Annotated in this window: 120 protein-coding genes, 1 tRNA gene, 2 pseudogenes and 2 riboswitches (2 of these 125 cut by a window edge); of the genes and pseudogenes, 99 read left to right on the forward strand and 24 right to left on the reverse strand. The window is 35.3% G+C overall.

Features of this window, described 5'->3' with window-relative positions:
- The 4 genes from BN1242_RS11135 to pstB form a co-directional block, all read left to right on the forward strand.
- Positions 1-10, forward strand: the 3' portion of a protein-coding gene (locus BN1242_RS11135) for a phosphate ABC transporter substrate-binding protein (RefSeq protein WP_062355837.1). 926 nt of this gene lie to the left of the window's left edge; the window shows 10 of its 936 coding nt (coding positions 927-936); the start codon falls outside the window, past its left edge; its stop codon occupies positions 8-10.
- 72 nt (positions 11-82) lie between these two features.
- Entirely contained in the window at positions 83-1,003 is a 921-nt protein-coding gene (pstC, locus tag BN1242_RS11140) for a phosphate ABC transporter permease subunit PstC (protein ID WP_062355840.1), read from the forward strand.
- The gene (pstA, locus tag BN1242_RS11145; protein ID WP_062355842.1) at positions 1,003-1,890 is read left to right on the forward strand and encodes a phosphate ABC transporter permease PstA; all 888 of its coding nucleotides are present in this window, start codon (positions 1,003-1,005) and stop codon (positions 1,888-1,890) included. Before pstC ends, pstA begins: the two co-directional genes overlap by 1 nt.
- 243 nt (positions 1,891-2,133) lie before the next feature.
- Positions 2,134-2,952, forward strand: coding sequence for a phosphate ABC transporter ATP-binding protein PstB (gene pstB / locus BN1242_RS11150; protein ID WP_077216193.1), 819 nt, complete (start codon positions 2,134-2,136; stop codon positions 2,950-2,952).
- A 118-nt stretch (positions 2,953-3,070) separates the two neighbouring features.
- Here pstB and BN1242_RS11155 read toward each other — a convergent pair whose 3' ends face one another.
- Positions 3,071-3,562, reverse strand: a complete 492-nt coding sequence (locus BN1242_RS11155; RefSeq protein ID WP_062355845.1) for an endolytic transglycosylase MltG — start codon at positions 3,560-3,562, stop codon at positions 3,071-3,073.
- A gap of 29 nt (positions 3,563-3,591) precedes the next feature.
- Entirely contained in the window at positions 3,592-3,804 is a 213-nt protein-coding gene (locus BN1242_RS11160; protein WP_062355848.1) for a hypothetical protein, read from the reverse strand.
- Between the two features lie 252 nt (positions 3,805-4,056).
- Here BN1242_RS11160 and BN1242_RS11165 point away from each other — a divergent pair, with 252 nt between their 5' ends.
- The 5 genes from BN1242_RS11165 to BN1242_RS11185 all read left to right on the forward strand — a co-directional run bounded on the left by BN1242_RS11165 (position 4,057) and on the right by BN1242_RS11185 (position 7,066).
- Positions 4,057-4,674, forward strand: a complete 618-nt coding sequence (locus tag BN1242_RS11165; protein WP_062355851.1) for a hypothetical protein — start codon at positions 4,057-4,059, stop codon at positions 4,672-4,674.
- Positions 4,675-4,718: 44 nt separating this feature from the next.
- Positions 4,719-4,868, forward strand: a complete 150-nt coding sequence (gene rpmG, locus BN1242_RS11170) for a 50S ribosomal protein L33 (RefSeq protein WP_062355854.1) — start codon at positions 4,719-4,721, stop codon at positions 4,866-4,868.
- Positions 4,869-4,935: 67 nt separating this feature from the next.
- Positions 4,936-5,520, forward strand: coding sequence for a 5-formyltetrahydrofolate cyclo-ligase (locus BN1242_RS11175; RefSeq protein ID WP_072136190.1), 585 nt, complete (start codon positions 4,936-4,938; stop codon positions 5,518-5,520).
- Between the two features lie 42 nt (positions 5,521-5,562).
- Positions 5,563-5,760: a hypothetical protein gene (locus BN1242_RS11180; protein WP_062355858.1), complete on the forward strand. Its 198-nt coding sequence runs from the start codon at positions 5,563-5,565 to the stop codon at positions 5,758-5,760.
- A gap of 118 nt (positions 5,761-5,878) precedes the next feature.
- Complete coding sequence (locus BN1242_RS11185; protein ID WP_062355861.1) at positions 5,879-7,066, forward strand: rhomboid family intramembrane serine protease; 1,188 nt, start codon at positions 5,879-5,881, stop codon at positions 7,064-7,066.
- 25 nt (positions 7,067-7,091) lie between these two features.
- Here BN1242_RS11185 and BN1242_RS11190 read toward each other — a convergent pair whose 3' ends face one another.
- Complete coding sequence (locus BN1242_RS11190) at positions 7,092-7,955, reverse strand: hypothetical protein (protein ID WP_062355863.1); 864 nt, start codon at positions 7,953-7,955, stop codon at positions 7,092-7,094.
- A gap of 173 nt (positions 7,956-8,128) precedes the next feature.
- On the opposite strand from BN1242_RS11190, the gene BN1242_RS11195 reads away from it, so the two are divergent.
- From BN1242_RS11195 to BN1242_RS11215, 5 genes are all read left to right on the forward strand, one after another.
- A complete protein-coding gene (locus BN1242_RS11195; protein ID WP_420806026.1) occupies positions 8,129-9,583 on the forward strand; it encodes a spore germination protein in 1,455 nt (484 codons plus the stop codon).
- A gap of 146 nt (positions 9,584-9,729) precedes the next feature.
- A complete protein-coding gene (locus BN1242_RS11200; RefSeq protein ID WP_062355867.1) occupies positions 9,730-9,939 on the forward strand; it encodes a YqgQ family protein in 210 nt (69 codons plus the stop codon).
- Positions 9,939-10,904: an ROK family glucokinase gene (locus BN1242_RS11205; RefSeq protein ID WP_062355869.1), complete on the forward strand. Its 966-nt coding sequence runs from the start codon at positions 9,939-9,941 to the stop codon at positions 10,902-10,904. Before BN1242_RS11200 ends, BN1242_RS11205 begins: the two co-directional genes overlap by 1 nt.
- 275 nt (positions 10,905-11,179) lie before the next feature.
- Positions 11,180-13,051 (forward strand): LTA synthase family protein, encoded by a 1,872-nt coding sequence (locus BN1242_RS11210; RefSeq protein ID WP_062355872.1) that lies wholly within the window; start codon positions 11,180-11,182, stop codon positions 13,049-13,051.
- A gap of 317 nt (positions 13,052-13,368) precedes the next feature.
- A complete protein-coding gene (locus tag BN1242_RS11215; RefSeq protein ID WP_062355875.1) occupies positions 13,369-14,502 on the forward strand; it encodes a YqgU-like beta propeller domain-containing protein in 1,134 nt (377 codons plus the stop codon).
- 173 nt (positions 14,503-14,675) lie between these two features.
- Here the strand turns inward: BN1242_RS11215 and BN1242_RS11220 are convergent, their stop codons facing one another.
- A complete protein-coding gene (locus BN1242_RS11220) occupies positions 14,676-14,858 on the reverse strand; it encodes a DUF2759 domain-containing protein (RefSeq protein WP_062355878.1) in 183 nt (60 codons plus the stop codon).
- A 170-nt stretch (positions 14,859-15,028) separates the two neighbouring features.
- Here BN1242_RS11220 and BN1242_RS11225 point away from each other — a divergent pair, with 170 nt between their 5' ends.
- Complete coding sequence (locus BN1242_RS11225) at positions 15,029-15,658, forward strand: MBL fold metallo-hydrolase (protein WP_062355881.1); 630 nt, start codon at positions 15,029-15,031, stop codon at positions 15,656-15,658.
- Positions 15,659-15,681: 23 nt separating this feature from the next.
- A complete protein-coding gene (locus BN1242_RS11230; RefSeq protein WP_062355884.1) occupies positions 15,682-16,746 on the forward strand; it encodes an SAM-dependent methyltransferase in 1,065 nt (354 codons plus the stop codon).
- Between the two features lie 67 nt (positions 16,747-16,813).
- Here the strand turns inward: BN1242_RS11230 and BN1242_RS11235 are convergent, their stop codons facing one another.
- From BN1242_RS11235 to BN1242_RS11250, 4 genes are all read right to left on the reverse strand, one after another.
- Positions 16,814-17,722 carry an ABC transporter permease gene (locus BN1242_RS11235; RefSeq protein ID WP_062355887.1) on the reverse strand — a complete coding sequence of 303 codons (909 nt, stop codon included), beginning with the start codon at positions 17,720-17,722 and terminating at the stop codon, positions 16,814-16,816.
- The gene (locus BN1242_RS11240; RefSeq protein ID WP_062355890.1) at positions 17,719-18,660 is read right to left on the reverse strand and encodes an ABC transporter ATP-binding protein; all 942 of its coding nucleotides are present in this window, start codon (positions 18,658-18,660) and stop codon (positions 17,719-17,721) included. Before BN1242_RS11240 ends, BN1242_RS11235 begins: the two co-directional genes overlap by 4 nt.
- Before the next feature lie 237 nt (positions 18,661-18,897).
- Positions 18,898-19,128 carry a DUF2626 family protein gene (locus BN1242_RS11245; protein ID WP_062355893.1) on the reverse strand — a complete coding sequence of 77 codons (231 nt, stop codon included), beginning with the start codon at positions 19,126-19,128 and terminating at the stop codon, positions 18,898-18,900.
- An 81-nt stretch (positions 19,129-19,209) separates the two neighbouring features.
- Entirely contained in the window at positions 19,210-19,911 is a 702-nt protein-coding gene (locus BN1242_RS11250; RefSeq protein WP_062355896.1) for a helix-turn-helix transcriptional regulator, read from the reverse strand.
- Positions 19,912-20,215: 304 nt separating this feature from the next.
- On the opposite strand from BN1242_RS11250, the gene comGA reads away from it, so the two are divergent.
- From comGA to BN1242_RS11295, 9 genes are all read left to right on the forward strand, one after another.
- A complete protein-coding gene (gene comGA / locus BN1242_RS11255; protein ID WP_275259455.1) occupies positions 20,216-21,334 on the forward strand; it encodes a competence type IV pilus ATPase ComGA in 1,119 nt (372 codons plus the stop codon).
- Complete coding sequence (gene comGB / locus BN1242_RS11260; RefSeq protein ID WP_158661066.1) at positions 21,285-22,316, forward strand: competence type IV pilus assembly protein ComGB; 1,032 nt, start codon at positions 21,285-21,287, stop codon at positions 22,314-22,316. The genes comGA and comGB overlap by 50 nt, the downstream gene beginning before the upstream one ends.
- An 11-nt stretch (positions 22,317-22,327) precedes the next feature.
- Entirely contained in the window at positions 22,328-22,642 is a 315-nt protein-coding gene (comGC, locus tag BN1242_RS11265) for a competence type IV pilus major pilin ComGC (protein ID WP_072136191.1), read from the forward strand.
- Between the two features lie 29 nt (positions 22,643-22,671).
- Positions 22,672-23,118, forward strand: a complete 447-nt coding sequence (comGD, locus tag BN1242_RS11270; protein ID WP_062355902.1) for a competence type IV pilus minor pilin ComGD — start codon at positions 22,672-22,674, stop codon at positions 23,116-23,118.
- Positions 23,102-23,455 (forward strand): hypothetical protein, encoded by a 354-nt coding sequence (locus BN1242_RS11275; protein ID WP_158661067.1) that lies wholly within the window; start codon positions 23,102-23,104, stop codon positions 23,453-23,455. Before comGD ends, BN1242_RS11275 begins: the two co-directional genes overlap by 17 nt.
- Entirely contained in the window at positions 23,415-23,882 is a 468-nt protein-coding gene (gene comGF / locus BN1242_RS11280) for a competence type IV pilus minor pilin ComGF (RefSeq protein WP_062355909.1), read from the forward strand. Before BN1242_RS11275 ends, comGF begins: the two co-directional genes overlap by 41 nt.
- A complete protein-coding gene (comGG, locus tag BN1242_RS11285) occupies positions 23,875-24,255 on the forward strand; it encodes a competence type IV pilus minor pilin ComGG (protein ID WP_158661068.1) in 381 nt (126 codons plus the stop codon). Before comGF ends, comGG begins: the two co-directional genes overlap by 8 nt.
- A gap of 13 nt (positions 24,256-24,268) precedes the next feature.
- Positions 24,269-24,769 (forward strand): shikimate kinase, encoded by a 501-nt coding sequence (locus BN1242_RS11290; protein ID WP_062355914.1) that lies wholly within the window; start codon positions 24,269-24,271, stop codon positions 24,767-24,769.
- Positions 24,770-24,863: 94 nt separating this feature from the next.
- On the forward strand, positions 24,864-25,091 hold the full coding sequence (locus BN1242_RS11295; RefSeq protein ID WP_062355917.1) for a YqzE family protein: 228 nt from the start codon (positions 24,864-24,866) through the stop codon (positions 25,089-25,091).
- Between the two features lie 127 nt (positions 25,092-25,218).
- Here BN1242_RS11295 and BN1242_RS11300 read toward each other — a convergent pair whose 3' ends face one another.
- Complete coding sequence (locus BN1242_RS11300; RefSeq protein WP_062355920.1) at positions 25,219-26,013, reverse strand: YqhG family protein; 795 nt, start codon at positions 26,011-26,013, stop codon at positions 25,219-25,221.
- Complete coding sequence (locus tag BN1242_RS11305) at positions 25,991-27,676, reverse strand: DEAD/DEAH box helicase (protein ID WP_062355923.1); 1,686 nt, start codon at positions 27,674-27,676, stop codon at positions 25,991-25,993. The genes BN1242_RS11300 and BN1242_RS11305 overlap by 23 nt, the downstream gene beginning before the upstream one ends.
- 153 nt (positions 27,677-27,829) lie before the next feature.
- A riboswitch (glycine riboswitch) is annotated at positions 27,830-27,918 on the forward strand.
- A 3-nt stretch (positions 27,919-27,921) separates the two neighbouring features.
- A riboswitch (glycine riboswitch) is annotated at positions 27,922-28,015 on the forward strand.
- A 60-nt stretch (positions 28,016-28,075) separates the two neighbouring features.
- Here BN1242_RS11305 and gcvT point away from each other — a divergent pair.
- From gcvT to gcvPB, 3 genes are all read left to right on the forward strand, one after another.
- Positions 28,076-29,173, forward strand: coding sequence for a glycine cleavage system aminomethyltransferase GcvT (gene gcvT, locus BN1242_RS11310; RefSeq protein WP_062355926.1), 1,098 nt, complete (start codon positions 28,076-28,078; stop codon positions 29,171-29,173).
- A gap of 162 nt (positions 29,174-29,335) precedes the next feature.
- Complete coding sequence (gcvPA, locus tag BN1242_RS11315; protein WP_062355929.1) at positions 29,336-30,682, forward strand: aminomethyl-transferring glycine dehydrogenase subunit GcvPA; 1,347 nt, start codon at positions 29,336-29,338, stop codon at positions 30,680-30,682.
- The gene (gcvPB, locus tag BN1242_RS11320) at positions 30,675-32,129 is read left to right on the forward strand and encodes an aminomethyl-transferring glycine dehydrogenase subunit GcvPB (protein WP_062355931.1); all 1,455 of its coding nucleotides are present in this window, start codon (positions 30,675-30,677) and stop codon (positions 32,127-32,129) included. The genes gcvPA and gcvPB overlap by 8 nt, the downstream gene beginning before the upstream one ends.
- A gap of 140 nt (positions 32,130-32,269) precedes the next feature.
- Here gcvPB and BN1242_RS11325 read toward each other — a convergent pair whose 3' ends face one another.
- On the reverse strand, positions 32,270-32,647 hold the full coding sequence (locus BN1242_RS11325) for a rhodanese-like domain-containing protein (RefSeq protein ID WP_062355934.1): 378 nt from the start codon (positions 32,645-32,647) through the stop codon (positions 32,270-32,272).
- Positions 32,648-33,140: 493 nt separating this feature from the next.
- Between BN1242_RS11325 and BN1242_RS11330 the strand changes: the two genes are divergently transcribed.
- From BN1242_RS11330 to BN1242_RS11350, 5 genes are all read left to right on the forward strand, one after another.
- Positions 33,141-35,687: a vitamin B12-dependent ribonucleotide reductase gene (locus BN1242_RS11330; RefSeq protein ID WP_062355937.1), complete on the forward strand. Its 2,547-nt coding sequence runs from the start codon at positions 33,141-33,143 to the stop codon at positions 35,685-35,687.
- Between the two features lie 375 nt (positions 35,688-36,062).
- Positions 36,063-36,314, forward strand: coding sequence for a hypothetical protein (locus BN1242_RS11335; protein ID WP_238985052.1), 252 nt, complete (start codon positions 36,063-36,065; stop codon positions 36,312-36,314).
- The gene (locus BN1242_RS11340) at positions 36,307-38,253 is read left to right on the forward strand and encodes a hypothetical protein (RefSeq protein WP_062350029.1); all 1,947 of its coding nucleotides are present in this window, start codon (positions 36,307-36,309) and stop codon (positions 38,251-38,253) included. The genes BN1242_RS11335 and BN1242_RS11340 overlap by 8 nt, the downstream gene beginning before the upstream one ends.
- Positions 38,254-38,372: 119 nt before the next feature.
- On the forward strand, positions 38,373-38,777 hold the full coding sequence (locus BN1242_RS11345; protein ID WP_062350030.1) for a hypothetical protein: 405 nt from the start codon (positions 38,373-38,375) through the stop codon (positions 38,775-38,777).
- Between the two features lie 373 nt (positions 38,778-39,150).
- Complete coding sequence (locus tag BN1242_RS11350) at positions 39,151-40,035, forward strand: patatin-like phospholipase family protein (protein WP_062355941.1); 885 nt, start codon at positions 39,151-39,153, stop codon at positions 40,033-40,035.
- A 26-nt stretch (positions 40,036-40,061) separates the two neighbouring features.
- Here BN1242_RS11350 and BN1242_RS11355 read toward each other — a convergent pair whose 3' ends face one another.
- Positions 40,062-40,412, reverse strand: a complete 351-nt coding sequence (locus BN1242_RS11355; RefSeq protein ID WP_062355944.1) for an SA1362 family protein — start codon at positions 40,410-40,412, stop codon at positions 40,062-40,064.
- A gap of 230 nt (positions 40,413-40,642) precedes the next feature.
- On the opposite strand from BN1242_RS11355, the gene BN1242_RS11360 reads away from it, so the two are divergent.
- From BN1242_RS11360 to BN1242_RS11495, 28 genes are all read left to right on the forward strand, one after another.
- Positions 40,643-41,155: a YqhR family membrane protein gene (locus BN1242_RS11360; protein ID WP_062355947.1), complete on the forward strand. Its 513-nt coding sequence runs from the start codon at positions 40,643-40,645 to the stop codon at positions 41,153-41,155.
- Between the two features lie 78 nt (positions 41,156-41,233).
- Entirely contained in the window at positions 41,234-41,683 is a 450-nt protein-coding gene (aroQ, locus tag BN1242_RS11365) for a type II 3-dehydroquinate dehydratase (RefSeq protein WP_062355950.1), read from the forward strand.
- 37 nt (positions 41,684-41,720) lie between these two features.
- Positions 41,721-42,782, forward strand: coding sequence for a M24 family metallopeptidase (locus BN1242_RS11370; RefSeq protein ID WP_062355952.1), 1,062 nt, complete (start codon positions 41,721-41,723; stop codon positions 42,780-42,782).
- 15 nt (positions 42,783-42,797) lie between these two features.
- Positions 42,798-43,355: an elongation factor P gene (gene efp, locus BN1242_RS11375; protein ID WP_062355955.1), complete on the forward strand. Its 558-nt coding sequence runs from the start codon at positions 42,798-42,800 to the stop codon at positions 43,353-43,355.
- A 128-nt stretch (positions 43,356-43,483) separates the two neighbouring features.
- Positions 43,484-44,410 (forward strand): stage III sporulation protein AA, encoded by a 927-nt coding sequence (gene spoIIIAA / locus BN1242_RS11380; RefSeq protein ID WP_062357031.1) that lies wholly within the window; start codon positions 43,484-43,486, stop codon positions 44,408-44,410.
- Positions 44,407-44,922, forward strand: coding sequence for a stage III sporulation protein SpoIIIAB (gene spoIIIAB, locus BN1242_RS11385; RefSeq protein ID WP_062355958.1), 516 nt, complete (start codon positions 44,407-44,409; stop codon positions 44,920-44,922). The genes spoIIIAA and spoIIIAB overlap by 4 nt, the downstream gene beginning before the upstream one ends.
- A gap of 39 nt (positions 44,923-44,961) precedes the next feature.
- Positions 44,962-45,168 (forward strand): stage III sporulation protein AC, encoded by a 207-nt coding sequence (gene spoIIIAC, locus BN1242_RS11390; RefSeq protein ID WP_062355961.1) that lies wholly within the window; start codon positions 44,962-44,964, stop codon positions 45,166-45,168.
- 18 nt (positions 45,169-45,186) lie between these two features.
- Positions 45,187-45,570 (forward strand): stage III sporulation protein AD, encoded by a 384-nt coding sequence (gene spoIIIAD / locus BN1242_RS11395; RefSeq protein ID WP_072136192.1) that lies wholly within the window; start codon positions 45,187-45,189, stop codon positions 45,568-45,570.
- A gap of 45 nt (positions 45,571-45,615) precedes the next feature.
- The gene (gene spoIIIAE, locus BN1242_RS11400; RefSeq protein WP_062355968.1) at positions 45,616-46,800 is read left to right on the forward strand and encodes a stage III sporulation protein AE; all 1,185 of its coding nucleotides are present in this window, start codon (positions 45,616-45,618) and stop codon (positions 46,798-46,800) included.
- An 18-nt stretch (positions 46,801-46,818) separates the two neighbouring features.
- Positions 46,819-47,436: a stage III sporulation protein AF gene (gene spoIIIAF / locus BN1242_RS11405; protein ID WP_062355971.1), complete on the forward strand. Its 618-nt coding sequence runs from the start codon at positions 46,819-46,821 to the stop codon at positions 47,434-47,436.
- Positions 47,429-48,079 carry a stage III sporulation protein AG gene (spoIIIAG, locus tag BN1242_RS11410; protein WP_062355974.1) on the forward strand — a complete coding sequence of 217 codons (651 nt, stop codon included), beginning with the start codon at positions 47,429-47,431 and terminating at the stop codon, positions 48,077-48,079. Before spoIIIAF ends, spoIIIAG begins: the two co-directional genes overlap by 8 nt.
- Positions 48,080-48,103: 24 nt before the next feature.
- Positions 48,104-48,661, forward strand: coding sequence for a SpoIIIAH-like family protein (locus tag BN1242_RS11415; protein ID WP_062355976.1), 558 nt, complete (start codon positions 48,104-48,106; stop codon positions 48,659-48,661).
- Between the two features lie 131 nt (positions 48,662-48,792).
- Positions 48,793-49,293 carry an acetyl-CoA carboxylase biotin carboxyl carrier protein gene (gene accB, locus BN1242_RS11420; protein WP_062355979.1) on the forward strand — a complete coding sequence of 167 codons (501 nt, stop codon included), beginning with the start codon at positions 48,793-48,795 and terminating at the stop codon, positions 49,291-49,293.
- A gap of 11 nt (positions 49,294-49,304) precedes the next feature.
- Positions 49,305-50,660, forward strand: coding sequence for an acetyl-CoA carboxylase biotin carboxylase subunit (gene accC, locus BN1242_RS11425; protein ID WP_062355982.1), 1,356 nt, complete (start codon positions 49,305-49,307; stop codon positions 50,658-50,660).
- An 18-nt stretch (positions 50,661-50,678) separates the two neighbouring features.
- Positions 50,679-51,071, forward strand: a complete 393-nt coding sequence (locus BN1242_RS11430) for an Asp23/Gls24 family envelope stress response protein (RefSeq protein WP_062355985.1) — start codon at positions 50,679-50,681, stop codon at positions 51,069-51,071.
- A 350-nt stretch (positions 51,072-51,421) separates the two neighbouring features.
- Complete coding sequence (gene nusB, locus BN1242_RS11435) at positions 51,422-51,808, forward strand: transcription antitermination factor NusB (RefSeq protein ID WP_062355988.1); 387 nt, start codon at positions 51,422-51,424, stop codon at positions 51,806-51,808.
- A gap of 26 nt (positions 51,809-51,834) precedes the next feature.
- A complete protein-coding gene (gene folD, locus BN1242_RS11440; protein ID WP_062355991.1) occupies positions 51,835-52,689 on the forward strand; it encodes a bifunctional methylenetetrahydrofolate dehydrogenase/methenyltetrahydrofolate cyclohydrolase FolD in 855 nt (284 codons plus the stop codon).
- A gap of 233 nt (positions 52,690-52,922) precedes the next feature.
- Positions 52,923-54,284, forward strand: a complete 1,362-nt coding sequence (gene xseA / locus BN1242_RS11445; protein ID WP_062357035.1) for an exodeoxyribonuclease VII large subunit — start codon at positions 52,923-52,925, stop codon at positions 54,282-54,284.
- Complete coding sequence (gene xseB / locus BN1242_RS11450) at positions 54,271-54,501, forward strand: exodeoxyribonuclease VII small subunit (RefSeq protein ID WP_062355994.1); 231 nt, start codon at positions 54,271-54,273, stop codon at positions 54,499-54,501. Before xseA ends, xseB begins: the two co-directional genes overlap by 14 nt.
- Before the next feature lie 23 nt (positions 54,502-54,524).
- Complete coding sequence (locus BN1242_RS11455; RefSeq protein WP_062357040.1) at positions 54,525-55,385, forward strand: polyprenyl synthetase family protein; 861 nt, start codon at positions 54,525-54,527, stop codon at positions 55,383-55,385.
- Positions 55,386-56,094: 709 nt separating this feature from the next.
- Positions 56,095-56,706 (forward strand): hypothetical protein, encoded by a 612-nt coding sequence (locus BN1242_RS11460; RefSeq protein ID WP_062355997.1) that lies wholly within the window; start codon positions 56,095-56,097, stop codon positions 56,704-56,706.
- 12 nt (positions 56,707-56,718) lie between these two features.
- Complete coding sequence (dxs, locus tag BN1242_RS11465; RefSeq protein ID WP_062356000.1) at positions 56,719-58,611, forward strand: 1-deoxy-D-xylulose-5-phosphate synthase; 1,893 nt, start codon at positions 56,719-56,721, stop codon at positions 58,609-58,611.
- 3 nt (positions 58,612-58,614) lie between these two features.
- A complete protein-coding gene (locus BN1242_RS11470; protein WP_062356003.1) occupies positions 58,615-59,439 on the forward strand; it encodes a TlyA family RNA methyltransferase in 825 nt (274 codons plus the stop codon).
- Between the two features lie 139 nt (positions 59,440-59,578).
- Positions 59,579-60,031, forward strand: coding sequence for a transcriptional regulator AhrC/ArgR (gene ahrC / locus BN1242_RS11475; RefSeq protein WP_062356006.1), 453 nt, complete (start codon positions 59,579-59,581; stop codon positions 60,029-60,031).
- Between the two features lie 15 nt (positions 60,032-60,046).
- A complete protein-coding gene (recN, locus tag BN1242_RS11480; protein ID WP_062356008.1) occupies positions 60,047-61,741 on the forward strand; it encodes a DNA repair protein RecN in 1,695 nt (564 codons plus the stop codon).
- Between the two features lie 118 nt (positions 61,742-61,859).
- A complete protein-coding gene (spoIVB, locus tag BN1242_RS11485; protein WP_087941758.1) occupies positions 61,860-63,143 on the forward strand; it encodes a SpoIVB peptidase in 1,284 nt (427 codons plus the stop codon).
- 851 nt (positions 63,144-63,994) lie between these two features.
- Entirely contained in the window at positions 63,995-64,792 is a 798-nt protein-coding gene (spo0A, locus tag BN1242_RS11490; protein ID WP_062356014.1) for a sporulation transcription factor Spo0A, read from the forward strand.
- 113 nt (positions 64,793-64,905) lie between these two features.
- Positions 64,906-65,625, forward strand: coding sequence for a glycerophosphodiester phosphodiesterase (locus tag BN1242_RS11495; protein WP_062356017.1), 720 nt, complete (start codon positions 64,906-64,908; stop codon positions 65,623-65,625).
- 52 nt (positions 65,626-65,677) lie between these two features.
- Here the strand turns inward: BN1242_RS11495 and BN1242_RS11500 are convergent, their stop codons facing one another.
- Positions 65,678-66,001: a DUF2627 domain-containing protein gene (locus tag BN1242_RS11500; protein WP_420806027.1), complete on the reverse strand. Its 324-nt coding sequence runs from the start codon at positions 65,999-66,001 to the stop codon at positions 65,678-65,680.
- A gap of 84 nt (positions 66,002-66,085) precedes the next feature.
- Between BN1242_RS11500 and BN1242_RS11505 the strand changes: the two genes are divergently transcribed.
- The 11 genes from BN1242_RS11505 (at position 66,086) to BN1242_RS11555 (ending at position 80,988) form a co-directional block, all read left to right on the forward strand.
- Entirely contained in the window at positions 66,086-68,137 is a 2,052-nt protein-coding gene (locus BN1242_RS11505) for a sigma-54 interaction domain-containing protein (protein ID WP_062356020.1), read from the forward strand.
- Between the two features lie 155 nt (positions 68,138-68,292).
- Positions 68,293-69,393, forward strand: coding sequence for a branched-chain amino acid dehydrogenase (bcd, locus tag BN1242_RS11510; protein ID WP_062356022.1), 1,101 nt, complete (start codon positions 68,293-68,295; stop codon positions 69,391-69,393).
- 148 nt (positions 69,394-69,541) lie between these two features.
- Entirely contained in the window at positions 69,542-70,963 is a 1,422-nt protein-coding gene (gene lpdA / locus BN1242_RS11515) for a dihydrolipoyl dehydrogenase (protein ID WP_062356024.1), read from the forward strand.
- Between the two features lie 51 nt (positions 70,964-71,014).
- A complete protein-coding gene (locus tag BN1242_RS11520; RefSeq protein WP_062356026.1) occupies positions 71,015-71,998 on the forward strand; it encodes a thiamine pyrophosphate-dependent dehydrogenase E1 component subunit alpha in 984 nt (327 codons plus the stop codon).
- A 15-nt stretch (positions 71,999-72,013) separates the two neighbouring features.
- A complete protein-coding gene (locus BN1242_RS11525; RefSeq protein ID WP_062356028.1) occupies positions 72,014-72,997 on the forward strand; it encodes an alpha-ketoacid dehydrogenase subunit beta in 984 nt (327 codons plus the stop codon).
- 18 nt (positions 72,998-73,015) lie between these two features.
- Positions 73,016-74,311: a dihydrolipoamide acetyltransferase family protein gene (locus tag BN1242_RS11530; protein ID WP_062356031.1), complete on the forward strand. Its 1,296-nt coding sequence runs from the start codon at positions 73,016-73,018 to the stop codon at positions 74,309-74,311.
- A 177-nt stretch (positions 74,312-74,488) separates the two neighbouring features.
- Complete coding sequence (locus BN1242_RS11535; protein ID WP_062356034.1) at positions 74,489-76,501, forward strand: methylmalonyl-CoA mutase family protein; 2,013 nt, start codon at positions 74,489-74,491, stop codon at positions 76,499-76,501.
- Positions 76,502-76,597: 96 nt separating this feature from the next.
- Positions 76,598-78,685 (forward strand): methylmalonyl-CoA mutase, encoded by a 2,088-nt coding sequence (scpA, locus tag BN1242_RS11540; protein ID WP_238985150.1) that lies wholly within the window; start codon positions 76,598-76,600, stop codon positions 78,683-78,685.
- Between the two features lie 7 nt (positions 78,686-78,692).
- Positions 78,693-79,703 (forward strand): methylmalonyl Co-A mutase-associated GTPase MeaB, encoded by a 1,011-nt coding sequence (gene meaB, locus BN1242_RS11545; protein WP_062356041.1) that lies wholly within the window; start codon positions 78,693-78,695, stop codon positions 79,701-79,703.
- A 250-nt stretch (positions 79,704-79,953) separates the two neighbouring features.
- Positions 79,954-80,391: a BrxA/BrxB family bacilliredoxin gene (locus BN1242_RS11550; protein ID WP_062356044.1), complete on the forward strand. Its 438-nt coding sequence runs from the start codon at positions 79,954-79,956 to the stop codon at positions 80,389-80,391.
- Between the two features lie 87 nt (positions 80,392-80,478).
- Entirely contained in the window at positions 80,479-80,988 is a 510-nt protein-coding gene (locus tag BN1242_RS11555; RefSeq protein WP_062356047.1) for a L,D-transpeptidase, read from the forward strand.
- 148 nt (positions 80,989-81,136) lie between these two features.
- Here the strand turns inward: BN1242_RS11555 and prli42 are convergent, their stop codons facing one another.
- On the reverse strand, positions 81,137-81,232 hold the full coding sequence (prli42, locus tag BN1242_RS13540; protein ID WP_077216196.1) for a stressosome-associated protein Prli42: 96 nt from the start codon (positions 81,230-81,232) through the stop codon (positions 81,137-81,139).
- Positions 81,233-81,433: 201 nt separating this feature from the next.
- Here prli42 and mce point away from each other — a divergent pair, with 201 nt between their 5' ends.
- From mce to gndA, 6 genes are all read left to right on the forward strand, one after another.
- Complete coding sequence (mce, locus tag BN1242_RS11560) at positions 81,434-81,832, forward strand: methylmalonyl-CoA epimerase (protein WP_062356050.1); 399 nt, start codon at positions 81,434-81,436, stop codon at positions 81,830-81,832.
- Positions 81,833-81,937: 105 nt separating this feature from the next.
- Positions 81,938-83,503, forward strand: a complete 1,566-nt coding sequence (locus tag BN1242_RS11565; RefSeq protein ID WP_203226059.1) for an acyl-CoA carboxylase subunit beta — start codon at positions 81,938-81,940, stop codon at positions 83,501-83,503.
- A gap of 257 nt (positions 83,504-83,760) precedes the next feature.
- Positions 83,761-84,882, forward strand: a complete 1,122-nt coding sequence (locus tag BN1242_RS11570) for a M20/M25/M40 family metallo-hydrolase (RefSeq protein WP_062356053.1) — start codon at positions 83,761-83,763, stop codon at positions 84,880-84,882.
- A 25-nt stretch (positions 84,883-84,907) separates the two neighbouring features.
- On the forward strand, positions 84,908-85,393 hold the full coding sequence (locus BN1242_RS11575; RefSeq protein ID WP_062356056.1) for a chemotaxis protein CheW: 486 nt from the start codon (positions 84,908-84,910) through the stop codon (positions 85,391-85,393).
- A 190-nt stretch (positions 85,394-85,583) separates the two neighbouring features.
- Complete coding sequence (locus BN1242_RS11580) at positions 85,584-86,816, forward strand: DNA polymerase IV (protein ID WP_275259451.1); 1,233 nt, start codon at positions 85,584-85,586, stop codon at positions 86,814-86,816.
- A 21-nt stretch (positions 86,817-86,837) separates the two neighbouring features.
- Positions 86,838-88,241, forward strand: coding sequence for an NADP-dependent phosphogluconate dehydrogenase (gene gndA / locus BN1242_RS11585; RefSeq protein WP_062356059.1), 1,404 nt, complete (start codon positions 86,838-86,840; stop codon positions 88,239-88,241).
- Positions 88,242-88,413: 172 nt separating this feature from the next.
- On the opposite strand, the gene zwf is transcribed toward gndA, so the two are convergent.
- Positions 88,414-89,913, reverse strand: coding sequence for a glucose-6-phosphate dehydrogenase (gene zwf, locus BN1242_RS11590; protein WP_062356062.1), 1,500 nt, complete (start codon positions 89,911-89,913; stop codon positions 88,414-88,416).
- A gap of 234 nt (positions 89,914-90,147) precedes the next feature.
- On the opposite strand from zwf, the gene rnz reads away from it, so the two are divergent.
- On the forward strand, positions 90,148-91,059 hold the full coding sequence (gene rnz, locus BN1242_RS11595; protein WP_062356065.1) for a ribonuclease Z: 912 nt from the start codon (positions 90,148-90,150) through the stop codon (positions 91,057-91,059).
- A gap of 56 nt (positions 91,060-91,115) precedes the next feature.
- Here the strand turns inward: rnz and namA are convergent.
- Positions 91,116-92,138: pseudogene (namA, locus tag BN1242_RS11600) on the reverse strand (NADPH dehydrogenase NamA).
- A 193-nt stretch (positions 92,139-92,331) separates the two neighbouring features.
- Here namA and BN1242_RS11605 point away from each other — a divergent pair.
- From BN1242_RS11605 to BN1242_RS11615, 3 genes are all read left to right on the forward strand, one after another.
- Complete coding sequence (locus tag BN1242_RS11605; RefSeq protein WP_062356068.1) at positions 92,332-92,970, forward strand: MBL fold metallo-hydrolase; 639 nt, start codon at positions 92,332-92,334, stop codon at positions 92,968-92,970.
- A gap of 238 nt (positions 92,971-93,208) precedes the next feature.
- Positions 93,209-93,496, forward strand: a complete 288-nt coding sequence (locus BN1242_RS11610) for a hypothetical protein (protein ID WP_062356072.1) — start codon at positions 93,209-93,211, stop codon at positions 93,494-93,496.
- A 62-nt stretch (positions 93,497-93,558) separates the two neighbouring features.
- Entirely contained in the window at positions 93,559-94,353 is a 795-nt protein-coding gene (locus tag BN1242_RS11615) for an SDR family NAD(P)-dependent oxidoreductase (protein WP_062356075.1), read from the forward strand.
- 150 nt (positions 94,354-94,503) lie between these two features.
- On the opposite strand, the gene BN1242_RS11620 is transcribed toward BN1242_RS11615, so the two are convergent.
- Positions 94,504-95,262, reverse strand: a complete 759-nt coding sequence (locus BN1242_RS11620; RefSeq protein WP_062356078.1) for a zinc ribbon domain-containing protein — start codon at positions 95,260-95,262, stop codon at positions 94,504-94,506.
- Between the two features lie 369 nt (positions 95,263-95,631).
- On the opposite strand from BN1242_RS11620, the gene BN1242_RS11625 reads away from it, so the two are divergent.
- The 5 genes from BN1242_RS11625 (at position 95,632) to BN1242_RS11645 (ending at position 100,535) form a co-directional block, all read left to right on the forward strand.
- Complete coding sequence (locus BN1242_RS11625; RefSeq protein WP_062356081.1) at positions 95,632-96,726, forward strand: SDR family oxidoreductase; 1,095 nt, start codon at positions 95,632-95,634, stop codon at positions 96,724-96,726.
- Between the two features lie 70 nt (positions 96,727-96,796).
- Positions 96,797-98,320 (forward strand): aldehyde dehydrogenase family protein, encoded by a 1,524-nt coding sequence (locus tag BN1242_RS11630; RefSeq protein ID WP_062356084.1) that lies wholly within the window; start codon positions 96,797-96,799, stop codon positions 98,318-98,320.
- Positions 98,321-98,338: 18 nt separating this feature from the next.
- Positions 98,339-98,665 (forward strand): thioredoxin family protein, encoded by a 327-nt coding sequence (locus BN1242_RS11635; RefSeq protein ID WP_062356087.1) that lies wholly within the window; start codon positions 98,339-98,341, stop codon positions 98,663-98,665.
- A 217-nt stretch (positions 98,666-98,882) separates the two neighbouring features.
- Entirely contained in the window at positions 98,883-100,142 is a 1,260-nt protein-coding gene (locus BN1242_RS11640; protein WP_062356090.1) for a Y-family DNA polymerase, read from the forward strand.
- Positions 100,143-100,202: 60 nt separating this feature from the next.
- Positions 100,203-100,535 carry a YolD-like family protein gene (locus BN1242_RS11645; protein ID WP_062356093.1) on the forward strand — a complete coding sequence of 111 codons (333 nt, stop codon included), beginning with the start codon at positions 100,203-100,205 and terminating at the stop codon, positions 100,533-100,535.
- A 69-nt stretch (positions 100,536-100,604) separates the two neighbouring features.
- On the opposite strand, the gene BN1242_RS11650 is transcribed toward BN1242_RS11645, so the two are convergent.
- Together BN1242_RS11650 and BN1242_RS11655 are read right to left on the reverse strand one after the other, a co-directional pair.
- Complete coding sequence (locus tag BN1242_RS11650; RefSeq protein WP_062356096.1) at positions 100,605-100,817, reverse strand: CDGSH iron-sulfur domain-containing protein; 213 nt, start codon at positions 100,815-100,817, stop codon at positions 100,605-100,607.
- Between the two features lie 171 nt (positions 100,818-100,988).
- Positions 100,989-101,561, reverse strand: a complete 573-nt coding sequence (locus BN1242_RS11655) for a hypothetical protein (RefSeq protein ID WP_062356099.1) — start codon at positions 101,559-101,561, stop codon at positions 100,989-100,991.
- A 325-nt stretch (positions 101,562-101,886) separates the two neighbouring features.
- On the opposite strand from BN1242_RS11655, the gene BN1242_RS11660 reads away from it, so the two are divergent.
- A tRNA-Ser gene (locus BN1242_RS11660) sits at positions 101,887-101,975 on the forward strand.
- A 172-nt stretch (positions 101,976-102,147) separates the two neighbouring features.
- On the opposite strand, the gene BN1242_RS11665 is transcribed toward BN1242_RS11660, so the two are convergent.
- From BN1242_RS11665 to BN1242_RS11670, 3 genes are all read right to left on the reverse strand, one after another.
- A complete protein-coding gene (locus BN1242_RS11665) occupies positions 102,148-102,582 on the reverse strand; it encodes a hypothetical protein (protein ID WP_062356102.1) in 435 nt (144 codons plus the stop codon).
- A gap of 292 nt (positions 102,583-102,874) precedes the next feature.
- Positions 102,875-103,006, reverse strand: a complete 132-nt coding sequence (locus BN1242_RS13860) for a hypothetical protein (RefSeq protein WP_275259452.1) — start codon at positions 103,004-103,006, stop codon at positions 102,875-102,877.
- Positions 103,007-103,068: 62 nt separating this feature from the next.
- Positions 103,069-103,974 (reverse strand): hydroxymethylglutaryl-CoA lyase, encoded by a 906-nt coding sequence (locus BN1242_RS11670; protein WP_062357048.1) that lies wholly within the window; start codon positions 103,972-103,974, stop codon positions 103,069-103,071.
- A gap of 387 nt (positions 103,975-104,361) precedes the next feature.
- Between BN1242_RS11670 and BN1242_RS11675 the strand changes: the two genes are divergently transcribed.
- On the forward strand, positions 104,362-104,613 hold the full coding sequence (locus tag BN1242_RS11675; protein WP_062356105.1) for a YqkE family protein: 252 nt from the start codon (positions 104,362-104,364) through the stop codon (positions 104,611-104,613).
- 101 nt (positions 104,614-104,714) lie between these two features.
- Positions 104,715-105,401: a CPBP family intramembrane glutamic endopeptidase gene (locus BN1242_RS11680; RefSeq protein WP_062356108.1), complete on the forward strand. Its 687-nt coding sequence runs from the start codon at positions 104,715-104,717 to the stop codon at positions 105,399-105,401.
- Between the two features lie 71 nt (positions 105,402-105,472).
- On the opposite strand, the gene BN1242_RS11685 is transcribed toward BN1242_RS11680, so the two are convergent.
- Positions 105,473-106,402 (reverse strand): aldo/keto reductase, encoded by a 930-nt coding sequence (locus BN1242_RS11685; RefSeq protein WP_062356111.1) that lies wholly within the window; start codon positions 106,400-106,402, stop codon positions 105,473-105,475.
- 899 nt (positions 106,403-107,301) lie between these two features.
- On the opposite strand from BN1242_RS11685, the gene BN1242_RS11690 reads away from it, so the two are divergent.
- From BN1242_RS11690 to BN1242_RS11700, 3 genes are all read left to right on the forward strand, one after another.
- Entirely contained in the window at positions 107,302-107,496 is a 195-nt protein-coding gene (locus tag BN1242_RS11690; protein ID WP_062356115.1) for a hypothetical protein, read from the forward strand.
- 141 nt (positions 107,497-107,637) lie between these two features.
- Positions 107,638-110,244 (forward strand): ABC transporter permease family protein, encoded by a 2,607-nt coding sequence (locus BN1242_RS11695; RefSeq protein ID WP_062356118.1) that lies wholly within the window; start codon positions 107,638-107,640, stop codon positions 110,242-110,244.
- A 15-nt stretch (positions 110,245-110,259) separates the two neighbouring features.
- Complete coding sequence (locus BN1242_RS11700) at positions 110,260-110,919, forward strand: ABC transporter ATP-binding protein (protein ID WP_062356121.1); 660 nt, start codon at positions 110,260-110,262, stop codon at positions 110,917-110,919.
- Between the two features lie 234 nt (positions 110,920-111,153).
- Here BN1242_RS11700 and mciZ read toward each other — a convergent pair.
- Positions 111,154-111,249: pseudogene (gene mciZ / locus BN1242_RS13960) on the reverse strand (Z-ring formation inhibitor MciZ); the annotation flags it as partial.
- Positions 111,250-111,424: 175 nt separating this feature from the next.
- On the opposite strand from mciZ, the gene BN1242_RS11705 reads away from it, so the two are divergent.
- The 6 genes from BN1242_RS11705 to xerD all read left to right on the forward strand — a co-directional run.
- Positions 111,425-111,973, forward strand: coding sequence for an NUDIX domain-containing protein (locus BN1242_RS11705; RefSeq protein WP_062356124.1), 549 nt, complete (start codon positions 111,425-111,427; stop codon positions 111,971-111,973).
- Positions 111,974-113,137 carry an endonuclease Q family protein gene (locus BN1242_RS11710; RefSeq protein WP_062356127.1) on the forward strand — a complete coding sequence of 388 codons (1,164 nt, stop codon included), beginning with the start codon at positions 111,974-111,976 and terminating at the stop codon, positions 113,135-113,137. It begins immediately after the preceding gene.
- 293 nt (positions 113,138-113,430) lie between these two features.
- Complete coding sequence (gene spoIIM / locus BN1242_RS11715) at positions 113,431-114,072, forward strand: stage II sporulation protein M (RefSeq protein ID WP_062356131.1); 642 nt, start codon at positions 113,431-113,433, stop codon at positions 114,070-114,072.
- 131 nt (positions 114,073-114,203) lie between these two features.
- The gene (gene fur / locus BN1242_RS11720) at positions 114,204-114,680 is read left to right on the forward strand and encodes a ferric iron uptake transcriptional regulator (RefSeq protein WP_062356135.1); all 477 of its coding nucleotides are present in this window, start codon (positions 114,204-114,206) and stop codon (positions 114,678-114,680) included.
- 178 nt (positions 114,681-114,858) lie between these two features.
- On the forward strand, positions 114,859-115,086 hold the full coding sequence (locus BN1242_RS11725; RefSeq protein ID WP_062356139.1) for a YqzK family protein: 228 nt from the start codon (positions 114,859-114,861) through the stop codon (positions 115,084-115,086).
- 5 nt (positions 115,087-115,091) lie between these two features.
- On the forward strand, positions 115,092-115,343 hold the 5' end (the start) of the coding sequence (xerD, locus tag BN1242_RS11730; protein WP_062356143.1) for a site-specific tyrosine recombinase XerD. The gene runs 645 nt beyond the window's last position; only the first 252 of its 897 coding nucleotides appear in the window; the start codon lies at positions 115,092-115,094; its stop codon lies off the right edge, out of view.

Genomic DNA, 115,343 nt, shown 5'->3' on the forward strand with positions numbered 1-115,343 from the left:
AAAAAAATAACCTCTTGAAAAAATAAATTTTAGGGCAAAATGAGTTAACTCTTTTGCCCTTTTGCAAATATGAGGTGTGATAATGGAAAAAACAATAAAAAGTTCAAACCGATTACTCCAACAAAAAAAACAATGGTTCGATGATGAAAAGCGCGGAAAATACCTCGTAACAATATCCGCTTTCATTATTATTAGTGCAACTATAGCAATAACGATATTTTTAACTATGAAAGGCATCCAGTCATTTATTAAAAATGATATAAGTCTATTGAAATTTATTACTAGTACGAATTGGGATCCGACTAATAAAGACGCACCACATTATGGAGCTTTTGCATTTATTTTCGGATCGTTTGCCGTCACCATTTTCTCCGCATTAATAGCTGGTCCACTAGGAATCGGGGCAGCAATTTTTATGTCCGAAATTGCGCCGAAAATAGGGAAAAAGGTTTTAAGACCAATTATCGAACTACTTGTCGGAATACCATCCGTTGTATATGGATTTATTGGCTTAACTGTTTTAGTTCCATTTATTCGAGAACACTTTGGTGGCTTAGGCTTTAGCATATTATCGGGAACTATTGTATTAAGTATTATGATTTTACCTACAGTTACTTCGATAGCAACAGATGCTTTATCAACCTTGCCGAATAGTTTAAGAGAGGGATCTTATGCATTAGGTGCGACTCGCTGGCAAACAGTAAGAAGAGTACTAATACCTGCCGCATTGCCAACCTTGCTAACGGCAGTAGTTTTAGGAATGTCAAGAGCTTTTGGTGAAGCATTGGCAGTGCAAATGGTAATTGGAAACAGTCGTGATTTTCCGACGAGTCTATTAGATACGGCCGGAACATTAACGACGATTATTACGTTAAATATGGGTCATACAACTTATGGAAGTATTGAAAATAATACTTTATGGTCGATGGGACTAATTTTACTAGTTATGTCATTCATGTTTATCATATTTATTCGGTTTTTATCTTCTAGGAGGAAGATTTAATGAAAGCAAAAATTTATGATAGATTGGCAACCGTTATCTTTGTATTTATCGCACTTATTTTATTTTCCCTTGTTATAGGACTTTTTTCTTATATTTTTTTCAATGGTTTTCAAAAATTATCGTTAGACTTTCTCACAAATCCATCCAGCAACATTCGGGCAGGTGGGGGAATTCGCGATCAATTGTTTAATTCCTTATACATTCTTTTCATTACAATGTTAATCGTTATTCCATTAGGGATAAGTGGCGGTATTTACATGGCAGAGTATGCAAAACCGAATAAATTTACTGAGTTTATTCGTTCTTGTATAGAAGTTTTATCTTCTTTGCCTTCCATCGTTATTGGGATGTTTGGTTTATTAGTTTTTGTCAATATGACAGGTTGGGGCAACACGATTATAGGTGGGGCGTTAGCATTAACAATATTGAATTTGCCAGTGATTGTGCGAACGAGTGAGGATGCGATTCGCTCTGTACCTAAGGAATTAAAGGAAGCTAGTCTTGCTTTAGGAACGACACATTGGTACACCATCAAGAACGTTCTATTGCCAAAAGCGATGCCTGCAATTATTACTGGGGCAATTTTGGCATCAGGGAGGATTTTTGGTGAAGCAGCTGCATTACTTTTTACTTCAGGTTTATCAACACCAAGATTGAATTATTTAGATTGGAATCCATTTTCAGATACTTCACCATTGAATATTTTTCGACCTGCTGAAACATTAGCAGTTCATATTTGGTCTTTAAATACACAAGGGATCATTCCAGATGTTCAGGAAATTTCACAAGGTGCTGCTACACTATTAATTATTGCAGTTTTAGCATTTAATGTATTTGCTAGACTAATCGGTACCATCTTATATAAAAAGATGACTGCAACGAAATAGTGAATTGATCCGAAGAATAGTGCGTGTTTTGAAAGGGGATTTTTCCGACTAAAAGAATCGTTAAGACATTTGATGGATTACTCATTTAGTCCAGATAAATTTTTGCTGAGGAAAAGATAAAATATTTGATTATCTAATTATGGCAATATTAAAAGCCTATAGTTGACCACTTAATATTCATAAAGTGGAAAAACAATTCCTCATAATATTGGAAGGAAAAGCTTTGATAGGGGTGTTTTCTTAATGACAGCTATTACGATTGAAAAGCCGAATCGTTTAGAAAATAGTGATGTTCTTACAAATAAAGCGGAAGTAGCTTTGCACATTAACAATATGTCTATTTATTATGGTGAAACAAAAGCAGTAAAAAATATTACGATGGAAATAAGGCAAAATGAAGTAACAGCACTAATTGGTCCGTCTGGATGCGGTAAATCAACCTTTTTAAAGACAATTAATCGAATGATCGATCTCATACCAACTGCACGCTATGATGGCGAGATTATGTATGATGGGATTAACTTGTTAAGAAAAGATATAAATGTTGTACAGCTACGTAAGGAAATAGGGATGGTTTTTCAAAAGCCTAATCCTTTTCCGAAATCCATTTACGAAAATATTACTCACGGTTTAAAATTTGCCGGAATACGTAAAAAACAAGTGTTAGATGACATCGTTGAAGACAGTTTACGAAAGGCAGCCCTATGGGATGAAGTAAAGACACGACTATATGATTCTGCTTTAAATTTATCTGGTGGTCAGCAACAGAGGCTTTGTATCGCAAGAACTATTGCCGGTAAACCGAATATTATTTTATTAGACGAACCATCATCTGCACTAGATCCAATTTCCAACGCAAAAGTCGAGCAATTAATTTTGGACTTAAAAAAGGATTATACGATCGTCATCGTTACCCATAATATGCAGCAAGCAGCAAGAATTTCCGATAAAACAGCATTTTTCTTAAATGGAGATTTAGTTGAGTATGACCATACAGAGAAAATCTTTACTAATCCAGATAAGAAACAAACAGAAGAATATATTTCAGGTAGATTTGGGTAACCGAATATGCGGAAAATATTCGAAAAAACAATGGAAAGGTGTTACCTATCCTATTTCACACTAGTTTTACTAAATCGAGTCTACAAAAAAAGAAGGGTGGCTACCTCTTCTTTTTTTGTCATTTTGTAATGAGTTTTGCAATTGTTAAATAGCTCATATCACTATTTAGTGAATAGCTGCCAATTTGAATGCTTCTGTCCATCTTTTGTTCTATGACAAATTGCTCGAATTTGCTTTTATCATCCACGATATGATGTTCCTCTAATGTTGCTGCAATCTCTGTTAAAGTCATACCTTCTTTAATTTCCAGTTTATAGGTCGTAATACTACTTTCAACCTTTTGTCCGTCATTGTTTTTATCTTTATTTAATTTATTTCGTAACTCGTCGTTTTCTTTCTGTAATTGTTCGATTTTCCTTTGCTTTTCTTGTAAATCATTTGTTAGTTTATCAAAATCTTTTGTCTTTACTAGCTTGTATCCTTCTGGAGCAGCTAAGTCTTTTCCCGTATTTGTTTGAATATCCTTCCCGATAATAAGTTGGGAGAAAAATAATATAGCTACTGAAATAAGAATACCGAGACTAAAAGCACGTAGTGACTGTTTATTCATTTATTCTCCACCTTTATAAATTTCAGTAATTATTGTCGTTTATTTTTCTCGGGAAAACTTGTTAAAAGCAATTCTTCTTCTAATATTTTTATTCGTTTTTTCATTTTATACGATTCTTCATACCACTGTAATGTTAAATGTTCCACCTCTTTTTTTATCTCTTTTGTTGCATCTGGTATAAAAAAAGAAATGATAAATAGAGCTATTCCGATAATGGCTAGTAAAAATAATATTGTATTCACACGTATCACTCCCAATTAGTATTTTAGCATAATTCCATTTAAACATATATACCGTCCTACCGCGAAAGTGTCCGTTTGTTCCTGCTGCTTCGCTTTCGTCATTAATAAATATGGAACACAATTCTTAAACAACCTATTAAAAAGATAGGGTAATCGACAAAATATGACAAATTGTGTTTATTGTTAGAATTTTCATTTGATGGTAAGATATATATATCATATTGGACAAGTAAAAAAGAAAGGGTGAACAACATGATAGATTCGCTGCAAAGTAATCAAATTTTACGTCAAACTAGTCATTTTAAAGATAAAATGCAAACGAATTTTTATTTATTTTGTGAAGAAAATCATCATTTATTATCAATTAATAATGGAGCAACAATTAATGATCAAATAAATATATCTGTTGCCCCATTTTATCGGAAAGAAGAATTAGAAATTGTAAAAATTGAACTTCAAAATCATCATACTACCTCGGTACATGTTAAAATATTTGTTGAAAATGAGTTAATCCAACATAAGCGAAATCAATACGTTTTTGCTTCACCGAGCTTAGATGTTTTATTTTTTGCTAATGGAAACTCATTGTTTTTATCATCTGGAAGTTTTCTTGGTAAATCAATTTGCCAATATGGTGCGGTTTCGAGGACTCATGAGTTTTATAAAAATTTACAACAAGGCTATATCCCTTTTAACCCAATTGGCAAAGGAGATGTATTAGGTGTTTATTCTTTAGAAGGCACAATCCATCCTAACGAAACTGTGCAAGCATACACATGGACATTATCCTCGAACGCTTTTTCCAAAAGTGAATTATTATGTTTGAATGATGAATTGAAAATTAGACTAGCTTTTTATGATGAAAGATGATATTATAGTAAGGTCGTAATTTGTGTATGACTGGAGGGATTCACATGCGTGTAAACATTACGTTAGCTTGTACAGAATGCGGTGAACGTAACTATATTTCAACAAAAAATAAACGGAATAACCCAGATCGTTTAGAATTGAAAAAATATTGTCCTCGTGATAAAAAAACGACTTTACACCGTGAAACAAAGTAAGCAGCAGGAGTTTTAACCCTGCTGTTTTCTTTTTGATTGAATTTATTCTCCAAAGTGGGGTGTGCTTTTGGAAGCAAAAAAAACTTTTCGGAAAAAAATGAATGAAACTCTATCGACACTAGGACAACTAGAATATCAACGGTTATCAGAACAAATTGCTGAAAATTTATATAGCACTAGTTATTGGCAAAAAGCAAATGTTATCGGAATTACAATTTCTCGTTTTCCCGAGGTCAATACTTATCCAATCATTGAAAAGGCTTGGCGAGAAGGGAAAACAGTTACTGTCCCAAAATGTATTCCTAAAACAAGAAAATTAGACTTTAGAAAAATTACAGATTTTTCCCAATGCGAGAAAGGCTATTTTCAATTAATAGAACCTTTAATTAATCAGACAGAAGCAGTGGAAAAAAACTCAATTGATTTATTAATTGTTCCAGGTTTAGCCTTTACAGAAAATGGAGAACGAATTGGGTTTGGCGGTGGATATTATGACCGCTATTTAGAACAATTTAATGGTCCTACGTTATCTTTAGCATTTGAAATACAAATTGTACAACAGTTGCCTCTCGAAGAACATGACTTCCAAATAGATCAAATTATCTCAGAAGCAAATATTTATGATGCGAATAAGAAAAATTACCGCGGATAAAATAAAGAAACTAACAGAAACTAACAGCAGGAGGATGATATTATGCTGTCTAGTTTGTTTCGGAAAATAATCATGTTGACTACCGCTTTTATGATTTATAAAAATCGATATCGCATTATGAATTGGGTATTAAGTTTTCCAACTATAAGACAAGTAGCAGTAAGTACAACGATGAAAATTCCACTTATTAGAAAAATGTTTTTTCAATCCACCTTCCGATCGGATGTTGCAGGCAAATAGCCTGCATTTTTTTTTTGGAAAAAGGAAAGAAATTATATATCTTAAGAGAAACTCTTTACATTTGTTTTTTTTATTCGTTATAGTTAAAGAAAGACTTTTTTAGAAAGTGGGGAATATATTGAGCTCACGCGAAGATTTTATTTACTGGAGCATGGTCCGATATTTTATTTTCCAAAAACATTACCGTCTCATCCATTTATCAGAAAATCAAAATGAAATTTGGCTAGTAAATCGTTCACATAAAAAATTTCCGCTTATCCATTTGCAACGTGAAGATGTGGACTGGAGTAATAGACTGAAACAAACAATTGAATTGACCGCAGTTAATGCAATTAGGCTAAGGAAAAGTTTGTTTTTACCAAATAAACAAGCGTTAAATATTGTTGTTTCCGCATTACCGCCAGTTGATTCTTATGAATATTTATTAGAAAAACCTTTGCAACTAGATAAGGGGAAAATGACCGTCTATTCATCCTTAATAGCAGGAGCGGAAAGCTCATCACAAATTCAATCGGTGATTCATTTATTCGGTGACAGTAATGAGATTACGTTGCAAGATGATTACGATTCGCTGCAAATAGCTGCAATGCGAGAAACCATACTGCGTCATGCAGTTAAGGAAATGAAAAATGAACAATCGTTATTTAATTATAGTAAACCATTATTCACTTATATTTTCCTTGCCATCCAAATCGTCATTTTTTTATTATTAGAGCTTAGCGGTGGAAGCACGGACCCATACGTCTTGCTTCAATTCGGTGCAAAATATAATCCTGCCATTTTAGCGGGGGAATGGTGGCGATTTATTACACCGATGTTTATTCATATTGGTGTGTTACATTTATTAATGAATTCTATTGCATTATATTATTTAGGTTCTGCAGTGGAGAAGCTGTACGGTAATTTCCGGTTTTTATTTATTTATCTTTTTTCTGGAATCGCGGGTTCTATTGCTAGCTTTGTTTTTAATCCCTTTGATTTATCCGCTGGGGCAAGTGGTGCCATTTTCGGTTGTTTTGGGGCATTGTTATATTTCGGCCTGGAATATCCCCATATCTTTTTCCGAACGATGGGAATGAATATTCTTTTCTTATTAGGTTTTAATTTAATCTTCGGTTTTACTGTTCCTGGTATTGATAATTCTGGCCATATTGGCGGTTTAATTGGTGGTTTCCTAGCAACTGGAATTTTCCACTTTCCGAAAAAAACAAAGAAAACGAAACAATTACTCTTCTTATTAGTTACCGTTTTGTTGACTATTTTTACATTATTTTTCGGATATAAAATCTTGCCAGTCCCTTTGTAAAAACGGTAACAAAAGACATGTGAAGTTATTGAATAGTTTGTTTAAGTAAGATGGATTCTCCTTCTTTCGTTTCAAATACGACGTAAATACTTTGTTTATTTTTAGAAAGTAAAATAAAAGGGATGGTACTGCCTAATGGTTTAATAAAGGTGCCATCTTTTTTTCTAATACCAAGAAAATAGTTTTTATAAATGCCTTCTGAAAGCTGGCCGATTAGCTTATTTGTCTGTTGTTGAGAAAAATTCGGTAACGGTTTCGTTGCATAATTCGGTAAATCCATTAAAGAGAGTACAGTAAAATAGTCAAGATTCAATTGAAAAGTATCGGTTGCTTTTTTTAAACTATCCATGATTACCTTATTTGCTCTTGCATCCAATTTTTCCTGCCAAATTTTTTCTAAATCATTTCCAGCTGTATTAAAATAGTATGATCCTTTATTATTTTGAAAAAACACATACATTTTGTCATTAGATATGGATTGAGCACTAAATATGTTGCCATCTTTATGAATTTCTGCATGATGAAAACTAAGTGCCTCGATTAAACTAGGCTCTTTTAGCGTGATTTTCTTCCGTTGTTTTAATAATTTGCTATTTTCCCTCCATTGATTACTACTGCCTATTAGTCTCCCGTTCTGATAAATAAAAGTTATATCTTGACGTAAAAATGTTTCTTGATCACTATTAGAAAAAGTATGAACTTCTAGCTTTATCGTATTTTCCTTTTCCTTCGTCGCTTTTATTTCTGTTTTGGCGTCGGTAAAGGTAATGGTTTCATCTATTGGAAAATAAGTAATACTTTCACTAACTTTATGTTCAGTTTGTAAAAACCAAAGTAAGCCCGTAAGAAAAACTAAACAAAAAATGATCAGTGGTAATTTTTTATTCATCTATATCCCTCCACTTTTTTGGAGCTTTTTTAGCAATATATGAGGTTGTCCCTTAATCTATGAATGATTGTTTGTTTTTTTTAAGTTTGCGAATGTAAGTATGAATAGTTGTTAAACTGTCCATGCTGTTAAGGGAAATTTTTTGCAAAAGAAAAGCAGGTGGCATAATGGAGATGACAAAAAAAATTCCGTTACATAAAGATATAAATAAAAATATTTCCATATTGAAGGAATTATTAGGTGTAGAAAAAAGTTTTGACGTAATCCATCTAGATATGGTTTACGCAGAACGAAAAATGGCTATTTTTTTTATTGATGGTTTTATTAAAGATAATGTTTTTTTATTAATCCGGAAGGAACTAGCAAAATTAAAGCCTGAGGACCTTGCTGAAGATCCAGTAAAAAAATTCACCCATACACAAATACCGTATGTGGAAATTGAAAAAACGGATGATCTTAATAAAGTAGTTGAAGGAGTATTGGCAGGACCAACTGCTCTTTTAATCGATGGAATTGATGAGGCTATATTAATTGATTCCAGAACATACCCAGCAAGGGGACCAGAGGAACCAGATACAGAGAGAGTTGTTCGCGGTTCTAGAGATGGATTCGTTGAAACGATTGTTTTTAATACAGTGTTAACGAGAAGAAGAATTAGAGATAAATCATTACGAATGGAATATATGCAAGTTGGGCGCCGATCAAAGACAGATATCGTTCTATGTTATCTTGAAGATATTGCCGATCAAAACTTAGTAAAGGATATAAAAAGTTCTTTAGAAAAAATTGATACGGACGGGTTGCCTATGGCTGAGAAAACGATAGAAGAATTTATTTCTGGTCAACATTGGAACCCATATCCGACGGTTAGATATACGGAGCGCCCAGATACTGCGGCATCACATATTTATGATGGTCATGTAATTATATTTGTTGATGGGTCACCAAGTGCGTTAATTGCGCCAACAACTTTTTGGCATCATTTGCAACATGCTGAGGAATATCGAAATAAACCGATTGTTGGGGCATATTTACGTTTTGTCCGTTTTATTGCGGTTTGGGCTTCCATTTTTTTATTACCGCTTTGGTATTTATTTGCAGTCAAGCCAGATTTGTTACCGAAAGCATTAGCATTTATTGGTCCGAATGAAGATGGGCAAGTACCATTATTTTTACAATTTCTAATTGTAGAAGTAGGTATAGATATATTGCGAATGGCTGCAGTTCATACTCCGACCTCTTTAGCTACAGCCCTCGGTTTAGTTGCAGCATTAATGATTGGACAAGTAGCAGTAGAAGTTGGTCTATTGACTAACGAAGTCATCTTATATTTATCGATAGCTGCAATCGGGACTTTTGCTACTCCGAGTTATGAATTAAGTCTAGCCAATCGGATAATGCGAATCTTTTTGTTAATATTAACTGCATGGTTAAAAGTATATGGCTTTGTTGCAGGAATAACTGTATGGATTTTGTTATTAGTGACAATGCGGTCTTATAATGTGCCTTATATGTGGCCGTTTATTCCGTTTAATTTTAGAGCCTTTAGGGATGTATTAGTTCGTTCCCCCATTCCTTTACAACGAGCCCGTCCAGATATTTTAAATCCACAAGATCCAGATCGTTGATTAAACTGCTTTTTTAAGCAGTTTTTTTCATTCAATTATGGATATTTTTTGACAAGGAGATTACAGCTAACCTCATTTTTTTATTTTCAATGCGATTTTGTGAAAAGTATAGTATAATATAGTGGAAAATTAAGGGTGAGGTTGCCATGAAAACGATTTATGATGTTCAACAACTATTAAAAAAATACGGAATAATAATTTACGTAGGGAATCGGATTGCCGACTTAGAAATGATGGAATTTGAATTAAAGGAATTATATCAGTCCCAATTAGTTGACCGTAATGATTTTCAAATGGCGCTTTTATTATTACGGCACGAAATACAAAAAGAAAAAGATAAATTAGGTGATAAATAATGACAAAACAGTATATTTTTGCAGTAGACCTTGGAGGAACAACAACGAAACTTGCCTTTTTGACAGCAGAAGGTGGCTTTGTTGAAAAATGGGAAATACCGACAGATATTAGTGATAACGGTAAAAACATCGTGAAAAATATTGCTAAATCATTTCAAAATAAAGTACGTGACTTACAATTATCCACTACTGATTTTTTAGGAGTTGGAATGGGTACGCCCGGTCCTGTCGTTCATGGAGGAATCATATCAAAAGCAGTTAATTTAGGATGGGAAAATTATCCTTTAAAGGATGAATTGGAGCAGGAATTATCGATGCCAGCTTTTGTCGGAAATGATGCCAATTGTGCAGCCCTAGGAGAAATGTGGAAAGGTGCTGGAAACGGTAAAAGCAATTTAGTCTTCGTTACTTTAGGAACTGGAGTAGGCGGCGGGGTCATTGTTAATGGAGACATTGTTGAAGGAACGAATGGCGGTGCTGGTGAAATAGGCCATATGAGCGTTCAGTTGCAGAATGGATATTTATGTAATTGTGGAAAACATGGATGCCTTGAGACCGTTGCATCTGCAACAGGCATAGTGAAGATTGCTCTAGATACGTTAAAGCGATATGAAGGGAATAGTCCGCTTCAATCAATTTTAGCTGAGAATGGAAATATATCAGCGAAGGATATTTTTGACCATGCAAAAGAAAAGGATGAAATTGCTTTAGAAATTGTAGATCAATTTGCAAACTATTTAGGGTATGGATTAGGTACCCTTGCGACAATTTTAAATCCAGAGGCGTTTGTTATCGGTGGTGGGGTTTCGAAAGCGGGTACTATCTTGATTGAAACAGTGACAAAATATTACAATCAATATGCATTCCCACCATCACGTGAAGATACGGATATTCTTCTTGCTACGTTAGGAAATGATGCTGGTGTTATTGGAGCAGGGTGGTTAGTGAAGAAAAATATGTTGTAATACTTATAAAGAAATATCATACAAATAAACAAGGAGTTGTGACAAGCTCCTTGTTTTTTAGTGAAGATTCAATTTTCAAAAAATGGAATTTCATGAAACATTTAAGCGTTTTAACCGTCTAATAATAGGGGTATATAAATACACGGTCAATTTATTTGAATATGTATAAATAATTGCATTTGTTTTTAAAAAGTATTATTATATGATTTGTTTAAACATGAATGTGGATGCCATTATTTTACATTGTTCATTGTTAACAAAGGAGGCATTTTAGTATGAAGTTCCTAAAGCAATCTAAATTTGCGCTAATAATGATTGCAACAGTACTTTTATGGGTAAAAACATACATTACTTATAAAGCTACTTTTCACATTTCTACTGATAACGCAATGCAAGAGTTCATCTTGTTTATAAACCCGATTAGTTTTCTATTAATCATTTTTGGGATCTCCATGTTTTTAAAAGAAAAGAATCGTAATCGCTATATTTTAATTTCAAGTTTGTTAATTTCGGGCATATTGTATGCCAATATCGTTTTTTATCGGTTTTTCAATGATTTTATTACATTGCCATTACTATTCCAAACTAATAATTTTCGAGATTTAGATAGTAGTGTTATGGCAGAAATGCATTTAACAGATTTAGTATATTTCATAGATTTCTTTATTTTAGCATTAATTATTTATTTAAAACCGAAGTTTATCGAACACCAGCCATTTACTAAAATAAACCGTCGCGTTTTTTATTTAGTAACGGCAGCGATTGTTTTCTTTAACTTAGGATTAGCAGAAACAGAACGGCCACAATTATTAACGAGAACTTTCGATAGAGAGTTACTTGTAAAAAATATTGGACCATTTAATTACACTTTATATGATATATATTTGCAGTCAAAAACAACGGCACAGAAGGCGCTCGCTTCTAGTGATGATTTAGTGGAAATTGAAAACTACGTTAGAGCAAACGAAAAAAGTCCAAATCCGAAAATGTTTGGTAAGGCAAAAGGGAAAAATGTTATTTTAATTTCATTAGAGTCTACCCAAAGTTTCGTTATTAATTCAACAGTTAACGGACAAGAAATCACACCGTTTCTAAATGATTTTATAAAAGAAAGTTACTATTTTCCTAATTTTTATCACCAAACTGGGCAAGGGAAAACTTCTGATTCTGAGTTTCTAGTGGATAATTCGCTATATCCGTTAGGTCGCGGTGCGGTTTTCTTTACACACTCTAACAATGAGTTCCGCGCTTTGCCAGAAATATTATCTGAAAATGGTTATTTCACTGCTTCTTTACATGCAAATAATAAAGGCTTTTGGAACCGTGACATAATGTACAATGCATTAGGATATAATCGCTTTTATAGTATGGAAGATTACGAAATAACAGATGAAAATAGTATTGGCTGGGGGTTAAAGGATATACCATTTTTTGAACAATCGATTCAACATTTGCAAAATATGCCTAAACCTTTCCATGCAAAATTTATAACATTAACGAATCATCATCCATTCGAATTAGGCGAGGAAGATCAATTGATTGAACCATATAATTCAAATAGCAATACGGTAAATAATTATTTTGTAACAGTTCGATACACGGATGAAGCAGTAAAAAGATTGATAGAAGAGCTGAAGGCAAGCGGGATTTACGATGACTCCATCATTATTATGTATGGGGACCATTACGGGATTTCAGAAAATCATAATAAAGCAATGAGTCAATATTTAGGAAAAGATATTACTCCATTTGAAACCGCTCAATTGCAACGAGTACCGTTAATCATCCATATTCCGGGTGAAAAGGGGAAAACGATAGAAGAAGTCGGAGGACAAATTGACTTAAAGCCGACCATTTTACATTTACTAGGGATTGACACGGGTAGCGACTTAGAATTTGGTCAAGATTTATTTGCAAAAGGACGGACAGATTTAGTAGTTTTCCGTGATGGTCGTTTTATTACGAATCACTTTGTCTATGTCGATGGTATTTGTTACGATAAAAGTACTGGTGAACCGACAGATGAAGGATTATGTGGACCATATCGCGAAAAGGCATTAACAGAATTAGAATACTCCGACAAAATCATCTATGGAGATTTATTAAGATTTTTTGATGAAGATGGAAACATCATTAATAAAGAATAGCAAGTCAATATTTTTGGAGGACACATTTTTTCAATGTGTTCTTCTTTTGTTTTATATAAACGAGAAAAAAGTGTTATTTTCAATATCTTAATGGAAAGTTTTTTCGATCATGCATGCGGGCAGCCTTTGTTATTGTTTTTTTATTATTAATTGTCTTATTTTATTTGATAAACATTTTAATAATTACCTGGATATAGAAGTGTTTGTCATTTTACGTTTGATTTTGTCATCAATTATTAAAATTAATGCAATAAAAATGAAACATTTTTTATATGTATTCGTCTAATAATATAGATGGTGATGGAAGGGGGAGGTTAATGAAAAGAACACCTGTTGTACTTATGCTTGCTTTACTTTTATTTACTTTACTACTTACAAGCTGCCAAAATAATATTCATCAAGGAAAGACTAATTTACATAGTAAGAGATCAACTTCCCAAAATAATAATTTACTAAAGCCATTGCCTAATAAAGAAATAGTGCCATTGCAACTTAATGTCCAACAATTTCACGGAGTTACCGGCTGGCTGAACAATAATGAAGTATTAGTTATCGAAAATGAAGGTGATGGCTCTTCTATATATGCCTATAATATTTGGACCGGGTCAAAGCAAATCATCTATACCTCCAAATCACCAATCACTTCTGCAAAACTTAATCGGTCCCGTACATATTTGGCTATACACACTTCCAATATGTTTCATGAAGCGGCGATGACTATCTTTGATTTAAAAACGCAAAAACCGTTATATTCTACAAAAATAGAATCAACAGAAATTGATTATACATGGAATTCCTACTTAAATAGTGAATTATTAATTAGTGCCTTTCATGAAGATTGGACATTTTCAATGTATGTAGTGAATACAGACAATCAAACAATGAAGAAAATTGATATTCCTCAACCTTTTGCCGTTTGGAAAAGTGAAGAAGAATTAATTATGATTAACTGGGATACTAGCTCCATTGCTACAGAATCACCACTAGCTATTTGGAAAGATGGTCAAATCGAGCAAGCATTAGTTGGGCGGAATTTTTATCATATTAATGGTTGGAAAGATGTCATTTTAACCATTCGTACAGATTTGAAAAATAACCAAAAAGCATATATTTCCTTTTTCAATTCTTCACTTCAATTAATAGATGAGTTTCAAACTCCCCATTTGACTGCATACTCGGGTTGGGAAGTTCCTTTTTATGATCTAGTTAATAATTCGGAGTTTTTTATGGTTCAACCTTTAGAAAGCGGATTGAGTGATATGTATGCAGGAGGTTTTCAATTAGTTAAAAGGAATATAAAAACGGGAGAGTCAAAAATTTTACTTAATTTGAATGATAATTTACCAATTAGTTGTTCTCCAGAAGGAAATTATTGTTTAACTGGGTACTATTTTGAAAACATCATCACCTTTAACGACAAAAAAATACAACCGCTCATTATTTTAGAATAATTAACAAGTGGTCCTGGTTGAGTAAAGTTCTTGCATTAGATAAGGTGAGACATTTACAAAGATTAACAACAATGATTGGCGAGAGTAATGTTGGAAATTTAATAATAATGATATGTCGGACAGAAACGTACAGAGTAGTTTGCAAATAAAAAGACAGCCAATAAGCTGTCTTTTTATAATTCTGGATATCCTTGAAAATAAACAGTCATAACTGTAAAAAAGCCAAATACTGCAACGGTTAGCAAAGAGAAAACTAATCCTAAGTAGTTTTTCTTCTTAAACGTTGAAACGATTGCAAAAAGACCGAGTAACGTTACTAAGCCTGTGATAATGACTGTTCCGACTCCAACTTCCATGTTAAATTCCCCCTTGTTTCACCTTTAATAACATATACCCTGTATAAATAAAAACAATTCAATTCTATTTTATAATTCTTTTCCTCTTTTGTCGAGTTGCAATCGCTGTCTAATGAAAAATGTTATAATATATAAGTAGTTTAGTGAATAAGGTAAGGAGTGTAATTAGTATGAGAGTAGAGCAATTGGCTCTAGGTGCATTACAAACGAATTGTTATATTATATATAATCAAGACAAATGCATAATTGTTGATCCAGGTGGAGATGCCGGTAAAATTATTGATTGGATTTCACAAAATCAATCGCAGCCGCTAGTAATATTACTAACCCATGCTCACTTTGATCATATAGGGGCAGTAGACGAAATAAGAATGAAATATGAAGTGCCTGTATATGTTCATCAAAATGAAGCAGAGTGGCTACTGAATCCAAGTTTAAATGGTTCACAACTATTTTTTCCTAACTCAGTCGTGCGGACAAAACAAGCCGACCATTTCATTATGGGGGAAGGGGATTTCCAAATGGATGAATTTACCTTCCGTATTTTTGAAACACCTGGTCATTCTCCTGGAAGTATTTCCTTCTATAATGAAGAATTTCAATTCGTTATTGCTGGAGACGCTTTATTTAATGGAAGTATCGGTCGAACAGATTTACCAGGCGGAGATTACGAAACATTAATTAAATCAATTAAAACAAAATTATTAACTTTACCAGAAGAAACGATCGTCTTTCCAGGACATGGACCTCGAACGACCATTAAAAGGGAAAAACTAGTTAATCCGTTTTTGCAAAGTTAAACTTAGTTGTTTTGGGGGAGTAAATGAGAAAAATAGTGGAGGCAATACGAAATAGTGACAAAGGGGTTATTAGTTATCATACGTATATAAACTACGCATTGTACGATGAAGATTATGGATATTATTCAAAAGCGTCTAATAAAATTGGGAAAACCGGTGACTATTACACCTCTTCAGTTATGACACCGATATTTGCAGAAATAATTGCTGAGTATTTTATCAAAATGACAAATGAATACAATTTGCCTGTTCATTTTTATGAAGTGGGGAGTGGAACAGGAGATTTCGCCTATTTCTTTTTAGAACAAATAAAAAAACTATCAGCAAAATTATTGGATAAAATTCACTATTTTTCGGTTGAAAAAAGTAACTATCATCGACAGTTACAAAAAGAAAAATTAGGAAATTTTCCCGTTTTTTTTTATGAAGACATTTCTGAACTTCCGCAAATAAATGGTGTCGTTTTTTCCAATGAATGGCTAGACGCTTTGCCTGTCCATGTAGTCCAACAAGTTAATGGCGAATTAAAAGAAGTAGTAATAGGGGAGAAGAATGGAAGTCTCTATGAAAGATTGATGAAACTTAGTAATGAAGATATTATTACATATAGAAACGAGTATTTTTCTAGCAATATTCCAAACAATCATAGGCTAGAGATACCATTATCAATGGTGAGCAATCTTCGGGAATTATATCAAAAAATAATAAGGGGGATAGTGATTACCATTGACTATGGTTGGACGAATGCGCAATTAATCCATCCGAGCCGTCATACTGGAACGTTGCGAGGTTTTTATAAGCATCAATTGTTAAATAATATATTGACTAGAACAGGTGAAATGGATATTACACATGATATCCATATTGACACAATACAAACCCTAGGCGAGGCGTTTCAATTTACTACGAGAAGAGTATATAAACAATATGATTTTTTATATGAATTAGGATTACTAAGTAAATTGACGAATCACGAGAACAGTGATCCCTTTTCTATTGTCAGTAAAAGAAATCGAGCAATTCGTTCTTTAATCATGGATGACTCAATAAGTAGTGCTTTTTTTGTATTAATTCAGGAAAAATTATAAAATTAGGCTGTCCATCATCGATTAATGTAGGGTTCATTATTCGTGATGGGACAGCCATAATTAGTTTTTAAAAGCTAATATCCCTTCTTTGGAAGTAAGTGAAGGTAATTGCCATAAAGGCGATGAAATGAATCATTAAAATGGTTAAAGAAAACCATGCTGTCATCCCTTCAATATATACTCCTTCTGTATAGACACGCAAATCTAAGTTAGGGAATATTAAATATTTAAACCATTCATATCGATCAATTAAAATGGTAAATATTCCAGATAAAGTAGAGTTGATAAATAAAACGAAAATTCCTACACCTACTGCTAAAGCTTGATTTTTGAATAAAGTTGAAAGCATGAAAGAGATTGTGTTAATGATTAATAGTCCTGGCAAATAATATAGAACTGTCTGGAAGAAATGTTTTCCAATCGTTGTTTCAAAGATTTCTTCTTGAAATCCGAATCCCCCAAAACCGCCAAGTTGAATGGTGTTGGAAAATCCTCCACTTTTGAAAAAGATGAGACCGATTATGTATCCGCTGATGAAAAGGACAGATAACAAAAATAACGAGTAAATATTTACTGCGGCAAATTTCGATAATAGTATCTTCCATCTAGGGTGTGGCCGGATTAATAATTGCTTAATGGTCCCGTCCCCAAATTCACTTGATATATTTTGACTGACAACTACTACACTAAATAATGTTACAAAGGAGACTAAGTCTAAAACAATATAACGCATAAATTCCCATGTAGTAGGATCACTCTTTTCAGTTGTTGCTTGTTCGGAAGTTAGTGAAGTTTCATCTGATTGATCTGCTACTTCCACTTCAACTACAGGGCTCACAGCTTCCGTAATGAATCCATGAAACTTATTGAAGATGAGTGCACCGATGAATACGAACAGAATAATAAGCGTTGCATAAACAATTACCGTTTTTTTCCCAAATATTTTCATCAGTTCATTTTGAATTAAGGCAATCATTGTTTCACCTCCAGTTGGTTATTGTTCGTAATTTCGATAAAGCGATCTTCTAATGTTTTTCGGCTAATTTGAATTTCGAATATATTGACATTCTCTTTAACTAATGCTTCATTTACTTTTGCAATGTTATAATAAGTGACGTGAATGCTAAATTGAGTTTCATTTTTTCTTTCAATATTAGTAACATAAGGCAATGTTTCCAATACATTCATCGCGTCTTCCAGTGGAGAAACAGTAAATTGCACTTGTTTTACCATGTTTTCACTTTCGTCTTGCTGTTCGTGAATGGAGGCAATTTGGATTATTTTACCTTTTTCAATAATAGCGTAACGGTCACAAATTAATTCAATTTCCGATAATAGATGACTAGAAATTAAGATTGATATGCCTTCATTTGCAAGTTTCCGTAAATGTTCACGGAATTCTCTAATTCCTTGAGGATCGAGTCCATTTGTTGGTTCATCTAATACGAGTAATGTTGGACTATGTAATAATGCTTGAGCAATTCCTAATCGCTGTCTCATTCCTAGTGAATACGTTTTTACTTTTTGATTAATAGCATCTTCTAATCCGACAAACTGGACAATTTCGTTTATCTTGTCATTTGGAATAGGATTTATCGCCATCCGGGCGTAATGCTTTAAGTTTTGGTAACCTGTTAAATACTTATAAAATTCTGGGTTTTCAACAATTGCACCAATTTCATTCATCGCTTTGGAAAAGGATGTATCTGTATCTAAACCATTAACGATTACCTGCCCTTTCGTTCGGTTAATCAGTTTAACAATCATCCGAATTATCGTTGTTTTCCCAGCTCCATTTGGACCGAGCAAGCCAAATACTTCTCCTTTATTAATTTGAAAACTAACATCATCAACGATGCGTTTCTGACCAATCGTTTTCGTTAGAGATTTAACTTCGAGCGCATACTGTGCCATAAAATTCCTCCTTTTAAACCTATCAAACAGTATATACATACGGATAATAAGGAAATAGGTTCCAATTTCAAGAAAAAAGATAAAAAAATTTGCAAGCTACTACTCCAAATCCAGCTTTTCCTGTTTAGAAAAAAACAGAAATAAAAAAAGTCTAGCAGTGAATTACTACTAGACAGATTTGATAGGCGCATACTCCTAAATAATATTTTTAGCAGGAGGGCCTTGATTTTTCATAAATTACATGACGAAAACGGTGTAATAAGAAAATGCTGCAAAGAAAATTGTTAAATAGGCACCGAATATGTACATATACATTCGTTCTGATAGACGCAAATAACCTAATAATAGAAAAAATCCTGTTTGCGCTAAAAATAATAATGCCATCGTATAAAATTTCTCGCCACCCACGAAAAACATAACACTAAAAATAGCAGTCCAGAATGCCAATACTCGGAACATTCGATCCACTATTGTTCCCCCCTTTGCACATCAAATAACCACTCCCTTACATTATACAGAGAGTGGTTCTTATTGTAAACCTTTACCTTACTATTTTGAAATATTAATATTGTATGAGCAAGAATCGCATCCGTCAATTAAATTTTGAGTTCCAATTAACTCAAAATCTTCGAACAATGATTCTAATAAACCTTTAATAAAAGCTATATGCATATTACAAGTTTCTGTCTTATGTTCTTTAGCAATTTCGTTAAAAGGACAATTAAAGATTTGGAAAAAGAATTTTTTCTCGTTTTCTTTAATATATAAATCAGGATAAAAACCTAGCATAGTAGATGTAGTTTTCAATATATCGATTTTTTGTTCAAAGTTAAGTTGCTCTTTTGTCATGGATCGTTTTGCTAACTGGGACTCCATTAATTCAACACCGTAACGTTTACCAGTTTCATATAGCGCGGTTTCTGCTAGTTCTCCTAATTTTAACATTGAATCGATGGCAATTTTCGCTAATAGTCGATAATCTCGAAACGGAAAGCTAAGTTCAATAACATCATCTGATAAGCGGTAAATTCTACTCGGTCTTCCGCCACGCCCTGTTTTTTTGTTTTCTGATTTTAACATGTCCACATCTTCTAATTTGGATAGATGGAGCCGTGCAACATTTGGGTGGATTTCAAATTCATCTGCAATTTCTTGAACAGTTACTTCTTTATGCCGCTTTGTAATGTATTCATAGATTGAATACCGTGTTGGATCAGCAAGTACGTTTGTAATTTTTAATGTTTGTTCCATGTGATCACCTCATGTGGGCGTTTTTCTTTATTATAGTATAATTAATGTTGTAATGGAATGAATGAAAGGTTAAGTTTCTTAATTGTTAGAAAATGTTCACATTAAGTTTACAAGTTATTCACTATTATTTATACCGAAACGGAAAAATATTGTGTATTTATTAAATGATGCTCTTACTAGATTCATTGGATTAATAAAAAGTTAACTAGTATTATTTTAAAAAGAAAATGAACATTATTTATTGACGAAACGAATAAAACATTGTATATATATTATTAATGTTAATAGTTTTGTTAGGAGTGTGATGAAACTTGTGACGATGACGACAGAACAAAGAGCAGAATTTCTTATTAAAATGGCAGTGAAATATCGAGCAACTGATATTCATATTGTACCAAAGTCTAACGAAAGCATCGTTTTTTTCCGCATTCACCACAAACTTATTCAAAAATTTACCCTCACTCATGAAGAATCAGACAAAATAATCTCTCATTTAAAGTTTCAGGCAGCAATGGATATAGGTGAAAAAAGAAGGCCACAAAATGGCTCGTTTTCCATTACTTATGAAAATAAAAAAATCGGACTCCGTCTATCCACTCTTCCTTCTATCTTTTCAGAAAGTATTGTTATCCGTATTTTACCACAACAAGATTTTCTCCAAATTGAACGATTATCATTATTCCCACAACAAACAAGAATCATCTTATCATTGCTAAAATATTCTCACGGGATGATTGTGTTAACAGGACCTACTGGAAGTGGAAAAACAACAACCTTATATTCCTTACTACGTCATTCCACGAACTTTTTACAACGAAATGTCATAACGTTAGAAGATCCTGTTGAAAAGCAATCAGATGAAATATTACAAGTTCAAGTGAATGAAAAGGCGGGTATTACTTATAGCACTGGTTTGAAAGCGATATTACGGCACGATCCTGATATTATAATGGTTGGGGAAATTCGTGATGCAGAAACAGCAAAGATTGCTGTCCGCGCAGCATTAACAGGGCATTTAGTATTAACGACGATGCATACGAAAAATGCGAAAGGCGCATTATATCGACTACAAGAATTCGGGATAAGTTGGGCTGATATGGAACAAACGATTGTGGCAGTGACAGCTCAACGTCTCGTTGAACTTATTTGTCCTTACTGTCTAGAGGATACATGTTCGATATATTGTGCAAAAAATGAGGAAAAGCGTGCAGCCTTATTTGAACTATTATATGGTCGTTCATTGAAACAAGCTTTTCTCGAATTAAAGGGGGTGAGAACGAAACCGAATTTTCCCACTTTAAAAAATTTACTTAGAAAAGGGGTGGCTTTAGGTTTTATCCGTGAGAAGGAATATGATCGCTGGATTCATTCATTTGAAACAGAAAATGTGGAATATGAAAGATCAAGCCGACTTTCTAACTAGACTTGGCACACTGTTAGGACAAGGATATTCTTTAAATCAAGCTTTACGTTTCTTGATCTATCAAGTAGATGAAAACAACCGTTCCGTAATTTATAACGCTATAGGTCAACTAAATGCAGGTGAAAAGCTTTACTCTGTGTTAAATGCTTCCCGGTTTATGCCAGTTTGCGTTAGTTTCACTTATTTTGGTGAAAAAAATGGTGACTTACAAAAAAGTCTTATAACGGCTGGATCACTACTGAAAAAGCAATTGAATAACCGGCAGCAAGTAAGAAAATTATTATCTTACCCGCTTTTTTTACTCTCTTTTACCTTTATTTTATTTGCTATTATGCAATCAAATATTTTACCCCAATTTCTCCACTTATACGATTCTTTTCAAGTGGAGCCCAATTTGCTTATTCGTATGTTAAATTCCTTGAATGAATATAGAACATTTTATTTATTACTCCTATGTTGTTTCATGTTGATGATAGTAATCTTTTATCGCTTATTTTTAAACAAAGTTCAGCCTCATGAACGTATGTGCTTATATAGTAGGTTGCCGATCATCGGCAAAATAATAAAACTTTGGAATACGTACTACTCCGCATTCCATTTAAGTCAATTGTTGCAAGCAGGAATTTCTTTAAATGAATCATTACAGTTATTAGGAAATGATCCACAAAAGAAATTTTTAAATACTGCTTGTCAAATCGTGCAAAAAAGATTATTAGAGGGGGTTGATTTTTCCCGAGCAGTGACAGTAATCCCTTATTGGAACGAGGAATTAAGCTTTATTATTCAACATGGTCAAATGACAGGACGATTAGCAGGAGAGTTAGAAACATACAGTACGTATTGCCTTGAGGAATTTTCTGAGCAAATCGAAAAAATCATCAAAATACTGCAACCATTCATTTTCCTCATTATTGGAATATGGATAATTACTTTATATATTTCGTTATTACTACCAACTTTTCAAATGATAAATAACATGTAAGGAGGATTATTGTGAAATATTGTAAAAATAGCCGTGGATTTACTTTAATTGAAATGATGGTCGTTTTATTTGTGATTACTATTCTATTAATTATTACCATTCCTAACGCTACGAAACATAATGAAACGATAAAGACGAAAGGGTGTGATGGTTTAATAAAAATGGTAGAAGCACAAATGCAAGCGTATTTAATTGATGAAGGCGTTGAAGCGAATTCTATTTCAGAATTACAGTCGAAAAACTATTTGCCAAATGAAGAATTAAAATGTCCTGGTGGAGAGACGGTAACGATAGAAAACGGGAAAGTTGTTACTAGTAAGCTGTAATTAAACAATACAAAAAAGGTGCAAAAACGATGTGGATTAGGAAAAGCCAAAAAGGCTTTACGTTAATAGAAGTGCTTCTCGCATTGACCATTTTTTTAATGTTAGTTTCTTTTTTACCACCATTATATACTTCCCTTTCTGATAAAATCGAAACGAAAATTTTTTTACAACAATTAGAGGAAGATTTATATTATGCGCAACAATATGCAATGGTAAACCGAACACCCGTATATTATCAAGTGTATAAATCGATGAATGAATACCGAATATGGCCCTTTGGTCAGGATGTAATGATTAGGAGGAAAATACCTGCAAATATTACTGTGGATGGAGGGACAGTGTTAAGTAATTATTTTAAAAGTAATGGTAATGTTCCTAGTTTTGGTACGATCCATTTTCAAAAAGGAAAAAAACTTTATGTTTTAACGTTGCATATCGGAAGGGGGAGATTTGTTATAAGTGAACATGATAAATAAAGGAATAAAAAGGGAGGATGGCTCAGCGTATTTAGATATGTTAATTGGCTTTTTTATATGGATAATTATCGCTACAACTGTAGTTCCACCATTTATGTCCATCCAACTACTTAGAAAACAATTACTATTAGAAAACGAGGCAAAATACATTTTAACGAATGAAATGATAAAAGGGATTTATCAAATACAATCTGAAAAAATTGTTGTAGGAACTAGTGGGACGGAGTATCGGATAACAGTAGAAGATACTGTATTTGGAAGAAACTATTGCATTAATTATCAATTGAGGAAAGCAGATGAAAAAAATATTTGTCAATCGTTGGAAATTAACGGATGATGGTTTTACTTTACTAGAGATGTTGCTTTCGCTTTCGATTTTTATTTTAATAACGATGTTCATAACTATAGCATTACCGCTTCTGAAATATTATGCAAATTCAGAGGAAATTACTTTTCAAATGCAGTGGGAAATCTTTTTGAATCAAGCAAAGATTGAGTTGCGAAGTAGTGAACGTGTTTTAATAAATAGAAAAAATCAATTAGAAATTTACAACAAAAAGGGTGAGATAATTACTTATGAAAAGTATAAAGATCAATTACGAAGAAGGGTAAATCAAGCGGGACATGAATCATTACTTTATCGCGTCCGCTCTATCAAATTTGATTTATTTGATAAAGGGGTTGTCATTACTGCTCAGTATGAACAGGGCAAAATATATCAAGCGCAAATTTTTTTACCGTTTACTATTATCGAAGTTGCTTAATCGGGAAAGTGGCTTTATTTTTCCCTTTTCCTTATTTCTCTTACTTTTATTTACTACAATAACTATTTATTCCATAATGAAATATGAAACAGAAAAACGGTTCTTTTCTGTAACAAAAAGCAGTTATGAACTAGAATTAAGTTTGCATTTTGCTTATGAAACTATTAACAAAGAAATACAACTGGAACAAGAAGTAAAGAATAAAATAATTCGGCTTAACAACAGCACTATCACGTATTCGATAAAAAATCATTCTGTAGATGAATGGGAAGTTATGATAGAATGTATAACAGACAATGGAGCTACTTTAAAAAATCAATATATTTATCATGCTGGAACGAAATCAATTTCGAAATGGATTATGGAATATTAAAAGAGGGATAGGAATGCAAACGACAATTATTTATTTAATTGGATTTATGGGTGCAGGAAAAACTACTATCGGAAAAGAATTAGCAAAACAATTGAATTGGAAGTTTTATGATACAGATGTAGTCTTGCAAAAGAAGTATCATTTCTCAATTCCTGACATTTTTTCCCAATTTGGAGAAAATAGATTTAGAATCATGGAAAATGAAGTGTTAAAAGAATTGTCGAACTATAGAGCGGTAATTGCAACAGGAGGGGGAATTGTCGAAGATCAAGAAAATCTTATCCTTATGAAGGAACGAGGTCTCGTTATTTATCTTAGTCATCCTTTCCAAGCAAGCTATGAACGGATAAAAAATGACAAATCAAGACCGTTACTAAAGAAAACGACAACCGAATTGAATAATATTTATAACAAAAGGCTTCCATATTATCAACAAGCAAATATGACGATCGAAACGAACGGAAAATCACCATTGCAAATTGTTTCAGAAATCCTTTCTTTATTGAAAAAATAGGTAATCCTTTTTTATGAATTTCATTTTTCAAATGTTTAATAGTACTCGTTCCTGGTCATCCTATAACTAAAACATTACTTATAGGTGATTTAAAATGAAATCTAATGACTATGTTAAATTTTTAACTCAAACAGTTATCCAACATTTTGATACTCCGAAAGAAGAACGGAAACGAATAAAAGTTGAGCGAAAACAAGTTCGCGATCCTTTTATGCATAGATGGTTTGGAATCATGCCATTTGTTGTCGGTAGCGGTATTAAAATGGCTAAAGAAGAAATCGTTGATAAAAGTAAAATTATCCTAAAAAGATATAAAAGATGATGTTGGTAAGACATGCGATAACTTTTAAGTTTTGGAATTAAAACCTAATATAATGATTATGTTGGCTATCCTAAAATAGGGATCATTCACTCTTAGGATAGCCCTTTCTTTAGGGAGAGGAATTCGATTATTGAAATGCTTCCTTCGTTAAATAAAACAGCCCTCCATTAATAATAGAAATGATAATCTTTGGTTCGTATAACTGCTCTATCGCTGCTTTTTCAATCTCATAACTTTCCGGCTTTTCCTCTATTTCCTCATAAAACTGATTAAGCAGTTGCAAATCTTCTTCTAGTCTTTCTAATGCAGCATTTGCCCATGACAAATCTTCTTGTTTAATCTCATTTTCTAAAAACTGTCTAATCCGACCGATACCACTTTTTGGCATAATTAACGGGGAATAAGTAAAGGCAAAATCAGGTATTTTCGGCACTAAATTTAAAGATTTTTCCAGCAAACTAAAATGAAAATTATCTATCATTTGTCCGTTAAGCAAATTAAGTCCGATGGAACGAAACCGGTCTTTTTTTAAATCACATTGATAACTAACAGCAACATTTAAGCAGAGCCACGGGATAAGTGGAATTTGTTTCGTTGGCTCTCCATTCCTATTTTCAAATAAACGGATAAAACTGCCTTCTTCCTTTGTTAAATGGAAAATTTGATGTAAGCGCGGAGAACCAAAATGGATATGTTCGCCTTTTTGATCGCTTGAAAAATTAGTAATAAATGTAAGTTTTTGAGGGTTGGGAACACCGCCTGTTTTTTCTATATAATGCCAGTAAAAAGGGCGATTCATTAATGCTTTATCCATCTCTACCGTTAATTGAACGGTTAAATAATCCTTCGTTTTTTCTTCAATTGAACATTCAACAGACTCAAAAAAATCGCATAAATAATTATGAATTGCCTGCTGCTCCATGTAATTCTCCCCCTTCTTTATAGTTTTGTGCCAACTCAATCATTGCTGTTAAATTTTGCATTTTTATGCGAATTTCCCCTTCAGAACTCGAGTGATAAAAGATATCTTGTAAATGTTCTTCGAAGTTCCCAAAATCTAATTTCGTAAGGATTTCATCTAAGTCGCCGATAACTCGTTCAAATAAATGTATTTTTTCATATAGTAAGCTTAAAATATGCTCTTCAATCGTTCCTTTTGTTGCGAAATTATATATTTTCACATCATTTTCTTGTCCTAGTCGATGAACCCGGCCAATTCTTTGTTCCAACCGCATCGGATTCCAAGGCAAATCAAAATTAATCATATGATGACAAAATTGTAGATTGATTCCTTCACCACCAGCTTCGGTTGCAATCAGTACTTGTGCTTTTGATTGGAACAAGTCTTTCATCCAATCTTTTTTACCACGCTTAAAACCCCCTCTAAAGGGAACGGAACTGATTCCGTGCTGTTTTAAAAACCATTGCAAATATAGCTGGGTAGCCCGATACTCCGTAAAAATAATGACCTTATCATTAATGCCTTTAATCAACTCGAGCGCTTTTTCTGCCTTTGAATTTACTTTAATTTGATGAATTAATTGGACAATTTTCTCAGCAAAATCCTTTAATTGTTGAGAAGGCTCTTCATTTTTCTCTAGCATATTTTTTACTGTGACGAATACTGCCTCCCTACTGCTGACGGCTTCTCTTTGCAAAGTTAAAATAGAAAAAGCATTATTAACGGTTGAATGATTTGACCGGTATTTTGAGATCGCCTCATATAATTCTCTCTCTTCGGTCGATAAATCGATAAAAACCGTCTCCACAATTCGTTTTGGCCAAGCTATTTTCGTATCTTGCCGGCGATTACGAATCATTACTTTATTTACTAACGCCTTTAAATGGGCATCCGTAATATGCTGTTTTTCCCGCTTATATTTCTCGAGAAACTGGGAATAGCTGCCTAAATACCCTGGTTTTAAGATAGATACTAAATTAAAAATCTCTTCGATTTTATTTTGAATTGGTGTGGCTGTTAACAATAAACAATATTTCTTCTTCAAGTTTTGAACAAATTCATAGTTTTTTGTTTTATGATTTTTTAATTTATGTGCTTCATCTATTATAACTAAATCATAGTTCTGTTCGAGTATCGTTTCTTTATGTGGAGTTCTTTTGGCAGTGTCTAAAGATGTAACAATTACATCATAGACATCCCAGCCGAAGCCTTTTTTCGGACCAATCGCAGGGATATAAAACTTACTATTTAACTCGAACACCCATTGTGAGACGAGCGAGGCAGGGACTAATATTAAAACTTTTTTTACTAAACCGCGAATCATATATTCTTTTAGAATTAAGCCCGCTTCAATCGTCTTACCTAATCCGACTTCATCTGCTAAAATTGCTTTCCCGTTCATATGCTCAACAACTTGTTTGGCAGCTTCTAATTGGTGCGGGAGCGGCTTTAACTCAGGAAGAAATCTAGGGGCTTGCAATCCCTTAAATTCGGGAATGATTGTATGCTTTTTCGCTTCAATCGCCAATTTATACAAATTCCAATTCGCCCAAGGTCCATCCGTCGCTAATCTTTTTAAAAATTCCTCTTGCCAAGAATTGTCGAATTGGATTGTTACATCCATAGAAAAGACCACTCCTTTATATAAGTAGAAAAGTTGCGAAAATCCTATTGCCAATGATACGATAGTAGTTGAAAGTTTAGAAAAATAACAATATGAAAAGAAAAGTTGTAATATAAAAGTAGTTTAACCAAATGAAAGAAAAATATGTAGCGGATGAAAATGCGGGGAGAGACTACACTTGTAGCGCCGAAGGAGCAAGTAATTATTACGAATCTCTCAGGCAAAAGAACTCGTATTGGACGCAACTCTGGAGAGTGCTTTTTCAACAAAAAGCCGCCAACGGGGAAATTAGTTGTTGATTCATGAACAGCTGAGAAACTCTCAGGCGACAGGACAGAGAACTCAATTTTTATGGGTATTCTGTCTTTTTTTATGATTTTTAGGAAAGGGGTCGAGGATATGGATAATTTAAAACGAACACCGCTTTTTCAAAAGTATCAGGAATGGAATGCAAAGACGATAGACTTTGGTGGATGGGAGTTACCAGTACAATTCACTAGTATTAAAGCTGAGCATGAAGCGGTTCGAACGAAGGCGGGATTATTTGATGTTTCCCATATGGGAGAAATTTTAGTTACTGGAGAGACATCACTGTCGTTTTTGCAGCAAATGATGACAAATGATTTGTCGAAACTTAAAATTGGTAGAGCTCAGTACAATATTATGTGTAATGAAGCCGGCGGAACAATAGATGACTTGTTAATTTATCATTTAGAAGAAAACGTGTATTTATTAGTAGTAAATGCTGCCAACAGTCATAAGGACTACGAATGGCTAATGAAACATCAGATAGACGGTGTAACTATTCAAAACGTTTCTAATGAATATGCCTTACTAGCAATTCAGGGACCAAAAGCTGAAGAGGTTTTACAAAATCTAGCTTGTGAAAACTCATTAGTAGAAATCGGATTTTTTCAATTCAAACAAATGAAACTCGGAAAAGTAACGGCGATCGTTTCACGAACTGGATACACAGGAGAAGATGGTTTTGAAATTTATTGTAATAGTAAGGACGCAGTATATTTGTGGGACGAAATTTTATCTGCAGGGGAATCAGCTGGATTAGTACCTTGTGGGTTAGGTGCAAGGGATACGTTACGATTTGAAGCATGCTTGCCATTATATGGTCAAGAATTATCGGAAAGTATTTCGCCTCTAGAAGCTGGACTCTCGTTTGCCGTAAAGACAGCGAAAGAAGCAAATTTTATCGGTAAAGAAGCATTAATCGAACAAAAAAATAATGGTGTTAAACGAAAATTAATCGGAATTGAAATGATTGACAAAGGAATACCGCGTCATGGGTACGAAGTTTTTGTTAATGATGACAAAATCGGATTTGTTACTTCTGGAACTCAATCACCTACTTTGAAGAAAAATATCGGCCTTGCTTTAGTGGATGCGTCATATGCAAATGTAGGCAATGAATTGACCATTAAAGTTCGCGCGAAACAGTTAAAAGCAAAAGTAGTTCCAACCCCATTTTATAAACGAAAGTAATTTTTCGTTCAGACTATTAAAAAATAAATGCTTACAATTAAGTACGTTTGATTTCTGCTTAGTGTATTTCACAGAAATGTGTTGTATTCAAGTCTCATAAATAAAGCTAAATAAATCAATTGGAGACTATATAGTTGATTACATAGGAAAGGGGTATGTTCGATGAATTTTCGTTATTTGCCAATGACGGAACAAGATAAAAAGGAAATGCTTCAAGAAATTGGAGTAGCTTCTATTGACGAATTATTTTCAGATATACCGGAAAAAGTTCGTTTTAAAGGACAATTAAATATTAAGGAAGCTAAATCAGAACATGAGTTATTTAGTGAATTATTAACACTATCTGAGAAAAATGCTAACTTACTAACTTATAAAAACTTTTTAGGGGCAGGGGTGTATCAGCACTATATTCCAGCAATAGTCAATCACGTTATTTCCCGTTCGGAATTTTACACAGCTTACACTCCTTATCAACCAGAAATTTCACAAGGTGAATTGCAAGCGATTTTTGAATTTCAAACATTAATCTGTGAATTAACGGGAATGGATGTCGCTAACTCCTCTATGTACGATGGGGGTACTGCTTTAGCGGAAGCAGCAATGCTAGCCGCAGGTCATACGAAGGGAAAGAAAATATTAATTTCAGCTGCTGTTCATCCAGAGTATCGGGATGTTGTAAAAACATATGCAAAAGGACAGCACATCGAAGTCGTTGAAATACCGGAACGAAATGGTGTAACAGATATCGATAGTTTGAAACAATTGATGTCAGATGAAGTGGCTGGAGTTATTGTCCAATATCCGAATTTTTTTGGGCAAATTGAACAATTAAAAGAGATAGAACCAATCGTCCATCGTTATAAAGCACTATTTATCGTATCAACTAATCCAGTCGCCTTAGGAGCACTAACTCCTCCAGGGAAATTTGGCGCAGATATCGTGACAGGAGATGCGCAACCGTTTGGAATTCCCGCATCTTTTGGGGGACCGCATTGCGGATATTTTGCCGTCACGAAAAAATTAATGCGAAAAATACCAGGCAGACTTGTGGGACAAACAACGGATGAAGATGGCCGCCGTGGTTTTGTATTAACTTTACAAGCGCGAGAACAACATATTAGAAGAGATAAGGCAACATCTAATATTTGTTCCAACCAAGCGTTAAACGCATTAGCTGCTTCCGTCGCTATGACTGCTTTAGGAAAGCAAGGGATAAAAGAAATGGCTATTTTAAATATAAAGAAAGCCCACTATGCAAAAAACCTTTTTCAAAAACACGGGTTTGAAATTGCTTTTGAAGGGCCGACATTTAATGAGTTTGTAGTAAAAGTAAATAAACCATTAAAAGAGATTACAAAAAAATTATTAGAAAAGAAAATTATCGCTGGGTATGATATACAACAAACGTATCCACAATACAAAAATCATTTACTTGTTTGTGTAACGGAAATACGCACGCGGGAAGAAATCGAACAGTTTGTTAAAGAAATGGGGGCTCTTTATGCATAACAAAGATTTACCACTCATTTTTGAAATTAGTAAGCCTGGTCGAGTCGGGTATTCGTTGCCGGAATTAGACGTAACCGATGTAGAATTAGAAGATTTAATTCCAAATGATTATGTGAGAACGGAAGAAGCGAATTTTCCAGAGGTTTCGGAACTTGATATCATGCGTCATTATACTGCCCTTTCGAAGCGAAACCACGGAGTAGACTCAGGTTTTTACCCGCTTGGTTCATGCACGATGAAGTACAATCCGAAAATTAATGAAGATGTAGCAAGACTTCCTGGATTTGCCCATTTACATCCGTTACAAGATGAATCTACTATCCAAGGTGCTTTGAGCTTAATGTATGACTTGCAACAATCATTAAAAGAAATTACTGGGATGGACGAGGTAACACTACAACCGGCTGCAGGTGCCCACGGAGAGTGGACGGGATTAATGATGATTAGAGCATTTCATGAGGCAAACGGTGATTTTAATCGGACGAAAGTGATTGTCCCTGACTCTGCTCACGGCACGAATCCAGCGTCTGCAACAGTAGCTGGTTTCGAAACAGTAACGGTAAAATCAAATGAAAACGGCCTTGTAGACATCGAGGATTTAAGAAAAGTCGTTGGCCAAGATACAGCAGCATTAATGTTAACGAACCCTAATACACTAGGGTTATTTGAAGAACAGATTTTAGAGATGACCGAGATTATTCATGGGGCAGGCGGCAAAGTATATTATGATGGGGCAAACTTAAATGCAATTATGGCGAAAGCACGTCCAGGTGATATGGGGTTTGATGTCGTTCATTTGAATTTGCATAAAACATTTACAGGTCCCCACGGTGGGGGTGGCCCAGGTTCCGGACCGGTTGGTGTTAAAGCAGAATTAATTCCATTTTTGCCAAAACCAGTATTAGTAAAACAAGAAGATAAATATGTTTTTGACTACAATCGTCCGCAATCGATCGGTAGAGTTAAGCCGTTCTATGGAAATTTCGGTATTAATGTTCGTGCCTATACTTATATCCGGACAATGGGCCCAGAAGGTTTAAAACAAGTAACAGAATATGCTGTACTAAATGCCAATTATATGATGAGGAAGCTTGCAAACTATTACGATTTACCGTATGACCGTCATTGTAAGCATGAATTTGTGTTAAGTGGCAAACGGCAGAAAAAATTAGGCGTTAGAACACTCGATATTGCCAAACGTTTGCTTGACTTCGGTTTTCATCCGCCTACAATTTACTTCCCGCTTAATGTGGAAGAGTGTATGATGATCGAACCGACAGAGACAGAATCGAAAGAAACGTTAGATTCTTTTATTGATGCAATGATTCAAATTGCAAAAGAAGCAGAAGAAAATCCTGAAATTGTGCAGGAGGCTCCGCATTCCACTGTCGTTAAACGATTAGACGAAACACAAGCAGCACGCAAACCGATTTTAAGATATTCATAAGGATAATTAAAAAGGACTGCCAATATAAGTTTATTTAAGATAATTCACTATCATCTCATAACTTATAGGGCAGTCCTTATTTTTGTTATTTCACTCATCGATTGGTACCATGTGAACCCACTGACGGAGAAATACTTTTTTTAGTTTTTCGTTTTCACTTTACCTGTCCATTTTTTAAAGCCGCCTTTTAAATGGTAAAGCTGTTTGTATCCATTTTTGTGAAGAATTTGGGCAGCCCGACCACTTCGGGAGCCACTTTGACAGTACAAATATACTGGCTTATCTGGGCGAATTTCTTTTAGCCGCATTTTTAACTGTGTAAGCGGAATATTTCTAGCTCCTAATATATGTCCACCTTCAAATTCATTTGGCTCTCTAACGTCAATTAATTGCGCCTTCCGATATCCTTCAATAAATTCATCTTGCGTTAAAACAGTTAATATTCTCTTTTGTTGAAAATAGTTAAATAAAGTATAACCGATAATAAGGATGAGAAGGGCTAGTAAAATATAAATCATCTCTTGTAGAACTCCTTTCAAAAAAAATCCACACTACCTATTATATAAATGATTATATAAAAGCGCAAAGAGAAAATAAATTCAAATAGAAAAATACTTTTGTCTAATAATTATTCGTTTTTTCTGTTATTTTATTCAACACCTATTGTACGTAAGCAAACGAAAGTGTAAATGTTTCCCAACGTTCACATTAGTAAATTTTCCATTGATTGAAGTTCCACTTTATTTTCTATTCTATCTCTGATAAAATTAACTCTTGTTTAGTGTAAAAAAGGGTTATAAACATATAAACTTATAGATGAAAATTTGTTGTTTTTTGTCGAAAGAGCTTGACAAATATCGACATATTCGTTCCATTATTTCAATATGTTGTATGTCGAAAAATAATACAACACAATATATTGAATTAAATTATATTCTATGATAAGGTAAAACTAATTTAATAGACATCAAGATTTACTAACAGGTGATGATAGTTAAAGGAGATGAATGTATGGTAGTGACAGTTAATGAAAAACCAAAAATCGATGCTAAAAAGTTGAATGAGGCCATTCGGTTATTCCCCCAAGTTCATCCGATAACAGCTGATATGAAGACCACTTTTAAAGGTGTTTCTAGACTTGTAATGTTAGACCGTTATTCTTTCAAAGATACCGAAAAAATTACGTTAACAAACGGTGATTTTGTCGTATTGACTATTAAAGAAGATCCAAAATTTCCAGCGAGAGGATTAGGCTACATACTAGATATTGACTGGGAAGCAAAAAAAGCTACTGTTTTAGTAGATAGTGAATATCGCGGTTCACTAGACAATGAAGAGGAACAAAAAGCGGGTATTATTGTTCGTTCACTAGATGTTATTGAAAAACCGCTGGAGATTTATTACGAACAAATTGCGAAAAGAAATGCTTTAGGTCTTGCTGAAGTAGAAACAACTCCAGAAAAACAACAAGAATGGTTTGAAAAGTTTTACGAAGAACTAGTAAGTTTGAACTTTATACCAGCCGGTCGGGTCCTTTATGGTGCTGGCGCTGGAACAGAAGTAACTTACTTTAATTGTTACGTAATGCCATTTGTTCGTGACTCACGAGAAGGAATTTCCGAACACCGTAAGCAAGTAATGGAAATTATGAGTCGTGGTGGAGGTGTAGGAACGAATGGATCGACTTTAAGACCGAGAAATACATTAGCAAGAGGCGTGAATGGTAAATCTAGTGGTTCCGTTTCTTGGCTTGATGATATAGCCAAATTAACTCATCTAGTCGAACAAGGTGGATCTCGTCGTGGCGCACAGATGATTATGCTGTCAAGTTGGCATCCTGATATTATCGAATTCATAATCTCTAAAATGCAAAACCCAAAAATTTTGCGGTTCTTAATTGAAAATACAGAGGATGAGCAAATTAAAAAACTTGCAGAAGAGAAATTGAAATTTATCCCGCTAAAAGAACAAGAACGGATTATGTATGAGGGAATTCTTCGTTATAAAAATATTCCAGGTTCCGGTGGATTTACGGAAGAAGTGATCCAAGAAGCAGAAGAAAAGCTTCGTGACGGTGGGCGTTATGAAGTTCATAATCCAGAATTTTTAACGGGTGCGAATATATCTGTTTGTATAACAAATGATTTCATGCTAGCTGTGGAAAATAATGGCGAATATGAACTGAGATTTCCTGACGTTGAATCCTATAGTCCACAAGAAATGAAAGACTATAATGAAAAGTGGCATGAAGTTGGCGATGTTCGAGAATGGGAACAAATGGGTTACCGAGTGCGGACATATCGCAAAGTGAAAGCGAAAGAATTATGGAACTTAATTAATATATGTGCAACGTATTCAGCAGAGCCAGGCATTTTCTTCATTGACAACGCTAATGAAATGACGAATGCTCGTGCTTATGGGCAAAAAGTTGTCGCAACAAATCCTTGTGGCGAGCAGCCGCTAGCACCATACTCTGTTTGTAATTTAGCTGCTATCAATTTAGCAAATATGGTAGACAAAGAAACAAAACAAGTTGATTTTGCTAAATTGCAACAAACAGTTAGAATCGGGGTAAGGATGCAAGATAATGTTATTAATGCAACACCTTATTTCTTAGAAGAAAATAAACGTCAAGCCCTTGGCGAACGCCGTGTTGGTCTAGGTGTTATGGGTCTTGCCGATTTACTTATCTATTGTGAAAAAGAATACGGTGCAAAAGAAGGTAATGAACTCGTTGATAAAGTTTTTGAAGTAATTGCGACAACGGCATATCGGACATCCGTTGAGCTAGCTAAGGAAAAAGGTAGTTTTCCATATTTAGTTGGTGAAACAGCGGAAGAAACGAATCGTTTAAGACAAGCATTTATTGAAACTGGCTACATGAAAAAAATGCCAGAAGATATTAGAATGTCCATTTTAGAAAATGGAATTCGTAATTCCCACTTATTAACAGTGGCTCCTACTGGATCTACTGGTACGATGGTTGGGGTTTCAACCGGATTAGAACCATATTTCTCCTTTACTTATTACAGAAGTGGCCGCTTAGGAAAATTTATTGAAGTAAAGGCGGATATTGTTCAAGAATATTTAGATAAAAATCCTAATATTACATCTGATGAGTTACCACAATGGTTTGTAACCGCAATGGAACTGGCACCAGAAGCACATGCGGATGTTCAATGTGTTATTCAACGTTGGATTGATAGTTCTATTAGTAAAACTGTTAATGCCCCTAAAGGATATGCTGTTGAACAAGTTCAAAAGGTTTATGAACGTCTATATAAGGGCGGAGCAAAAGGTGGTACAGTATATGTCGATGGTAGCCGTGATGCACAAGTTTTAACATTAAAAGCGGACGAAAGTGCATCGGTAAAAGAAAAACAAGAAGAACCAATCGTTATGCTTGTTGACACGATTCAAGATTTACGATCAACAGATGTAACAATAGGTTCAGAAATTGGTAATACATGCCCAGTTTGTCGCAAAGGAAAAGTAAAAGAACATGGTGGTTGTAACACATGTGACAATTGCGGTGCCCAACTTAAATGTGGACTTTAAAAGTATAGTACCAATTAAAAGCAATAGTTTTTGTGTAATGTCAAATCGGTAAAAAAAGCTGTATCGTTACAATGAAAGTCATACTGTATTAAAAAATGGCATTGTTACGCCCCTTTAGAAAATTTTCTAACGGGTTCACTTTAGAGGTGCAAAAAGGCAAAAGAACAATTAAAAACACATTGGAATTCACGACTGAATTCTAATGTGTTTTTATTTGTTATAATATCAATGTTTACTGATAAATATTTTACTTATTCACACCTAAATTCGCATACAAAATCACATATATGGAAATAATTATTGTAGGGTATGTGAATTGAGTGAGATTAACCGTGTGAATTGAAATGTGAATTTAAAATGGAGGTGAATAACCGTATGTCAATGAAGTTTATCGAGCCTAAAAATAAAAGAGCTGAAAAAGTGAATTGGAAGATATCTGAACGAACCCGTTCTATTGTGAAATACTATGCGGAATATACAGAGTTTACCGAAGAGGAAATTGTTGATGAGTTCTTGCTAAATATCTTGAACGATAAGAAATTTCTCGAATGGGTCAAAAGTAAACGCTATAACAAGCGGATTTTAGCTCAAATCTTTGAAATGGAGGGAGACGAAAGAATTGGCTAAACTTAAACGGTTAGCTACTGCATTAGATGATGTAGTTAAAATTATTGAACCTGTTTCATCAGATGAATTGTTGGACAGACATCTTGATTATCCAATACTGAGTCCGAGACATTTCTCGCAAAAGTACAATAAATTATTTGAGCCCGTTGAGTTTATGTTTAACAATCAAACTCATACAATTCAGTTCAATTATTGTGTTAATCCATATTGTTTGTGGTTCGGACAACCCCAAAAGAGATTTGAAGAAATCAAGCATAAACCGAGTCGATATAAACTTAGTAGTAAAGGGAAAGGCAGAAATGATGTGATTGTTTGTAATTCGAATCATGAACCTTATCCAGATAGGATTACACATAACTGTACGGTTACCCCTCTCTCCAATTGGTCCGTAGCCGAAGAAATCAAGCGGTTAGCTACGATGGACACTGTGATGGATATTGAACCAGACTATGTTTTTCATAGAGAAGGGTGTTCGAATGAAGATGTTACGCCATTCATAAATCAAAAATCATTTTACCAAAGAGGGACAAGTAGTGGTGGCTCCAAAAAGTGGCAATGTAAAGAATGTAAGAAAATAACCAATGTTCTTCCGAATAGAGAACAGAAATTTACCTACCACCAAAAGAAGAATGACATATTACCGACGTTTGCTAAAATGCTTCTCAATCGGATGCCAGTAAGTAGAACCTGCGAAGCATTGGATATTTCGCCAAAGACTTATTATCACAAATTGGAATGGCTATATCGTAGATGTCTTGAGTTTTTAGAACGACACGAGCAAAAACCATTAAAAACAATGGAATTCAAGTCCCTGTGGTTAAATACGGATAAACTGATTTACAATTTAAACAATGTTCGAAAAAAGGGGCACGGAGGTCTTCGATACGATAACTTGGAAGATAAGTTGATGCAAACGCATATAGTAGTGACGGGAGATATTGATTCAGGCTATATATTTCGATCTGATGTGGCTTATGATTGGAGGGTTAGTTTGGAAGATATTCACCGTGATACACTTTACTACAAGGAAGACCATCTGTATGGATTTTCAAGAAAAAACGCGCGGCTGCGCTTTTCTCATTCACCCCAACCACCAACAGAAAAGGATAACGAAACCGATTTTGAATATCAATTATCATTTAATGAATTTTATAAAAGAACAAAGTATATTGATGGACTTCATACTAATTCAAATTATACTGCGATCGCCCATCTTTGGTTGATTAAACAAACTCTACATTCGGAGAATTGGCGGTTTGTATCAGATGAAGATGAGACTATCATGAAGGCTATCTACCGTTCATTTAATGATGAGTTTCTTTCGGGTAATGCCCATCATTTTCTATGCAAAGTAGATCGTGATAAGGATCTCCCAGATGCATATAAGGAACATATCGAGGCAGCCTCTATGTTGAAGGACTGGGGCGAACGAAATGGATTTCATAAAATGTCGCAAAGCAAATTGGCAACATTAAAAGTTATTTCTGAATTGCAAGCGCTCCCTTTATATAAAACTCTATCAGACGGAATCCAGACCTATAAAGTTTGGGCTAAAAATCCAATTGAACATCCCCTGCCTCCATCGGATAAAGGATATTTTTCTGTTGATTGTACAACAGACATAAGTTCATATTCGGATGAACATGTCGCAAATATGCTTTTGAAGGTCAGCGATAGACCTACAAACAATTTTATGCAGGTCATTCGAAGGAGGTTATCAATCTTAGAAAGACCATTGGTAACAGCAAGAGGTGGTGGAAAAAGTTATATCTATGCAAACTTTAATCCAAAGTATGCTCAAATGTCTTTAACCATTTTGCGAACATACTACAATTTCTGTTTAGCTAGTAAAACTAAAGGAATCAATAAAACACCTGCTCAGCAATTAGGTCTGACAGACAAACAGTTTACGATAAATGATATACTCTATTTTAAATAAATAAGAGGATTTTATTTTGCGACTATTCATCTTATTGTGGTAATATTATTATAAGTCAACAAAGTGAGACTGGTTTATTAGTTAAAATAAGTTTAACGTAAAGCGAAGGGGGATTATAAATGGAGGTTAAATTAGTTGAGAATCCAGAATGGAAAAGAAGTGCAATTATATGGTTTATTTTTTCTGCAATACAATTTTGGGGCGCTATAAATTACAACTCGATTTTATTTCTCATAGCTGGAATACTAGCTGTTGCTTCGGGAATAAGGTTTTTAACAAAAATGACTAGTCTTATCTATTTCACCCTAAGAAATGAAGTATTAACTATACACCTCAGAAGATTACCTTTAGGCGATAAGAGAATAAATTATAGCGATATAAATAAATGTGAAGTATTGGAAAAAGAAATATTGTTACACTTAAAAAATGGTCGTATTATTAAACTAAGAAAGGACTGGATATCTTACGATGACCTATCTAAAGTTAAAAAGGAACTAAGAGAACATTCAATAACCGTTAGTTAAATAATTCGAATAACCGTACTCAAAATACGAGTTGTAAAAAGGCTTAGAAATTTTTCTAAGCCTTTTAGTGTGATTAATAATGTGAACTTTGTTGTGAAAATACCGCGAAATACATTGTGATTAACTATGTGAATTAGTACTTTGCACCTCAAAAGTAAACCCGTTAAAAATTTTCTAGAGGGGTGTTTTTTTGTGCCAAAAAGAAAACGAATAAATCGAATTGTTAATAAATTCGAATGTCACTAGCGACAGTTACTTTAATTTATCTAACACACACTACCATAAGATTTTACCGATTAATTTCATATCTTTCGTATATAACCGAGCTAACGATATTAAATATTAATGAGAGGATTAGTGAAGGAGGGGTATGATGAATGTAGACGGGGTTTTTTCAGGTGGAGGTATTAAAGGAATTGCCTTAATTGGCGCTTGCGAAGCGCTGGAAAATCGGGGAATACAATTTAGTCGGGTAGCTGGAACGAGCGCAGGAGCTATAATTGCCAGTTTAATAGTCGCTGGTTACAGTGCAAAAGAAATTTATGACGAGCTAAACAAGATAGAACTATCGACACTATTGGATGAACGGAAAAATCTAATACCTGTACGAATTTTAAAATGGCTCCCACTCTATTGGCGATTAGGATTGTACAAAGGACAAGCGCTTGAAGAATGGCTAAAGAGACTACTTGCATCACGAGGCATTCAAACATTTGGTGATATATCACCAGGGAGACTCCGAATCATTGCTTCAGACTTGACTAATGGGAAAATGTTAATTTTACCTGATGACTTACATAAATATGATATCCCTTATGAAAATTTTTCTGTAGCAAAAGCAATTCGAATGAGTTGCAGTTTGCCTTATTTTTTTGAACCTGTACGGTTGCGTACTCAAAAAGGTGAAGTAATTGTAGTAGACGGAGGTGTACTTAGTAATTTTCCAATGTGGCTATTTGATAAAGAAAACGTAAAAAAAATAAGACCAGTGATTGGTATAAAACTAAGTCCCCACTTTAGTGATAGTGAACCAAAAAAAATAAAAAATGCTTTTCAAATGTTCGAAGCTCTTTTTACAACAATGAAAGATGCCCACGATACAAGATATATATCAAGAAAACATGTTAAAGATATTATATTTATCCCAACGGAAGGGATACTTACGACTGAATTTTCATTAACAAACGAGAAAAAAAAGGCCCTCCTTCAAGTAGGTAGAGAAGAGACCGAACGTTTTTTAAAAACATGGACATATTAACTTGAACAACAATTATAGCGCTATGATTAATGTAAGGCACGATTCTTCTTTTTTCCTTTATTCCCTTCAATTACTGTTAAGTGGGAAATATCCCGCTTTTTTATTGCGCTTTTTCCCTTGATTGTCGTTTTTCTTTTATGTTGATACTTTTTTTTAGAAGCTTTTGCAGCTTTTATAAAAGATCTTTGTTCTTTTCGAGAAGTAGGGTTTGAATTCATGAGCGTATTGAGAATGAAAACCATTATCCCGATAATAATAAGTGAAGATACGACCATACTTATGAGCCTACTAGGATTTTCCATTAAAGTGAATATAAATCCGATAACCGCTAACCCGATAATTACATAAATAATGATGGAAGATGTTTTCCGATTCATTATGCCACCTCCTAAAAGCATCTTGAGCAAGAAAATGTATTTTTAAACTTATTAAAAGAAAAAATCAATGAAAAATATGAAGCAGATATATAAAATCATTCCAATCAAAATGAACTATCATTTCTCTCCATATATTTTACCAAATAATGATAAGGAACCTCTATTAATATATTTCAGTTTCTACGTAAGAACTTAATAAACAAGGATATACTATTTTTGAGGTGAATAATATGGAAACTGGAAAATTAGAACAAAATCAACATCAAAAACCGATGTCAAGTAAAGCTAACACTGCGATTACTGGATTTATTGGTGGCTTTTTTTGGAGTATGATCGGCTATGTAGCTTATTATTTTCATTTTACAGACATAAGACCAAATATTGTCCTTGAACCATGGGCTATTGGTGCGTGGAAACATAGTTGGCTAGGAGTTGTAATCTCATTTTTTGTCATTGGTATATTTGGGATGGTTGCAGCATTCCTCTACTATTTTTTATTAAAAAAATTTACTTCTATATGGGTTAGTGTTGGGTTTGGTATAGCTTTGTTTGCTCTTGTTTTTTTCATTATTAATCCGCTTTTTCCTAGCTTAAATAATTTTTCAGAACTAAAGCGTAATACAATTATTACGAGTGCATGCCTTTATATTTTATATGGTGTATTTGTCGGTTACTCGATTTCTTATGAACATAATCAGCATCAACGGCCTGGAGGTAAAGAAAAACAGACAAAATCCGTTTAATAGTAGTTACAAAATAGCCAAGTATGATAAAATAACTTTATGCAACTTTTTTCAAGATTTGGCTAAAGAGGGTTTTATATGAAGAAAATTTTGCTATTAAATGGTCCTAATTTAAATTTGTTAGGGAAACGGGAACCACAAGTCTACGGCAGTGAAACATTAGCACATATCGAAGCACGCTTGAAAAGAATAGCTGCCACTTACCAAATGGAATTAATACATAAGCAGTCCAACCATGAAGGGGTATTAATTGATGAACTGCATGAAGCGAATCAATTACAGTATGGTGGGGTTATTTTTAATCCTGGTGCTTATACCCATTATAGTTATGCGCTTTTAGACGCGGTAACAGCGATAAATATCCCAGTTATTGAAGTTCATCTTTCTAATATCCATGCTCGGGAATCATTTCGGCATCATTCGGTTATCGCACCTGCAGTAAAAGGACAAATAGTTGGACTTGGAGTATATGGTTATGAATTAGCCCTATTAGCGCTGACGAAATTGTTGGATGAACAGTGGGGGTAAGAAAAGTTGTGATGTTATTTTTATAAAGGAGTGGGTTTTGATGAAGTTAGAAAAATTAAGAAACGAGTTTTCCAGTCTAGGAATTGATGCTCTATTTGTAACTAGTGCTTATAATCGCAGATATTTGTCAAACTTTACTGGGACATCAGGTGCAGTTTTGATTAGCGAAGAAAATGCATATTTTATTACAGATTTTCGCTATGTAGAACAAGCGAAAAAACAAGCAGTTGGATTTGAAATCGTTCAACATTCTGGTTCAATTCTTGCAGAAGTGAATCGATTATGTAATGAAAACGGATTGAAAAAACTTGGTTTTGAAGAAAATGATGTGTCCTTTTCCCTTTATAAAACAATGGAAAAGGAGATTTCTGCACGGTTGATTCCTGTCTCCAGTACTGTGGAAAAATTGCGCTTGATTAAAACAGAAGATGAGATTAAGATAATAAAGGTGGCAGCAGATATTGCCGATGCAGCATACAAACATATCCTTGAATTTGTCCAACCAGGAATGTCAGAACTAGAAGTTTCCAACGAGTTAGAATTTTTTATGAGAAGAAGTGGTGCAACATCATCTTCATTTGATACAATTGTGGCTTCCGGGATTCGCTCAGCTCTACCACATGGAGTAGCAAGCGAAAAAATTATTGAAAAAGGCGATATGATCACTTTAGACTTCGGTGCTTATTATAACGGCTACGTTTCAGATATTACTCGGACATTTGCAATCGGTGAGCCAGCTAGTGAACTAAAAGAAATATACCAAATCGTGTTAGATGCACAATTAAAAGGTGTGGAGCAAATCCGTGCTGGAATAACAGGCAAACAGGCAGATGCAATTTGTCGTGACTACATAACAGAAAAGGGCTACGGTGAGTACTTTGGTCATTCAACTGGGCACGGAATCGGCTTAGAAATTCATGAAGGTCCAGCCCTTTCATTTAAATCAGATATCGTGCTTGAAAAAGGTATGGTTGTTACGTGTGAACCAGGAATTTATATTCCAAATCTTGGTGGTGTAAGAATTGAGGATGACATTCTTCTTACAGAAACTGGTAATGAATTGCTGACACATTCGACGAAAGAACTCATTATTTTGTAATTTAGGAGGAATACAATGATTTCGGTTAATGATTTTAAAACAGGCTTAACGATTGAAGTGGATGGAGACATTTACCGAGTAATGGACTTCCAACACGTAAAACCTGGTAAAGGTGCAGCGTTTGTTCGTTCTAAGTTAAGAAACTTACGTACGGGTGGTATTCAAGAAAGAACATTCCGTGCTGGTGAAAAAGTAGAAAAAGCGCAAATTGATAATCGGACGATGCAATATTTATATGCTAGTGGGGATTCTCACGTATTCATGGACACACAATCATATGAACAAGTGGAACTTCCTTCTAGTCAAATAGAATATGAATTAAATTTCCTGCAAGAAAATATGGAAGTACATATTATGATGTTCCAAGGTGAAACACTTGGAATTGAACTACCTAATACCGTTACATTAGAAGTTATTGATACAGAACCAGGTATTAAAGGTGATACTGCATCAGGCGGATCAAAACCAGCAAAATTAGAAACTGGTCTAATCGTGCAAGTACCATTTTTCATCAATACTGGTGATAAATTAATTATTAATACTTCGGAAGGTACGTACGTATCCCGGGCATAAATAAAATAACTACTTTTTTAGGACCTCGATGAAGAGGTTCTTTTTTTTTGTCATACTTTAAAGAATATAACAATACATTTAAAAGTGAGAAAAGCTTTGATTGGAAAAGTGAAGGGCGGATACCAATGATGGAATCAATATTATCTTTTCTACCATCGAAAATAAAAGAACAACTTAACTACATTCCAAAGACTATTCAACAAAATATTGAAGAAGTCCGAGTAAGAATTAATCGTCCAATAGAAATTATTACGAAGGAAAAAACTTACTATTTGCCATACATCATTAATACCCATGATAGTGAACAACTATTAAATAAAATTAGTCATCATTCCCTTTACACGTTAGAGGAAGAATTAAAACGCGGGTTTATCACAGTAGAAGGTGGCCACCGGATTGGTTTAGCTGGAAAAGTGATCTTAGAAAATGGACAAGTAAAAGCAATTAGGCAAATTTCTTCATTCAATATTCGCTTGGCAAAGGAAGTTGTTGGCATCGGGGATGAACTAGTACCTTATTTATTTGATAAACAATGGCAACATACGATGATTATCGGTCCACCACAAACTGGGAAAACAACGCTTTTAAGAGACATCGCAAGAATTATAACGACAGGTGTAAAAGAAAAAAACATCCCAGCTCTGAAGGTAGGAATTGTCGATGAACGTTCGGAAATTGCCGGTTGTGTTAATGGTATTCCCCAAATGACGTTCGGAGTAAGAGTGGACATTTTAGATGCTTGTCCAAAAGCGGAAGGAATGATGATGATGATTCGTTCCATGAGCCCGGACGTGTTAGTAGTAGATGAAATTGGCAGAAAGGAAGATAGCGAAGCGATATTGGAGGCGATGCATGCGGGAATTCGCCTTGTAATGACTACCCATGGAAATTCTTTTGCCGATTTGAAAAAACGCCCAACTTTACAACCGATATTAGAACAAAAAGTTTTTGATAGATTTATTGAACTTTCTAGAAAAAATGGGCCTGGGACAATTGCCAATATTAAAGACAAGAATGGGATGGAAATAGTGAGAAAAGTGAGTGTTCGGACATGATGAAGATTATCGGTGCAGTTTTTATTATCGGTGCAACGAGTTGGATCGGGTTTGAGGCGGCAAGACAATTATCAGAAAGAGCAAAACAATTACGCTTATTAAAGTCTGCATTACAAAGCTTGGAAGCTGAAATTATGTTTGGCCATGCCCCACTTCATGAAGCTTCACGTCGAATTGCAAAACAACTAAAAGAACCGTTATCACAAATATTCGGAAAATTTTCGACGTATTTGTTAGAACAGGAATTGACAGCAAAAGAAGCATGGGATTTAAGCTTGATCAATACGTGGAACGAGACAGCAATGAAACAAGAGGAGTTAGAAATTTTACACCAATTTGGAGAAACACTCGGAAAGCATGACTTAATTCAACAGCAGAAACAAATCCGACTAGCATTGACGCATTTAGAAAGACAAGAAACGGAAGCAAGAGAAAAACAATTAATATATGGAAAAATGATGAAAAGTTTAGGATTTTTATCTGGATTACTGCTCGTACTTTTGCTAGTTTAGCAAAAATCATGTTGTCGGTACAGTTGGGAGGATAAGAGAATGGGTATTGATGTCGATGTAATTTTCAAAATAGCTGGAGTTGGAATCGTAGTAGCTTTTTTACACACCATATTAGATCAAGTTGGCAAAAAAGAATATGCCCAATGGGTTACATTATTTGGTTTTATTTATATATTATTTCAAGTAGCATCTATTGTTGAAAATTTATTTCAAAAAATTAAATCGGTCTTTTTATTTAGTAGCTAGGAGGGGTTAGCAATTGAAATTTTACAAATAGTTGGTACCGGCTTAATTGCTGCCTTCCTCGCCTTAATTATAAAAGAACAAAAACCAAATATTGCCTTTTTACTAACGGTATTTACCGGTTGTGTTATTTTCTTATTTTTAATCGACCAAATTTACGTTGTTGTTCAAATGGTGGAGAGGCTAGCAATTAATGCAAAAGTGAATTTAGTTTACGTGGAAACGATCTTGAAAATCATTGGAATTGCCTATATTGTTGAGTTTGCTTCACAAATAACGAAAGATGCAGGCCAAGGATCTATTGCTTCAAAAATCGAGTTAGCAGGGAAAATAATTATTCTTGCGATGGCAGTCCCTATCCTGACAGTACTAATTGAAATGGTTCTTCAAATGATTCCTTCATAGACATGTAATAAATTTTGTTATGAAACGGGCTAAAGAGGTGAAAAGATGAAGCAGCGATTCCTCCTATTAATAACGTTGAGTTTGTTATTTTTCTGGACAAGCAATGTGCAGGCAGAAACATCGGAATCAGAAGAACAAACACCGTTAAATATCGTCGAAGAACAAATCGATAACCTTGATTTAAGTGAAATTCAACGGTTTTGGAATGAAATAACGGAAGAATACGGTGGTTTTTTTCCAAATAGTGAAAAAGGCAGTTTAGTAGACTATATAAAAGCAGCTGGTGATTTTTCTTTCAAAGAATGGCTTTTAGGCATTTTGAAATTCATTTTCCATGAATTAATAGAAAATGGGAAATTAATCGGTTCACTAATAATGTTAACGATTTTCAGTATGTTTTTACAATCGTTGCACAATTCTTTTGAAAAAAGCTCTATAAGTAAAATCGCTTACTCCATTGTTTTTATGGTTCTTATGATTATTGCATTAAATAGCTTTCATATTGCGATTAACTACGCAAGCCATGCCATTGAAAATATGATTCACTTTACTTTAGCTTTTATCCCACTTTTGCTCGCATTGATTGCGACTAGTGGAGGAATTGTATCAGCAAGTTTTTTCCATCCAGTCATTTTATTTCTAACAAATATTAGTGGTGTTTTCGTAAATCATATCGTCTTACCATTATTATTTTTATCGGCATTATTAAGTATCGTTAGTACGTTAACAGAACATTACAAGGCAACACAATTAGCACAACTTTTAAGAAATTGGAGTATCGGACTTCTCGGTATATTTATGACGGTTTTTTTAAGTGTCGTATCTATTCAAGGAACGACCACAGCTGTAGCAGACGGTGTCGCCATCAAAACAGCAAAATTTGTAACAGGTAATTTTATTCCAGTTGTAGGCAGAATGTTTACGGATGCAGCAGATACGGTAATTAGTGCATCTGCCTTATTAAAAAATACGATTGGGATTGCAGGGGTTGGCATATTACTAGTGTTAATGCTCTTCCCAGCAATAAAAATATTAATGATTGCCTTTATTTATAAATTTTCAGCAGCGCTACTACAACCACTTGGAGGAGGTCCGATTATTACTTGCTTAGATGTCATTTCCAAATGTGTCATTTATTTATTTGCAGCACTGGGGATTGTTTCCATTATGTTCTTTTTAAGTTTAACAGTCATTATTATGGCAGGGAATTTAACAATGATGGTTAGATAAATCAAAGTAGGTGGAAGGATGGAGTTTTTATCTAGTTGGATTGGCAATGTTTTAATGTTTATATTACTAGCTGTCATCGTAGAAATGTTACTTCCACAATCAAATATACAAAAATATGTAAAAATGGTTCTTGGATTATTATTGATTGTTATCATACTAACACCTATTTTTCAAATATTTTCTGTAGACGTGAATACTTTGTTAAATCAAGTAGCTAATTCTTCCAATGAACAAAATTTTCAACTAGAAAATTCAATAGAAAATAAGAAAAAAGAAATACAAGCCACTCAAGATGCATATATTTTAGAACAAGCAGCTTATCAATTAAGAGAAATAGTGGAAAAGGAGTTGATAGAGGAGTTTGGCTTAACATTTCAAGATATTCAAATTGTGTTAAATAATATGGATGGGGACTTTCCGGAAAATTTAAAACATATTTCAGTCCGGTTAAAAGAGTATAAAGACTCTAATGAAATTGAAGAAGTGCAAGAAGTGCTCGTTACTATGGATCAAAAGCCGAGTAATAATGATGACCAGTTAATAACTGCCGTCGCAACATTTCTTTCATCACGATGGGATATAGCAAAAGAGACGGTGAATATTTCTATTGAAAGGGGGAGGGCAGTTAATGAATGAAGAAAAGGGACCATTAACTTCCATAAAGAAATGGCTCAATCAAACGAATAATTCCCAAAATGATAAGCTGAACAAAAAACACTATTTACTACTAGTGCTGGTCATAGGAATAGCCTTTATGCTCTTTAGCAGTTTTATCAACAATGATCAAGATGACAAACAATTGCCTGTCACCTCCAATGAATCGGCTGAAGATCGAGATGTTGAAGTTTTTGGAAAGTCTAAAGATACCGATTTTAATACGATGGCAGAATATGAAAGGTATTATGAAAACTCGATAAAGGAAGCGTTAGAGTCAATTGTTGGAGTCGAGGATGTAACTGTCGTTGTAAATGTTGATTCAACAGAGAAGAAAGTGTATGAGAAGAATAAAATTCAGAAGAACCAAACTACTGATGAAACCGATGCTAACGGTGGAAAACGTAAAGTAGAAGATCGTACAACAGAAGAACAAATGGTCATTATCCGTGAAGCGGAAAAAGAAATACCGTTAGTCAGTGAGACAAAGAAACCAAATATTCGGGGTGTCCTTGTCGTTGCCAAAGGAGCAGAAAATATTGCGGTGAAAAAAATGATTATTGAGGCTGTAATGCGGGTGCTAGATGTTCCGAGCCATCGCGTATCCGTTTTAGCGAAAAAATAGTGTAATAATGGGAGGTAAATGTCAATGATGTTAAAAAAGCAAACTGTTTGGTTATTAACAATGTTAAGTTTAGTCGTAGTTTTATCCATATACTATATTCTCTCACCAGAAAATAAAACGAATAATAATGTTGCTCAAGTAAATCAAAATCAAGAGCAAAAACAAGAGGAAGCGGATAAAGGGAAGGAAGATAATAAAACAAATATTACAAACGTCACTGGTGATGAAGCGTTTGAAATTATCCGCATGCAATTAGCAGATGAGCGCAGTAAGGAATTCGAGCAATTGCAAATTATTGCCGCTTCAACGGAACTTACCGCTGAAGAGAGAAGTGAAGCTAGAGATGAGATGAATCGTATAAGTGATTTTGCAGAAAAAGAAAAAATGTTGGAAACGTTAATAGTATCTAATTTAGGTTATGAAGATGCTTTAGTTCAAGCAGATGAGAGTGCTGTGAAAATTACTGTAAAAGGTCATGAGCCATCTAAGACAAAAGCGAATGAAATAGTCCGTATGGTTCAAAAAGAAACAGGTATAACAATGGTAAATGTTGCTTTTCATACAGAAAATGAAGAAAACTAATCTAGTGCTCCTATGGGGCACTTTTTTCCATTCATCCATACTCATTTATTGTAAATCTGTTAAAACTGCTGTAAGATATTATCGTATAGTATTAGTATCTAGTCATAAATTAATCATAAGGGGTGCTAAAATTGCTAAAAGTACAAGAAATTCGTGAACTAATTAGACTTGTAGACCAATCAAGTATTAATGAATTTGATTATGAATACGACGGTTTAAAATTAGTAATGAAAAAAGCGGTAAAAAATCCGATTGTAAATGAAGTGCAACAAGTTGTTCCACAAGAGCCAATTGTTACTGTAGCCCAACCGAACAACGTTCAACAGGAAGTAAAACAACAAGTGGCTGAACCAGCTGTACCTTTAGAGCCAACTGTAAAAAATGAAGAAAATCTTCATCCAATTACTTCGCCTATGGTAGGGACGTTTTATCAAGCTCCTTCACCAGATGCTAATCCTTATGTTACTGTCGGCGCCAAAGTTGCTAAAGATACGATAGTATGTATTGTCGAAGCAATGAAACTATTTAATGAGATTGAAGCAGATGTCAACGGAGAAATTGTTGAGATATTAGTAAAAGATGGCCAATTAGTAGAATATGGTCAGCCACTCTTTTTAGTGAAAGCAGAATAAGGGGTGGGAATGTGATAAAAAAAGTTTTAATTGCAAATCGTGGAGAGATTGCCGTAAGAATTATTCGGGCATGTAAAGAGTTGAATATCGAAACAGTTGCTGTGTATTCAGAAGCTGACCATGAAGCATTGCATGTTCAATTAGCAGATGAAGCATATTGTATCGGACCGAAAACTTCCAAAGATAGTTATTTAAACATAACAAATATACTAAGTGTAGCCAAATTAACTGGCTGTGATGCCATTCATCCTGGGTACGGCTTTTTAGCGGAAAATGAAAATTTTGCAGAGCTTGTAAAAGAATGTCAATTAATTTTTATCGGACCAAGTCCAGAAGCGATAGCAAAAATGGGTACGAAAGATGTTGCTAGGGAAACGATGAAACAAGCAGGGGTCCCAATTGTACCTGGTTCCAACGGAGTGATAGCAAATATAGAGGAAGCTATTCACATTGCTGAAAAAATAGGTTATCCTGTTATTATAAAAGCTACTGCTGGTGGTGGCGGAAAAGGGATTCGTGTAGCACGCTCAGAGGAGGAACTTATTAAAGGAATTAATATCACTCAACAAGAAGCGGCAACAGCTTTTGGCAACCCAGGGGTCTATATTGAAAAGTACATTGAAGATTTTCGTCATGTGGAAATTCAAGTACTCGCCGATAACTATGGCAATGTCATTCATTTAGGTGAGAGGGACTGTACGATCCAACGAAGACTGCAAAAGCTAATAGAAGAAGCTCCATCTCCTGCATTAAACGAAGAAATTCGTCATAAAATGGGAGAAGCAGCAGTAAAGGCAGCAAAGGCAGTAAATTATTCAGGTGCTGGTACAATCGAGTTTATTTATGATTATCGCAATCAACAGTTTTATTTCATGGAAATGAATACGAGAATCCAAGTAGAACACCCAGTTACAGAACTAATTACTGGTGTTGATTTGATAAAAGAACAAATTCTCGTTGCTTCAGGTGAAAAATTATCTTTAACACAAGAAGAAGTACAATTTTCCGGTTGGGCGATTGAATGTCGGATAAATGCGGAAAATCCTGCCAAAAACTTTATGCCATCTGCTGGGAAAATTAATATGTATCTACCGCCAGGAGGTCTTGGGGTTAGAGTCGATTCTGCAGCCTACCCTGGTTATATGATTCCGCCTTATTATGACTCGATGATTGCGAAACTTATTACATATGGTAAAACAAGGGAAGAAGCAATCAATCGGATGAAACGGGCGTTAAATGAATTTGTCATTGATGGAATTCATACGACCATTCCTTTTCATTTGAAAGTATTAGACCACGAAGCATTTAAATCTGGTCAATTTAATACAAAATTTCTTGAATTATATGATGTAATGAGAGAAACTTAATAAGGAGGTGGATTTTTTATGGCAGAAACAAGTGCATTAGAAATGTCCCAAGGCGGATTAGGAAAAATTGAAATAGCTCCTGAAGTAATTGAAATTATTGCCGGAATTGCCGCATCAGAAATTGACGGTGTTTCCTCAATGCGAGGTAATTTTGCAGCAGGGGTCGTTGAACGTTTCGGCAAGAAAAACCATGGTAAAGGTATAAAAGTAGATTTAACAGATAATCAAGTAAAAATTGATGTATACTGTGTATTAAATTTCGGTGTTTCGATACCAAAAGTGGCAACAAAAATGCAAGAACATATTAGACAAACACTTCTTACAATGACAGGTCTTGAAACAGAGGAAATTAATATTCATATTGTCAATATTAATTTTGAGACGCAAAAAGAAGAAAAAACTGAGGAATAAAGGGAAGCCAAGGTGGGGAAACCTGCCTTGGCTTATTTTACGAAAATTTTTCCGCATGAACGACGTAGCTTATCATGAAACATATCTTCATTAATAAAGATGAAAATGTAATACCACATTAAATTTGAGTAAAGTGGTAAGAAGGGCGGGAGATTGGATCAAACAGCCCGTATTTCCCGATTGATTAGCCCAGCACAATATGGTTACAGAAGAATACTTGTTTTACATTTGATGATTTGGGGGATAAGGTAAATACCCACTGATGGAAGTTATACTTTATTTTCTTGTCAAAAATATGCTATTATCTACATAGCTATTTTGGAACAATTAAGTATTAAAGGAGTAAGCATATGAATAGAAGGACAGCAAGGGAAAAAGCATTACAAATTATTTTTCAAGTGGATGTCGGAGGAAATGACTTACATAAAGTAATGGACCATTATGATGATCCGTTTTTATTGGAAGTAGTCAATGGGACCTTTGAACATCTTCAACCAATTGATCAGTTTATTGGTGAACATTTAGAAAAATGGTCTTTTGACAGACTCGCCAATGTAGACAAAAATATTTTAAGAATGGCTACATATGAAATGAAATATATGGATGAGATACCTTATAATGTCACAATCAATGAAGCGGTTGAAATAGCGAAGAAATTTGCTGATGAAAAAGCAGGTGGCTTTATTAACGGAGTATTATCGAAAATGAAGCTTAGTTTAGAAAATATGGAAAAATGAAGTTGCCCTATAGAGGGGGGAAGACAATGTCAAGTGTTATAATCGATGGAAAAGCTATAGCTAAGAAAAAACGAATTGAAATCAAGCGAAAAGTCGAACAGTTAAAAATACAAGGAATTATACCAGGTCTTGCTGTCATTTTAGTTGGAGAGGATTCAGCGTCTAAAACATATGTACGTAATAAACAAAAAGCGTGTATGGAGACAGGCATTCAATCATTTTTATTTGAATACGAAGCTAGCGTCACAGAAACTGTCCTTATCGAGAAAATAAAGGAGTTAAACGATAAAGAGGATGTACATGGTATTTTAGTCCAGCTACCTCTTCCTAAACATATAAATCCGAAAAACATCATTCAAGCGATATCCCCAGATAAAGATGTAGATGGCTTTCATCCAATTAATATTGGGAAAATGGTGTCAGGTGAGGACGGATTTGTCCCGTGCACGCCGCTTGGCATTATTCATCTTTTGAATGAAATAAACTATACTATTCGTGGAAAGCATGCGGTCGTTGTCGGAAGAAGTAATATTGTCGGAAAACCAATGGCTCAATTATTATTGAATATGGACGCAACGGTTACCATTTGCCATTCTAAAACGAACCAATTGGAAAATTATACAAAAAATGCCGATTTATTAATTTGTGCGGTAGGTAAGGCAAAGTTCTTGGGCAAAAATCATGTAAAAGATGGTGCTGTGGTCATAGATGTTGGGATGAACCGGGACGAGACTGGAAAATTATGTGGCGATGTAGACTTTAATCATGTGAAAGATGTCGCAAGTTACATCACTCCCGTACCAGGTGGTGTCGGTCCGATGACGATAACGATGCTTCTTGAAAATGTAATTAAAGCAGCAAAAAATATTAACAAAATTTAATGGAAAACACCGTTTAATTAAATAATCAATATGAAGTCCTATGTATCAAATTGATATGATTAGGGCTTTTTAATTTGTATCGATCAACAAAGTCTATTCTTTCAACTCTCCATTAATGAGCAATCTTTATTGGTTGTAGTTACCGAATTCTATAGGTGACTGCTTGATTCTTTTTTCATATACTATAAATATAAGAAATTTTGGATGAAAGGAGTGTCCTAAAGGTCTTGACAATAAATAATCATCAATATTTATCAGTACAAGCATTAACGAAATACATAAAACGAAAATTTGACTTTGATCCACATTTACAAGGAATTTTTGTAAAAGGTGAAATCTCAAATTATAAAAGACATTCTAGCGGTCACTTGTATTTTACATTGAAAGATGATAAAGCGAGAATATTAGCGGTTATGTTTTCTGCGAATGCGAGGACAATACAATTCGAACCAGAAAATGGAATGAATGTACTAATTCGCGGTGATATTTCTGTATATGAACCGAGCGGACAGTATCAAATATATATAAAAGAAATGCAGCCAGATGGAATCGGAGCCCTGTATTTAGCTTTCGAACAGTTAAAGGAAAAGCTTAGTAAAGAAGGTCTCTTCAATAAGGAGTATAAAAAGCCAATCCCAAGTTTTCCGAAAACGGTAGGAGTAATTACATCTCCAACAGGAGCTGCTATCCGGGATATTATTACTACAATCAAACGGAGATTTCCTGTAGCCCGAATTATTATCTATCCGGCACTTGTCCAAGGAAAAACAGCAGCACCGTCAATCGTCAATGCTATTGATGTCGCGAATCAAAAAAGGGAAGCCGATATATTAATTGTTGGTCGTGGCGGAGGTTCCATTGAAGAACTGTGGGCATTTAATGAAGAAGTGGTAGCAAGGGCTATATTCCGTTCGAAAATTCCTATTATTTCGGCTGTTGGTCATGAGACAGATACAACTATTGCTGACTTTGTTGCCGACTTAAGAGCACCGACACCAACAGGAGCAGCAGAAATGGCTGTACCACATATGGAAGATTTAATGGAACGTATTCTAAATCGAAAAATTCGCCTCATGCGTGTTATGAAAGAAAAAGTGGTGACGGAAAGAAATACATTAGACCGCTTAGTGAAATCATACGCTTTCCGTTATCCGCAAAAAATGTATGAACAAAAACTAGAGCAACTTGATAAGACAGTGGAACGTTCTTTTATTGCTTTAAAGCGGTTATATAGTCAAAAACAAGAAAATTTGCAGTTGTGGCAGAGACGGTTAAAAAGAAATCATCCTCATGAAAAATTTGATCAAGCCAGAGGGAATTACATTGAAAAACAAAAGCGTCTAATCCGAGTAATGGAGCAATTGATAAAGGATAAGCAAAAAGAATTTGTCCACGCAATAGCTACGTTAGAAGCATTAAGCCCGTTAAAAATAATGGAACGCGGTTATAGCATCGTTTATGAGGAGAAGAACAATTTAGTGAAAAGTATCCATGATGTGAATGTGGGAGACAATGTGGAAATTTCTTTAAAAGACGGGGTATTAAACTGTGAAGTAAAAAAACGGAAGGAGATATCGATAAATGAGCAAAACTGATTTAACATTTGAAGAAGCAATGGAAAAATTAGAAGCAATTGTGGATGTTCTAGAGGAAGGTGATGTCCCGTTAGAAGAGGCGATTACGAAATATAAAGAAGGGATGGAATTAGCAAAAATTTGCAATGTTAAACTGAAAAACGTTGAACAGCAGCTAGTAGAAATTTTAAATGAAAATGGTGAAACAGAAAACTTTTCCATTCAAGAGGAGGAGTAATTTTGTCCGATCTATCCTTGTTTATGGAACAGAATTTATCTAGTTTAAACATGAAACTAAGTGAGTACGTAAACCGTCTCGACGCACCTACCATATTAAAAGATTCAATGGATTATTCTATTCAAGCTGGTGGAAAAAGAATCCGTCCCTTATTAATTTTAATGACTTTAGAAGCATTTCAAAAAAATCATGATAATGGACTTCCAGTTGCGTGTGCAGTGGAAATGGTTCATACATATTCGCTTATTCATGATGATCTTCCAAGTATGGATGATGATGATTTTCGGCGAGGAAAGTTTACGAACCATAGAGTATTTGGTGAAGCAAATGCTATTTTAGCTGGAGATGCATTATTAACGTATGCATTTCAAATGATCGCAGAATCACCTTCTATTTCCGACAAACATAAAGTTCAATTAATATTTGAACTAGCAAAGGCTGCTGGTCCAGAAGGTATGGTGGCAGGACAAGTAGCTGATATAGAGGGAGAAAATAAAACACTCTCGATAAAAGAATTAGAATATATTCATGTAAATAAAACTGGGAGATTATTAGCTTTTTGTATTAAAGCTGGCGCTATTCTTGCTGACGCGAAAGAGGAAATAATCTCAGCTTTAGAGGAATTCTCATTACATCTTGGTCTAGCGTTTCAAATTCGAGATGATATATTAGATATTGAAGGCTCATTAGAAACGATTGGGAAACAAGTTGGTAGTGATGAAGGTAAGCAGAAAGCAACATATCCTGCCCTTTTAACATTAGCAGGTGCAAAAGAAAAATTAACCGAACATATTAATCGTGCTAAAACTATTTTAGAAAACTTGCCGATTAAAAATAATTTATTATTGGAAATGACAGAGTTAATCGCGACAAGAAATTCGTAGTGGAAGTGTCCTTTTTTACCAAAAAACCGTTCATTGTCTATAGAAAAATGTTATGTTATAATTATTTTGTTATAGTGGTGCAGTATTCTAGTCGGACTACTGAACTTGAAGGTAGGGCTAAAAATCTACTAAAGGGCATATCGATGAAGTTTCTAGTATAGGCTTGAGGCGCCCAGCTTTGGGTCGATACTGGAAGTAAGGTTAAAGGGCGATCCGCAATGGCATGCGGGCGTGGACCCTCTAATCGCGGAGGCTCCATATTTGGGTAACCGATATGGAGTAAAACCTGATACGTGAGGGAGAGGATCAGCACGTACAGTGTAGCCTGCCTTGAGTGAAACATGAGGGGATTATGGTTATAAAAATAAATAACAGTTGGCCATTGTTACTTATTTTTCCGTCCATATGAAATCTGTTTTGCAAAAGAGGATAGAGTTCAGAAAAAGTTTGTTAGAGGAAAACTCCTAGACTGTTCCGAAAGACATAATGTAAGGATTATAGTACGGACTAAGTGGCAATCCAGTCTAACAATTGGTGACAATGTTAAGGCAGATTTAAAGGGAAACCGCCTGTGTGGCGACACTGGGTATTTGCCTGGGAAAACCTACTGGACCTAAGCCGTAATTTTGCCTTTAATTATGACCACTAAATGATTAGCTTAAGGGGATTTTCCCCTACTACATAATTTTTGCGCGGAAAGAGACATTTTATGAGACAAATGTTAAAAAATTCGTTAAAATGGAGTTTAACAATCGCCGTTACCACATTTGTGTTAGCGGCTATTTTTTCAATATTCTCCAACTATATTTTAAATGATATTAGTTGGATTGCTGGAATTGGTGTCGTATTAGGCATTGTGTTAATAGGGATTTTTTTTGATATGATTGGTATTGCTGCTACTGCTGCTGATGAAGTACCGTTTCATGCGATGGCCTCTAATAAAGTGTATGGTGCAAAACATTCGGTTCGAATTGTTCGCAATGCAGACAAAGTCGCTTCTTTTTGTAATGATGTTATTGGCGATATATCCGGCATCATTAGTGGTACTGCCTCAGCTATTGTCATTATCCAACTTACAGCTAATTTTTATATAGGTAAAAATAGTTTATTCGAATATATTATTTCTGTTATTTTTACAAGTTTCATTGCAGCATTAACAGTTGGCGGCAAAGCATTCGGAAAATCCTTTGCTATTCAATTTTCTAAGCAAATTATTTTACAAGCTGGGAAAGTGTTGCAATTTTTAGAAGAAAAGTTTCATATCGTAATATTAAAAGAGAAAAAGAAACGTAAAAAAAAGAAAAATCGATTAAGAAAGTGAGTGATCTGCTTCATGGATGTATTATCCATTAAAGATCCTTCGTTTTTAAAAGACTTATCTATCGAACAGTTAGAAGATTTGAGTCAACATATCCGAGATTTTTTAATCGAAAAACTTTCCATCACTGGTGGACATATCGGTCCTAATCTAGGTGTTGTGGAGCTGACGATTGCACTTCATAAAAGCTTTAACAGTCCGAAAGATAAATTTATTTGGGATGTTGGTCATCAATCATATGTTCACAAAATTTTAACTGGGCGGGCAAAAGACTTTGATTCCATAAGGCAATATAAAGGTTTAAGTGGATTTCCAAAACGCAGTGAAAGTGAGCACGATATTTGGGAAACTGGCCATAGTTCGACGAGCCTATCTGCTGCGATGGGTATGGCAATTGCCCGCGATTTACGTGGAGAAAACCACCATATTGTGCCAATTATTGGGGATGGTGCACTAACAGGTGGCATGGCATTAGAAGCATTAAACCATATTGGTCATGAAAAGAAAAATATTATCGTTGTATTAAATGATAACGAAATGTCAATTGCACCTAACGTCGGAGCCCTGCATAATATGCTTGGTCGAGTCCGTACGGCAAGTAAATACAACTTTGTCAAAGATGAAATGGAGTCATTATTAAAAAAGATACCTGCAGTAGGTGGAAAAGTCGCCTCCACAGCAGAAAGAATTAAAGATAGTTTTAAATACTTTTTTGTTCCTGGAATTTTCTTTGAAGAACTAGGTTTTACGTATTTAGGTCCTGTTGATGGTCATGATTTTGACGATTTATTTGATAGCTTGCGAAATGCGAAAAAAACAGAAGGACCAGTATTGCTTCATGTTGTAACGAAAAAAGGGAAAGGATATAAACCAGCGGAAACTGATAAAATAGGTACATGGCATGGTACAGGCCCATATAAAATTGAAACAGGTGCATTTGTTAAGCCAGTTACAAGCCCTCCTGCTTGGAGTAAGTTAGTAAGTGAAACGGTTAGAACATTAGCTAGACAAGATGAGCGAATTGTAGCAATAACTCCAGCTATGCCCGTTGGTTCAAAGTTGGAAGGTTTCCAGCAGGAATTTCCAAACCGATTTTTTGACGTAGGAATTGCTGAACAACATGCAACGACATTAGCGGCAGGTTTGGCGATAGATGGAATGAAACCATTTTTAGCCATCTATTCCACTTTTTTACAGAGGGCATATGATCAGCTTGTCCATGATATTTGCCGACAAAATTTGAACGTCTTTATCGGTGTCGATCGTGCGGGTTTAGTTGGTGCCGATGGAGAAACTCATCAAGGTGTATTTGATATCGCCTTTTTAAGGCATTTACCAAATATAGTATTAATGATGCCTAAAGATGAAAATGAAGGCCAACATATGGTTTATACAGCTTTACATTATGATGATGGACCAATAGTTATGCGTTTTCCACGTGGAAATGGATTAGGAGTTCCGTTAGACGAACAATTGTGTGAAATCCCTATCGGATCTTGGGAAATACTACGGGAAGGCCGAGACTTAGCAATTCTCACTTTTGGAACAACGATTCCACTTGCCTTAGAAGCAGCTGAATATTTTTCGAAAAAAGGAATTAGCATTAAAGTTGTGAATGCTAGATTTATTAAGCCATTAGATGAAGAAATGTTAAGACAAATTTTTCAGGAAAATATGCCTATAATAACAATAGAAGAAGCGGTTTTACAAGGCGGCTTTGGCAGTTCTATTTTGGAATTTGCCCATGATCAAGCATACCACCACGTAAATATTCAACGAATGGGTATCCATGATCAATTTATTGAACACGGCAGTGTAAATAAATTGTTAGAAGAAATTGGATTAACGACGGAAAACTTAATCCAACTAGCCAATAGTATGATTCAAAAACTAGCAAAAAGGGCATGAAAAATGAAAACAGAAAAAGTACGTATTGATACATTATTAGTGGATCGAGGCTTTTTTGATACACGTGAAAAAGCGAAAAGAGCAATAATGGCTGGAATTGTTTATTCGAATGAAGTAAGATTGGACAAACCGGGTGAAAAGGTAGCTTCAGACTTACCGATTACGATTAAAGGAAAGCAAATGCCATATGTTTCAAGAGGCGGATATAAATTAGAAAAAGCTTTAAAGGAATTCGATCTAGCAGTTAAAGATAAAGTGATTATCGATATTGGGGCATCGACTGGTGGATTTACGGATTGTGCCTTACAAAATGGTGCCAAATATTCCTACGCTATCGACGTCGGTTACAATCAGCTTGCTTGGAAACTGCGTCAAGATGAACGGGTAATTGTAATGGAAAGAACGAATTTCCGTTATTTAAAAAGGGAGGATTTACTTAAAGAACTTCCTGAATTCGCCTGTATAGACGTATCTTTCATCTCCCTAAAATTAATTTTACCAGCATTAAAGCCGATACTCGTTTCGAATGCAGATATTGTTGCACTTATAAAGCCGCAATTTGAGGCTGGGAAAGAGCTTGTCGGTAAAAAGGGAATCGTTCGGGATAAAAAAGTTCATCAACAAGTAATTGATGAAATAGTCAATTTTTCACTAAAGACAGGTTATGACGTTGAAAATATAACATTTTCCCCAATCACTGGTGGGGATGGGAATATTGAATTTTTAATTCATTTAAAAAAACCAGAAGCACAAAGACAAGGAGAAAATCATTTATTCATTTCTATTGAAAAAATTGTAGAAAAGGCTCATGATCAATTGCAAAAATAAGAGAGGAATATTTCCTTTCTTTTTTATTTTGTTTTTCTGTTAAAATAAATGTAGATTTAGCAGGATTTTTGTCGATAAAAATCGAAAGCAATAGTACGAAGGTAAGTATTATTGGTTGACATACATAGAGGTGACAGAATTGAGTAAAAAGCAACGTCATATAAAAATTCGCGAAATAATTGGGAAAAAGGAAATAGAGACCCAAGATGAATTAGTTCACTATTTGCGGGAAGCTGGTTTTAAAGTGACACAAGCAACGATTTCTCGGGATATAAAAGAACTTCACTTAATTAAAGTCCCAACAATTAAAGGTCATTATAAGTATAGCCTTCCAGCAGATCAACGTTTTAACCCTTTGGAAAAACTAAGGAAAACGCTTTTTGACGCATTTGTAAAAATCGATTATGCCGACCATTTGCTCGTACTAAAAACAATACCAGGCAATGCACAAGCGGTAGGAGCACTAATCGATCAATTGGAATGGGAAGAAATTATTGGTACTATTTGTGGAGACGATACTTGTCTAGTCATTTGTCGTAGCCCAGAGATGGCGCAAAATCTTTCAACTCGAATTACAGATATGCTGACTTAGGGGAGGAGGAAAGTAATGTTAGCAGAATTATCAATAAAAAACTTTGCAATTATTGATGAAATTCATATTTCCTTTGATAGTGGTTTTATCGTTTTAACTGGCGAAACTGGGGCAGGGAAATCGATTTTAATTGATGCCATTCAATTATTAGTTGGTGGGCGCGGTTCCAGTGATTTTGTTCGCCATGGTACAGATAAAGCAGAGATTGAAGGGCTTTTTCTTGTAGAGGAAAACCACCCTAGTTTGAACAAGTTATCAGAATTTGGAATTGAAAGTGAAGAAGGGATGGTTGTCATTCGCCGCGATATTTTTCAAAATGGAAAAAGTACGTGTCGAATTAACGGGAAATTAGTGACAATTTCCATCTTACGTGAGGTTGGCAGAACATTAGTTGATATTCACGGACAACATGAGCATCAAGAGTTACTCGATGAGCGGAGCCATATAAAGTTATTAGATGAGTTTGGCGGTGTCAATCTAAAATTAGCATTAAAAGAATACCAAGATTTATACCATGAATATGAAAAAATTAAACGTGACTTTAAACGTCTGACAGAAAATGAGCAAGAAATGGCGCAACGTCTTGACTTATTAAAATTTCAATTAGAAGAAATTACAAAGGCTAATTTGCAATTAAATGAAGATGAGCTACTACTAGCTGAGAAAAAGAAATATTCTAATTATGAAAAATTATTCACTTTTCTGAGTACAAGTTATGAAGCACTTCAAGGAGAACAAAAAGGACTAGACTGGATTAGTCTTGTCCAAGCAAATTTAGAATCAGCAGCAGCAGTCGATGAGGAATACCAGTCTATTTACGAACAAGTTGCCAATTGTTTTTACCAGCTTGAAGATATTTTGCATGTACTACGAAATGAGTTAGATAATTTAGAATACAATCCAGACAGATTAATGGAAGTTGATAACCGATTAATGGAGATTAATCAGCTGAAACGGAAATATGGTCAAACAATCGAAGAAATTTTAGAATACGGGGCAAAAATAGAAGAAGAAGTGGAAACAATTGAGAATCGAGAAAGTTATGTTAGTCAATTAGATAGCAAACTTCGATCAGTTGAAAAGGATTTAATCATTGAAGCAGAAAATTTAACATCGATTCGAAAAAAAACAGCAATAACTTTAACTACTGCTATTCAACAGGAATTAAAAAGCTTGTACATGGACAAAACTGTATTTGAAGTTTTTTTTGCAAAAGATGTTAAACAATTTAAATACGACGGGATGGACCAAATCCAATTTTTAATTAGTACTAATCCTGGAGAACCATTAAAACCTTTATCTAAAGTCGCCTCTGGTGGAGAGTTGTCGCGAATAATGCTCGCTTTAAAGGCAATTTTTTCAAAGCACCAAGGTGTCACTTCTATTATTTTCGATGAAGTGGATACTGGAGTTAGCGGAAAAGTTGCTCAAGCAATCGGTGAAAAAATTTATCAAATTTCTTTAGGTTCACAAGTATTATCCATCACTCATTTACCCCAGGTGGCTGCAATTGGTGACATCCATTATTTTATTGCTAAAACAGTTGAAAATGAACGGACAATAACAACAATAACTACCCTTACAGAAGCAGGACGGATAAAAGAAATTGCCCGAATGATATCAGGAGCAAAAATTACTGCTTCCACCGAATCACATGCAAAAGAAATGCTCGATTTAGCCAATAAAATGAAAGAAAAAAATGAGATGTAAAAATTAGCCTCAATTACCCAAATATAATTCGCAAAAACAATTATAAAGATACGTCGGAAAGGCAAGATTATTAATGTAGCATGTTGGTGTGGATTAGAAGCGAGGAGAGTGAATGCGATTGGATTTAGATAAAATTAGAAAATTATTAGGGATAATTCTCCTTGTTTCTTTCGTTTATATCGGCTTTTTTTCACCAGTAAGTAAGTTATTGAAACAACCGACAACGATGACAGTTTTTGAAGGTGCAAATGAAGTAATTCCAACGACAGCAAATGTCCAGGCAATAAAGAATAATGATAATATTCACATTGCTTATGATGAGAAAAATGTTTCTTTAACTGCATTAAATAGCGGTGATAGTGAAGTGTTATTAGAACTAGCTGGAATACCGCTAAAGAAAGTGAAAGTAAATGTATTAAAAGATTTAAGAGTCATTCCTGGCGGTCAATCTATAGGAGTAAAAATTAATACTAAAGGTGTCTTAGTAGTAGGTCATCACCAGGTGGACACAACTAGTGGGAAAATATCACCTGGGGAAAAAGCTGGTATAAAAGTTGGGGATTTAATCACCGAAATTAATGGAAAACCAATTTTATCTATGGGAGAAGTTACTCCTTTCGTACAGCAAGCTGGATCAAGTGGAAAACCATTAAAACTCGTGATTAAACGAAATGAAGAAACGATTAAGACAGAACTTTCTCCAGAAAAAGATAAAAATGAAGACAAATACAAGTTAGGCTTATATATTCGTGACTCTGCGGCAGGCATTGGTACGTTAACATTTTATGAACCGAATAGTAAAAATTACGGTGCGTTAGGTCATGTTATTTCTGACATGGATACAAAAATGCCAATCGTAGTGAAAGATGGTTATATCGTTCCGTCTACCGTCACTTCCATTAATAAAGGTAGTAACGGAGTACCTGGAGAAAAGCTAGCCCGTTTTTTACCAGAACGTAGTATAGTTGGTAATATTCGAGCTAATAACCAGTTCGGCATATTCGGTCAATTAAACAAAAATATAAAGAATGGAATAGCAGATAAACCAATTCCAGTTGCGTTGTCTCATGAAGTGAAAAAAGGACCGGCGAAAATTTTAACGGTTGTCGATGATGATAAAGTAGAAGCATTTGACATCGAAATCGTTAACTCTATTCCGCAAAAGTTCCCTGCAACGAAAGGGATGGTAATTAAAATAACTGACCCTCGATTATTGGAAAGAACAGGGGGAATTGTTCAAGGAATGAGCGGAAGCCCTATCATCCAAAACGGTAAATTAATTGGGGCTGTCACACATGTTTTTGTCAATGATCCTACGAGTGGTTACGGTGTTCATATCGAATGGATGCTAAGAGAAGCAAATATAGACATTTATAAAAAGGACTTAAATAATGCAAGTTAAAGTGGGGAAATTTATTTTCCTCACTTTTTTAATGAAAAGCGAAGGCGACTGTTTAGCGGCGTATGGACTGGACCCAAACCGCAGGAGATAAAGGAAACACGATGAGCCCCGCGAATCGATGTTGACTTATCGTACGGAGGTTTGGGGAAGTCCACTAGCCGCTAGGAGCCGCAGCTGGACATCAAGGTTCGCAGACTAAGTACGCGGCGTCCTGCCGCAACGTCTGCATGACCAACGTCGTGTTGGCCCAAGCGAAGGCGACTGTACAGCGGCGTACGAACTGGAGCCAAGCTGGCGGAGATATAGGAAACACGGCGAAGAATGAGCCGATGTTGACTTATCGTACAGAAGCTTGGTGAAGTTCGCTAGCCGCTAGGAGCCGCAGCTAGCCAGAAAAGCGAAGGCGACTGTTTAGCGGCGTATGGACTGGACCCAAACCGCAGGAGATAAAGGAAACACGATGAGCCCCGCGAATCGATGTTGACTTATCCTCGTACGGAGGTTTGGGGAAGTCCACTAGCCGCTAGGAGCCGCATCTAGCCAGAAAAGCGAAGGCGACTGTACAGCGGCGTACGAACTGGAGCCAAGCTGGCGGAGATAAAGGAAACCGCATTATCTAACAATGTGGGTGTTTAAACTATGGATAATTGGGTAAATACGTATTGACTTCGTCTGGACAAATAATGACAGCAAATCCCATCTTATGTCATAAGCATTAATAAATAGTGGAAAGGAAAAGAAAATTAATATTTTTTGTATATTTATAAAGGAATTTAAATATACATGTCGAAAATGTTTAATAGCGTAAATTTTTATTGAAGGAAATTGCGTCAATTGGGGAGGATACTTTTGTGAAAAAGATTAAAGTTTGTATCGTTGATGATAATAAAGAATTAATTAGCTTGCTGGAAGATTATATAAATGGCCAAGAAGATATGGAAGTAATTGGAAAAGCATATAATGGTCAAGAATGTTTAAAATTATTAGAAACGGTCGAACCCGATGTCGTTCTTTTAGATATAATAATGCCTCATCTAGACGGACTGGCAGTATTGGAAAAATTACAAGAAAAGAGTTATTTCCCGAATATCATTATGCTTACTGCTTTTGGCCAAGAAGATGTAACGAAAAAAGCGGTAGACTTAGGTGCTTCCTATTTTATGTTAAAACCATTTGATATGAATCATTTAACGAATCAAATACGAAATGTTACTGGAAAGAAATCGAAGTTACCGATTAAACAAACAAATAACAATGAAAATATAAACAAAACCGAAGAACCTGTACATAAGCCAAAAAACTTAGATGCAAGTATAACAAGTATTATTCATGAAATTGGTGTCCCTGCCCATATTAAAGGGTATTTATATTTACGGGAAGCTATTTCGATGGTATATAATGATATTGAATTATTAGGTTCCATTACGAAAGTGTTATATCCTGATATTGCAAAAAAGTTCAATACGACAGCTAGCCGTGTGGAACGAGCCATTCGTCATGCTATTGAAGTAGCCTGGAGTCGTGGAAACATTGATTCTATCTCTTCTCTATTTGGCTATACCGTTAGTATGTCAAAGGCAAAACCAACAAATAGTGAGTTTATCGCAATGGTCGCAGATAAATTACGACTTGAACACCAAGCATCGTAACGGTGATAATTTATACAGTAACGGTAAAGAATGTTACGGTAAATTCCAACAAAATGAACATGAAGCAATTAGTATAAGAGGGTTTATAGTTGAAGTAAAAGGTGGTCCTACACATGACATTAATTTTTGCACATCGTGGTGCAAGTGGTACATATCCTGAAAATACGATGCTTGCTTTTCACGAAGCAGAACGTGTTAAAGCGGACGGTATTGAACTAGATGTTCAACTGACAAAAGATGGGGAAATTGTCATTATTCATGATGATAAAGTAGACAGAACAACAGATGGAAAAGGGTATGTAAAAGACTTTACTTTAAAACAAATAAAAAAGTTTAACGCAGCTGCCAATTTTGATAAAGGCAAATATAAGGAACCGATACCAACATTAGAAGAGTTTCTATTATGGTTTAAAGAAACCGAAATGATTTGCAATATTGAGTTGAAAACAACAACCATAACTAACCAAGATTTAGAGGACAAAGTTATTGCACTAATTAATAAATATCAACTGGAAGAACGGATAATAATTTCTTCCTTTAATCATTATAGTATTGTTTATTGCTATCGAATTGCGCCAAATATAGAAACAGCACCGTTATATATGGAAGGCCTATATATGCCTTGGGTGTATGCTCAATCTATTAAAGCAAAAGCAATTCATCCATATCATAAAGTAACACCAGATGAATTAGTAACTTTAGCACAGCAAAATGGAATTCATGTCCGACCATTTACAGTAAATAAAAAACATGATATGAAACGATTTCTCAAAGTGAAGGCAAATGCCATTATTACGGATTACCCGGAAATAGCATTGAAATTACGTGATTAATAAATATGGGGCTGTCTAATTTGGACAGCCCTGTCGTTAAATCCGTAAATTATCATCCGCGATTAGCATTTTTTAATCTGCTTTGAAATCGCTTTTGAACTTTATTTCTTTTTTTGTCACGATGGAAGATGAATCCACCGATTAAACCTACACCTGCAAAGAAGAAAAGTAGTCCGATAAAAAACTGAATAAATATCGATTGAAATGGCCATTGAAAAACCCCGAAAACACTATCCCTCATTAACTTAACCCCAAGGGCAGCGACTATTCCCGGAATAACAACGATGATTAATGCAATAAGACGAACCATTGTAAAAGTCCTTTCCAATAATATATCGTTATACTTGAATGTTAAACGAATAGAGAAGTTTGTCAAGAAACATGACTTCTATTAAAATGATAGAAAGAAAGAAAATCTCTCACAACTCAAAAACAAGCACTTTGAAAAAGAGGTGATAGCTTGCAAACAATTATGATTGTTGGTGCTGGCCAAGGGGGCTCCGCTTTATATCGAATATTAAAACAGTCAGAACGTTTCCGAGTTGAAATTATAGTTGATATAAATGAACAGGCACCAGGTTTGCACTTGGCAAGGCAGGATGGTGTAAAAACGGATATTGATTATCAAAATTATTTAAATGATGGGATAGACATTATTATTGATGTAACTGGAGATCCAACTGTTCACTCCACTCTAATGAAAATGAGGGGTTCCAAACAAACCATTATCCCAGGTAGTGTTGCACACTTAATTGTAAAATTGATTAATGATCGGGAATTATTAATTGAGCAATTGAAAATGAAAACTGCAAAAGATGAGTTGATTTTTAATGCGGTTAACGACGGCATGATAATAATCGATGAAAATGGAATGATTACTTCTTATAATGTAGCAGCTGAAAATATTATGGGACTTAGTAAAATGAAAGTAATTGGTCAGCCGATTGAAAAAATAATACCAATGTCCAAACTACCACAAGTGCTAAAAACAAAGAAAGCAGAAATAAATCAAAGATTAACTTTTACAAATGGAAAAAAAGTAATTACGACTAGAATCCCAATTATTTCAAAAGTAGGGAAAGTGTTAGGGGCATTTGCGGTATTTAAAGATGTAACAGAAGTTGTTCAATTAGCGGAGGAAATTACAAATCTAAAAGAAATTCAAACGATGTTAGAAGCAATTATTCAATCGAGTAATGATGCGATATCTGTAGTAGATGAAAAAGGGAAAGGAATTTTAATTAACCGAGCTTATACTCGATTAACCGGTTTAACTGAAAAAGATGTAATTGGACAGCCTGCAGATACCGATATACATGAAGGTGAAAGCATGCACATGCAAGTGTTGAAAACGAAAGAGCCGGTACGTGGTGTGAAAATGCGTGTAGGCCCAATGAAAAGGGAAGTGATTGTGAATGTAGCACCAATTATCGTTAATAACGTTTTAAAAGGTAGTGTTGGTGTAATTCATGATATGTCGGAAATTCAGTCATTAACCCGAGAACTAAAAAAAGCGAAAGAAATTATTCGCTCATTAGAGGCAAAATATACGTTTGATGACATCATCGGACAGTCGGAAGAAATGCAAGTTGCTATTGAACAAGCAAGAATTGGTGCAAAAACACCAGCTACCGTTTTATTGAGAGGAGAGTCTGGTACTGGGAAGGAATTATTCGCCCATGCAATTCACAATGAAAGCGAAAGACGTTATGGTCCTTTTATTCGTGTAAATTGTGCGGCTCTCTCAGAGTCTTTACTCGAAAGTGAACTCTTTGGTTATGAAGAAGGTGCTTTTTCTGGAGCAAAGCGTGGAGGCAAACGAGGGCTGTTTGAAGAAGCGAAAGATGGAAGTATTTTTTTGGACGAAATAGGAGAATTATCATTAAGCACACAAGCTAAGCTACTAAGGGTTTTACAAGAAAAAGAAATTGTCCGGGTAGGTGGAACGAAGCCAGTTGCCATCAATGCTCGTATTATTGCCGCAACAAATATTCAACTAGAAAAAGAAGTGTCAAACGGAAATTTCCGTGAAGATTTGTATTATCGCTTAAATCGTATTCCTATCCATATTCCACCATTGCGAAAGCGGAAAGAGGACATCCCATTTTTATGCCAAAAACTTATTCAGAAAATTAATCATGACTATGGAAGAAATGTTATCCATATCACTGATCAGGCGTTAACAAAATTGGTTAGTTACCATTGGCCGGGAAATGTGAGAGAACTGGAAAATATATTAGGACGAGCCATTATTTTTATGAAAATAAGCGAAAATTATATAGACGAAATCCATTTGCCGGAATTTTTACAGTTAGAAATAACTCCAGTAAATGATAAATTACGAAAGAGGAATAATGGTGGAAAGTCTTTACAAAACCTAATGGAAGATTATGAGAAAAAGATAATTTCAGAAACATTAATACAAAACAGTGGGAACAGAACGAAAACAGCTAACGACTTAGGTATATCTATAAGAAATTTATATTATAAAATGGAAAAGCATTCTCTTTGAACCTGCAACTAATAGCATGCAATATTTTTCAATAACCTGCAAAAAGTTGCAGGCTATAAGTTAATAATTATTTTGAAGCGCTTACATTCGTGGTTTGGCACGAAACTTGCATATAAGTGAGATAGAACGAATAAAAAAACGTAGGGGGTTATAACATGGAAATATTCAAGTATATGGAAACTTATGATTATGAGGAATTACATTTTTGCCAAGACAAACAATCTGGGTTAAAAGCAATTATTGCTATTCATGACACTACACTAGGGCCTGCCTTAGGTGGAACAAGAATGTGGACATATAAATCGGAAGAAGCTGCTATTGAAGATGCTCTTCGCTTAGCAAAAGGGATGACATATAAAAATGCAGCTGCTGGTTTAAATCTTGGCGGTGGAAAAACAGTTATTATCGGGGATCCGAAGACAGATAAAAATGAAGAAATGTTCCGAGCGTTTGGTCGCTTTATACAAGGGTTAAATGGCAGATATATCACAGCAGAAGATGTTGGAACGACTGTAGAGGATATGGATATCATTTATGAAGAGACAGAATTTGTAACAGGGATATCTCCAGCCTTTGGTTCATCAGGAAATCCGTCCCCAGCAACAGCATACGGAGTATATCGGGGAATGAAAGCAGCGGTTAAAGAGTATTTTGGGGATGAATCTTTAGAAGGAAAGACAGTTGCTGTCCAAGGTGTAGGAAATGTTGCGTTCCATCTTTGCCGTTATCTTCATGAAGAAGGAGCCTCATTAATTGTTACAGATATTAATCAACAAGCAGTAAAGAATGCTGTCGAACAATTTGGCGCAAAGGCAGTGGATCCTAACGACATATATGATGTGGAATGCGATGTATATTCACCATGTGCATTAGGTGCAACAATCAACGATGAAACAATTCCACGATTAAAAGCAAAAGTTATCGCAGGCTCCGCTAACAATCAGCTTAAAGAAAACCGCCATGGGGATCTATTGTATGAACTAGGAGTTGTTTATACTCCTGACTATGTCATTAATGCTGGTGGAGTTATTAATGTTGCGGATGAACTTTACGGGTATAATCACGAGCGTGCAATGAAAAAAATTGAGCAAATTTATGATAATGTACGAAAGGTATTTGAAATTTCCAAACGTGACCACATTCCAACGTATTTAGCTGCAGACAGAATGGCGGAGGAACGTATTAAAAGGGTACAACAATCAAGAAGCTCGTTTTTATTAAATGAAAAACATATTTTATCTCGAAGAATCAAATAAATTGTATTTGGTAATGAGGTTCTGCTAACTTTGATATTGAAATTTGCAAAAGTCGGTCACTCTTTTCTAGGTGACACTGGCTTTTCTGCTATCCAACTACTAGGAACATTGTATAGTTTTTAAATTGTTATCGGGAGATGGTGCTATTGTGGCTAAAGAATATGATTTAGTTATTGTAGGCGGGGGAACCGGAGGCTATGTTGCAGCTATTAAAGCGAGCCAATATGGATTGAAGACCGCAATTGTCGAGAAAGATAAATTAGGTGGCACTTGCTTGCATCAAGGTTGTATCCCTAGTAAAACTTTGTTGAAGAGTGCCGAAGTGTATCGGTTAACAAAGGAAAGCGAAAAATTTGGAATTGACATTAATAGCTGTGCGATTGATTTTGCAAAAATTCAAGAGCGTAAAACAGCAGTAATTAACCAGCTCCATCAAGGTGTCATTCATTTGATGAAAAAGGGGAAAATAGATGTTTTCCATGGAACAGGAAGAATACTCGGCCCATCCATTTTTTCTCCGCTTCCAGGTACCGTTTCCGTGGAAATGGATGATGGATCAGAAAATGAAATGCTCATACCGAAAAATGTTATTATCGCAACAGGTTCACGTCCAAGAACATTACCTGGGCTAGAAATTGATGGAAAAACAGTCATAACATCAGATGAAGCACTTGCTATGGAAAAGTTACCAAAATCGATGATTATCGTTGGTGGCGGTGTAATTGGGATAGAATGGGCATCCATGTTAGCGGATTTAGATGTCGATGTCACGGTAATTGAATATGCCGAGAGAATTTTGCCTACAGAAGATGTGGAAATAAGTAGGGAAATGACAAGACTACTGAAAAAGAGAAAAGTGACGATTCATACAAAAGCGAAATTATTACCCGATACATTAGAAAAAAATAGCGGTGTATCTGTCCAATTTGAAAAAGGTGGAACAAATTATACTGTTGAGGCAGAAAAACTATTAGTCTCTGTTGGCAGACAAGCAAATATAGAAGGTATTGGCTTAGAAAATACCGATATCGTTATTAATAATGGCGTAATTTCTGTAAATGAATTTTATCAAACGAAAGAATCCCATATTTATGCTATTGGTGATTGTATTGGTGGCCTGCAACTTGCCCATGTTGCAACGAAAGAAGGACTTATTGCAGTCTCACATATAGCAGGTAAAAATCCTTCACCACTCAATTACACGAATGTACCGAAATGTATTTATTCCTATCCTGAGGCGGCAAGTATTGGTTTAACGGAACAAGAAGCGAAAGAAAAGGGATATGAATTGAAAGTTGGAAAGTTTCCTTTTAAAGCAATTGGTAAGGCATTAGTTAATGGGGAAGCGGATGGCTTTACAAAAATTATCGTCGATAAAAACACAGAAGATTTATTAGGTATTCATATGATAGGTTCTCACGTAACAGATTTAATATCTGAAGCATCACTAGCAACGTATTTAGATGCTACAGCATGGGAAATCGGTGATACAATCCACCCGCATCCAACACTATCAGAAGTATTTAATGAAGCTAGTTTAGCAGTTGACGGTAAGGCAATTCATTTCTAATTATTAAAGTAAATCTTTTAAAGCTTATTAAGAGGACGAGGGGGCAATATGATGAATAAACACGAATCTTTAGGATTGACTGAGAACCAAGTGTTAGAGATGTATGAAACGATGCTGCTCGCTAGAAAACTAGATGAGAGAATGTGGCTATTAAATAGATCAGGGAAAATCCCATTTGTTATTTCTTGCCAAGGGCAAGAAGGAGCACAAGTTGGAGCAGCATTTGCCTTAGATCGGAATGAAGATTATGTCCTACCATATTATCGTGATTTAGCAGTCGTGCTTGCTTTTGGAATGACACCGAAGGAAATTATGCTATCGGCCTTTGCGAAAGCAGAAGATCCTAATTCTGGAGGCAGACAAATGCCTAGCCATTTTGGTCAAAAGAAAAACCGCATCGTAACAGGATCTTCACCAGTTACAACACAAGTACCACACGCAGTTGGATTCGCCCTAGCCGCAAAAATGGAAAAACGTGATTTTGTATCATTTGTAACATTTGGTGAAGGTTCTTCCAATCAAGGTGATTTTCATGAAGGCTTAAATTTTGCCGGAGTTCACAAGTTGCCAGTAATTTTCATGTGTGAAAACAATAAATATGCCATTTCGGTTCCTTTATCTAAACAACTTGCTTGTGAAAAAGTTTCCGACCGTGCGATAGGTTATGGGATGCCAGGTTTTACGATTGATGGTGATGATGTTCTAGAAGTATATCGTGTCGTGAAAGAAGCGAGGGAACGTGCATTACGTGGCGAAGGACCGACACTAATTGAAGTATTAGTCCACCGTATAACGGCTCATTCAAGTGATGATGATGATAAAGCATATCGCGAGGCTAGTGAATTGGAATATGTACGGAATAATGACCCGCTACCAAAGTTTGCGGCATATTTAAAAACAAACGGAGTCCTTGATGAACAAACTGATGCAGAAATAAATAAAAAAATAATGCAGCTTGTCAATGAAGCAACCGATTATGCTGAAGCAGCACCGTACGCTAATCCTGAACACGCGTTAACACATGTTTATGAGTAAAGAGGGGGAGAAAAAATGCCAGTCATATCATATATAGATGCAGTTACAATGGCTTTAAGAGAAGAAATGGAACGTGATGAGAAGGTTTTTGTATTAGGTGAAGATGTCGGGAAAAAAGGGGGAGTATTTAAAGCTACACAAGGGCTTTATGATCAATTTGGAGAAGAACGAGTAATTGATACACCTCTTGCCGAGTCAGCAATTGCCGGTGTAGCAATCGGAGCGGCGATGTATGGGTTACGACCTGTTGGTGAAATGCAATTTGCGGATTTTATAATGCCAGCAGTAAATCAAATCATTTCTGAAGCTGCACGTATTCGCTATCGATCCAATAATGATTGGAGCTGTCCGCTAGTAATTCGTGCACCATATGGCGGTGGAGTTCATGGAGGACTTTACCATTCACAATCCGTTGAGGCTGTTTTCGCGAACCAGCCAGGTTTAAAAATAGTGATGCCTTCTACTCCTTATGATGTAAAGGGATTATTAAAAGCTGCTATTCGGGATAATGATCCAGTCCTCTTTTTTGAACATAAACGAGCTTATCGCTTAATAAAGGGAGAAGTGCCAACGGAAGATTATGTACTTCCTATCGGAAAAGCCGATGTGAAGCGAGAAGGAGAAGATATTACAGTTATTACATATGGATTATGTGTCCATTTTGCCCTTCAAGCTGCAGAAAAATTGGCTAGCGAAGGGGTGTCTGCACATATTTTAGATTTGCGAACGGTGTATCCCCTTGACCAAGAAGCAATCATCGAGGCAGCTAAGAAAACGGGGAAAGTCCTATTAGTCACGGAAGACAATAAGGAAGGAAGTATAATCAGTGAAGTGGCGGCGATTATCAGTGAACATTGCTTATTCGATTTAGATGCACCAATTATGCGTTTAGCTGGTCCAGATGTTCCAGCAATGCCGTATGCACCTACGATGGAAAAATACTTTATGATGAATCCAGACAAAATTGAAAAAGCAATGCGCGAACTGGCGGAGTTTTAAAAAAAGGGGGGAAATTACATGGCAATTGAACAGATGAAAATGCCGCAATTAGGGGAAAGTGTGACAGAAGGAACGATAAGCAAATGGCTTGTTTCCCCAGGTGATTATGTGAATAAATACGATCCTATTGCAGAAGTAATGACAGATAAAGTAAATGCAGAAATACCATCTTCGTTTAGTGGCACTATTAAGGACATTATGGCAAACGAGGGAGAAACGCTTGCTGTAGGAGTAGTAATATGTTCTATTGAAACTGGTCAGTCAAATGATAATCCGGATGCAGTTACTAATAGTCAACCACCATTAGAAACTAGTCAGCATAACGATACGAATATACAAACGGATATTGCGGATTCCAATAATAAACAACGCTATTCACCAGCAGTGTTAAAATTATCTCAAGAACATGGGATTGAATTGTCACTCGTAAAAGGGACTGGCAAAGGCGGTAGGATAACTAGAAAAGATATTTTGGCTATTATAGAATCGGGAACGGTGCCAAAACAAGTAGAAAAAACAGATGAAAAACTTATACAGACAGAAAGTAAGAAGAAACCAACATCCCCACAAATGAATGAGGCAAAAGCTGAAATTCAATATAATACAACAAGTCTTGACAGGGAAATCCCTGTTACTGGTGTTAGACGCGCCATCGCAAACAATATGGTACGCAGTGTAAGTGAAATTCCGCATGCTTGGACGATGGTTGAAGTAGATGTAACAGACTTAGTACAATATCGGGATAAGATAAAGAATAATTTTGCGAGTAAGGAAGGTTTTCCAATTACGTACTTTGCTTTCTTTGTAAAAGCTGTTGCACAAGCTTTAAAAGAATTTCCACAAATGAATTCGATGTGGGCCGGTGAGAAAATTATTCAAAAACAGGAAATTAATTTATCGATTGCAGTGGCAACTGATGATGCGTTGTACGTGCCAGTAATTAAACATGCAGATGAAAAATCTATTAAAGGTATTGCAAGAGACATATTTGAATTGGCCAACAAAGTTCGTTCAGGTAAATTAACGGTTCAAGATATGGAAGGTGGAACTTTCACAATTAACAACACTGGTTCTTTTGGCTCAGTACAATCAATGGGTATTATTAATTATCCGCAGGCAGCCATTTTGCAGGTAGAATCGATTGTGAAGCGGCCAGTTGTTATGAATAATGGAATGATTGCTGTACGCGATATGGTGAATTTATGTTTATCATTAGACCATCGTGTTTTAGATGGCTTAATATGTGGAAGATTTTTAAAACGGGTGAAGGAAATATTAGAAAATTATTCCGAAGTATCAACGTCAGTTTATTAATATGTCATAGCCGTTGCTTTCCGCTTGCAACGGCTTCATTTTCATGTAAAATATATATATGAATAAAATTTCAGTAAATTTATGTTATTCAACGAGTTGGAAAATTTTGTTTAGTAATCAGGCCTAAAGAACTAAGAGACAAAAAGAAAACATTACATGGAATGGGAGGATTTTTAAATGGAGAAACAAATCATCACAATGGATCATGTAAAAAACGAAACATTTGCTGAAAAAACTTATGAGGAGTGGCTAAAAGAAGCGGAAAAATCATTGAAAGGAAAAACAGTCTCTGCATATTACAGTGAAACAGCGGAAAATATAAAAATTAAACCCCTTTATACGAAAAATGATATAGAAAAAACCACGTACGAGGCACTTACTAACTTCTCGATTAAACTTTCCACTGAATACATAAAAAATGAGCAACATCTTTGGAAAATATCCCAAAAAGTATCAGGTGAAACATTGCAAGAAATAAATGACGATTTAAAACAAGCGTTACATGCAGGACAAAATACGATTTATATTCCACTACTAGATTCCTTAAATGTGGAGACTCTTCAAACTTTGTTAGATGGGGTAGACGTTGAACAATATCCATTTTTTATCGAAGAGAAGGAAATTGCCGCCCCATTTTATTTAATGCTTTCAGAATGGGTTGATAAAAATGGTGTGGATGCATCGGCTATTACAGGGCTAATTGGGAGCGACCCATTTACATATATGATTGATAATAAAATAGGTAGCGATGAATGTGATATTTATTATTCCTATTGGTGGGACGCTATTACGTATGCTAGTGACCGTTTCCCTAATTTAGACACCATCTTTATCGATTCTCGTTATTACGGGAATGCTGGTGCGAATGCAATCATTCAATTGGCTGTGGCCATTTCAACAGCTGTTGCCCATATTGATCACTTGCAATTATCTGGACTTCATGCAAAGGAAATTTTGCCGAAAGTTGTTCTAGGGCTTTCAGTCGGATCTAATTTCTTTATGGAGATTGCAAAAATACGAGCAGCAAAAGTGTTATGGACGAAAATAAGAGACGCCTATGAAATAAAAGAAGACTTGCCGCCACTACAAATTTTTGCCGAAACGAGTTCCGTTAACGAAACAAATTTAGATTTACATGTAAATCTCCTTAGAAAAGGGAATGAAGCACTAGCTGCGGCTATTGCAAAGGTAGATTATTTACGAATCCATCCTTTTTCTCAGTTAAGTGGAGTGCAATATAAATTAAGTCAAAGATTAGCTCTAAATATGCATCATATTTTACGAGAAGAGGCGAAGATAGCCCAAGTATATGACCCAGCAAACGGAGCATATTTTATCGAATCATTAACTAGTGAGTTAATTGAAAAAGCATGGTCTTTCATAATGATGATTGAAAAACAAGGGGGCTTACTGGAGGCAATTAAAAAAGGGTATATTCAAGATTTAATAAAAAAGGATCAGCAAAGACTTGTTCATCAATTGAACACACAAAAAAATAAACTAGTAGGTGTAAATAAATACGTTAATTTGGAAGAAAATCTGGACTTTTTACCTTCTAGTACAGAAGAAGTCCACTATGAAAATCCTTTTGTTCACCAAATATATCCACTTGCAGAAGTACAAGATATGGTCCGAGATGGTTTCACATTAAAAGAATTCATGTATGAAAGTTATATTGAGCCAGATACTGTTGACAGTTTTACCCAACTTAGACTAGCTAAATCATTTGAAATTTTACGTAAAAGAAGCCATCAATTAGCAAAGCGTGGGAAAACACCTACAATACCAATTGTTTGCCTAGAAGAATATCAATCTATTAAAGGGAAAATTGACTTTATTACTGATTTTTTTGCCGCTGGAGGAATTCGCTCAGACATCATTGGGAAAACAGCTGATTCTAGTAAAATATTCCGAGAAAATATTAATCATTTCGTTTGCCTCTGTGGAACGAATAAGCATTATAGTGATTTTGCTAACAGTTATTTGCCAAAATTAAAAGAAGAATATCCACATATTCAATTAATCTTAGTAGGAGAATTAGACGAAAATCTTATAGAACAATATAAACAATACGATGTTAAATACTTTATATATCGAGATGTAAATCAGCTTGTTATTTTAGAAGAACTATTGGATATAATGGAACTCGATTTTGACCTAATGTCAGATACAAATAATCCATCTAAATGAAGGGGCACGTAATAATTTATTATTGGGGGACAGCGAGATATGAAACCGGATTTATCAAAAACGAAACTTTATCCCGAGGCAAATGAAGAAGTAGGAATGGATAGTATTCCTACTTCTCCCACGATGGAAGGAATTGATGTGAAGCGAGTATACACAATGAAAGATGTGGAACAGTTGGCTCACATTAATACATTCCCAGGATTGGCGCCATACATGAGAGGACCTTATCCGACGATGTATGTTACTAGACCTTGGACTATTCGCCAATATGCGGGATTTTCCACCGCTGAAGAGAGTAACGCATTTTATAAGCGGAACTTAAAGATGGGACAAAAGGGTTTATCGGTTGCCTTCGATTTGCCGACCCATCGTGGGTATGATTCTGATCACCCACGTGTCTTTGGCGACGTGGGTAAAGCTGGTGTTGCGGTAGACTCGATATTAGACATGAAGATATTGTTCGATGAGATTCCGTTGGGTGAAATGTCTGTTTCGATGACGATGAATGGAGCAGTGCTACCGATTTTAGCGTTTTATATCGTAACAGCCGAGGAACAAGGGGTTTCCAAAAATCAATTAACTGGGACCATTCAGAATGATATATTGAAAGAATATATGGTTAGAAATACGTATATTTACCCACCGGAAGTATCCATGCGGATTATTGCAGATATTTTCGCATATACAGCAAAACATATGCCGAAATTTAATAGTATTAGTATTTCGGGTTACCATATGCAAGAAGCTGGGGCTCCTGCAGATATTGAATTAGCTTATACATTGGCAAATGGTCTTGAATATGTCCGTACCGGAATAGAGGCAGGACTGGATATCGATTCATTTGCTCCTCGACTATCATTTTTTTGGGGAATTGGCATGAATTATTTTATGGAAATCGCCAAACTTCGGGCAGCTAGAATTATGTGGGCGAAGTTAATGAAGCAATTCTCTCCTAAAAATCCGAAGTCACTAGCATTGAGGACCCACTCTCAAACATCTGGCTGGAGTTTAACCGAACAAGATCCATTTAATAATGTTATGCGAACATTAGTGGAAGCCCATGCAGCAGTAATGGGGCATACACAATCACTTCATACAAATGCATTAGATGAAGCCATTGCATTACCGACCGATTTTTCCGCTCGGATCGCAAGGAATACGCAAATTTATTTACAAGAAGAAACGGATTTAACAAAAACAGTAGACCCTTGGGGCGGTTCTTTTTATGTAGAATCTTTAACGAATGAATTAATGGAAAGAGCATGGGAACATATCGAAGAAATTGAACGTCATGGCGGAATGACGAAAGCAATCGTTGCTGGTATTCCGAAATTAAAAATTGAGGAAGCAGCTGCAAAAAGACAAGCGATGATTGATTCGGCAGAAGAAAAAATTATCGGTGTGAATATTTATCAAGTTGCTAACGAAGAACCATTAGAAATTTTAGATATTGATACAACGAAAGTATATGAAAAACAATTACAAAGACTTGCCGAATTAAAAGCACATCGTAATGAAGCTGATGTGGAGAACGCGTTAAATGCAATTACTGAAGCGGTTCAAAGTGGAAAAGGAAACTTACTTGAATTAGCCGTTCATGCCGCTCGGAAACGGGCTACTTTAGGAGAGATTTCTTACGCTATTGAAAAAGTTACAGGTAGACATCAAGCAGCGCAAAAATCCATAAGTGGCGTATATGTTAAATCTTACGGTGACCAAAGTAAAATTAAAGAAATACAAACTTTAACGGATGAGTTTTTTGAACTGGAAGGAAGAAGGCCGCGCATTTTGATGGCGAAAATCGGCCAAGACGGACATGATCGTGGTGCAAAAGTGATTGCGACCGCTTTTAGTGATATGGGTTTTGATGTCGATATTGGGCCACTTTTTCAAACACCTGAAGAAACTGCGAAACAAGCGGTGGAAAATGATGTCCATGTTATCGGCATGAGTTCACTAGCAGGAGGACATAAAACCTTTCTTCCCCGAATTATTGCTGAATTGGAGAATTTGGGGAGAAAAGATATTTTTGTAGTTGCTGGTGGAGTAATTCCTGAAAAGGATTATTCATTTTTAAAAGCAAATGGCGCTGTTGCAATTTTTGGCCCCGGTACGAATATTCCGGAGTCGGCAAAAGTGGTCGTAGAAGAAATATTTAAACGACTAGGTTACGAGAAAGGTTAATGAGCATATGACTAGCTCGAAGTGGATTAAAAAAACATCCCCATTTTCTATCGTGGAATATGCAGAAGGACTAAAAAGAAATGATCGGGCTATTTTAGCAAAAGCAATTACGTTAATTGAAAGTAATCATCCAAATTATGTAAATCAAGGGCAACAGTTATTAAAAGAGATTTTACCTAATACTGGAAACTCGTTGCGAATTGGAATTACTGGGGTACCTGGAGCGGGTAAAAGTAGTTTTATCGAAAATTTAGGGACGATGCTATGTAATACGGGGAAAAAAGTCGCTGTGTTAGCTATTGATCCGAGTTCTCCACTTTCTAGTGGTAGCATTTTAGGAGATAAAACGAGAATGGAGAAACTGTCTCGGCACCCGAATGCATTTATCCGTCCATCCCCGACAGGTGGGTCATTAGGTGGGGTTCACCGTAAGACACGTGAGGCAATTTTATTATGTGAGGCGGCAGGGTTTGAAATCATTATCGTAGAAACGGTAGGTGTAGGTCAAAGTGAAGTAAGTATTAGTACGATGACGGATATCGTTTTGCTGCTTGCAATAACTGGTGCTGGTGACGACTTACAAGGGATAAAAAAGGGTATTTTAGAAATCGTTGACAGTATTATCGTAACGAAAGCCGATGGGGAAAATTTACAGAAGGCACTTGAAACGAAGAGTGAATACAAACAAATTCTTCGGCTACTATATCCGCGGACAAAAGGGTGGAAGCCACAAGCGTTGGCATGCTCTTCATTCACTGGATATGGGATAAAAGAAATTTGGGAGTTAATCCTTCAGTTTGAAAAAGAAACGAAAAAATCAGGAGTTTTTCTTACACGGAGACAACAACAAACGAAAGACTGGCTCAAATCGACTATTTTTGAACAACTGGAGTATTCTTTTTTTCAAAATGAAAACGTGAAGTCTGTATGGAGTGAAATAGAACAGGGCGTCATACAAGGGAAATTACCGGTTACTCAAGCTGCAAATCAGTTGATGAAAATATATAAAAATACTTAAAAAAATAGCAAGTCATTATTGTAACAAGTCTTTTTGGTTTTTGTATTAACAATTTTTGTGGCGACCAACAAGCTCTCAGAAAAATAAAAAAAGAGATAGTGCGTTTAGCACTATCTTTTTAATTAGGGAGTAGGGGTATGGATCATGTTACTTTTAATATTCCCCCTTTCCAAAATAATAAACCTTAAAATTTGTATTTAGCTAATAAAAATTGTTAAGATAATTTTAACGAAGTAAAGGAGTGATTTTCATGAGTTTAGATTTCAATATTATGATGAATGATGTCGTTCGACAAGCAAGATTAGATTTAACAGAAGCAGGCTATGAAGAATTAAAAACTCCCGAAGAAGTCGACAATGCTTTCAAGCAAAAGGGTACTGCTCTCGTTATGATAAATTCTGTATGTGGTTGTGCTGGAGGAATTGCTAGACCAGCAGCAAAACATGCCATTCATTACGATAAACGACCTGATCACCTTTATACTGTCTTTGCTGGACAAGATCGGGAGGCAACAGAAAGGGCGAGAAGTTATTTTACTGATTATCCGCCTTCCTCTCCATCTTTTGCATTATTAAAAGACGGCAAACTATGTGGAATGGTCGAACGGCACGAAATTGAAGGACATGAAATTATGTCTGTCATTGAAAAGTTACAAAATCTTTTTGATGAGCATTGTGAAGAAGTGTAAGTTAGCCTAACTGTATATAAATGAAAATAATGAATGAAACCCACCAGCTTTTTCAAATACTATGAAAAAATTGGTGGTGTTTTTTATATGAAGAACCTTTTATTGATAATACTAGCATTTACTATCTCGCCTCTATGGCCAATAGGACCAAATCCACTACCAGGCGATCCATTTATCATCGTAAATAAACGGACAAATGAGTTAGCCTTTATTCATAATGAACAAGTTCAAATGAAATTTCCAGTTGCAACCGGAAAAACGGATGAATTAACACCTGAAGGAAAATATACAATTACAGTCAAAGCAATTAATCCATACTATCGGAAGAAAAATATAGCAGGAGGTTCTCCAAAAAATCCACTTGGCAGCCGTTGGATTGGTTTTGATGCGAATGATACGAATGGACGAATTTATGGAGTTCACGGTACAAACCGACCGAGTGAGATTGGTAAGTATGTTTCTGAAGGGTGCATCCGATTAAAAAACGAAGACGTAGAGCAGTTATTTGAGCTTGTCCCTTTAGGAACGAAAATTTTAATTACGAGTACGACAAAAAGCTTTGAACAAATTGCAAAAGAAAATGGGGCGATCGATTAACAACAAAATTTTAGGGACAAGTCAACGGAATATTTTCGCTGACTTGTCCTTTTCGGCGTTTCTAACAGAAAAAATATCTCGTTTTCCATGCCCCTAATGATGATAGAAACCGAAAATAAAGCAAAATAAAATAAACCTTAACGAAAACCTAAAGTAAAAATGCTATCCCAGTCATAATGGTAGACGCTACCATAGCGATGATCATTAAATAAACGACGATTTTTTGTATTTTCCGATTCCGCATTTATAAACCTCTCTTTCAATTAACCTTTTATTATTATTTTAACGATTTTTTCATTAACGGACAAGCTATGTATGATTCCAGCTTTTGACAGAACTGCGAAAAATAATATTGGTAATACGGCGGAGATGAATAATTTAAAAGATTTCTATATTATAGTAATATACGATTTTATCGTGGATATAGAACAAAGGGGGAGTATGTTTGAAACAAATTGATCATATTGGAATTGCTGTCGAATCAATTGCTAAAACATTGCCATTTTACACAGATGTACTAAAATTTACTTACTTGAAAACGGAAATAGTTGAATCAGAAAAAGTGAAAGTTGCATTTATTGATTGCGGGAATTGTAAAATCGAATTGTTAGAACCTCTTTCCAACGAAAGTCCGATTGCTAAGTTTTTAGCAAAAAAAGGGGAAGGCATCCACCATATTGCAATAAAAACAGCGGATATATTGGGAGATATTCGTTTCTTAACGGATCATAATGTGAAAATGATTAATGAAACTCCAAAGCGTGGAGCTGGTGGAGCTAATATTGCCTTTCTCCATCCGAAAAGTACTCAAGGAGTATTAATGGAGTTGTGTGAAAAAGAATAGTAGTTATTAAATCTTGTGACTTTTAAAAACTTGACAGGGGAAAACAAAGTTCCTACTTACTATTTAACGCTACAAAAAACTAGGGGATCAAAGGGGAGAAGTGAGATGCAGTCAACGAAAGCAATAGATATATATGATAAAATTCATGAACTGTATGATAAGCGTCGCGAAGTTGAACTTGGTGGTGGGGAAGAAAAAATTGATAAACAACATGAAAAAGGGAAATTAACTGCTCGCGAACGAATTGACTTATTATTGGATAACGGAACATTTGTCGAGTTAAATCCATTTATGGAACATCGTTCATATGATTTTGGTTTAGAAAATGCGAAAGGTCCAGGAGATGGAGTCGTTACTGGTTATGGGAAAGTAAATGGCCGACCAATATATTTGTTTTCCCAAGACTTCACTGTTTTTGGCGGTGCATTAGGGGAAATGCATGCCAAAAAAATTGCCAATATTATGGATTTAGCAGCAAAAAATGGTGTTCCAATTGTCGGCTTAAATGATTCTGGTGGGGCAAGAATTCAAGAAGGTGTCCTTTCATTAGATGGTTACGGTCATGTATTTTATCGGAACTCAATTTACTCAGGGGTTGTTCCGCAAATTTCTGTAATTATGGGACCTTGTGCAGGTGGTGCCGTTTATTCGCCTGCCATTACGGATTTTGTAATAATGGTAGACAAAACAAGTCAAATGTTTATTACTGGTCCGAAAGTAATTGAAACAGTAACTGGGGAATGTATTACTGCGAATGACTTAGGAGGGGCGAAAGTACATAGTACTGTAAGTGGTAATGCTCATTTTCGTGCTGAAACAGAAGAAGAGGCACTACAGACAGTGCGTCAATTACTTTCTTATTTGCCGTTAAATTTTGAAGAGAAGCCGCCGATTATCGCTACTGAATTGGTCGATGATTATCGTCCACATCTTGCGGAAGTTGTTCCTTTTGAAACGACAAGACCTTATGATGTAAGAAAAGTAGTGACAGAAGTCGTTGATCCGGATTCATTTTTTGAAGTTCAAGCAGAATTTGCTAAAAATATCGTCGTTGGTTTTGGCAGAATTAAAGGAGAAGTAGTAGGTCTCGTTTGTAATCAGCCAAAAGTAATGGCTGGTGGGTTGGATATTGATTCATCCGATAAAGCAGCTAGATTCATTCGTTTTTGCGATAGCTTTAATATTCCAATCATTACTTTTGAAGATGTTACAGGATTTTTCCCTGGCGTAAAGCAAGAACATGGTGGTATTATTCGTCACGGTGCGAAAATTTTATACGCTTATTCTGAAGCGACCGTTCCAAAAATCACTGTCATCACTAGAAAAGCTTATGGTGGTGCATATGTTGCCCTTAACAGTAAAGCAATTGGTGCCGATTTAGTATTTGCTTGGCCTAATGCGGAAATCGCAGTTATGGGGCCACAAGGTGCTGCAAATATTATTTTTGCAAAAGAAATTAATAATAGTGAAAATCCTGAAGCGTTACGACAAGAAAAAATAGAGGAATATCGGAATAAATTTGCCAATCCATATGTTGCTGCAAAAATGGGGATGGTTGATGATGTGATTGATCCGAGAGAAACAAGGATAAAGCTAAGCCAAGCATTAGATATGCTACGGACAAAAAAAGAAACAAGGCCGAGAAAAAAACATGGCAATATTCCGCTATAATAACAAAATAAAAGCAGGATAAAAAAGAGTATTATTTAGTTCGATGTCAACACTAGAAAGGGACTTCCAGACAATGGATGCGAAACAGGTGATGTACAGAACAGAAAATTACCGTGAATTTTCTGCACTTCAAGCCTGAGTGTGCTATCTATCGGACAGTCCCTTTCTTGTTGAATGTGAATGAAAGAAACGTTTGAATGGATAATATATTAGAGTTATACTGATAATGTGTAAATTTTTACAATGGAGGTTAGATGATGGTAAATCAAGATAGATTAGTTCAAGAATTTCTCGAACTAGTGCAAGTAGACTCAGAATCAAAAGATGAAGGCAAAATTGCTGGAGTTTTAAAACAAAAATTTACAGAGTTAGGCTTACAAGTAGTGGAAGATGATACAAAAAATATAACAGGTCACGGAGCAGGAAATTTAATTTGTACATTACCAGGTACGAAGCAAAATGTTGACCCAATTTATTTTACTTCCCATATGGATACCGTAACCCCAGGAAAGGGAATTAAGCCTCAAATAAAAGACGGATACATAACATCTGACGGAACAACTATTTTAGGTGCAGACGATAAAGCTGGCATTGCATCGATGATAGAGGCAATCCGGTTAATAAAAGAACAAAATATGGAACATGGTGACATTCAATTTTTAATTACTGTCGGGGAGGAATCTGGTTTAATCGGTGCAAAAGCATTAAATGGAGAATTACTTCATGCAAAAATTGGATTCGCTTTAGACAGTGATGGTCCAGTTGGAACAATTGTTACTGCTGCACCAACCCAAGCAAGAATTAACGCTACTATTTTTGGAAAAAGTGCTCATGCAGGTGTTGCACCTGAAAAAGGTGTCTCCGCTATCACGGTAGCGGCTAAAGCAATTGCGAAAATGCCACTTGGACGGATTGATGAAGAAACAACTGCCAATATCGGTCGATTTGAAGGAGGACAAGCAACGAATATTGTTTGTGATCGTGTTGATATTTTAGCAGAAGCAAGATCGCTTGTGAAAGAAAAATTGGATGCGCAAATTGAAAAAATGAAACAAGCATTTGAACAAACGGCTGCGGAAATGGGTGCCAAAGCAGAATTTACCGCTCAAGTAATGTATCCTTCCTTTAAGTTTGGTCCGGAAGATTTAGTTGTGCAAATTGCCCAAAAAGCAGCCGAAAAAGTTGGCAGACAAGCGAAACTTATTAAAAGTGGTGGTGGTAGTGACGGTAATGTCATTGCAGGACTTGGAATACCGACAGTTGTTTTAGGAGTTGGCTACGAGGAAATCCACACAACGAGTGAGCGGATGCCGATTGAAGAATTAGTAAAACTGACGGAAATGGTTTTAGCAATTGTTGAGACGGTTAGCAGTCGATAACAATTACGAAGGGGGTAATTCCAGCGTGGCGCCAACCGAAAAAGTTGTTATTTTTAAAGTGAATAAGGAAGAATATGCAATCCAGGTAGAACACGTCATTTCCATTGAAAAGACGAGTCAAGTAACACCGATCCCCCAACTGCCTAATTATGTTAAAGGTATCGTCAAAGTGCGGGAAGAACTCGTTCCTGTCATTGATTTAAAAAATGTTCTATACAAAACCGATGAAGTAATAAATGATGTTACTAGATTTATCGTCGTGAAGACAGACCAACTTCAAGTTGCCCTACTTGTTAGTGACGCAAAAGAACTGTTAGAAATTGAAAGTGGGCATATTAAACAAGTCGGTTTCATTGGTTATGAAAAAACGGCATTTTTCTCTGGTGTCATTCAGCTAACCAACCGATTAATTACATTGATTGAACCGAATCAACTCGTTTCAAGTCTTGAAGGAATTAAAGAAATTTATGAATATATGGAAGACCGATATTTGAATGAAACAGAAGTATAAGAAACTGGGGTTGTCCAAACTTAAGTGAAGTACTGTTGCTAAATAATACTGAAAAAAACCCATCATTCAGTACAGCAACTGGCTACCAGTCGGGACATCCCCTTTTCCCTTTTAAAAAAACAATGTTATAGTAATAGTATTATTTAAAATCCAATCACGAGTGTTCATTCACTTTAAATGGGTGATAACATTGCAAACGAACCACCGAATAATATTTCATGTAGACATGAACAGTTTTTACGCCTCGGTTGAAATGGCTTATAATCCTTCGTTAAAAGGGAAACCATTGGCAATTGCAGGAAACCCTGAAGAAAGAAGGGGAATCATCGTAACATGTAGTTATGAAGCTAGAAGACTAGGAATAAAAACAACGATGCCACTATGGGAAGCGAAAAAAATTTGTCCACAGTTAATTGTGATGAGACCAAACTTTGAACGATATCGGAACGTTTCCGCAAAGATGTTTTCAATTTTACGCGACTATACCGATTTAGTCGAACCAGTATCCATTGACGAAGGGTATATGGACGTTTCCAATTATAAAGAAAATCATCCTTTAACACTTGCCAAAAACATCCAAAGCCGACTTTTGCATGAGTTAGACTTGCCTTGTAGCATCGGAATTGCACCGAACAAGTTTTTAGCTAAAATGGCGTCCGACATGAAAAAGCCGCTCGGCATAACTGTATTACGGAAACGAGACATCGAACATGTTCTATGGCCTTTACCTGTTCAAGAAATGCACGGTGTTGGCACAAAAACGGCAGAAAAATTACATACTATTCAAGTTAACACGATTGGTGAGTTGGCATCTGCCAATGAAATTCAGTTAAAAAGTTTATTAGGAATTAACGGTATCCGCTTGAAAGAACGGGCGAATGGACAAGATGACCGTCCTGTTGACCCAGATTCGATTTATGATTATAAAAGTATCGGCAATTCTACAACACTCCAACATGATACGACAGATCAAACTGCATTGCTCACTATTTTACAAAATTTAAGCAAAACAGTTTCTTACCGATTGAAAAACAAACAAGTTTATACAACAAGTTTAATGATTACGATCCGATACAGTAATTGGAATACTTGGACTAGAAGTGAAAAATTAGGAAACCCTATACAAGACGAAAAAGCCATTTTTGCCCATGCAAAACGGATATTTTTGAAACATTGGAATGGAACTCCGATAAGACTTCTTGGTATAACAGGAAATCAATTAGTGGAACAAGGTTCAGCATATAAACAGCTAGATTTATTTACTTTTGAAGAAGATGCAAAGGAAGAACCGCTTATAAATACGATTGAACAGTTGCAAGAAAAATATGGAAAAGGTAGTATTACAAAAGGAGTAAAAAATTTTTATAAAGAAGGTCAAACTAATACTAGTTTTAATAAAGATTTTTTACTTAATGAAGATTAGATATAAGAAAGGAAGAACAACATGACACAACAAATTGGCGTCGTAGGACTCGCGGTTATGGGAAAAAACTTAGCCTTTAATATTGAATCAAGAGGTTATTCCGTATCTGTATATAATCGCTCAAGAGAAAAAACAGACGATTTGATGAAAGAAGCAGACGGAAAAAATATCGTCCCTACATACACAATCGAGGAATTTATTCATTCTTTAGAAAAACCACGGAAAATTTTATTAATGGTGAAAGCTGGTTCTGCTACAGATGCAACGATTGACCAGTTAAAACCGTTTTTAGAAGCAGGCGATATTTTAATTGATGGAGGTAATACATTTTTCCAAGATACAATTCGCCGCAATAAAGAATTAAGTGAATTAGGTATTCATTTTATCGGTACTGGTGTATCTGGTGGGGAAGAAGGAGCTTTACACGGTCCATCCATTATGCCTGGTGGACAAAAAGAAGCATATGAACTTGTTGCTCCAATTTTGAAAGATATTTCTGCTAAAGTGAATGATGAGCCTTGCTGTACTTATATCGGACCAAATGGAGCAGGTCATTATGTGAAAATGGTTCATAATGGGATTGAATATGGCGATATGCAATTAATTGCTGAGTCATACTTCTTATTGAAAAATATACTCGGACTTTCCGCACAAGAACTTCATGAAGTATTTTCGGAATGGAATAAAGGTGAACTAGATAGTTATTTAATTGAAATTACTGCAGATATATTTACAAAAGTGGATGAAGAAACAGGAAAACCAATTGTCGATTGTATATTAGATAAAGCAGGTCAAAAAGGTACCGGTAAATGGACGAGTCAAAGTGCGTTAGACTTAGGTGTTCCATTACCGCTAATTACCGAATCCGTCTTTGCTCGCTTTATTTCTGCAATGAAAGAGGAAAGGGTTAAAGCAAGTAAAGTGTTAACGGGTCCTAGCAACATTACCTTTAACGGTGATAAACAAGAATTTATTGAAAAAATTCGTCAAGCCCTTTATTTGAGTAAAATTTGTTCTTATGCCCAAGGGTTTGCTCAATTACGCGCAGCATCAGAGGAATACCAATGGGATTTAAATTATGGAGAAATTTCGATGATTTGGCGTGGTGGCTGTATTATCCGTGCCCAATTTTTACAAAAAATAAAGGATGCGTATGATCGGGACCGAAATTTAGCCAACCTTTTATTAGATACTTATTTTAAAGAAATTGCGGATCGCTACCAAACTGCTCTTCGTGAAGTGATCGCAACAGCTGTGCTAAATGGAATACCTGTACCTAGTTTTTCAGCTGCCTTATCTTATTACGATAGCTACCGAACAGAAACACTTCCAGCAAATTTAATTCAAGCCCAACGTGACTATTTCGGTGCCCATACGTATGAGCGAGTAGACAAAGAAGGTATTTTCCATACGAATTGGTTTTAATCGATCTGTTCAGTTTAACTCGGATGAGGAGTGCTGACTTTCGCGCTAAACAACAAATATCAATATCAATTATAGTCTTTAATCATCCTTAATAAACGAGACGAAAAAAGCTCACCTAATTGTTTTTTTAGGTGAGCTTTTCCTATTTGGATGGAATTTTTCTGTGAATTGTTTAACAATTATCTATATCAAAATCAGCGATTGGCCACCAAAAGAACCCATCTTGTGCGAGTAAATGATCCGCTTCAATTGGTCCCATTGACCCGGCTTCGTAGTTAGGGAATACCGCTTTTTCTGTACTCCACACTTCAGAAATTTTATCAACAAAGCTCCAAGATAATGCTACTTCATCCCAATGCGTAAAGTTCGTTGCATCACCACGGAGGCAATCAAATAATAATTTTTCATACGCTTCTGGAGTATTCATTCCATCGACACTTTTATTAGAAAAGTTAAGTTTTACTGGTGTTGTTTCCACTGATTGTCCAGTCTTTTTCACATTTAAATGTAATGTGATTCCTTCTTCTGGTTGGATATGTATAACTAGCAAATTAGGATTTAGTGATGAACCATTTTTGTAATATAAATTCATCGGCATATCTTTAAATTGGACGACAATTTTTGTTGATTTTGTTTGCATTCGTTTTCCTGTTCGAACGTAAAATGGAACTCCTGCCCAGCGGAAGTTGTCGATCATTAATTTCGCTGCAACATATGTTTCGGTATTAGATTCTGGTTGAACCATTGATTCTTCACGATATGCTGGTACTTGTTTCCCATCAATGACTCCATTTCCGTATTGGCCACGTACGAAATATTTATGTACTTCTTCCTTGTTAAATGGCCGCAAAGCCCGTAAAACTTTTACTTTTTCACTTCGGATTTCTTCTGTTGTTAATTTAATTGGTGGCTCCATGGCAAGTAATGACACCATCTGTAGCATATGATTTTGCATCATATCGCGTAGTGCACCATTTTTATCGTAATATCTTGCCCGTTCTTCCACACCGAGTACTTCACTGGAAGTTACTTGGATATTAGAAATATGTCGATTGTTCCATAACGGTTCAAAGATCGCGTTGGCGAACCGGATTACTTCGATATTTTGTACCATTTCTTTTCCTAAATAATGGTCAATTCGGTAAATTTCATTTTCAGAAAAGGCAGTGCGAATTTGATTATTTAACTCTTTGGCAGAAGCAAGGTCATGCCCGAAAGGTTTTTCGATTACTAGCCGTTTAAAACCGTTCGTTTGAGTTAGTCTTTCTTCTTTCAAGTGCTCGGCAACGGTACCGAAAAATTCAGGGGACATCGCTAAGTAGAATATTCGGTTACCTTCTAACGTATATAATTGGTCTAAGTTGTCCACTGTCGTTTTCAATTGCCGGTAAGATTCAGAGTTCGTTACATCATGGGATTGATAATAAAAATGTTTAACAAAATCTGATAATTGGTCATTACTTTCCCCAAATGTTTGTACAGATTCTTTTACCCAATTTTGAAATTCTTCATTTGTTTTCTCACGGCGGGCTACCCCAAGGACAGCAAACTTATTTGAAAGTAATCCTTTCCTATATAAGTTAAATAAAGACGGATATAATTTTCGTTTAGCTAAATCTCCCGTTGCCCCAAATAGTAATATCAATGCTGCAGGATTTTTTGTCTCTTTCACTTTTTACCCTCACTTTAATTTCCAATATTTATCTATTCAATTATTAAATTTTACTCGTATATGTATTTTTTAGCAAATAGAATCTCTTACTTTATTTTCTATTGTTCGTAAAAAATATAAACAATATGTAAAAATAAAAAGGGTTAAGTAAATTTTTCATCGTCGATAGTTGAAAAATTTTCCTATTACATTAATAATAATAGCATATTAGTTACGGAAGATGGAGGGTCAGCGGTGGAAATATTATTTTTAGGAACGGGAGCAGGAATGCCTGCCAAATATCGGAATGTGACATCAATCGCCTTGAAACATTTAAATAGTGGCTCTATTTGGTTATTTGATTGTGGTGAAGCAACCCAACATCAAATTTTACATACATCGATTAAACCGAGAAAGATTGATAAAATTTTTATTACCCATTTACATGGCGACCATATATTCGGTCTCCCTGGCTTACTAGGAAGCAGATCCTTTTTAGGTGGAACGGACCCACTTATTGTCTTTGGACCAAAGGGATTGCGTAGTTTTATTGAAACGTCCCTTGAAATAAGTGGTACCCATTTAAAATATGATTTAGCTATTCATGAAATCGAACCGGGAATTATTTATGAAGATGAGGAATTTTATGTGGAAGCAAGAAGTCTAGATCATGCCTTACTTTCATATGGCTTTCGGCTCGTTGAAAAAGACAAACTAGGACCGTTACTTGTAGACAAGTTAAAAATTGCCGGCATTAAGCCAGGGCCTATTTACAAACAAATAAAAAATGGAGAAACTTTACAATTAGCAGATGGCACAATCATAAATGGGAATGATTTTATCGGTCCGAGTAAAAACGGTCGAATAGTGACGATTTTAGGGGATACGAGGTATTGTGAAACAAGTGTTCAACTTGCTGAAAATGCTGACTTGCTCATTCATGAAGCTACTTTTCGAAAAGAGATGGAAGAAATCGCTTTTGAATATTTCCATTCCACTACTGTACAGGCAGCTACTGTTGCAAAATCTGCCGGTGCTAAAAAATTATGTATTACCCATATTAGTTCCCGCTATGAAAAGAGTGATTGGCCATTGATTGAAAAAGAAGCAAAAGAAATTTTCCCGAATACGATTATTGCAGAAGATTTTAAAAAAATCACGTTATAAATTACTTGATAATGAAAGGGGCTGCCATTAAGCAGCTCCCTCGAATAGATACACGTTTATCTCCAACCTCGCTCATACGGAATTGGTGCTTGAATATCGTAACCAAGCTCTTTTGCTGCCATATATGGCCAGTATGGATTTCTGAGCAACTCACGCGCTAATAAGACGAAATCGGCCCGTTCATTTTGTAATATTTCTTCTGCATGTAACGGCGATGTAATTAAACCAACAGCACCAACGGGAATGTTCACTGCATTTTTTATTGCTTCGGCAAATTTTACTTGATAGCCAGGATAAACATTTATTCTAGCACCGGTTACAACACCACCTGAACTGACATCAATAAGATCTGCCCCATCCGCTTTTAACCAATTACATACGGTAATATAGTCTTCTATTTCCATTCCACCATCTTGATAATCAGATGCAGAAATTCGGACAAACAATGGACCATCCCACACTTCTTTTACGGCGGATAATACTTGTTTTAGCATCTGGTAACGATTTTCTAAATTTCCACCGTATTCATCTGTCCGCTTATTTGTTAGTGGGGAAAGAAATTCATTTATTAAATATCCGTGGGCTGCATGGATCTCGATACAGTCAAAACCAGCTTTTTTAGCACGGATTGCTCCTTCGCGAAAGGCTGTAACGGTTTCTTCAATTTCTTTCGTTGTCATTGCTTTTGGTGTTTTATAGCTTTCATTAAAGGCTATCGCCGATGGTGCGATTATTTCTCCATCGACAGTCGCTTTTCTTCCTGCATGAGCTAATTGAATGGCTGTTTTAGTACCGTGGGTCTTCATCATTTTTACTAACTATGCAAGTCCTTCGATATGTTCGTCATCCCATATCCCTAAGTCTAGATCAGTAATTCTCCCTTGAGCGGTTACCGCTGTTGCTTCGACAATAATAAGCCCAACTTGTCCGACGGCCCGGGAAGCATAATGAACTAAATGCCAGTTTTGTACTTTTCCATCCTTTTCATGGGAAGAATACATGCACATCGGACTCATCACAATCCGGTTTGGAAAGGTGACATTGTTCATTGTATATGGTTCAAATAATTTAACAGTCAATTTCGTTGCCTCCTGAATATGAATTTTCATTATAATGTAAGTATAACAATTTGGTGCTAGAAAGGAAAAATATTCACATGTTTTTCTGAAAGTAACACAGTAGCAAATGCTAGGAAAAGCTAAAAAACATGACATGGGTAATTAGAATGGGTAAACTAAAAAAGAAAGAAAAAAATGAGGGAGAACAATAAAAATGGCACAATGGTACGGCAACATTGGAAAAATAACTTTACCGACACCTTTTGCGGTTGGTGATGTCAATGTATATATCGTAAAAGGGGATACTTTAACACTCGTTGATGCGGCGATAAAAACAGATGAAACGTGGGAAATTTTTGTCCATGAACTAAAACAGCTAGGCTATAATCCGAAAGATATTGAACAAGTAGTTATTACCCATCACCATCCAGATCATGTCGGGTTATTGGATTATTTAGAAGTACCAATCATTGGACATGAATATAATAAACGGTGGCTAATTCGGGACGAGGAGTTTATGAGAGAATATCGAGAATTTTACTCTCGACTTTTTGACGAAGCTGCAGTCCCACAACAATTAAAAACGAATATTCGAAAAATGGAAGCAACACTACAGTTTTCATCACAACGATCATTAAATTTAACAGTGGAAGAGGGGATGGAAATACCGGGGCTTCCTGGCTGGTTCGTTATAGAAACACCAGGCCATGCGCAAAGTCATATTAGTTTAATCCATCAAAAAAAAGGCATTGTTATTGGCGGGGATCATATTTTTGCAACCCAATCCTCTAATCCATTATTTGAAACGCCACTAATAAAAAACCGTCTCTTATTCACATCTAAATGTGTATAAGAAGCAGCTTCCACACCCAGTACTTCCCAGAACGGAAGAGCACACGTAAACCACGGGCCAGGAAAAATGTAATTTTATTTAAACAAAAAAAAAAAAAGGTTTTTTTTGGGGGGGGTTTAATTTTTTACAACCATTATCCTTTAATCATTTATGGAAACCGCCACTAGTAAAGACAGATAAACGTCCAAAACCTCAATTACAATATAATCATTCTTTGAAAAAAATGAAAGATTATTACGTGGAAACCATTTTTACTGGTCATGGTAATGAAGTGAAACATGTTAATGATTTAATCGATAGGCGACTTTCCAGGCAGCATGAGCGGGCAATGAAAGTGAAAGCAATGGTTACAGGGCAACCATTGACTGCTTTTGATATTTGCAAACAATTATTTCCGCATGCCTACGAACGAGAATTAAGTTTAACTATGTCTGAGACAATTGGACAAATTGATTACTTGCAATCATTAGGTGAAATTGCGGAAATGGAAGATGATGATGGAAAAAAATGTTATATTTGTAACTAGGAAAGATAGTAAATAGCAAATTTTTATGCTTAATGTATGTGCGAAATGATGAGGTGCAAGTGATGGAAAATCGAATGCGTAATAAGAACATAGTAATTACAGGAGCATCTTCAGGTATTGGGGAAAAGGTAGCGGTACAAGTGGCAAAGCTTGGGGCAAGACCAGTATTACTTGCTCGTTCTACGGAAAAATTACAACAGCTTAGTGAGGATATTAATCGTAACTATAATGTAGGAAGCATATATTATTCCCTTGATGTGAGTAATAAAGTACAAGTGGAACAAGTGTTTCAACAAATACTGTTAGATATCGGGAAAATCGATGTTTTATTAAATAATGCAGGCTTCGGTATGTTTGAAACTTTTTCAGATGCAAAGTTAGAAAATATTGAAAAAATGTTTCAAGTAAATGTTATCGGGTTAATGGCATGCACGAAAGCAGTTTTGCCTTCGATGGTAGAAAATAATAGCGGTCATATTATTAATATTGCCTCACAAGCTGGAAAATTAGCTACAGCTAAATCAAGTGGATATGCAGCTACGAAACACGCAGTTTTAGGCTTTACTAATAGTTTACGGATGGAATTGGCAAATACGAATATTTACATATCAGCTGTCAATCCAGGTCCGATCGAAACAAACTTTTTTACAATAGCTGACAAATCAGGTACATATGTGAGCAATGTTAGAAAGTATATGTTAACTGCTGATTATGTTGCAGATAAAATTGTTCGATTAATGTTGCGACCGAAACGGGAATTGAATTTGCCTAGATGGATGAACGTAGGGAGTATTCTCTATAATTTATTTCCGTCAATTGCGGATAAATTAGTCGGTAATTTATTAAATCGAAAGTAACGAGAGTATCTTCACATCTACAGTTACACAACAGAACGAATACACAGAACGTGGACTTTTGAGTTGGCGATCATTCATATCGCACGTGAGTACGTCTTAAGATTTGTAGTGTATTCGTTCGCTGTTCCATATAACGTTAGTTTATGCTAATTAAAACAGTCGCGCAATTAATGCACCAGCTCCAGCAGCAATTAAAGCAGCAAAAAATGGATCAAAAGCATCCTCCCTCGTATTATTCCGGAACGAATATACAGTTGCTAAAACAATAATTGATTCTGAAATAGATGCGAGTCGGCCAACAAAAGATTGCACAGAGTAAAGAGATGTAATCGCAAATAGGAAATAAAGTAATCCTAAAGCTAAACAAATGGTCATATAAGCTCCAAAACGGCTAATCACTTCATGGAAACTTATCTTTATTTTCATCAATTGTTGTAATACAACAAAAATCACTACTACGGTGACCCCGATGACAACTACTTCTCTAAATAACGTTTGTAAGAAAAGTTTGGATGCATCAAATGTACTATCAAAAAACGAGTCAAAAAACCCGCCAAAATCGGAAAAAATTCGTCTTCCCATTGCAACGGCTAATGAATAAATGAGAACATAAAGACCGATCGTTACATAACCGTTAACAAACTGATTTTCGCCAATTTTTCCTGCTTGTTTCGTCGGTGATTTCAAGTTCGTCAAGAAGTATGTAAAAAAGTTTTTCGAAACATTTGTTACCTTCTCTGAGAAAACATCAGATTTTGTTGTTTGAGCATTAGATTCAAACTCTTGCTGTTGCCTCGCACTTGCTTGTTCCGCTAGTGCACTCACCTCCTTGTCGGCAAATTTTAACCCACAATACGGACAAAATGTCGCGTCATCTTTGTTCTTTTTTTGACATTGCGGACAAATCAAATCCATCTCCTCCTTTACATAGTTTTTCGACAAATTACTTCAAATCCCTTTCCTGTTTTCGTAGTACTTTTTACCTGTTTTTAAAACTCTTGCTATTAGCCTATGAAACTGTCAAATACTTGAAGCTAGACACCTTTTTGCTTAAGGACATCAACTTCCTCCTATGATACATAGTAAAATTTTTCTTCATTTATGCTAATTATCTTTTCTTGACAATAGTTTTTAATAGTCTGAAATATATTAAAAAAAATTTCCTTTCCTTAATAAACATGGTTTAATGTAATTAATACTGTTCTTTGCTACATTTCAAATGAGCTAGATTGATTGGGACGAATGGGAGCAAAAAAATTCGTTACTGGGGTGGGATTAATGGGAAATAATTATTTATTCACAGGGTTTCCAGGTTTTATTGCGAATCAGTTAATCAAAAAGTTAATAGAAAAAGAAGGGGAAGTTGAAAATATTTATGTATTAACGTTGCCAGCGATGAAGGAGAAGGCTGAACAGACGAAAGCAACAATAATCACCAATAGTCGCTTTCCTAAAGAAAATTTTCATATTTATGTTGGTGATATAACGAAACAAGGTTTAGGTTTATCTGCCATTGATGAAGAAAAATTACAAGATACAACCTATGTCTTTCATTTAGCGGCAATTTACGATTTAGCCGTTCCGCGAGATATAGCTTATCTCGTCAATGTTACAGGTACAAAACATGTGAATGATTGGGTGAAATCACTTCCAGCTATAAAACGATATGTTTATTTTAGTACGGCCTATGTTGCAGGATTAAGGGAAGGACTTTTAAAAGAAGATGAACTCATTCGTCCCCATGCATTTAAAAATTTTTACGAAGAAACGAAATATGAAGCAGAAGTACTTGTTGAAGCTCTAAAAGCAAGTCTCCCGGTGACGATAATTCGTCCTGGAATTGTGAAGGGACATTCGCTCACGGGAGAAACAACTAAATTTGATGGTCCATATTTATTTTTAAACGTGATGGATCGGCTAAAACGACTACCTATTTTTCCAAAGATGGGACATAAAGATGCGGTGGTAAATCTAATTCCGATTGATTTTCTTATTGAAGCTGTACTCTATTTAAGTCAGGAGAAAATTGGTGAAGGAAAAACTTATCATTTAACAGATCCAAATCCATATACGGTGATAGAAATTTACCAAATGATGTTAAACGAAATGTTAGGAAAAAAGCCAAAGGGAAATATGCCTCTTTCTATCGTTAAGTTTTTCCTTTCTTTTGCTAGTATTAGAAAATGGCTCCGTGTGGAAAAAGAAATCATTGATTACTTCACATGGTTAGGAAAGTTTGATTCTTCTATCGCTAAAGCAGACTTAGCGGAAGCGAATATTCGTTGCCCAGATTTAAAAGAACAAATTCCTTCTATGGTAAAATTTTATTTACAGCATAAAGTTAACAATGATTACCATATTCCTATTCGTTAGTCTTTATTTCTCCCTTTTATAAATTTGTTTGGTAAAATAAGCTTAATAGAAAAACTGTGAGGTTAAATATATGGCAATAATAAAAGCAATGAATCCAGCGACAGGGGAACTAATGGCAAATATTGAGGAGACAAAAATTGAGCAAATACATAAACTATATGCAGATAGTCGTAAAGCATTTGCATCGTGGAGTCAATTGTCTATAAAAGAACGAATCGGATACTTAAAACAGTTAAAATCTGTAATCGTTCTGGAAATGGACGATATCGCTAAAGTGATTGTAAATGATACTGGAAAGGTTCCAACTGAAGCGATAACAGCCGATATTATGCCAACAATAGATGCTTTGGATCAAACGATAAAACATGCGGAGAAACTGTTAGCACCAAAAAAAGTAAAAACTCCGATATTCCTATTTGGGAAAAAATCATTAGTAGAATATATGCCGCGTGGAGTCGTATTAGTTATTTCACCGTGGAATTATCCGCTGCAACTTGCCCTCGTTCCTGTAATAAGTGCTCTTGTAAGTGGTAATACTGTTATATTAAAACCGTCTGAAGTTACACCAACAGTCGGAAAATGTATGGAGGAATTATTTAAAAAAGCAAATTTTCCGCACGGTGTCGTTCAAGTAGCCCATGGAGGAAAGGAAGTAGGTGCTAAGTTAACGGAAGAAAAGCCAGATTATATTTTCTTTACTGGCTCTGTCCAGACAGGGAAAATAATTCAAGAAGTGGCTGCAAAACAGTTAATCCCAACGACACTAGAATTAGGCGGGAAAGATCCATTTATTGTTTTTGCCGACGCGAATATGGAGCGGGCAGCAAAAGCAGCGGTTTGGGCGGCCTTTACAAATTCTGGACAAGTGTGCATGAGTGCGGAGCGAATTTTTGTCGAACGGACCATCTTTAATAAATTTTTGGAAATAGTAAAAAAAGAAACAGAAAGTCTCATTCAAGATCGTTCGAAAGAGGCGGATATTGGTTCGATGACATTTCCAGACCAAAAGGAAATTGTGAAACGGCAAGTGCGAGCTGCTCTTTGTGAAGGCGCACAACTGATTACTGGTGAACACCCAGACGACTGGGACGAGTCGATGTTTATTAAACCACTCATTTTAACTAATATTACTGCTGACATGGAAATCTTTCGAGAAGAAACTTTTGGACCTGTCCTACCAATGATCCCGTTTGACACGGAAGAAGAAGTAATTAATCTAGCTAATCAATCGGAATATGGCTTAAATGCGAGCATCTTTACGTCAAATATGAAGAAAGGACGAAGAGTTGCTAGGAAATTAATTTCTGGGGCGGTCGTACTGAATGATGTCATTGTTTCTGTTGCTAATCATTATTTGCCCTTTGGCGGAACGAAACAGAGCGGAATCGGCCGCTATCACGGTGAACATGGACTAACGATCTTCTGTCATGAAAAAGCAATCGTTGTAGATCGAGGGAAACGGATGCGGGAATTGCAATGGTATCCGTATAAAGGGACTTATGAACAATTTTTACGTTTATTTCAAAGTTATTTTAGCGATAAAAGAAACTGGGCGGTATTTTTAAAGACGTACTTAAAGTTGTTAAAAAAATGATGCTAGGTGGCGACAAATATGATGGAGCTTAAAAACATCGAAGAAATTGATAAATTTATTGATGAAAATGAAATGAGTTTTTTCTATATTTCTCAGCCGAATTGTGGAGTATGTCAGGCACTGCTTCCGAAAGTGAAAAGCCTGCTTGATAATTATCCTAAAATCTACTCTGCCTATATAAATGCGTTGGAGATCCAAACGGTGGCAGAAAAATTTTCTGTTTTCACAGTACCAGTTTTATTGCTTTTTGTTGATGGAAAGGAATATTTAAGAAGAGCAAGGATCGTTAGTATAGATGAATTAGATGATAGTATCGGGAAAATTTATCAATTATATTATAGCTAATATTTGCTCGATGAAAATCGTATGTGAACATAGGAGACTAGGTTGTCCAAATAGTCTATTTAGTGATTTCAAAAGATCAAAACTCAAGAATGTTGCTATTAAGCACTCTTGAGTTTTATTTTTTTACTACAAAAAATTCCAGTTGAAAACGAACGTATATTCTAGTATGATTAGGAATAGAATGGTAGCAAACATACGTTTGTTGGAGATGGATGAAATGATTGATTATGAAAAATTACCACAACAACAAATTTTATGCATCGATATTAAAAGTTTTTATGCGAGTTGTTCGGCAGTCATGCTCGGCTTAGACCCGCTTCATTGTTTATTAGTAGTAGCAGGTAATAAAGAGCGGGAGGGGAGTGTTGTACTTGCAGCCTCTCCTAGGATGAAAAAGGAATTCGGCATTAAGACTGGTTCACGGTTGTTTGAAGTTCCGAACGATCCGCGCATTCGTATCGTTGAGCCGAAAATGGCAACTTATTTACGAGTTTCCATGGAAATTACTCGGCTATTTCATCGGTATGTTCCACAAGAGGCGATTCACGTTTATAGTGTTGATGAAAGTTTTGTAAAAGTTGATGGTACGAGTTCCTTATGGGGAGATGTTTATACGATAGCAGAAAAAATTCGTGATGACTTGATTCGCGAGTTTCAATTGCCATGTGCAATCGGTATCGGTCCGAATATGCTCTTAGCAAAGCTTGCTTTAGATTTAGATGCGAAAAAAAGCGGAATTGCTGTTTGGACATATAAGGATGTACGTGAGAAATTATGGCCAGTATCTCCGCTAAGTGAAATGTGGGGAATTGGCAAACGTTTAGAAAAAACATTAAATGGAATGGGGATTTTTTCCGTTGGCCAGCTTGCCAATTACGATTTACAAAAATTAGAAACGAAGTTCGGGATTATGGGTAACCAACTTTACTATCACGCATGGGGTGTTGATTTATCCGAGATTGGCGCACCGATTATGGATGGACAAATTAGCTTTAGTAAAAGTCAAATTTTACTCCGTGACTACCGTAATATAACAGAAATTAAGCATGTCATATTGGAAATTTGTGAAGAAGTGGCAAGACGTGCACGCACCCATAAAGCTGCTGGACGAACGATCACCCTTGCGATCGGTTATAGTCGTGAAGAAAAGGGGGGTGGTTTTAACCGGGCGAAAACGATAGAGGCAGCGACGAATATTACGATGGATTTATACCGGGTGTGTTTAGAGTTGTTTCATCAATATTACGACGGTCGTACAGTAAGGCAAATTGCCATTTCATTATCGAATATCGTACCGGACGATTCGATGCAACTTAACTTGTTTGAACCGAACCAATGGAAAAAGCGCCAATTAGGTTACACTGTTGACCATATCCGCCGTCGCTTCGGTTCGGAAGTTTTACTTCGCGCAGTGTCTTATACGGAAGCTGGTACAGCAAGAACGCGTGCCAAACTTGTCGGGGGACATAAAGCATAAGCAATCAAACGATGTATAGTGCCTAAATGAAGAATAATTTTTCCGAAAGGAGTATGCCAAATGATTCGTGATCGGGGTCGGATAAAGTGGACGGCCATGATGTTACCAGAACATGTAAAACTGCTCCGGGACTGGCAGGAAGAAGAACTTTGGGAAGAAAAACGAGAGCTGGATGAACAGAGGCTAGAACAATTAAATGAAGTGGTCCGCGAAGCACAAACTACCGCTAAAAAAGTTTCCGTTTATTATTATACAAACCATCATTCAGAAATTATAACCGGCATTATTCGTGAATATTATCCGTTAAAACAAGAACTGAAATTAATAGAAGAACAAGGGACAAATACGTTCATTCCATTAACAGCCATCACGAATATTGAGATTATTGACTAATACTCCCACGGCTAAAGCAAAGGTGCTCCTGCAAATCTTATCGGTGAAGATACAGCAAAAAAGGGGAGATTATTCCCCTTTTTCTTTCGGTGCCCGAACAACCGATTCAAAATTTCCTTTATGACTGCCATCACAAAAAGGTTTATTATTTGACAATCCACAACGACAAAGTGAAAAGGTTTTTTTCGTGGAAAAAACGTTGCCCTCTGCATCGACTAATTCCACATCTCCTGAAATCCTTAATGACCCATTATCATTCACTTTAATTTGCACTTTCTCCATAAAACCCATCCTTTCTATCCTATCTAACTTGATAGTATATGGAAAAGAATGAAAAATCAATAATATAAATTTATTGGTATTATGATATATGTAAAACAACTGAAAGCAAATGAGATAAACCTACTAAACATTAGTTGTAAGGGGCTGAAATCCATTTGATATACTGTTTATTTATTTTGGAGTTTGGCTATATATTTCAATCGAACTGTAACGGAAATGTTGAGAGATAATTTCATTTAGTTCTTTGACACTTAGATCGTTCTTTTCTTGTTCCGTCTCTGAAGAGTACATTTTTTCTCTTGCATTAGTTAAAATATTTCTAACATTTTCTAATAAAGCAATTTCATTTTCATCAAGCATATTGTCTTCTGAAAGTGCCTTTGTGGTAATGGAATCAGAATTGATTCCTGAAACAATGTCAGTCAATTCTTTAAAAAAGGTTGTAGTAAGAATTTCGTCATTATGGAAATAGCGTCCATCCGCTAATAATTGATCTGTAAGTAATAATTGAACTTGTAATTGACTAGCTAGAATATCCAATTCATCCGCTTGTGGTTGCTCTGTAATTAACCTATCAAAATAATTGATCGTTTTATCAAGTGAAAAATAAAAATGGTTCACAAAAACTTCCCAATGACGCTGATTCGCTTGTTTTTCTTCAGAATAACGAAAAGATAGAAAAGCAGTACTAGAAAGTAAAATAATAATTGCAACTAACAAAAAAAAGAACGGGAATTTTTTCAAATCATTCACTCCTCTGTGATACAGATAAAAACACCCCAAAGGAAATGAACTAATGTACAGTAGTAAATCTATGCTTAACTTAATGATAATAAAAAAAAAAGAAATAATCAATGTAAGAAGAGAAATGAAGCAGGTAAATTTTGGTAAAAAATGAGTTATTAAATAGTTAATAGTTGGTTAAACATCCTATTAATTTGGTTGTAAGTAATCAAGTTTTTCTTAAAGATTGCTTTTTTAACATAGATAGAAAAAAAATAACCAATGTTATAAAAAAATATAATGACAAATAAAACAAAGGAGTGTATAATAGGTTTCGTTGAAATTTGGAGAAGTACCCAAGTGGTCATAAGGGGGCGCACTCGAAATGCGTTAGGGCGGGCAACCGTCGCGTGGGTTCGAATCCCACCTTCTCCGTTTCTTGTGTCCTAAAGGGTAATTAATAATATATAAAAATCCATGAAACGGCTGTGTTTGCAGTCGTTTCTTTGTGTTTCGTTTGCCATATACAGATTACGAAAACTTAGGTCGACAAAGGTGAGGAATGTGTTAAAAAGGACCTTTCAAATCAGGAAATAATTATAAAAAGCTAGTCGTCTAAAAATTTATATTTCCATTGAAAAAATGCCATTACACAACCTATGAATGTTAAAATGAAACAATATATTAATTTTCCTAACGTCGTGATAGTAATACCAGAAGATACTCCATCAATCAAATTTAAGTACATCAAAAATAGTAAGACCAGGATAATTATTTGAACAATTAAGTTCGCTTCCTCTGTAAAATTTAGCAGACGAACCACCACGTTCCATATGATTTCCAAAACATAAATTAGCGCGAAGAACAGAAATAGTAAAAGAGTATAAACGGATAATCCTTTAAACGATTCCACCTTAATATCGTTAGGAAATATTTTTCCTAAAGTAAATAAGGAACCAGCAAATATTGCAAAAAAGAGAAAGAAAGTAGTAATGATGATTGCTAGTACTACAAAGAAATCTCTGTATTTAGTTGATAACATGTCAGTTACCACCTCGAATAGTTTAACATTCATATCAAAGAATGCCCTGTAAATACCATAGCCGATAAAAACGGCAATAAGTCCACTAATAGTTTCATATAAGTCAGCAACTAGTTAAGCATTACTCCATTTTATTAAGCTTGGGATACAATTATTCAGAAAAGATGAACCTAGTTATTATTTCATTGTTAGAGACAAACAAACAATTTCTAACCGATTTGTTATCCAAAAAATTAAACAGAAAAGGAACTGCACCAATAAGATGTGTGCAGTTCCTCTCTAAAGTAGGCCATTATTGCTTTGAGTTTTGCCTGTTCGTAGGTTCGATTACGTTTTTAAGTTCTTCTTTGGCCATATGCGTTTGTTCTATGTCTGCGGATTTTTGACCTTTCTGACTATAACCTTTTTCACGTCTTTGCTGCATATTTCATGCTCCTTTCTTCATTATCGTTTGTATTTTTAGAAGAAAGTAGAGAAAATATACAGTTAGACAGGTAGAGATTTTTTATAAGCTTGATAGTAAGCGCTATCAATTTTCCGAGAAATATGTGGTTGAATAACATCAATTGCTTTTACTAACTGATTCAAATTAATACCTGTTTGAATTCCGAGCCGCCCCAACATATAAACGACATCCTCCGTTGCGACATTTCCAGAAGCGCCAGGGGCAAAGGGACAACCACCCAAACCACCAGTTGAGCAATCAAACCGATCAACTCCAGCTTGCAAACTTGCAAAAATATTAGCTAAACCCATTTTTCGAGTATCATGAAAATGTGCCGTAATAAAAATTTCAGGGAAAGTTGCCTTTAACTTTGTAAATAAAGAATAAGCCTCTAGCGGTGAAGCCATTCCTATTGTGTCAGCGATGCTTAATTCGTCTACCCCTAATTGAACGAATTGGTTGCATAAGTCAATAACCCTTTCCTCACTAATTTTCCCTTCATATGGGCAGTAAAAAGCAGTGGATATGCAAACCCTTACAAAGAAACCGCTATCTTTTAATTCCTGAACAGGTTTGGCTAATTGTTGCAAACTCTCCTTAAGGGAGCGATTTATATTTTTTTTGTTAAAAGAATCGCTCACACCTACAAATATCGCTACTGCTTTAATATTCGTCTGCAATAATTGGTCAATGCCTCTTTTGTTTGGCACGAGAATAAAGTTTCTAATGTTCGTACTGCCGCAATTCGTCGCAATATGAAAGGAATCAGCCATTTGTGGCACCCATTTCGGTGAAACAAACGAAGTAATTTCCATTTCTTGAAAACCAGCTTTTTGCAATTCCCTGATAAAATCCAGTTTTTTCTCCGTTGGGACAAAATCGTTTTCGTTTTGCAAACCATCCCTTGGACCGACTTCAATAATCGTCACCTTTTCTGGTAAAATCATCATATCCGCATCCCCCCTTAACAAGTATTGTAACGAGTGGACAGTAGAAAACGCAACAATTATAAAAATATTCCAAAGAAAAAATTTCTCTCTCTATCTAGAAAATAATTTTTCTAGATGTATAATGGTTTTAGACTTTTTAATTGGAGTAGAGGCGGTGACACCTTGAAAAAAGCATTCGCTTTTTCCTTCGTGCGATGCGTCGCTGCCGAAGCGTTCCTTGTCCTGCGAAAATGGTAAGTATCCAACAGAAGCGAACAGTGACGGGGAGGCTCAAGCCGCTTCCAATGAAAGCATCTGATCTTTGCGGAAATCAAGAACAAAATTTAATACGGCAAGGCAAAGAAAAAAATAACATGTTTCAATAATTAAAGGAGTATGAAACAAATGAGTAGAAAACAAGTTCATAAAAAACAACAGAAAAATATAGATGAAGGAAAAGTAACATTAAAAGATTTGCTTGATGTGGAGTTAATGAAACAGTTGCAGGAAAAAAAGCAAGAAATGAAAACAGTGGAAGAAGAAAAGAAAAGGCGGGAAGAAGAGAAGAAATCGGCGGAAAGAAAGCGTCGCGAAAAAAATAAAAGCTTTGAAGAATTATTAGACGAGAGCAACTTAGATTGGACGAAATTTAAATAAGCACCAGCTAAATCTTGAGTTATATATCTAGTCTCAACAAGTGCTGCTAGAGCAATCCTAGTACAATTTTTTAGTGCTCAAAAATGGGGGTAGGGGAGAAGATGGAGAAAAAATATGTTGTCCAACTAGTGATGTTGTCACTATTAAGCTGTAGTGGTCTATTTATTATTGAACAAGTGTTGGAATTGTCTTATTTTATTAAAACTGCAGCGAAAATTATTTTGTTTTTACTCATTCCATTATTGTATATAAAATTTGTTATGAAACGGTCAATCTTACAGTTTTTAAACTTAAAAACAATGGATTGGAAAAATTTACAGCAAGGTATTTTACTAGGATTTCTTTCGATGGTAATTGTTATCGGGGCATTTATTATTTTTAAAGATTTTATTAATACGGATACAATACTAGTAGATATTCAGTCAAGAATGAAAATCACACCTGAAATATTTATTTTTATTGCGATTTATATTACCTTTGGAAATTCTTTATTAGAAGAGTTTTATTTTCGTGGATTTCTATTTTTACATATTCATGAGACGGAAAATAAAGTTTTTGCATATTTATATTCCGCCTTACTTTTTTCTATATATCATGTTGCGATCTTTGCTGTTTGGTTTGATTTTTGGATCATGTTGTTAGCTTTATTTGGCTTATTTATTATCGGGTTAGTGTTTAATTGGATTAATACGAAATCGAATAATTTCCTAAATTCATGGATTCTGCATATTTTAGCGGATGTCGGGGTGATGTTAATCGGGTTTTATTTATTCGGGTTCTTTAGCTAATCTTGAGCTAAGTGTAATGAAGGACAATAGGAATATTTGCTTCTCGCTCTTAGTTGTCCTTCTTTTTTAATCTATATATCTAATCGATGGTGCTCATAAATATTTGCTTTTGTTATTGATTGGATGAGTTGCAGTTCACTAGCTGTGAAAGCTTGCTCTGAAAAGGCAGTGATATTTTCTATTAATTGCTTCACAGAGCTTGCCCCCACGACACAAGAGGCAACAGCCGGGTTAGCTAATACATATTGTAAACTTAAACTTGTTATGGACCTACTTTGTGCAATCTCTTTTAATTGAGCTAATACTTCAGTGAGCTCTTGATAACTGTAATCTAAATAACCATTTTTCTTTACTGATTCTGAAGCCTTTGTAAGCAGTGCATCACTAATTAGCCCTTTTGCAAGGGCTCCGCGAACAACGACATCAATGTGGTGCTTTTCTAAAAGTGGCATTGCTTGTTCTTCCGGTCTTCTATCTAATAGGCTATATTGCATCATTACTGCAATGATATTGGAACGCCTTGCGTATTCATTAATCACGGTTGGTCGTATGGAGGAGATACCATAATAACGAATATAACCTTCTGCTATCAATTCTTCCATTGCTTCTATCGTTTCATCAATGTTATCTTCCAATGTACCGCCATGAAGCTGATATAAATCAATATAATCCGTTTGTAATCTAGTTAAACTTTTTTTTACAGCTTCTTTAATATATGCTTTAGAGGCGTCCCATATCCAACTGTCATGGCTTTCTGTCCAGCGATTTCCTACTTTTGTCGCAATAATGACATTTTCTCGTACCGATTTTAGCACCTTTCCAACGATTTGTTCATTCCTACCATAGTCATAAAGGTCGGCCGTATCGAAATAATTGATGCCATGTTCAAGGGCATAATGAATAATTTCAGTAGCTGTTTTTTCGTCTGTACTAAGAGACATACAGCCAAGTCCTAATTGTGATACATATAAATCTGAATTGCCTAATGGTACTCTCTTCAAAACATATTCCCCCTCTAATCTCTATATTCCCCTAATCTACAAAAGAAACCCGCCTGTTTTCCTATTTTATAAGATAGTCTGAAAGCAACATACGTCTCAATAAATATAACTATATCATAAGATTTAGATTCATTTAAGGCTATGTTAAAGATTAGTGTTGATTTCCGTTTCAAATTTATTTGTGCTAAGCGAATCGACAGGAAAAAGCGGTCGCTTTCCGCGGGCACGGCCTCGGCCGCTTCGTCGCTTTACGTCCCCTTATCTGGCTCGCGCCGGAGTCACCGCCTTACACTACAATCAACAACTGCCTAAAAATCAATAATAAACAATAACATAGATAGCCATGAAACCGATTTTTCACCAGGTGTGTGAAAATTGTTGTATTTTCAGTGTAGTCTCCTTTAAACAAAACAAGTTTTTATCGTTGAAAAACTGTGTACTAGAAATAATAATGTATTTGTCATTTAGTCAGGTGCTGACGTCTTTATTAGAGTGGATTAAAGCAGACAGAGTGTTTAATTCGATTTTTAAAGATCGCATGTAAGTCGAATGACTAACAAAATCAGAAAATTAATTTATGAAAAACATAAATACGAATTGATATTTTTCAAGTTTATAAATTCTAAATAATATTTTTTTTTAGAATAATGACTTGGCAAAAAAATCAAATTTTAGTAAACTCTTAATAAGAGTCTTGTCACTCTTAAAAAAATATATGGAGGAGATGATTTTATGAAAGGTTTACTCACATTAATAGTGGCAGTAGGATTACTTTCTCTTTTTCGGGAGTAGCTGGTGCAGCAGCAAGTTTTAGTCCTTCAACACAACATATTTACGGCTCTACAGCAACAGCAAGTTGGGCGTTAACATGGTCTGGTGGAACGGGAGAATGGATAGTTATGTTTGATCCTGGAGATGGAACAAAAATGAGAACGATTAATTCGAGAACAAGATATACAACTATGCCATATAAATACGAGTATAACAAAAACGTAGCTGCAGTAACTTATAAGCCCGATTTATTAGTATTAGACTATCATACTTTTATTGGAGTTGGAACAGCTACAGCAACAGTTTATAAGACCTGGCATTAGAAAAATATTTACCTGATAAGAATTAAATCTTATCAGCGTATGATACAAAAAAAGTACATTTAATTAGAATATTGTATTGAAAAGAATATTTAATATTTATGCCCTTTTCCTTTTACATAAAAAGTGAAGGAATGATTACAGATGATGAATTTATTAAAACGTAATTTTTATTATAGAAGGCTACCTAGTGTTCTGTTTATTATATCTTTTTCGATTATTTTTATAACTATACCACTAGCCGCAACTTCACTTCAAGATGTCCAAAAACAAATCGAAACGGATGTTACTTATTATGCAAGAGGCAGCTATGATATTTTAGTTCGTCCGCAAAATGCTTTGCATCCTTTGGAAAAGGAATTAGGGATTGTTCCTGAAAATTATATTGGATTTGGTGAAGGTGGAATTTCCATTGAGCAGTGGCAGGCGATATTAAACCGAGAGGACATTGAAATTGCCGCACCAGTTGCTTCATTAGGATATTATACAGGTGTGAAATCGAACATTGGTTATGAAAAACCAACTACTGCTACCCGCTATAGTACCAAATTTTTCACTTCTGATGGTATGAATACTTATTTCATAGGTGAGGAGAAAAAATGTATTCAATTGAAATCCCCTGTAATAAATCGTGACCATTATAAGTTCGAAGCATTGTTCATCCAAGACGACTTATCGAATTATTGTAGGGATGGTGGCTTCATGGTGGAATATCCACCTACCTATCATTTATTAGTTGCAGTGTCACCTGAACAAGAGCAATTATTAACAGGGCTTGATTTTTCTAAGGCTGAAGATGGCAATTACCAAGGCATGGGAGCCTATTATCAAGGTAAGTATTATCCGGAAGCTAGATTAATCCCTGTAGTGGAATTAGATGATGCTTCTGTAAACCTAGGGGTTCATTCAAAAATTGACGAGCTAGATTTAGATGAAAACGACACTCAAAATTATCGAAATCGATTAGGATTGGTCGATGAAATTAACCCTCATAAATACGAACCAAGAGAATTCTCTACGATACGAAGAACATCCGAACTAAGAAAACTATTTGAAGAGTTAATAAGTTATCCATCAATAATTACGAAGGAATTTGATGTGGACTTAAGCCCATTATTATCACCATATCTTCAAAACGGGATAGCTATACTTAATAACGGGAAAATTGAAGATATTGAACAGTTAATGGGAGATGGAATCATATTGATGGATCATGATATGAATTATGTGTCTGTCTATTATTCTGCTGGATATCCGAATTATGAGAAGGCAGGAGACCGATTTATTATTAAGAGGGTTGGTGAAGAAAACGGAATACCAGTTTTTCGTGAAATCAAAAAACATGGAGTAGAGTTAAGCAATCATTTCGATAATGAAACTTCACCTCCATTTATCCTCGACCCAGTAGGTGAGGTAACAGTCGGTGAATATAAGGAAAAACTAGCATCTAGTCCCTTAGGTATTTATAATTTTGCCCCAGTTATTTTTAAAGATGGGGATAAGCGGATTGAATTAAACCCAACGGTTTCACCTGGCAGTTTTATTTCCGCACCAGCCAGTGGAGTGACAAATATCGAGGCTGCTGCCTTTATTAAAGGTGATAAACCAATTGATGCAATTCGAGTGAAAATCGCTGGGATTAGTCATTATACGAAAGAAACAGCTTTAAAAATTGAACAAGTGGCCAGTGAAATTGAAGCTATGGGATTTCATGTCTCCATTATTGCTGGAGCATCTCCACAAAAGTTGAAGTTGGACGTGGAAGGGATTGGGTCTGTAGAAGAATCATGGACAACCCTAGGTGCAGCTGGAACAATCATTTATGAATGGAATGTGACCAATATAATTTTGGCATTTAGCTTCTTTATTGTTACCTTCCTTTATATTATTAATCGGATGTTGTTTTGGGAAGTGACCAATCGTCGCGACTTAATGTTATTATCTCAGCTAGGTTGGAAAAAGCAACATATCCTTCGATTATCACGAAATGAACTGATAACCTTTATAGTTTTTTCATTGATTGTTGCTGTGCCATCCATCATCGGAATCCAGCAGTCGGGTCAGTTTAATTTGAATTTGTACTTCTGGTTTGTGCTAGCTGTTATTTTGATAAGTGGTATTATAATGACTTTTATTCGCCTAAAGTTCCATAAAATAATTGATAATTCCACTGTGAATTTAAAAAGGAAAGGAAGAAAACGTAAAGGAAAACGATCGCTCCTTGTCAACAACTTCATATATTACTTGAAACATATTCGCTCTCCGTTTTTTCAGTTAATTATGGTGAGTGCACTTTCCACTTTCGTTTATCAAGCTTTAGTAGAAACGAGGGAACTAACGAATATAACATTACTTGGCGAATATATTAATTTGCAAATTAATGAATGGCATCTCGTCCTAATGGTTGCCGCTTACGTACTCGCAATTATTACGTTAATGGAAGGAACAATCTCACTACTTAAAGTAAGAGAAAAAGAGATTAGTCAGTTCCGCACAATTGGATGGCGACGCTCGCATATTTTTAACTTATATTTACGTGAATTTACCATTTGGTCTGGTGTTGCTATCTTTATTGGTGTTGTTATAAGCGGACTGTTATTTGGTTTGTCTTATTCATTTAAAAAGGCAGCACTTCTCATTTTAGCAGTTTCCTTTATCGGTTTTTACAGTTTAGTATTAATTTTTGTTTCCATTATTTTACATTACCAATTAAAACGTAGAGAAGCTACATTCGTAATTATAAAAGATTAATAGGGGAGAGAAGGAATGTTTATTCAGTTGGAAGATGCAACAGTAACATTTAAAGGGGTTGAACCGATTCATGCGTTAAAAGCAGTTTCCTTTTCCGTTAACGAAGGTGAGTGGATTAATATTTTAGGTCCTTCAGGTTCTGGGAAGACTACTTTGTTAAATGTTATCGGTGGGATGCTGCAGTTATCCTCTGGTTCCATAGTAGTTGATGGAAAAAATCTTTCACAATTGAAAAATGATGATTTACAATCTTACCGACGAACGATAATTGGCTATATTTTTCAAGATTATCGACTGTTTGATCAATATACAGTTTTAGAAAATGTGATGTTGCCCCAATGGCCATATCAACCGAGGAAAGTAATTGAAGAAAAGGCAAAAACGATTTTACAGCAGTTGCAAATGGGCCACCGATTGCAAGCATTACCAGCAGATTTATCTGGCGGGGAGAAACAGCGAACTGCTATTGCCCGTGCTATGTTACATGAACCGAAACTACTATTATGCGATGAACCGACAGGCAATTTGGATGAAGAAAACCGTGAAAACATTTTAAATGTACTTAGTGAATTAAATAAAAATGGGGTTACCATTTTACTCGTCACCCACGACACCGAGGTTGCCAAAAGGGGAACAAAACAACTCTTTATTCGTGATGGGAAATTGCAGAAATAAAGGGATGATGTGTTGTATCAATCCTATGCAATAGTGGCTACATGAATTTTTCTATAGTAATAAAAAAGCAGCTTCTGTACGGAAGATCCAGACACTTTCAGAACGCTGCTTTTTTTGGGGACTGTTTATAGTTTCGCTGTCTTATAAGATATAGCTTTAGCGCCTATTACGTAAGGTAAAATTTTGCGATCTTTGTTGATGATTGGCATGTTTTTTGCTAGCTTCCACATAGTCAACCCACTCTGACACATATGTAAATTGTTTGCCATACTGTTTTAATAGTTGGCAAATTTCCCGCACCTTTCCAACTAATACAACTGTTTTCATCATTTCCTCCCGCCTGATTATTTTGAGAAAAATCTTTCGTCTAGAATTTTTATGTAAATCATAGTTGCAATGATGTTCGATAATCATCCCGTTCAAATTTAAGGGATTTTTTCACTAGTAACAAAGTATGCTACACTATATGAATGGAAAATATTGAATAGAACAGGAAGTGTTACGTATGAAATTATATGAAGAAAAAACAGTAAAACGGGAAAGTATATTTAATGGTAGAATGATTTCTTTACATGTCGATGAAGTGCTCCTTCCTAATGGTCATAAGAGTACGCGGGAAGTTGTGCTCCATCCTGGTGCAGTTGGAATTATTGCTCTAACCGAAGAAGGTAAGATAGTGCTTGTAGAACAATTTCGAAAACCGTTAGAACGCTCATTAGTAGAAATTCCAGCGGGAAAAATGGATGCTGGTGAGGATTCGGAAACAACTGCTAAAAGAGAATTGGAAGAGGAAACGGGCTATGCATGTAAATCATTAAACCATATAGCTTCTTTTTACACGTCTCCGGGTTTTTCCAATGAAATAATTCATCTTTATGTAGCAGAAGGGTTAACGAAGGAAAATCGGTTAAGTTTAGATGAAGATGAGTTTGTAAATGTTATCGAAGTTACTTATGAGGAAGCGCTCCAACTAGTGAAGGAACAACAAATATTTGATGCAAAGACTATTTACGCTGTTCAATATTGGCAATTATTAAAGGTGATGGGAAAATAGATGAAACGTTTTTTTGCAGATTTACACATTCATATCGGTCGGACAAAAACGAATAAAGCAGTGAAAATTACCGGTTCGAGAAATTTAACATTAACGAATATTTTAGATATAGCCAAAAATCGCAAGGGATTACAAATCGTCGGTGTAATTGATTGTCATTCCCCAGAAGTAATCGAAGAAATCGAGGACTTATTGAATGAAGGTCGACTTGAAACGTTGCAAGATGGCGGACTATTGTTTGAAGGAGAAACAACCCTTTTAATGGGGAGTGAACTGGAAATTTATGATTTGTCTTGTCAAGGACCCCTTCATGTTCTTTGTTTTTTACCAACATTGGAAACAATGAAGTCATTCTCTGAGTGGCTAGCAACCCAATTAAAAAATATTCATCTTAGTTCCCAACGTATTTATGCTACTGGTAGAGAATTACAACGCCAAGTGAAAGTAAGGGATGGCTTGTTTATACCTGCTCACGTATTTACCCCTTTTAAAAGTTTATATGGAAAAGGGGTGAAAAGGACGCTTCGCGAAGTGTTCGATCCAAAGTGGATTGATGCGATTGAACTTGGCTTAAGTTCGGATACGTTCATGGCTGATGAGCTTGAGGAATTACATCATTACCCTTTTGTGACTAATTCTGATGCCCATTCTTTAGGGAAAATAGCTCGCGAATATCAAAAACTGTCCCTTAATCACGCAAGTTTCAACGAGTTAAAGCTAGCTCTAGAAAAAAAACATGATCGGAAAATAACCGCAAATTTTGGGTTAGATCCATTATTAGGGAAATATCATCAAACAACTTGTGCAAAATGCTTTACACTACGAACTAGTGACGTTACTAAATGCCCGAATTGTGGTTCGTCAAAAGTAACAAAAGGAGTGTTTGAAAGAATTCGCGAACTAGCAAATGCAACGGAAAAGCCGAAGCGACCTCCATATATTCATCAAGTTCCATTAGAATTTATTCCGGGATTAGGACCAAAAACAATGGACAAATTACTCGCTAACTTTGGCACAGAAATGACGATTATTCATGACACTTCTTTTGAAGACTTAACGAAAATAATTCCGGAAAAGACCTCAGCATTTATTATCAAAGCACGAACGGGGGGCCTTAAACTGGAAGCAGGTGGCGGGGGGAAATACGGGCGAGTGAAAAAATAGGGATAAATTTAACAGATTATTATAGACAAGACCATTGACAATTAGCCCCTACATTTTGGGGCTTTAATTAATAAAGCAAAGCTCTCCTAATATTTAATAGTTATAATCTAGCTTATTATCTATTGTTATACTTTATTAAATTAAAATAACAATTTAAAAACTTTGGTTTAACGATTTAAAAATCGTTATTTTTTGCGGTCTGATAACAGTGATAGAAATAATCTTTACTTTTCTAGCATACTTTTCTCGTAAATTTCATAAAATCTAGTAAGTTTTATGAAAGGGGCAGGAAGATGCGAAAAAGGATGCAGCCATTTTTTATCACTAGACATTTACAAGAACATTCCTCACTTTATATTTTTCATACAGTATTATTTATTATGGGTGTGATTTTTGGTGCGATTGTCGTTAATAGTTTAAGTGTTTCTCAAAAAGACGATTTATTCTATTTTTTAAGTGAGTTTTTTTTGCAAATGGAAAACGGAGAAGTAATTTCGGCGAAAGAAGTGTTTTTCCATACACTTTCTTATAATAGTAAGTTTATTGGCTTAATGTGGGTTTTTGGAATATCCATGATAGGCTTACCGCTCATTTTTGTGATGTTATTTTTAAAGGGAATGGTCATTGGCTTTACAGTCGGATTTTTAGTGCAACAAATGAGTTGGCATGGTTTTTTCTTGTCGTTTGTCTCGGTTTTACCGCAGAATTTAGTTACCATTCCCGTCTATATCGCAGTTGCCGTTGTGGCTGTTAATTTCTCTTTTACGATGATTAGAAAATTGTTCGTGAAGTCAGTGTTTCAACCGTTTGCACCGATGTTAGTTCGTTATTGTATGTTTTTTGGCGGTGCGATTGTATGTCTAGTTGTAGCAGCTTTTGTGGAAGGGTATGTAACTCCTTATTTAATGAAAGGTGTATTGAAATTTCTCGGTTGAAATGACATATACTATTTATAATAATTATTAATTGATAATAATTATTCAATCTTATTTAAAATTATTTTAGTTTGCAACTCCCAAATCATTTGTTATAATGATAATACATTGGCGAGGGAGGGGCTATTTTTATGGAAAATCGCCTTGAGAAAATAAAGAAACAGTTGCATTCATCTAGCTATAAATTGACACCACAACGAGAAGCGACAGTTCGGGTGTTATTAGAGCATGAAAATGATCATTTGAGCGCAGAAGATGTTTATTTATATGTAAAAGAGAAATCTCCCGAAATCGGGCTTGCGACTGTTTATCGCACATTAGAATTATTAACAGAGTTGAAAATAGTCGATAAAATTAATTTTGGCGATGGTGTATCACGTTATGATTTGCGTCAGGAAGGTGCAGCCCATTTTCACCATCATCTCGTTTGTATTGAATGTGGCTCGGTAGAAGAAATTCAAGAAGATTTACTGGAAGATGTGGAAGAAATTGTAGAACGTAGATGGAATTTTAAAATTAAAGATCATCGTTTAACCTTTCATGGTATTTGTAGAAATTGTCATAATAAAGAATCGACAACAAAAGATGCAAATGCCTTAAATAAATGATTACACAAGGAAGAGTAAGCAAACTGATGCTTACTTTTTTGCTTTTTCAATAGACGATTACCCCCGAATTAATAGCTTATATTGAGAGAAAATAGTTACTGCATGTATAAAATCCTTTCTTTCTGGCATAGGTTGTATTAATAAAGAATTCATGCGAGAGGATAAGGTGCGGGAAAGAATGAAAAAGTATGTTAAACTTATTTTACAAACGTTGAAAGTATTTATATTATTTACCGGTTGCACAATCCTTTTTTATTATGCGATTTTATGGGTGAATGAGGAGTACCAAAACCACCAACGCTATAAAGAGCCAGAAGGAAAGGCAATTAGAGTAGTATCTTATGAAAAGGAAGAAGATTATAATTGGTATGAGAGGATTTTACTGTTTTATTTAGATGGGGAGTAATGTAGATGAATGATCATATTCAAGATTTTTTGCATTTTTTAATAGTGGAAAAAGGATTATCAGAAAATACTATTGCCGCCTACCGTAGAGATTTAACAAATTACGCGAAGTTTCTACAAATGGAATTACAATTAAATCATTTTAATGAAGTAACTAGAAGTCACATTTTGCAATATTTTGCTAAATGCAAAAAAGATGGGAAGTCTTCGAAAACCCTCGCTAGATATGTAGCATCGATTCGTTCGTTCCACCTATTT

It is taken from the genome of Bacillus kwashiorkori, assembly GCF_001375515.1.
GTDB classification, from domain to species: Bacteria; Bacillota; Bacilli; order Bacillales; family Caldibacillaceae; genus Bacillus_BK; species Bacillus_BK kwashiorkori.

Coding starts and splice junctions, on each gene's coding strand:
- BN1242_RS11195 (WP_420806026.1), top strand. CDS start 8,129: ATGACAAAAAAAATTCCGTTACATAAAGATATAAATAAAAATATTTCC.
- BN1242_RS11555 (WP_062356047.1), top strand. CDS start 80,479: ATGAAGAACCTTTTATTGATAATACTAGCATTTACTATCTCGCCTCTA.
- BN1242_RS11155 (WP_062355845.1), bottom strand. CDS start 3,562: ATGAATAAACAGTCACTACGTGCTTTTAGTCTCGGTATTCTTATTTCA.
- pstC (WP_062355840.1), top strand. CDS start 83: ATGGAAAAAACAATAAAAAGTTCAAACCGATTACTCCAACAAAAAAAA.
- BN1242_RS11725 (WP_062356139.1), top strand. CDS start 114,859: ATGAAAAAGTATGTTAAACTTATTTTACAAACGTTGAAAGTATTTATA.
- dxs (WP_062356000.1), top strand. CDS start 56,719: ATGGATGTATTATCCATTAAAGATCCTTCGTTTTTAAAAGACTTATCT.
- BN1242_RS11565 (WP_203226059.1), top strand. CDS start 81,938: ATGCAGTCAACGAAAGCAATAGATATATATGATAAAATTCATGAACTG.
- gcvPB (WP_062355931.1), top strand. CDS start 30,675: ATGCATAACAAAGATTTACCACTCATTTTTGAAATTAGTAAGCCTGGT.
- BN1242_RS11335 (WP_238985052.1), top strand. CDS start 36,063: ATGTCAATGAAGTTTATCGAGCCTAAAAATAAAAGAGCTGAAAAAGTG.
- comGD (WP_062355902.1), top strand. CDS start 22,672: ATGTGGATTAGGAAAAGCCAAAAAGGCTTTACGTTAATAGAAGTGCTT.
- BN1242_RS11325 (WP_062355934.1), bottom strand. CDS start 32,647: ATGATTTATATTTTACTAGCCCTTCTCATCCTTATTATCGGTTATACT.
- fur (WP_062356135.1), top strand. CDS start 114,204: ATGGAAAATCGCCTTGAGAAAATAAAGAAACAGTTGCATTCATCTAGC.
- BN1242_RS11205 (WP_062355869.1), top strand. CDS start 9,939: ATGACAAAACAGTATATTTTTGCAGTAGACCTTGGAGGAACAACAACG.
- BN1242_RS11220 (WP_062355878.1), bottom strand. CDS start 14,858: ATGGAAGTTGGAGTCGGAACAGTCATTATCACAGGCTTAGTAACGTTA.
- BN1242_RS11570 (WP_062356053.1), top strand. CDS start 83,761: ATGGTAAATCAAGATAGATTAGTTCAAGAATTTCTCGAACTAGTGCAA.
- comGA (WP_275259455.1), top strand. CDS start 20,216: ATGAAACTTGTGACGATGACGACAGAACAAAGAGCAGAATTTCTTATT.
- BN1242_RS11690 (WP_062356115.1), top strand. CDS start 107,302: ATGTTTGATCCTGGAGATGGAACAAAAATGAGAACGATTAATTCGAGA.
- BN1242_RS11415 (WP_062355976.1), top strand. CDS start 48,104: ATGATGTTAAAAAAGCAAACTGTTTGGTTATTAACAATGTTAAGTTTA.
- spoIIM (WP_062356131.1), top strand. CDS start 113,431: ATGCGAAAAAGGATGCAGCCATTTTTTATCACTAGACATTTACAAGAA.
- BN1242_RS11180 (WP_062355858.1), top strand. CDS start 5,563: ATGCTGTCTAGTTTGTTTCGGAAAATAATCATGTTGACTACCGCTTTT.
- spoIIIAA (WP_062357031.1), top strand. CDS start 43,484: ATGGAATCAATATTATCTTTTCTACCATCGAAAATAAAAGAACAACTT.
- nusB (WP_062355988.1), top strand. CDS start 51,422: ATGAATAGAAGGACAGCAAGGGAAAAAGCATTACAAATTATTTTTCAA.
- recN (WP_062356008.1), top strand. CDS start 60,047: ATGTTAGCAGAATTATCAATAAAAAACTTTGCAATTATTGATGAAATT.
- BN1242_RS11665 (WP_062356102.1), bottom strand. CDS start 102,582: ATGTTATCAACTAAATACAGAGATTTCTTTGTAGTACTAGCAATCATC.
- BN1242_RS11460 (WP_062355997.1), top strand. CDS start 56,095: ATGAGACAAATGTTAAAAAATTCGTTAAAATGGAGTTTAACAATCGCC.
- BN1242_RS11635 (WP_062356087.1), top strand. CDS start 98,339: ATGATGGAGCTTAAAAACATCGAAGAAATTGATAAATTTATTGATGAA.
- BN1242_RS11530 (WP_062356031.1), top strand. CDS start 73,016: ATGGCAATTGAACAGATGAAAATGCCGCAATTAGGGGAAAGTGTGACA.
- BN1242_RS11200 (WP_062355867.1), top strand. CDS start 9,730: ATGAAAACGATTTATGATGTTCAACAACTATTAAAAAAATACGGAATA.
- BN1242_RS11355 (WP_062355944.1), bottom strand. CDS start 40,412: ATGAATCGGAAAACATCTTCCATCATTATTTATGTAATTATCGGGTTA.
- BN1242_RS11210 (WP_062355872.1), top strand. CDS start 11,180: ATGAAGTTCCTAAAGCAATCTAAATTTGCGCTAATAATGATTGCAACA.
- BN1242_RS11330 (WP_062355937.1), top strand. CDS start 33,141: ATGGTAGTGACAGTTAATGAAAAACCAAAAATCGATGCTAAAAAGTTG.
- BN1242_RS11680 (WP_062356108.1), top strand. CDS start 104,715: ATGGAGAAAAAATATGTTGTCCAACTAGTGATGTTGTCACTATTAAGC.
- BN1242_RS11250 (WP_062355896.1), bottom strand. CDS start 19,911: ATGGAACAAACATTAAAAATTACAAACGTACTTGCTGATCCAACACGG.
- gndA (WP_062356059.1), top strand. CDS start 86,838: ATGACACAACAAATTGGCGTCGTAGGACTCGCGGTTATGGGAAAAAAC.
- BN1242_RS11675 (WP_062356105.1), top strand. CDS start 104,362: ATGAGTAGAAAACAAGTTCATAAAAAACAACAGAAAAATATAGATGAA.
- BN1242_RS11470 (WP_062356003.1), top strand. CDS start 58,615: ATGAAAACAGAAAAAGTACGTATTGATACATTATTAGTGGATCGAGGC.
- BN1242_RS11290 (WP_062355914.1), top strand. CDS start 24,269: ATGCAAACGACAATTATTTATTTAATTGGATTTATGGGTGCAGGAAAA.
- BN1242_RS11710 (WP_062356127.1), top strand. CDS start 111,974: ATGAAACGTTTTTTTGCAGATTTACACATTCATATCGGTCGGACAAAA.
- BN1242_RS11305 (WP_062355923.1), bottom strand. CDS start 27,676: ATGGATGTAACAATCCAATTCGACAATTCTTGGCAAGAGGAATTTTTA.
- BN1242_RS11360 (WP_062355947.1), top strand. CDS start 40,643: ATGGAAACTGGAAAATTAGAACAAAATCAACATCAAAAACCGATGTCA.
- BN1242_RS11525 (WP_062356028.1), top strand. CDS start 72,014: ATGCCAGTCATATCATATATAGATGCAGTTACAATGGCTTTAAGAGAA.
- meaB (WP_062356041.1), top strand. CDS start 78,693: ATGACTAGCTCGAAGTGGATTAAAAAAACATCCCCATTTTCTATCGTG.
- xseB (WP_062355994.1), top strand. CDS start 54,271: ATGAGCAAAACTGATTTAACATTTGAAGAAGCAATGGAAAAATTAGAA.
- BN1242_RS11550 (WP_062356044.1), top strand. CDS start 79,954: ATGAGTTTAGATTTCAATATTATGATGAATGATGTCGTTCGACAAGCA.
- BN1242_RS11225 (WP_062355881.1), top strand. CDS start 15,029: ATGAGAGTAGAGCAATTGGCTCTAGGTGCATTACAAACGAATTGTTAT.
- efp (WP_062355955.1), top strand. CDS start 42,798: ATGATTTCGGTTAATGATTTTAAAACAGGCTTAACGATTGAAGTGGAT.
- gcvT (WP_062355926.1), top strand. CDS start 28,076: ATGGATAATTTAAAACGAACACCGCTTTTTCAAAAGTATCAGGAATGG.
- BN1242_RS11295 (WP_062355917.1), top strand. CDS start 24,864: ATGAAATCTAATGACTATGTTAAATTTTTAACTCAAACAGTTATCCAA.
- BN1242_RS11215 (WP_062355875.1), top strand. CDS start 13,369: ATGAAAAGAACACCTGTTGTACTTATGCTTGCTTTACTTTTATTTACT.
- spoIIIAB (WP_062355958.1), top strand. CDS start 44,407: ATGATGAAGATTATCGGTGCAGTTTTTATTATCGGTGCAACGAGTTGG.
- BN1242_RS11350 (WP_062355941.1), top strand. CDS start 39,151: ATGAATGTAGACGGGGTTTTTTCAGGTGGAGGTATTAAAGGAATTGCC.
- comGF (WP_062355909.1), top strand. CDS start 23,415: ATGAAAAAAATATTTGTCAATCGTTGGAAATTAACGGATGATGGTTTT.
- spoIIIAG (WP_062355974.1), top strand. CDS start 47,429: ATGAATGAAGAAAAGGGACCATTAACTTCCATAAAGAAATGGCTCAAT.
- aroQ (WP_062355950.1), top strand. CDS start 41,234: ATGAAGAAAATTTTGCTATTAAATGGTCCTAATTTAAATTTGTTAGGG.
- BN1242_RS11705 (WP_062356124.1), top strand. CDS start 111,425: ATGAAATTATATGAAGAAAAAACAGTAAAACGGGAAAGTATATTTAAT.
- BN1242_RS11300 (WP_062355920.1), bottom strand. CDS start 26,013: ATGGAGCAGCAGGCAATTCATAATTATTTATGCGATTTTTTTGAGTCT.
- BN1242_RS11645 (WP_062356093.1), top strand. CDS start 100,203: ATGATTCGTGATCGGGGTCGGATAAAGTGGACGGCCATGATGTTACCA.
- rpmG (WP_062355854.1), top strand. CDS start 4,719: ATGCGTGTAAACATTACGTTAGCTTGTACAGAATGCGGTGAACGTAAC.
- prli42 (WP_077216196.1), bottom strand. CDS start 81,232: ATGCGGAATCGGAAAATACAAAAAATCGTCGTTTATTTAATGATCATC.
- BN1242_RS11430 (WP_062355985.1), top strand. CDS start 50,679: ATGGCAGAAACAAGTGCATTAGAAATGTCCCAAGGCGGATTAGGAAAA.
- BN1242_RS11240 (WP_062355890.1), bottom strand. CDS start 18,660: ATGGCACAGTATGCGCTCGAAGTTAAATCTCTAACGAAAACGATTGGT.
- BN1242_RS11235 (WP_062355887.1), bottom strand. CDS start 17,722: ATGATTGCCTTAATTCAAAATGAACTGATGAAAATATTTGGGAAAAAA.
- BN1242_RS11625 (WP_062356081.1), top strand. CDS start 95,632: ATGGGAAATAATTATTTATTCACAGGGTTTCCAGGTTTTATTGCGAAT.
- BN1242_RS11695 (WP_062356118.1), top strand. CDS start 107,638: ATGATGAATTTATTAAAACGTAATTTTTATTATAGAAGGCTACCTAGT.
- BN1242_RS11670 (WP_062357048.1), bottom strand. CDS start 103,974: ATGATTTTACCAGAAAAGGTGACGATTATTGAAGTCGGTCCAAGGGAT.
- BN1242_RS11455 (WP_062357040.1), top strand. CDS start 54,525: ATGGAACAGAATTTATCTAGTTTAAACATGAAACTAAGTGAGTACGTA.
- BN1242_RS11615 (WP_062356075.1), top strand. CDS start 93,559: ATGGAAAATCGAATGCGTAATAAGAACATAGTAATTACAGGAGCATCT.
- spoIIIAE (WP_062355968.1), top strand. CDS start 45,616: ATGAAGCAGCGATTCCTCCTATTAATAACGTTGAGTTTGTTATTTTTC.
- BN1242_RS11605 (WP_062356068.1), top strand. CDS start 92,332: ATGGCACAATGGTACGGCAACATTGGAAAAATAACTTTACCGACACCT.
- BN1242_RS11650 (WP_062356096.1), bottom strand. CDS start 100,817: ATGGAGAAAGTGCAAATTAAAGTGAATGATAATGGGTCATTAAGGATT.
- pstA (WP_062355842.1), top strand. CDS start 1,003: ATGAAAGCAAAAATTTATGATAGATTGGCAACCGTTATCTTTGTATTT.
- spoIIIAF (WP_062355971.1), top strand. CDS start 46,819: ATGGAGTTTTTATCTAGTTGGATTGGCAATGTTTTAATGTTTATATTA.
- BN1242_RS11165 (WP_062355851.1), top strand. CDS start 4,057: ATGATAGATTCGCTGCAAAGTAATCAAATTTTACGTCAAACTAGTCAT.
- pstB (WP_077216193.1), top strand. CDS start 2,134: ATGACAGCTATTACGATTGAAAAGCCGAATCGTTTAGAAAATAGTGAT.
- BN1242_RS11230 (WP_062355884.1), top strand. CDS start 15,682: ATGAGAAAAATAGTGGAGGCAATACGAAATAGTGACAAAGGGGTTATT.
- BN1242_RS11495 (WP_062356017.1), top strand. CDS start 64,906: ATGACATTAATTTTTGCACATCGTGGTGCAAGTGGTACATATCCTGAA.
- BN1242_RS11520 (WP_062356026.1), top strand. CDS start 71,015: ATGAATAAACACGAATCTTTAGGATTGACTGAGAACCAAGTGTTAGAG.
- scpA (WP_238985150.1), top strand. CDS start 76,598: ATGGATAGTATTCCTACTTCTCCCACGATGGAAGGAATTGATGTGAAG.
- BN1242_RS11700 (WP_062356121.1), top strand. CDS start 110,260: ATGTTTATTCAGTTGGAAGATGCAACAGTAACATTTAAAGGGGTTGAA.
- BN1242_RS11630 (WP_062356084.1), top strand. CDS start 96,797: ATGGCAATAATAAAAGCAATGAATCCAGCGACAGGGGAACTAATGGCA.
- gcvPA (WP_062355929.1), top strand. CDS start 29,336: ATGAATTTTCGTTATTTGCCAATGACGGAACAAGATAAAAAGGAAATG.
- BN1242_RS11535 (WP_062356034.1), top strand. CDS start 74,489: ATGGAGAAACAAATCATCACAATGGATCATGTAAAAAACGAAACATTT.
- folD (WP_062355991.1), top strand. CDS start 51,835: ATGTCAAGTGTTATAATCGATGGAAAAGCTATAGCTAAGAAAAAACGA.
- BN1242_RS11190 (WP_062355863.1), bottom strand. CDS start 7,955: ATGAATAAAAAATTACCACTGATCATTTTTTGTTTAGTTTTTCTTACG.
- bcd (WP_062356022.1), top strand. CDS start 68,293: ATGGAAATATTCAAGTATATGGAAACTTATGATTATGAGGAATTACAT.
- BN1242_RS11345 (WP_062350030.1), top strand. CDS start 38,373: ATGGAGGTTAAATTAGTTGAGAATCCAGAATGGAAAAGAAGTGCAATT.
- BN1242_RS11640 (WP_062356090.1), top strand. CDS start 98,883: ATGATTGATTATGAAAAATTACCACAACAACAAATTTTATGCATCGAT.
- spoIIIAC (WP_062355961.1), top strand. CDS start 44,962: ATGGGTATTGATGTCGATGTAATTTTCAAAATAGCTGGAGTTGGAATC.
- BN1242_RS13860 (WP_275259452.1), bottom strand. CDS start 103,006: ATGCAGCAAAGACGTGAAAAAGGTTATAGTCAGAAAGGTCAAAAATCC.